Here is a 110,099-nt window from a genome sequence, read left to right as displayed (position 1 = left end):
CGGCACGCCCGATGTCTGGCTGGCCGGCCTCCGGCTGGGAGGCTGACCGTGAACGCCGGCAACACCCGCCGCTGGTCCGCGCTCGCCCTGCTCTGCGTCGCCGGGTTCATGGTGATCCTCGACGCGCAGATCGTGCTGCTCGCCCTCCCGTCGATCACCCGCGGGCTCGGCCTGTCCGCGGACGGTGCCCAGTGGGTGATGAGCGCCTATCTGCTCACCTTCGGCGGGCTGCTGCTCCTCGGCGGCCGCACCGCCGATCTGCTGGGCCGCCGCCGCGTCTTCATGACCGGAACGTTCCTGTTCGGGCTGTCCTCGCTGCTGTGCGGATGTGCCTGGAACGCCGGAGTGCTGATCGCGGCACGCGCCGTGCAGGGCGTGTCGGCCGCCGTCATGGCGCCCAGCGCGCTCTCCCTGCTGGTGGACACCTTCGAGGAGGGCCACGACCGCAACAAGGCGCTCGCCATCTGGTCCGGCAGCGGCGGCTTCGGCGCCACCGCCGCCCTGCTGATCGGCGGACCCCTCACCGACGTACTCGGCTGGCAATGGGTCTTCTTCCTCAACGTCCCCGTCGCACTGCTGCTACTGACCCTGAGCCCTCTGCTCCTGCGCGAGAGCCGCACCGGGACACGCTCGCGTGCCTACGACCCGGCCGGCGCACTCACCGTCACCGCCGCGCTCGTGGCCTGTGTGTACGCCGTCGTCGAGGCGCCCCGCGCCGGATGGCTGTCGGCGCGCACGACGGGACTGCTGGCCGCGGCCGTGCTGCTCACCGCGCTCTTCATCCGTGTCGAGGCCCGGTCCACGGCGCCCCTCGTCCCCCTACGCCTGCTGCGTGCGCGGACGGTGAGCGGTGGCAACCTGGTCGTCTTCCTGCTCGGCGCCACCGCCTTCGGGATGTCGTACACGCTGTCCCAGTACGGGCAGGGCGTGCTCGGCTACTCGCCGCTGCAGTTCGGCCTCGCCAACGTGGTGATGCCGGCCGGCGCCGTCCTCGGCTCCTACGCCGGGCAGGCCCTGGTCACCCGCATCGGTGCCCGACCGGTCGCGGTCGGCGGACTCGCCCTGGTCGGCGCGGGCAGCCTGCTGCTGGCCGGAGTCCCGGTGGACGGCGCCTTCGTCCGTGACCTCCTCCCCGGCCTGCTGCTCTTCGGACCGGGCCTGGGCGCCTGCGCGGTGGCCGGTTCCATCGCCGCGCTGACCGGCGTGGGGGAGCGGGAGTCCGGGGTGGCCTCCGGCATCAACACCGCGGCCTTCCAGATCGGCGGCGCCTTCGGGGTCGCCGTCGTCACCTCCGTGGCCCTCTCCCACGGGGGCGCCCCCGAACGGCTCGCGGCCCTGACCGAGGGCTACCGGTCTGCGTTCACGGCCTGTGCCGCGCTCGCGGCGGCCGGCCTGGCCTGCGCGCTGGTGCTGCTGCGCAGGCCGCGGGGACGGGAGCCGCAGCTCGTATCGTCGGCCGGGGCCACGAGGCGCCGCGGGACCGCGGTTCGACGTGATGCACCCCTTCTACGACCCGTCCGACGGCCCGACTGACGCACTGGTATGTCGACTTCCAGCAGCCGATGCGTCGCGCAGCCATCGGCTTCGACACCTTCGACCTGCTCCTGGACCTGGTGATCGTCCCCGACCTGTCGCAGTGGAGATGGCAGGACGACGGCGATGATCGAAGAGCGAACGGGCCCCTCCGCCGCCGCGGGCCGGCGGAACTGGCGCTCCGAATCCCACTGGCCGGCGCCTTCGCTGCCCGCCGACACGCTGACCGTCGGCCTTCCCTGACTACGCGTCGAGCGCGTTTGTGATCGCCCCCGCCGTGGGCCGCGTACCCGCCGTCGAGAGGTGCGCCTCCGCCGACCGTCGCCTGACCTCGGCGGACGGCCGGAACCGGGCCACCTCGGGCGTCCGTGGTTCCGGGTGGCCCGTGGTGCTTGCCGCGGTGGATTTGCGGCTATATCTCCGGTGTGGGAGTCGATCCGAGGAAGGCGGGCAGTATGGATCGCACGGATCCCTTCACCGGTGATGTGGTCGTCAAGGCGACGGTGGCCGGAAGGCTGTGGGAGCTCCAGCAGGGGTTCTGCTACAAGAACCCGGAGCATCTCGATCACGGGGGCACCACCGGTCCCATTGCGGTACCAGCCCTGCTCAAAACGGACTTCGCGTCGGTGCCGCGTGCCTTCGTCTGGCTGTTTCCGCGCTACGGGGTGTACACCCGCTCGGCCATCCTGCACGACTCCCTGTGCGGGGACCAGTCGGTGCAGCGTGCCGAAGCCGACAGGATCTTCCGCATCTCCATGAGGGAACTCGACGTGGCGCTGCTCCGTCGCTGGGTGATGTGGGCCGGAGTCCGTGCGGGTGGTATGTGGAAGGTCGTGAAAGAAGGCGGGATGTGGCAGGCGGTCCGCTCGCCTGCGGTCTTGAAGAGAGCCGCGGGATGGCTCCTCGTCGCCGTACCGGCCGCGGTGTTCCTGGCCGTGCCGGCCGTCGTGATCAGCGTGTGGCTCTTCCTCTTCTGGCTGATCGAGAAGGTCCTGTACCTGGTGCTCAAGGCCTTCAGGAAGGAACCCAACCACCCCAAGCTGCTCTTCAGGACCAGCTGAGCCGTCAGGCCCGCGCCTGCGCCTCCTTCTCGATCCGGTCGAACTGTGCGCCCATGGCCGCAGCCAGGGCCTGCGCAGCGGACAGCGGGCGCACCATGACGGTCAGTTCGTCGATCAGGCCGTCCTCGTCGAGGTGGATGAAGTCGCAGCCGCTCAGCTCACGGTCGCCCACCCGTGCCGCGAACACCAGCGCGTGGTCACGGCCGTCGGCCCCGGCGAGCTCGCGCTCGTAGCGGAAGTCCTCGAAGACCTGCGAGACCGCGCGCAGGATCGCCGCGGTGATCGCCTTTCCCGGGTAGGGCTTGAACACCACCGGGCTGGTGAAGACGACGTCCTCCGCCAGCAGGGCCTCGACGGCGTCCATGTTGCCGGCCTCGACCGCCTTGCGGAACGCACGCATCGGATCACCTCATAGTGAACTAGTTGAGTAGGTGCTGATGAGAGTAATCAGCCGCGGGGGGCGTGTCCAGCGCCCGTTCCCCTAAGCTGACGCTGATGTTCAGCCCCGAAGGTCCCAGTCTGCGCGAGCTCGCCGTCCAGGCGCTGTCGTCCGTCGAGCACGGCTACGACCTGCTCGCCCCGAAGTTCGACCGCACTCCCTTCCGGACCCCCGACGCGGTGCTCGAAGCCGTCGCCTCGGCGCTGGCGCGGACGGGGCCCTTCGACGCGGGGCTCGATCTGTGCTGCGGCACCGGGGCAGGAGTCGATGTGCTGGCGCGGGTGTGCCGGCGGAGCGTCACGGGGGTCGACTTCAGCGCAGGCATGCTCGCCGTGGCCCGGCGGGGTGAACGGTCGGCCGGGCCGGCGGTGTCCTGGGTGCGGGGGGACGCCCGCGCGCTCCCCTTCGCTCCGGGCGCCTTCGACCTGGTGGTGAGTTTCGGCGCGTTCGGGCACTTCCTGCCCGACGAACTGCCGGGCCTGTTCGCCCAGGTCCACTCCGTGCTGCGGCCCGGCGGCAGCTTCGCCTTCCCCATCCTGGCCCCGCCGAGGCCCACCTCACCGGCGTTCTGGATGCTGCTGGGGTTCGATGCGGTCATGCGGGTGCGCAATGCCCTGTGGCGGCCGCCGTTCGTCATGTACTACAGGGCCTTTCGGCTCGGAGACGTGCGGCGGGAGCTGGAGTGGGCCGGGTTCCGCGTGGGCCTCCAGGAGCTGCCGGAGTTCGGGCGGCGCGGCGACGGCAGCCCGCGCGTGCGGATGGTCGTCGCCGTCCGTTCCTGACCCAAGGCGGGGGACGGCGGTCACAGGCCGTTCGGGTCTGCCATGTCGCCCAGCGCCAGTGCGATCGCTGCGTCCGGCCCCAACTCCCGCCCCTCGCGCACCGCTTCGTCGAACCGGACGTCCCCCAGCGAGGCGCGCAGCCGACGCTCGAACTCACGGTGGAAGACCGTCAGGTCGGGTCTGCCGAGCTGCGGCAGACCCGCCGCTTGCCACAGCCGCCGACTGATGCCAAGGAGACGGGCGGCGAGCTCCTCCTCGCCGCGCGAGGCCTGTGCGACCACCAGCAGGTCGGCGACCGCGGCCGCCCCGATCCGGTCGTGCACCCGCCACTTGGCGGTCAGCGCCTCGCGTGCCGAGAGCACCGCCTCGTCCGGATGGCCGAGACCGATCCCCGCGAGCGACACGAAGAAGTCGCCCCAGGCCCGCATCCACAGCTCCCCGCGCTTGGCGCACTCGGCGCGCAGCCGCTCCGCGACCGCCGCGCACCGCTCGAACGCGGCCTGGCTCGCCAGCAGATACGCCTGCACGGCCAGCGTCAGCAGCTGGAAGAACTCGGCGCCGCCGTCTGCCGCAGGAGCCTGCCGGACACTCCCGTACAGCACTGCCGACCGCGCCGACTCACCCCGCACGGCCAGGCTGGCCCCGGTCAACGGCAGGGCGGGCACCGGCAGTCGGCGCTCCTCGGCCAGCCATACATAGGCGGCGCTCACCGACTCGGCCGCCTCCAGGTCGTCCGGGACGACGGTGACCAGCCGGTGCGCCCACACCGCCAGGGTGTGCTCGGGCCCACCGCCCTCGGGGGTGTGACGCAGCGCCCGCTCCAGATAGGTGCGGCCCTCCTCGGCGAAGCCGCAGGCGAACCAGAAGAACCAGAGGGTGCCGGTGAGTTCGAGCGCCGTCTCGGGCTCGCGCGCGGTCAGGCACTCCTCGATCGCCAGCCGCAGGTTGGCGTGTTCCGCGGTCAGCCGCTCGGCCCACATCCGCTGGCCGGGTCCGAGCCACTCCGCCTCGCCCTGGCGGGCGATCCAGCGGAAGTAGTCCCGGTGGCGGCGGCGCACCGCCTCCGCCTCACCCAGCCCCGTCAGCCACTCGGCGCCGAACGAGCGGACCGTGTCCAGCATCCGGTAGCGCACCGCCGCGCCCTCACCGTCCCGGGTGACGATGGACTTCTCGGTGAGCGAGGCGAGCAGGGCGAGGATCTCCTCCGCATCCAGGGGGCCGCCGTGGCACACGAATTCGGCCGCCTCCACGTCCCAGCCGCCCGCGAACACCGAAAGCCGCGCCCACAGCAGCCGCTCCAGCGGCGTGCACAGCTCATGGCTCCAGCCGATCGCGGTGCGCAGCGTCTGGTGCCGGGCAAGACGCGGCCGGGCGGGCGAGACCAGCAGGTCGAAGCGGGAGTCCAGGCCCTCCAGGAGCCGGTGCAGGGGGAAGCCGCGCAGCCGTACGGCGGCCAGCTCCAGCGCCAGCGGGATCCCGTCGAGCCGGGCGCAGACCGCGGCCACATGCGGCCGGTTGGCGTCGGTGAGCGCGAACGAGGGCACCGCGGCCGCCGCCCGGGCCGTGAACAGCGCCACCGCGTCGTCGCGTTCCCCGAGCGGCAGCGGCGCCACCGTCAGCAGATGCTCGCCGGGCACGCCGAGCGGCTGCCGGCTCGTGGCCAGAATGCGCAATTCCGCAATGCTCGCGAGCAATTCCTGTGCGACCCGTGCGCACTCGTCCAGGACATGCTCACAGGTGTCGAGTACGAGCAGTACGGGCGCCCCCGCGAGGTGTTCGCAGACCGCCTGCAGCAGTGGCCGCAGCGTCTGCTCGGTCAGCCGGGTCGCCTGCGCCACGGTGTTCGCCAGCAGATCCGGATCCCTGAGCTCCGAGAGCTCCACCAGCCAGGTCCCGCCCGGGAACCCGGCCTTCGCGGCATGCGCGGCCCGCAACGCAAGACGGGACTTGCCCACACCCCCGGGCCCCGTCAGCGTCACCAGCCGCTCGGTCCCCAACAGCCCCGAGATTTCAGCGAGTTCGAGCCGGCGGCCGACGAACGCGTTCGCCTCGGCGGGAAGGTTGCCGATCCTGCCGCCCTGCACAGAGGCCGCCATCGTCCCCCCTCACCCGGAACCGATGGCGGACACGATAACCCCTCACGGCAGGGCTGCTTCCGGCGTAGCGTGGAAGCGGTCCGTCCACCGAGGGAGGTACGGGGATGGCCCTCACACCCACCCTGAAAACCGTGGGGCAGATGCGCCAGGGAGACCACCTGCTCCTCGGCTACGACACGGACGAGGAGCGTGAGACCGTCCTCGTCGCGTTCCTGCTGGACGGCCTGGCCAGCGGACAGCGCGGCCTCCTGCTGCCGCCCGCCGACATCCCGGCCGGCGTGGCCCTGTCCTTCCTGGAGGCGCACGGCTGCCGGGTCGACGAGGAGCTCGCGGCCGGCCGGCTGCGCGTCGACCCGCACCTTGCCGGCCCCGAGGGACTGTGGGACCTGGACGAGGTGATCCGCCGCGAGACCCGCAGCGCCGTCGGCGACGGCTTCCTCGGCCTGCGGGTGTGCACGGAGATCCTGCGCGCCCAGGCCGGCAAGGAACTCAGGACACTGCACGACAGCGAGCTGCTGCTCGACCCCGTCTTCTCCTCCCTGCCGGTCCTCGGCATCTGCCAGTACGACCGCCGCATCTTCGACGAGACGGAACTCGCCCCGCTCGCCGGCCTGCACCACGGCCGGGTCGGCGCCGACGACGTGTGGCGCGACGACCTCCTCGCCATCACCCGCACCTTCGCACCCCCCGGTCTCGCCCTCGCCGGAGAGGTCGACGACACCAATGTCACGGCCGTCGCCCGGGCCCTGCACTCCGAGACGGCCCGCGCCCGGGCCCGCGCCGCGGACGGCGCACGCATCCATCTCGACCTGCACGAGCTGCGTTTCATCGACGTCGGCGCGCTGCGCCTGCTGGTGTTCACGGCGCTCGCCCTGTACGCGGCGGACGGCACCCTCGAACTGTCCGGAGTCGCCCCGCACGTCCAGCGGGTGATGCGGGTGACCGGCTGGGACCGGGTGCCCGGCCTGCGCATCGCGCCGGAAGGGGAGGAAGGAGAAGGACCGTGACCGGCTTCCTGGCGGTGGTGAGCACCCGCGGCAGGAGCCGCACCGGAGGGTCCGCGTCGAGTGTGACGAACACGCCCCGCCGCTTGCCCGCCGCGGCAACAGGCATCCCCTTCGCCCGCGGCCGCACCGCCGCCGCGTACGCCCGCCGCCTGGGCATGCCCGAGCAGCGGACGTACGACCTGATCGCCGACGACCAAGGCCCCGTCGTACGGCTGTACTTCCGGCGCCCGGGGCGCGCTCAGCCCGCGGCGGGCAGTGTGAACTCGTAGACCAGGGCGTCCGGTTGGGCGTCCACCACCAGGTCGGTGATCTCCAGCGGCCGTGCGTACTGGTCGTGCACGCGCCGTCTGACCCGCACCGAGGGCGCGTCCGCGAGCGGGGTGATGGAGTCCCGGTGGTGCAGGGTCAGGCCCGCCCTGCGCATCCAGTCGTAGGCGCGGCGCAGCTGGGCGGAGGCGGCGCCGTCGGCGCGGTCGCGGTAGCGGGCCAGCTCCTCGACCTCGGTGAGCGCCACCGCGGAGAACGAGGTCACCGCCGTGCGGCGGCCGCGGCCGTCGGCGCCGGCCGACTCGTAGCGGTGCACGAGCGTCTGCGAGCGCGGGGCGAGCCCCAGCGCCTCGGCGTGCTCGGGCGGTGGCGTCTCCCAGGTGACCGTGGCCCGGTCGACGGCGCACGGGTCCGCGACCCGGGCGCCGACCGGGAAGGTCAGCGAGGACGCCGTCTCCACCGGCAGGCCGGGCAGCACGGCGTGACTGCCCCGCCGGTCGGTGGCGACCAGACCGTCCCGGCGCAGCACCTCGAGCGCCTGCCGGACGGTCTCCCTGCTGACACCGAAGTGTCCGGCCAGCTGCCGTTCGCCCGGCAGCCGTTCACCGGGCGGGACGGTGCCGTCGCGCAGTTCGCCGAGCAGCTTTGTCGCGACGCGCCAGTACAGCGGACCCCCTCGGCGATCGCCTTCGTCGAGGGGAGGGTCGTGCGGGGTGGTGCGGGCCATGCCGCGCCTCCTGTTGGTGACGGAACGTAGCCGTGCGGGCTCATTGCGCCACCAGATCTAGCATTGGTCTAAACCACCAGGGAAGACCGACCCGGTGGTTCGGCCGAAACCGGTCCGCGCCGTGTGCCGTTCACAGCGCCCGGTACACGGCCTCGACCAGAGCCATCTTCCGCGGGTCGTCCGCGATCTGAGGCCCCATCCGGTTCATCACATACCCCACCGACACCCCCGCCTCGGGGTCGGCGAGCCCGCAGGAACCGCCGAAGCCGTCATGTCCGAAAGCCCGCGGGTTCGGCCCGTACGAGCCGCTCGTGCCGCTCAGCCACAGGCCGAGACCGATCTCCGTCTCATGCCCGAGCCCGGCGCCGAGCACCAGGTCCAAGCAGCTGCCCTGCCCCTCACGCACGCGCTCGACCGCCTCGGGTGACAGGATCCGGTGGCCGTCGTACGAGCCCCGGCCCGCGAAGATCCCGTACAGCGCGGCGACCGCCCGCGCCGTCCCGTGCCCGTTCGCCGCCGGGATCTCTGCGGCCCGCCACTCGGGCGTGTTCGCCTCGCCCGCGCCCACCAGCGGATTGGCCAGCGCGGCGAGCGCCTCCGGCCCCAACTGGCTGAAGATCGCCGCCTGTTCGCTGCTGGACGCGGCAGGCGGATGCACCAGCTCGGCCGCCCGCCCGGCCTCCTTCTCCGGCAGCCCGACGGTGAAGTCGATCCCCAGTGGCCCGGTCACCTCCCGCTCCAGAAAGGCCCCTGGCAGCAGCCCCGAGACGCGCCGCACGACCTCACCGATCAGGAAGCCGTAGGTGAACGCGTGATACCCGGACCGCGTCCCCGGCTCCCACCAGGGCTCCGTCGCCGCGAGCCGCTGCGTGGTCAACTCCCAGTCGTAGAACTCCTCCAGCGAGTGCGGCTCACGCAGCCCGGACAGTCCCGCCCGGTGCGACAGCAGATGCCGTACGAGGACCTTGTCCTTGCCGGCCGCGGCGAACTCCGGCCAGTACGCGGCCACCGGGGCGTCGAAGTCCAGCAGCCGCCGGTCGGCGAGGACGTGCGCGCACAGCGCGACCGGTCCCTTGGTCGTCGACCACACATTGACCAGCGTGTCGCGCTCCCAGGGCCGGGTGCGCGCCGCATCGGCCCAGCCGCCCCACAGGTCCACGACGGTCGTGCCGCCGACGGTGACGGCGACCGCGGCGCCGAGTTCATCCCGCTCCCGGAAGTTCTCCTCAAGCGCCGTCCGCACCGCGGCGAACCGCTCGTCGCAGTGACCGTGCACCTCTGGTTCGCGCTCCGTCATGGGGTCCTCCGTCGTCCGCCGGAAACCCGGGCCGCGACGCTGCGGCCCGGGCAACCTGAACGTACCGACTGGTCGGACTGGAGGGAAGGTCAGAGCAGGAACAGCTTCCCGGCGGGCTCCTGGTGTCCGTCGGCCGTATGCCAGTAGTCCCGCGTCTCGACGGCCCGCCCCGCCCCGTCGAAGCGCACGAACACACAGCCTGCGAGAGTCGAGGCGACGCCGTCCTCCTCGGCCAGGACACGGAACTCGGCCACCGCCGTTCCGTCCTGGCCGACGACCGGTGGCGAGAACCGCACGTCCCTCACCCGTTCCCGGGCGAACGACCACCGCAGATACCCGGCCAGCTCGTCCCGCCCCCGGTGCGGCTCGCGGAACGGCATCGAGCGGTGGACGCACTCCTCGGCATACAGCTCAAGCAGCGCGTCCACGTCGTGCGCGGCCCACGCGCGCTCCCAGACGCGCACGAAGCGTTCGGCGGCCTCACGCGTGTCCATGCCGCTCGCTCCTCACACGTACGACCGCAGCCACTTCAGCTTCGCCGCCTCCTGGAAAGGCCCGCCGCCCTCGTGGTCGTTGAAGTCGTACACCTCGATCGCCTTGTCGTCGTGCGCCCAGGCGTTGAAGGCGGCGAAGACGGTGGACGGAGGGCAGGTCTGGTCCTCCAGGGCCGTCGAGAACAGGGCGGGGGCGCCGCCGCGGGAGGCGAAGTGGACGCCGTCGAAGTAGGACAGGGTGCGCAGGGCGTCCGCGGTGCGGCCGCGGTGGGTCTTCAGGAAAAGGCCGATCTCACGGTACGGGTGCCGGTCGGTCATCGTCGCCGCGCGCGGGTAGTCGCACAGGAACGGCACGTCCGGGGCGATCGCCGCCAGGTCCGGGACCAGACCGCCCACCGCGATGGTGATGCCGCCGCCCTGGCTGCCGCCGAGGGCGACCGTGCGGGAGGCGTCGGCCAGGGGGTGCGAGCGGGCCGCCTCGACGGCACGCACCGCGTCCGTGAACACCCGCCGGTAGTAGTAGTTCTCGGGCGCGTCGATGCCGCGGGTCATGAAACCGGGGTAGGCGGGCGCGCCGCCCACCGGGTCCGCGGTGCCGCCGCCCCCGCCCCAGCCGCTGCCCTGCCCGCGCGTGTCCATCACGAAGTGCGCCCGGCCCGTGGACGCCCACAGCAGATGCTCGTGCGGCAGACCGCGCCCGCCGCCGTAGCCGACGAACTCCACGACCAGGGGTATCGGCTCCTCGGCCGCGGCGGGCAGCGTCAGCCAGCCCTTCACCGGGTGCCCGCCGAAGCCGGCGAACGTCACGTCGTACACGTCGACCGTCGTCAGGCCCGTGTCGACCGGTTCGAAACGGGCGTCCAGATTGTGCTCTCGGGCCTCCTGCAGGGTCTTGGACCAGAACGCGTCGAAGTCCTCGGGCTCGACGGACTCGCTGCGGTAGTCGCGGAGCTCGTCGAGGGGGAGGTCGAACAGGGCCATGTAGGACCGCCTTTGCGAAGGGACAGTTACCAAGGGACACTGCGGATGATCACACCGTACGTGGGTCGTCGGACGACTCGCCAGGTCTTTCCGGCCGTACCTGTCTACGATGGGCCGCATGACGTCGGCCGTGGATCTGCTGGTCAAGGACGCCGGTCTGCTGGTCCTCGACGGGGAGGGCGAGATCCCCGGCGGCTGGGTGGCCGTCAGCAATGGTCGGGTCACCGCCGTGGGCACGGCCGGGACCGAGCCCGAGGCCGGTACGACCGTCTCCGCGGCCGGACGGCTGGTCACCCCCGGCCTGATCAACACGCACCACCACATCTACCAGAACCTCACCCGCGCCTACGCCCCCGCCGTGAGCGGCACCCTCTTCGAGTGGCTGACCACCCTGTACCCGCTGTGGTCGGCCCTCGACGAGGAGGCCGCCTATGTGTCGGCGTACGTGGGCATGGCCGAACTGCTGATGGGCGGCTGCACCACCTCCTCCGACCACCTGTACGTCCACCCCCGCCCGCACCTCGTCGACGCCGAGATCCGCGCCGCCCGCGACATCGGCTTCCGCTTCCACGCGACCCGCGGCTCCATGACCCGCTCCGTCGAGGACGGCGGACTGCCGCCCAGGAGCGTCACCCAGACCGTCGACGAGGTGCTCGCCGACAGCGAGCGGCTGATCAAGGCCCACCACGACCCGACGCCGGGCGCACTGATCCGGGTCGCGCTCGCGCCCTGCTCGCCGTTCTCGGTGACCAAGGAGGTCATGACGGCGACCGCGGAACTCGCCGAACGCCACGACGTACGCCTGCACACCCACCTCGCCGAGGACCACGACGAGGACACCTACTGCCTCGAGACCTACGGCTGCCGGCCCGTGGAGCACTTCGAGGACTGCGGCTGGATGAGCGACCGCACCTGGGTCGCCCACTGCATCTACCCCAACGACGACGAACTCGGCCGGCTCGCGGCAGCGGGTGTCGGCGTCGCGCACTGCCCCAGCTCCAACATGCTCATCGGCGGCGGCACCGCGCGCGTCAAGGAGATGCGCGAACTCGGCCTGCCCGTCGGAATCGGCTGCGACGGCTCCGCCTCCACCGACCACGCCTCCCTCTGGATGGAGACGCGGGGTGCCCTGCTGCTGGGCCGCTACCGCGGCGGACCCGGCGCGATGACCGCACGCGACGCCCTCGACATCGCCACCCGCGGATCGGCCCAATGCCTGGGCCGCGCCGACGAGTTGGGCCATCTGCGCCCGGGTGCCTGCGCCGATCTGGTCGTCTGGGACCTCCACGAGGTCGCCCTCGCGGGCGCGTTGAGCGACCCCGTCGAGGCCTGGCTGCGCTGCGGTCCGGCCCGCGCCTGGACGACGGTGGTCGGGGGCCGGATCCTCGTCGACCGGGGCGAACCGGTGCTGCCGGGCCTGTCGGAGGCGCTTCGGGACCACGGCCGGATCGCTCGGAGGATGCAGCAGCAGGCGTAACCGGCGTGGCTCCGATGCACATCGGGGCCCGGGGCCGGGGGTCCTGCCGCTGTCACTGGTCGCCGACCAGCACCTCCGCAAGCTCCTTCAGATCCTGCGCGCTGACACTGGGCGGGGTCATCGTGCGCGGGTACACGGAGGCTCCGCGTCGGAGCCACGCGCCGCCCAGCCCGGCTCTGCGCGCCCCGTCGATGTCCCAGGGATGCACGGCGACCAACAGCGCCTGCCCAGGCCGGACGCCGGCTCGTTCGACGGCGTAGTGGTAGGCGGCCGGTGCCGGTTTCCAGCAACGCGGTCCGCCCACGTCCGACAGGGCCTCGAAGCGGTCCAGCACTCCTGCCGTGTCCAGCAGTCGCTCGGCCAGGGCGACGCTGCCGTTGGTCAGCGCCGTCAGCCGGTACCCCGCATCGCTCAACTTCCGTACACTGTCCGGTACATCGGGGTGCACACTCAGCTGGGCGAAGCCGTCCAGAATGTGGCGGGCCGCGGCCTCTCCGTCTCCCGTCCACCCCTCCAGACCAGCCAGCAGCGTCCGTACGCCCTCCTGTGCGACGGACGTGAAGTCCGCGTACGCACCGGCGGCCGTCAGGGCGAATCCGTCCCGCAGTACCCCGGCGAACCAGGTCGGCAGCAGATGCGCGGGGGCACCGACGTCCTCGAAGCGACCGCGCAGTGGTGTGAGGTCACTGAGCGTCTCGTTGACGTCGAAGACGAGGACCGGGTGCTGGTCGGCGGGCATGCTCTTCTCCTCCTGGCGTCCATACGCGGATGCCGGACGTCGTGCCCCCTCAAGCTGCGAGTACCCGCCTGTGTGCAGTTGCCGCAGCGGCCAAGCACGCCGTCCTCCAGGGCCAGGGTGGTCAGGGGCTCGCGGTGGTAGTCGCCGAGCGTCCAGGTGGGACGCTCGCGCAGGTGGCGGCCGGTGACCGAGAGGTCGAGCGGCGGTACCGGGCGGGTTCCGATGCCTACGCCGCCGCCCTGACACCGATCGCGTCCAGGGCGGCGGCCACCGTCTTTCGCAACGACGCCGCGTCGGCACCGGCACGCGAGCGCAAGTTGACCCCGTAGGCGAGCAACGCCAGCAGGTCCGCCGAAGCGTCGGGATCGGCCCCGGGGGCGAGCTGCCCCTGGCGCCCGGCGGTCACCAGTGCCGCGTACATCGCCTCGCGCAGCTCCCGGTGGTGCTGGTCCAGGAGGCCGCGCACCTCCGGATCACTGTTCTCGGCCCCGGCGTGCGCGTTGGAGACCATGCAGCCCCATCGGGCGTACTCGCCCGAGCAGCGCGCCTCGATCAGGCCGTCGAAGAACTCGGAGACGGCCGGCAGACCCCGCTCGTCCTCGGCCAGGCGGCGGAACACCGGCTGGGAACGCTGCTCCAGATAGCGGCGCAGCGCAGCGCGGTACAGGTCCTGCTTGCCGCCGTACGTCGCGTACAGGCTGGAGCGGTTGAGCCCGGTCGCGGTCACCACGTCCTGGATCCCGGTCGAGGCGACGCCCTGCCGCCAGAACAGCCGCACCACGGTGTCCAGGGTCGCGTCCGGATCGAAGTGCTTGATGTCCGGCATGGTCCACCCACCATCCTGAAATGAGGATTCCAAGATACTCCCGGTTGTGCACGCCGCAAAGGTGTCAACAGGCCTGTCGCGTGGCTGGACTCGCCTGGCTGGCGCGGGCCCACGCAAACCCTTATCTTGGAACGGTCATTTCAAGATTGATCGGTCCCGCTTCAGTCGCCGACCAGGAGGAACGAGCACCATGACCAGCCTGAACGCCGAACTGCGCACCTTCTACGCAGCCCGTCAGCAGCAGATCCCGGCCGAGATCCGGGAGATCATGCGCCGGGCCGGCCAGGCACTGGCCGACTCCGGTCGGGCGGACCGGGCCCTGACCGCCGGCGCCCAGGCCCCGCGCTTCACCCTCCCCACCGCGACCGGACAGATCGTGAGCCTCGACGATCTGCTCACCGACGGCCCGGTCGTCCTGACCTTCTACCGCGGCGCCTGGTGCCCGTACTGCAACATCGCCCTGCGCTCACTCCAGCGGCACCACGAGGCCATCACCGCCCGCGGCGCCCGCCTGGTGGCCGTCTCCCCGCAAATCCCCGACGAATCCCTCACGCTGACGGAGAAGCACGCCCTCGCCTTCGACGTCCTCAGCGACATCGGCTCCGACACCGCCAAGCAGTACGGGCTCGCCTTCGACCTCCCCGACGACCTCGCCGCCGTCTACGACAAGCTCGGCTTCGACCTGCAGCGCGTCAACGACGGCCACCCCCGCACCCTGCCGCTGCCCGCCACCTACGTCATCGACCGCAACGGCACCATCCGCTGGGCCTTCGTCGACACCGACTACACCACCCGCGCCGAACCGGCCGACATCCTCGCCGCCCTTGACGCACTGGACTGAACGCCCAGGCCGCTTCATCAGGGGTGCCTTACGCGCTCCGGGGCGGATCTTGTTGCGGCGTACCGTGCGCTCGTCGTCGGACCTCTGCCCGAGGGACTGATACGCACCGAGCTGCTCAGTGGGCAGGAGGGGCGGTGGCGCATCCAGACGTTGTGACGGGACCCGCACTGCCCTGGACGCCCTGCGTGCGTCCCCTGACGGCCCGGCAGCACCCCAGTCGTCTCGTGTAGTCGGTGGCGACCCGGAGCTCACCCTGTTCGACGTCAAGGCCACTCTCATCGCGCCCAGAGAAACGATCTGAGGGGCACCCCGCTCTGAGGCAGCAGGGCGCGGGAGGCGGTGGCGGCGGCACGTTCAGCAGCGGGACCGCCTCCTTGGCGAGACGGCCCTCCATGTGCACCAGCCCTCGGAGGACGCGTTCGGAACCGCATCCAGGCAGCGGGGCGAAGCGGGCGCGGTGCCCGTTCCGCCGATCGCCGTCCTGGCAGGATGGCGGCATGGAACGTGTGCTTGGAATCGGTGGTTACTTCCTGCGCGCCGCCGATCCGGCGGCCCTGGGCGCTTGGTATCGCGACTGTCTGGGCCTCGACGTCGACGACAACGGTCTGTGGCGTCCGGAAGCCGGGCCCACCGTCTTCGCGGCGTTCGAGTCCGGGACCGACTACTTCGGGTCCCCCTCCCAGCAGACCATGCTCAACTTCCGGGTCCGCGACCTGGATGCGATGCTCGTGCAACTGCGCGCCAAGGGAGCGAACGTGGCCGAGGAGACACAGGACATGGACGGCGTCGGCCGATTCGGCTGGGTCACCGATCCCGAGGGCAACCGGATCGAGCTGTGGCAGCCCGCCTGAGCGCGTCGCGTCCCTGAGGCCGCTTGTACATGAGGCCGGGGCGGGGTCCGGATCTTTGTGGCTTCTGTCAGTACGACGGCCCGCCGGGGGGCCGCGAGACTGCCGGGCAGTGGCTGCGGCGTGCCCAGGGCGCGGGGGCCGGCGCCCAAGGACATGACCAAGCACAGGGGAGAAAGCAACGTGAGTGTCCAGCAGTACGACAAGATCGGTGAGGCCTTCGAGGGCTTCAAGTCCCTCCCGCTGACGCAGTACGCGGAAGTACCCGGCTTCCTGGCCCTGGTCGGGGACGTGCGCGGCAAGTCGGTCCTCGACCTGGCCTCCGGTACCGGCTTCTACAGCAGGGAGTTCAAGCGGCGCGGCGCAGAGGACGTTCTCGGAATCGACATCTCCAGTGAAATGGTGGCTGCGGCAAGGGAGTCGGAAGAGCGCGATCCGCTGGGTGTGCGCTACGAGGTGGGCGATGTGGCTCAACTATGGCCTATGGAAGGCGAGTTCGACATCGTCACGGGGGTGCAGATGCTCAACTATGCCGAGGACATCGCCGCCATGGAACGGATGTGCCGCCATGTACACCGGAGCCTGAAGCCCGGCGGCGAGTTCTTCGCGCTCATGCAGTCCCCCGACTACGTCTTCGACAAGGCCTCCCTGGAGAAGTACGGCTTCCTCTGCGAGCCGACCGGCGAGGAGACCGAGACCGGACCGCGCGTCCGCGTCACCGCGCTGCTCGACCCGCCCATCGAGATCGTCTCCACCGCCCCGCGCCGCGAGGTCTATGAACAGTGTCTGCGGGCGGCCGGGTTCGGCGAGCCGGCCTGGGTCCCGCTGCAGGTCTCCGAGGCCGGCGTGCGCGCGTTCGGCGCGGACTTCTGGGCGGACTTCACCGCCAACCCCCCGCTCGAGATGCTGCGCTGCCGCGCCTGACGCACGGCCGGTCACCCAGCGGTCTGCCCCGCGGCCATCGCGCCGGGGGGGCAGGCCTCCGCGTGCATCACGCCCGGCGCCGCGTCCACTCCGGCTCGGTCCGTGCCCACTCCCGCTCCCACTCGACCAGACGGTGCCCGGTGGACACCCGGCGTACCACCGTGTGCGCCAGCAGCACCACGGCCACCGCGCCGCCCGCGGCGCAGACGCCGATGGTCACGGTGTGCTGCCAGACCTGGGCTTCGCCCGGTGGCGGGGGAACGGCCCTGCCTGCGGCGTCGAACCAGACGTCGACGGTGTCGCCGCGCTTGATGCCCGTCGGCACGCGTGCTTTCGCGGTGTGTGGGCCGGTCGCGTCCGTCCAGCGGACATCCACGCGGTACGAGTGATCCCGGCCGCTCTGCACCGACGGCGGCCTCTCGGGAGTCCTGCCGACGACCTCGGCCCGTACCCGGTGGCGTTCGGCGCGCTGCGCGGCCGCCACGGCCCGCGCGTCGTCATGGGCCCACCAGCCCGCGAGCGCTCCCGCCAGTGGCGCGCCCACGAGCAGCAGGACGGCGAAGACCAGCGCCGTCCACGCCTCGACCACGTCCGACCGGCGCCGCAGCGGATTGCGCCGCCAGCGCCAGCCGCGCACCCGGGTTCGCATGTCCACCTCCTCGCCGTCGCCGGAGCCGGAGGGGCCGTATCGTCTTCGGTCCGTATTGTCCCTCCGCGCCGCGTATGCGCGCGAGTGCCCAGGAGAACCGGGTACCCAGCAGGCGGGAGATCGCTCAATCCGTCCCGCCTGCCCTTGGGTGCGTCAGCCGAAGCGTTCGATGCGGATCCGGTCGACGGGCTGGCCCGCCTCGACGAGCAGCCGTGAGGCATGCTCGGCGAAGGCGTTCGAGCCGCAGACGTAGGCCTCCCACCCACCGGGTGGCTGCTCGGCCAGGAGCGGTGCCAGATGCGCTGCGGCCAGACGGCCCACGGGCGCACCCGCCGGTGCGCGACGCGTGAAGACGGGCGTCGTCTCCGCGCCGAACTCCCGCGCGTAGATGAGCTCTTCGGGGCTGCGTGCGGACACCAGCAGCCGCAGCGGCACATCCAGCCCACGCGCCCGGTGGTGCCGCACCATCGACATCAGCGGTACGACCCCTGAGCCGGCCCCGAGCAGCAGTGCGGGCCGGTCGCCCGGCCAGGCGAAGAAGCCGCTCAGCGGGCCGCGCACCTCGACCTGGTCCCCGGGCTCGGCGACGGTGTGGAACCAGCCCGAGACCTCGCCGCCCTCCACATGGTCCAGGGTCAGTTCGATGTGACCCGGGTCGTCGGGCGCGGACGCGATCGAATAGTGGCGCTGGGCCACATAGCCGTCCGGCGCGGTGAGCCGCAGCATCAGGTGCTGTCCTGGCAGATGCCCCTCCCAGTCGGGCACCGCGAGGCGGAAGGTGGCCGCGTGCGGGGTCTCGCGGCGGATCTCGGTGAGCGTGGCGGTCTGCCACACCGAGGCCGCGCGCTCGCTCACGGCGATCCGGCCGGGCACCGCGAAGCGGGTCGGGGGAGTGAAACCGGGGGAACCGAAAGAAGGGGACGGCTGCGTCAGTTGCTCAGTCACCGGAGTACCGCTGCTCCTGCCAGGGGTTGCCGCGCGCGTGGTAGCCGTTCTGCTCCCAGAAACCCGGCTCGTCGTGGTCGAGGAGCGTCAGGCCCGCGATCCACTTGGCGCTCTTCCAGAAGTACAGGTGCGGCACCAGCAGCCGGGCGGGCCCGCCGTGCTCGGGGGCAAGGGGCTGCCCTTCGTACTCCCAGGCGATCCAGGCGCGCCCGCCGGTCAGGTCCGCGAGGGGGAGGTTGGTGGTGTAGCCGGTGTGCGAGTAGGCGACGGCATGGGTGGCCGACGCATGGGGGCCCACCGCGTCGAGGAAGGCGTCCAGGGACACGCCCGCGAACCGCACCCCGAACTTCGACCAACTCGTCACGCAGTGGATGTCGCCCTCGTACGCCGACGCGGGCAGCGCGTGCGCCTGCTCCCAGTCCCAGGTGCGCGGCCGTTCCACCAGGCCGTCGACACGGAACGTCCAGTCGGCGGGCGCCAGTTCGGGAGTGACCTCGGCGGACAGGACGGGCCAGTCCTCGCCCGCGTCGTACTGGCCGGGCGGCAGGCCCGGATTGTCGACGCGGGCGCGCCCGGTGAAGCCTCGGGTGACGTTCATACGGATCCAGCGGGACGGAAGTGATTGCTGACGCATTCAACCGTACGTGCTCGTCAGGCGTGCTCCCGCCCCGGGCCCGCCCGCGATCGTTAAGGCCGTATGAAGACTCCGGGGGCTTGGGAATAGCGGACGCCTGATCGTCCTTGCGGACTGGTGCCGGAACCGGTGCCCCGTACAACCGGTGACCAGGCGGCAGCGAAGGAGAGTGGGAGCAGATGCCCAAGGCGTACGTCTTCACGCGCTACGGCGGACCGGAGGCCGAGGCCCTCGTCGACGTGGACCGGCCGAGCCCCGGCCCCGGCCAGGTGCTCGTCGCGGTGCGTGCCGCGGGGGTGAACCCGGTCGACTGGAAGCAGCGCACCGGCTACCGCCGACCCGGCGAGAGCGGCGAGCGTGACTTCCCCGCCTACTTCGGCAACGAGGTCTCCGGCGTCGTGGAGGAGGCCGGTGAGGGAGTCGACGGGTTCGCCGTCGGGGACGCGGTGTTCGGCCGGCCCGTCGTCGGCGGGTACTCCGAGTACGCGCTGCTGTCGGTCGACCTGATCGCGCACAAGCCCGAGGCGCTGTCCTTCACCGACGCCGCCACCCTGCCCGTCGCGGCCGTGACGGCCTACGACGGAATCCGCCAGCTCGCCCTGCCGGCCGGCGCGACGCTCCTGGTGACCGGCGCGGGCGGCGGCGTCGGTGTCGCGGCGGTGCAGATCGCCCGTGCGCTGGGCCTGCGGGTCGTGGGCCTGGCGAGCGAGGCCAAGAAGGACTTGGTCGCATCGCTCGGGGCCGAGCACGTGGCGTCCGGCCCGGGCTGGACCGGGCGCGTGACGGGCGCTGTCGACGGCGTGTACGACCTGGTGGGCGGCGACGTCCTCGAGGAGGCGGCGACGTTGCTCACCGACCGGACCAGGCTCATCACGGCCGGGGCCCCGCCCGAGGTCGTGGAGAAGCTGGGCGGCGCCCGTGTCGCCCGGGTGCGCACCTCCGAGCGGCTCGCGGCGGCGGCCGACCTCGTGGTGCGCGGCGATCTGGACCCGCACGTGACGCAGACCTTCCCGTTGGAGCGGGCCGGCGAGGCGCTGCGCACCGTCGAAGAGGGCCACGCCCGTGGCAAGATCGTGATCGAGGTCGCCAAGTGAGCCACGTGCTGGACAACCCCGCCCTCGCCTCGCTGACCGGACCGCACGCGCACTTCGCCGAGCGGCGCGGCCGGGTGCTGCGCTACCCCGCCGACGTGTCGCCGTGGCTCGCGCTGCCCGACGATCCCGGACCCGACGACTGGGCCGACCTCGCGGCACTCGCGGGCCCTGGGGCGGAGGTGCCGCTCGCCGGCTACTGCGGCGAGCTCCCCGCGGGCTGGGACGTCACCTTCCATGTGGACGGCGTGCAACTCGTCGACGACGGCATCGCCGCCGCACCGGACCCGGAGGCCGTCCGTCTCGGCGCCGCCGACGTGCCCGAGATGCTCGACCTGGTCGAGCGCACCAGGCCGGGCCCCTTCCTGCCCCGCACCGTCGAGCTCGGCACCTACCTCGGTATACGCCGGGACGGCGCCCTGATAGCGATGGCGGGGGAGCGGCTGCACCCGCCGGGCTGGACCGAGATCAGCGCCGTGTGCACCGACCCCGCCTTCCGCGGCGAGGGCCTTGCGACCCGGCTCATCCTCGCGGTGGCCCATGGCATCCGCGAGCGCGGCGAGACCCCGTTCCTGCACACCGGCGCGGGCAACACCAACGCCATCCGTCTCTACGAGTCCCTCGGCTTCCGGCTGCGCCGCACCACGGCGTTCCTGGCGGCCCGCGCGCCCGAACCCCTCACGGACGAACGGGAGTTGGCAGCCTCCTAGTCGCCGCCGGGTGGCGTCCACGCGTTGTAGCGCGCGAGGTAGCCCGCGAACCGCCGTAGATCCTCCTCCGGCCAGTCCGCCAGCCGCTCCCGGAAGGCCGCCCGACGGCTGTCGGTGACCTGGGCGAGGATCCGGCGCCCGGCCTCGGTCAGGTGCAGGACCTGGACGCGATGGTCGTCCGGGTCCAGGCGCCGCTCGATCAGCCGGGCCTGCTCCAGGGCTGCGACCTGGCGGCTGACCGTGGACTTGTCCAGGGCGTAGTGCGCCGCCAGGTCGGTGGCCCGGCAGCCGCCGCTCTCCTCCAGATGTCCGAGCAGCGTGTACGAGACCAGCGACAGCTCGGGGTGCATACGGCCCGCCGAGGCGCGGGCGCGGCGGGCGAAGGCCGTCATCTCGCGCTGGATCGTCTCCACGGCTTCGTCTGCTTCCACCGGACCTCCCTCGTTCACCACGGAATACCGTCCCACCCCACTTGGTTGTATAGTACAACTTGAAGTGAGAGTTGTATAAGCCAACCACCTGGAGGTTGTGAGCGATGAGGTCTCCGGCCCTGCGCCATGTGATCACGCACCTGATCACCCCGCTGCTGATGTGCGTCGGCATGGGACTCGCGTACATGGGGGCGTTCGTCACCCCGGAGCCCCACCACCTGCCCGTCGCCGTCGTCGGCTCCGGCCCGCAGGCGAAGGTGTTCGCGCAGACCGTCAAGGACGAGGCGGGGGACAGGCTCGACGTCCGCACGGTCGCCACCCGCTCCGAGGCCGTCGGCCTGCTCGACTCCCGTGACATCACGGGCGCCTACGTGCCCAGCGCGAAGGCTCCGGAGCTGGTGGTCGCAAGCGCCGCCTCCGACATGGACACCACGGCCGTCGAGAAGGTCTTCACACCCATCGCCGCCGGACAGGGCGTCCCGCTCAAGGTCACCGACGTGGCCGCACCGGTCGAGGACGACCCCACCGGGCAGGGCCTGTTCTTCCTGCTGATCGCGCTGAGCATCGGCTCCTACGCCTCCGTCGCCGCGCTCGGCGCCGCCGGCGCCGCCCTGCCCATGCGGCTGCGGGCCCTGCTGGCACTCGGCGTCTCCGCCGTCGTCAGCGGCATCGGCGCGCTGCTGGCCGGGCCGGTCTTCCACCTCGCCCACCACGACCTCGCGAGCCTGTGGGGGATGGCCTGGCTCTACTCCGCGGGCATCCTCTTCGTCGGCGTCGGCCTGCACACCTTCCTCAAGCGCTGGACCACCCTCGCCATGATGGTGCTGTTCGTCATGCTCAACTTCACCAGCTCCGGCGGTCTGTTCCGCCCCGACCTGCAGAACGGCTTCTTCGGCACCCTGCACGCCTTCTGGAACGGTGCCGGATTCGTCGAGGGCGCCCGCAGCCTCCTGTACTTCCACAGCGACGGCCTGTCCCGCAACGTATGGACGCTCATCGCGTGGCTGCTGCTGGGTCTCGCCGTCACGGCGATCGCCGCCGGGTACGAGCGGGCGCGCAGCCGGACCGAAGCGCCCGTGGCAGCCGCCGCGCCGGTCCGGGTGGCCGGGGAGGAGAAGGCCCGACTGAAGGCCGAAGAGACGGCCGAAGAAGAAGCGGAGGAAGAGGTCGAGGAGACGGTCGGCGTCTGACGCGTTGCGGTAGTGTTGGCGCCCGGCCGTGGAAGCTCCCGGCCACCGAAGACCGAGGAGGTGAGACCCATTACCGCTGTGTCAGGTCGGGTGCTCACACCTCGAGTCGACGCGGGCCGCCGGCAGTAGGCGACCGCGAGAGCGCCCTTCGACTTACCGAAAGGCTCTCGGCTCTCATGCCTCCTCTGTCCCCTTCACCTGCCTCCCTGCCGTCGCCCTCCACCCGCGCATCGGTCGTCGCCGCGCTGCGCTCCGCGGGGTGTGTCTTCGCCGAGGACGAGGCGGAGTTGATCCTGGCCGCCGCGCGCACGCCCGAGGAACTGGCCGCCCTGGTCGACCGCCGGGCCTGCGGGCTGCCCCTCGAACTCGTCGTCGGCTGGGCCGAGTTCCGGGGGCTGCGCATCGCGGTGGAACCCGGCGTGTTCGTGCCCCGCCGCCGTACCGAGTTCCTCGTCGAACAGGCCCTCTCCCAAGCCCCCGGCGCATCCGTCGTCGTGGACCTGTGCTGCGGCTCGGGCGCCGTCGGCGCGGCCCTGGCCACCGCGCTCGGCCGGGTCGAACTGCACGCCGCCGACATCGACCCGGCCGCGGTGCGCTGCGCCCGCCGCAATGTCGGCGCCGTCGGCGGCCGGGTCCACGAGGGCGACCTGTTCGCGGCGCTGCCGGACGAGCTGCGCGGCCGTATCGACATCCTCGCGGCCAATGTGCCCTACGTTCCCACCGGCGAGGTCGGACTGCTGCCCGCGGAGGCCCGCGACCACGAACCGCTGGTCGCGCTCGACGGCGGCGCGGACGGACTCGACGTCCTGCGCCGGGTCGCCGCCGAGGCATCCGGCTGGCTCGCCCCCGGCGGCTGCCTCCTGGTCGAGACGAGCGAACGGCAGGCCGCAGGGGCCGTCGACGCCTTCACCACGGGTGGGTTGAGGGTGCGCCTGGCGGCCTCCGAGGAGCTGTACGCCCATGTCGTGATCGGCGTCCGCTCCTGAACGTGCCTTTTGCGGACTGAAAGACGGCTCCCGGTCAGGCGGAAGGGGAGAGCTGCTCGCGCACCCATGCCGGATCGGGGTTGGTGTGCGGCCGGCCCGCCACGACGACGGTCGGTACGGTCTCGTTGCCGTCGTTGGCTTCCCGCACCGCCGCCGCCCCTGCCGGGTCGCGCCAGATGTCGACCCAGTACAACTGACGGGCGCTGCGGCCCAGTCGAAGGCGCAGTCGCATGCAGTACGTGCAACCGGGGCGCCAGAAGACGACCGGTCGGCCGTCGGCCTCGCTGCGGCGTTGTGCCTCCAGCCAGCCGATCGACCGCGGGAAGGCCAGGGGCGAGTTCACGCCCGCGAACGCCACGAACACCAGCAGGATGGCCACCGCGGCGGCCGGGCTGCCCCGGAAGAGCAGTCCGGCCGCGACGACCGAGCCACCGAGCACCAGCAGAAGCGGCAGGATCCAAGGACGCGTCATGAGGACGCAGGCTATCGGTGCCTCAGGTCCTCGCGCCGCTGCCCGACGGGCTCGGGGACGGTGCGTGGCCCCGCCAGTCCCTGTTGCCGGGGCCACGGAACCTGTCGTGCCGGTCGCCGGGCCCCTGGCGGTCGAAGGGGCCGGAGATCGCGCGGGTGGCGGTGCGGGTGCCGTCGGCGGAGCGGGTGCCGGCCAGGAGGGCCGTCTCACCCTTCTTCAGGCCGCCGGCGCCCGAACCCTTCGTACCGTCGCGGAAAACGGTGGTGTCGGAGTTCACGGTCCATGTCCAGCGGACGCCGTCGTCGCTCTTGAGCGTGACCTGGTCGCCGTCGACCTTCTCGACGGTGCCGCGCTGCCAGATCCGTACGACCCACTTGCCGGTGTCCTGGTCCTTGACCGTCGTCTCGCCGTGCACGCCCATGCCCCCGAAGCCGAAACCGAACCAGGGGCCGACACCGTGCCGGCCACCGGGGCGGTCCGGCGACGGGGAGGCGGCCCCGGCCGCGGAGGGCGAGGCACTCTGGCTGGAGCCGCCCGAGGTGGCGGCGTAGGCGACCGTGCCGCCGAGGGCCAGCACGGCGACCGTGGCCGCCGCGGCCACGGCACGCGCCCGGCGGGAGCGGCGCCGCCACGGCCCGGGCTCGCGGTCCGGGCCGCCCGGACCGGTCATCACTTCCATGCCCGGGGGCGTCCCGAAGCGCCCGTCAGGCGGCTCGCCCCCCGCAGTGGGTCCCTGCTCCGGCTCGTGCATCACGGCTCGCTCCCATCGGCCACGGCAGGCGGCGGTCTGCATGCCATGCCTTGCTGTGATTGTCGAATGCGGGCGATAAGGAACCCGTAATCACCAGCTGTGAGAGCCCGGGCGACCGGCCGCCCCGGGCGGTCAGCCCGTCTTCTGCTGCTGCACACGTGCGATGAGAAGCGCCACGTCGTCGGAGTTGTCGGGCTGGTGCAGGGTGCGCAGCAGCAGGTCGCAGACCTCCTCCAGGGGGCGGTCGGGGCCTTCGAGGAGGGAGAGCAGGGCGTCCAGGCGCTCGTCGAGCGGGTGCTGCCGGGTTTCGACCAGCCCGTCGGTGTAGAACACGAGACGGTCGCCGGGCTCCAGGTCGACCGTGGTGGTGGAGAAGGCGACCCCGCCCACGCCCAGCGGTACGCCCGTGGGCAGCTCCAGCAGCTCCGGGGGATGCCCGGGCCGCAGCCGGGCCGGCGGCAGATGCCCGGCGTTCGCGATCCGGCACTGGTGCAGCTGGGGGTCGTGGACGGCGTACACACAGGTCGCGATCGAGTGGTCCAGGCCCTCGGTGATCTTGTCGAGGTGTTCGAGGAGCCGGGCCGGATCGAGGTCGAGGGAGGCGAGCGTGTTGGTCGCGGTGCGCAGCCGGCCCATGGTCGCGGCCGCGTTGATGCCGCTGCCCATCACATCGCCCACCACCAGGGCCGTCTTGCCGCCGTCCAGCGGAATCACGTCGAACCAGTCGCCGCCGACCTCGCTGGTGGCTCCCGCCGGTTGGTAGCGGGAGGCGACCTCGAGGCCGCCGGTCACCGGCGGGTGGCTGGGCAGCAGGCTGCGCTGGAGGGTGAGGGCGGTGTCGCGGGCGTTCTGGTACCAGCGGGCGTTGTCGATCTGCACGGCCGCGCGGGACGCCAGCTCACGGGCGAGCAGCAGGTCGTCCTCGCTGAACGGCTCGGGGTTGTGCGTGCGCTTGAGGTCCAGCGCGCCGAGCACCTCGCCGCGGGCGATCAGCGGCACCGCCAGATACGAGTGGACGCCCGCCTCGGCCAGCAGCTCGGCCGCCTCGGGGGAGCGGGCGATGCGCGGCAGGTCCGCGGGCGCCACCTCCGCAACCATCACCGGCCGGCCGGTGCGCACACACTCGGTGACCAGGCGGTCTGGGCCGTACCGCGTCACCTGCCCGGGCGGGTCGGCCGCCCGCAGCGCCTCCGGGGCGCCGTCCGCCTGCACGGCGAGGGCCCGGATCACCGCCGGCTCCGTGGGGCCCAGGCTGCTGCGTCTGCCCGCCACCACCGCCTCCAGCAGATCCACGGCGGCTATGTCGGCGAGCTCCGGCACGGCGACGTCGGCCAGTTCGCGGGCGGTGCGGTCCAGCTCCAGGGTGGTGCCGATGCGGGCGGAGGCGTCCGCGATGACCTGCAGCCGCCGGCGCGCGGCCTCCGCCTCGACGCTCGCCCGGTGCTGCTCGGTGATGTCCACGACCGAGCCGGCCACGCCCAGCACGGTCCCGACGGCGTCCTCCAGCCGGTACAGCGAGAGCGACCAGGCACGCTCCTCGTCCGGATCGGCCGGGGTCCGTCCGGTCGCCTTCTGGTCCACGAGGGGACGCCCGGTCTCCAGCACATGACGTGCCGCGCCCTCGATGGCCTGGACGTCGAGGTGCGGCAGGACCTCGCCGATCGACCGGCCGATGTGCTCCTCGGCGGCGATCCCGTTGAGCCGCTCCAGGGCCGGATTGACCGAGACGTACCGCAGATCGGTGTCCAGGACGGCCAGCCCGATGGGGGACTGCGCGATCATCCGGGTGGACAGCGCCACGTCCCGCTCCAGCCGCCGTACGGTCGACCGGTCGGCGCACAGCCCCAGCGCGTAGACGTCGCCGTGGTCGTCCAGCAGACGCATGTTGCGGAACTCCACCAGGCGCGTGCTGCCGTCCTTGCGCCGAATGGGGAAGGCACCGGCCCAGCTCTGACCGGTGACCATGACATCGGCGAACAGTTTGACCACGAGGTCGAGATGCTGCTCGTGCACCATGATCCGGGCCGCGTACTGGCCGAGGGCCTCCTGCGCCGGATAGCCGAACAGCTCCTCGGCCTGCGGGCTCCACAGCACGATGCGTCCCTCGGCATCCAGGACCACCGAGGCCACGCCCAGTACGTCGAGCAGCCCGCTCGGCCGTACCGACTCCTCGCCCTCGGCCACCGGAAACCCAGGTGCACTCATTCCACGCACCGCCTTCGCCCGTTCGCGCGGCACGCCGTCCCCCGTGCCGACTCCCCATGTTCTACCGCGCTCAACCGTCCCTGTGACGACCCCGTCGCCCACCTCCACCATCCCTCAACACGACGGGGGCCGTCCCCCGGAGCGTGACGACAGTACCCGGTACGGACCGTCACCGAGCCGACAGCCCCCGTTACCGAATTGGTCTGTACATGACTACGCCTTCGGGCCAGACTGTCCGCCGAGCACGCCCCGCCCCCCACAGAGGAGCCACGCATGCCCCCGCGCGCCCGGCAACGTTGTCACGCGGCCCTGACCGCGGCACTCACCCTAGCGGTCGCCGCAGTCCTGTCCGCCGCTCCGCCCGCATCGGCGGCCGACACCTGGACGGAAGTGGGCTCGGACCGCGCCGATCCGCTGACCGAGAGCCAGGGCCTGACCTCAGTCGAGGTCCCGGCGAACAGCCCCAACCGCTACACCGGCATCGGCACGATCCCCGCCGGCGTCTCCAGCCGCGGCTGGAACCACGTCGGCGATCCCGACGCCTCCTACAACGGCTACTACGTCGAGCCCTACCAGGCCGACTCGGGCAACGCGAAGATGTTCCGCGTGCAGGCGCCGGGCGGCGCCTGGTCGGAGTACGTCCACACGCTCAGTTCCGGCGAGGCCCTCAACAACTCCTGGGTCGCGATCTCTCCCGACGGACAGTGGATGCTGGCCGGCGAGTACGGCACCATGAGCCGCTTCCTCGTGTTCCCGACCCCGGGGGTCAACGCGAGCACCTCGCCCTCGGCGAACCTCCCGCAGGCCTCCACCGTCAACCTCGACCACGCCGTACGCGACGTGCAGGGCTGCGACTTCTCCGGCCCGACGACACTGCTGTGCTCCTCCGACGACCCCGCCGGAACCCTCTTCGGCATCACCAAGCCGCTCCTCCAGGTCGACCTGTCCGCCAAGCCGAACGGCACATCGGACGTCTCCGGCCATGTCACCGCCCTCCGGCAGCTTCCGCTGCGCAGCTCCTGCTCGGGCACCTTCGAGGTCGAGGGCATCGACTACGACCGCCGGGACGGCACCCTGCGCGTGATCGTCGTGTCGCCGGGCTTCTGCGTCCTGACGGACAGCAAGACGTACCGCTTCACACGGAGCTGAGCCTCTCGCTGGTCCGGTGCGGCCAGGGGTGCTTTTCTGGGGGTGTGACGCGGTTCGCGGGGAACTCGCGGTACCGCGCCACAGCCACGAGAGGAGCGGTCACGATGGATCGTCAGCGCTCGCACGAGGAGCCGGTCTCCCTCGAGATCAGCGGATGCAGCAAGGAGGACGCCCGGATCGTGTTCGACGCGCTGTGCGCGTGCTTCGAGTCCGATCGGGGCCCGGACGAGGTGCCGGAGCAGCTCCATGAGACCCGGCCGATGGTGTGGCTCGGCACGTTCGAGGTCACCGATGCGCACGAGTGCCCGGCACCGGGGCGGCTGTCGTCCTCCGTCGAGGTCGACGCGCAGGGTGGGTACTGGGCGATCGAGCGGCTGCGCAGCACGCTGGATCCCCTGTTCACGGTGCGTGATCTTTCCTCGGCGTCAGGGGATCAGGAGCGGGAGTTGCACGTCATTCTTGAGAGTCGGTGAGTTTGTCGTCTGCGGCGCCGTTGTGGCTGGTCGCGCAGTTCCCCGCGCCCCTCAAGGGGGTGCCGGGCCGTCGGTCAGCAGGCGCAGCACGGCTTGCCTGTAGATGGCGTGAACCCTGGGCAGGTCTGTGAGGCAGGCTCGCTCGTCCGTGCCGTGCAGGCCCTCGTAACGGACGCCGAAGCCTGCCGTCGCCGGGATGCCTTGCCCCGCCAGCATGTTGCCGATGTTTGAGGGGCCCGCCGTTTTGGCCCGGACCGTCAGCCCCTCGCGGACGGCGGCTTCCAACAGCGCCGCGGCGGGTTGCTGGTCCTCGGTCAGGCGGTACGGCGGCCAGGAAGCCACCTGGGTGATCACGGTCGGCGTGGGGCCTGGCAGCACCGCGTCCAGTTCGGCAGCCGCCGTGCGGACCAGGTGCTCCGCCGCGCCGCCGTCGAAGGCCGGGGTCGTGCGGAGGTCGACGCCCAGCTCGCACAGGCCGGGCACGACTGAGAAGCCCTCGCCGCCGTGGCAGGAGGTCACCGTCAGTTTCGGCGGCAGGGGGAAGTCGCCCTCGGTGTACGGGAGTTCGGCTTCCTCCAGTAGTTGCACCAGCTGCGCCGCGCGGGAGACGGCGCCAGGCGTCGTGCGCCTCGATCCGGAGTGTCCCGACTCCGCGTGCACCGCGATCGTGGCCCGCCACAGGCCCCGCCCGCCGACCACCACCTCGTCCGGGCCGGGATAGCCGATCATCACCCCCGCCGGGCGAACCGCGGCCGCGTCCGCGAGATAGGCCCGGGCTCCGCCGAACCCGCCGGTGTGCTCGTCGACGTCCAGCAGGACCGCGAGCCCGCCGCTCAGCTCTTCCGCCCGGGCGTGCAGGTCCGCCGCGACCCGGCAGAACATCGCCGCCGCCAGCTTGGAATCGGCCGCGCCGCGCCCCCGAAGCCACCCGTCCACGACGTCCCCGCCGTCCGGCGGAAACGACCAGGCGCCCTCGTCGCCGTAGGGGGCGGTGTCCACGCAGGCATCCAGCGCCCACCACGGCCCCGGCCGGCCACCCGCCACCTCCACCAGCAGGGCCACCGGCCGGCCCGTGTCGTCGTAGAGGCTGCGATACGGCAGGTCACGGGCGCCGAGCCAGTCCCGCAGGACGGCGAGGACGGGGCCTTAGTCGTCGATCCCGGCGCGGCTCGGGCGGCGGATCAGGGCCTGCGCGAGCTCGACCACCTCGGTGTCTTCGGGGCTCATGAGGCCACTGTGCCAAGGGGTGGTCCGTGTCACCCCTCCCCGCTTATGCAACTAGTTGCAAAACGGGGGCGGGGTCCTCTACAACAGAGGCATCACACCGCGCATGGAGGGCCCGATGAGCCGTTACCCGCATCTGCTGAACCCGCTCGACCTGGGCTTCACCACGCTGCCCAACCGCGTCCTCATGGGCTCCATGCACGTCGGCCTGGAGGAGGCCGAGCGTGGCTTCGAGCGGATGGCGGAGTTCTACGCCGCCCGGGCCCGCGGGGGAGTGGGCCTCATCGTCACCGGCGGAATCGCCCCCAACGACGAGGGGCGCCCGTACGAGGGCGGCGCCAAGCTCACCACCGACGCTGAGGCCGAGCAGCACCGCCAGATCACCGAGGCCGTGCACCGCGAGGGCGGCCGGATCGCGATGCAGATCCTGCACTTCGGCCGGTACGCCTACCACCAGGACCTGGTCGCCCCGAGCCCCCTCCAGGCCCCGATCAGCCCCTTCCCGCCCCACGAGCTCACCGACGCCGACGCCGAGCGGACCATCGACGACTACGCCCGCGCCGCCCGCCTCGCCCGGCAGGCCGGCTACGACGGTGTCGAGATCATGGGCTCCGAGGGCTACCTCATCAACGAGTTCATCGCCGCCCAGACCAACCGGCGCACCGACCGCTGGGGCGGCTCGTACGAGAACCGCATGCGCTTCCCCGTCGAGATCGTGCGGCGGGTGCGCGAGGCGGTCGGCGAGGACTTCATCATCATCTACCGGCTGTCCATGCTGGACCTGGTCCCCGGCGGCTCCACCCTCGACGAGGTGATCACCCTCGCCAAGGCCGTCGAGGCGGCCGGTGCGACGATCATCAACACCGGCATCGGCTGGCACGAGGCCCGCATCCCCACCATCGCCACCTCCGTGCCGCGCGGTGCCTACGCCTGGGTCACCAAGAAGCTCATGGGCGAGGTGTCCGTCCCGCTCGTGACCACCAACCGCATCAACACCCCCGAGCTGGCCGAGGAGTTGCTCGCCGAGGGATATGCGGACATGGTCTCCATGGCCCGCCCGATGCTCGCCGACCCCGACTTCGTCAACAAGGCCGCCGAGGGCAAGCCGGAGGCCATCAACACCTGCATCGGCTGCAACCAGGCCTGCCTCGACCACACCTTCAGCCTCAAGATCACCTCCTGCCTGGTCAACCCGCGCGCCTGCCACGAGACCGAACTGGTCCTCTCGCCCACCCGGCTCAAGAAGCGCGTCGCCGTCGTGGGTGCCGGACCTGCCGGGCTCGCCTGCGCCGTGTCGGCGGCCGAGCGCGGCCACGAGGTCACCCTGTACGACGCCGCGAGCGAGGTCGGCGGCCAGCTCAACGTGGCCCGCAAGGTCCCCGGCAAGCAGGAGTTCGACGAGACCCTGCGCTACTTCCGCCGCCAGCTCGACGCGCACGGCGTGGACGTACGCCTCAACACCCAAGTGGAAGCAGGTGACTTGGCGGGCTACGACGAGGTCGTCGTCGCCACCGGCGTCACCCCGCGCACCCCCGACATCCCGGGCATCGACCACCCCAGCGTCGTCGGCTACCTCGACGTGCTGCGCGACAACGCCCCCGTCGGCGACCGGGTGGCCATCCTCGGCGCGGGCGGCATCGGCTTCGACGTCGCCGAGTTCCTCACCGACGGCGGCGACAAGGCGAGCGAGGACCCGAAGACGTACTTCCGCCAGTGGGGCGTTGACATGGACTACCAGGCGCCCGGCGGACTCGCCGCCCCCGAGCGGCCCGCCCCGCCGCGCACCGTCCACCTGCTGCAGCGCAAGACCAGCAAGGTCGGCGCGGGCCTCGGCAAGACCACCGGCTGGATCCACCGCGCCGAGCTCAAGCACCGGGGCGTCACCATGGTCCCGGGCGTGCGCTACGACCGCATCGACGACGCCGGACTGCACGTCACCGTCGGCGAGGAGAGCACGGTCCTGCCGGTCGACACGATCGTCCTGTGCACCGGACAGGAACCGCGCCGTGGCCTGTACGAGGAACTGGTCGCCGCCGGAGTCGGCGCGCACCTGATCGGCGGTGCCGACGTGGCCGCCGAACTGGACGCCAAACGTGCCATCAAGCAGGGCACGGAGCTGGCGGCGGCCCTCTAGGGGGCACGCGGCCGTCCCTAGGATGACTCCATGTCACTCCCGCACGCGATCCTCACCGCCCTGCTCGAGAAGCCGTCCTCAGGGCTGGAGCTGACCCGCCGGTTCGACAAGTCGATCGGCTACTTCTGGTCGGCGACGCATCAGCAGATCTATCGCGAGCTGGGAAGGCTGGAGGCCGAGGGACACATCCGGGCGCTGCCGTCCGAGCAGCCGGCCCGCGGGCAGAAGAAGAGCTACGAGGTCCTGCCCGCGGGCCGCGCCGAACTGGCCCGCTGGACGGCCGCGTCCCAGGACCCCAAGCCGCACCGCGATGTGATGCTGCTGCGGCTGCGGGCGGCGGCCGTGGTGGGCACCGCCGGCCTGGAGGCCGACCTGCGCCGCCATCTCGATCTGCACCGGCTGCAGTTGGCCGAGTACCAGGAGATCGAGCAGCGCGACTTCCCGCCCGGCAAGGACGCCCCCCAGGACCGGCTGCGGCATCTGGTGCTGCGAGCCGGCATCGACCTGGAGACCTTCTGGACGCAGTGGCTCACGCACGCCCTGGAGGAGCTCGCCGAACTGCCCGGTTCCGAGCGGGCGTGAGCTCTACGGCTCGTGGACCCGCCGCCTTCAGAGCCGATGCGGCCTCGCACGGCGGCGCAGGTACCAGCCCGTAGCGATGACGCCCGTGCCCACCAGGGCGGCGCCCACCCCGACCGTCAGCGGGCCGTAGTCCTGGACGGCGCCACCGAGCCCGCCCCTGACGCCGAGCGAGGGCGAGGGCCTGGTGGTGGCCGAGATGGTGGCGGCGGGAGTGGTGGTGGGCTTCGCGGTGGGGGTGGAGGCGGAGGAGACGACGACGCTCTGGGTGCCCGCGGTGGCGTTGTTGAATGCGCAGACGACCGTCACGGTGAAGGTCCCGGGGCTCACGTTCGACCAGGCCGCCGACTGCAGGGCGGCGGTACCCGAAAGTGCCGCCTGACGGGCCGGCTGACTGCTGCTGTTCAGTGAAGCGGTGCCCCACGCCCCGCTGCTGCTGCGCGAGGAGCACGCGCTCGTGGTCACCGAAACGGTGGACCCGCTGGTGCTCACGGAGATCCCCGTCCCCTGCGCCGCGGCCGGCACGGCGGCCAGGGCGAGCGGGAGCGCGGCGGCGGCAGCCGCGGTCAGGGCGGAGCGAACGACTGGCTGAAAGTTGCGCATTGGACTGCCCTCCGACGGCACGGTTGGCGGTACATCCCTTGCGCCGCCGAAGTCGGGAAACGCCCGTGCTGCCTCAGGGGCAGCCAACGTCCCTGCGGCCCTGCCCGCATGCGGACCGCCTCCGGCCAGGTGACGGATTCCTCCATCCGGCCCATACCGCAGGGCCGTCACCGCCGTCAGCCGCTTGTCGCCCCGGTGGTCACCGTCCGCTCCGCCGAGAAGCCGCCCCAGGTGCCGTCGGGGAGCCTGGCCCGGATCCGCACGCGGTGGCGCACGCCCGCATCCCGGCCTACGTAGAAGGAGTACGACGCCCGGTCGCGCGGCGCGTCCCCGCCGTAGACCAGGGAGGTGGCCACACTGCCGTCGAGGCTGATCTGGTACTCCGTGACCACGCCGTCGGTGCGCGGAGGGGTCCAGCGCAGGTCGAGGTAGTACGCCCCGCCGGCGCGGTGGCCGGTCGCCCGGAAGGCCGTGGGTGCCATGGTGCGCCCGTCGTCGGAGCCCGGCGTGGTGAGGCGGACGGTGGTGCCGGGGGGCGAGAGGTTGTCGGCCGCGTCGCGGGCGCGGACGGTGAAGGCGTAGCGGGTGCCCGGCCGCAGCCCGGTGACCACGGTCGACGTCTGTGCCCCGCCCACACTGTGGATCTTGGCGGTGCCCTGATAGACGTCGTACGACACCACCGCCCGGTCGTCCCTCGACGCGGACCAGGACAGCTCGACGGCCCTGCTGCCGACCGCCCGTCCCCGCACCTTTCCCGGGCGGGGCGGTGCCGTGTCGTCCGCCGCCACGGCCGCCGGGGTCGCCGCCCGGACCTGACGGCCGGGCGGCCCGAGCCGGCCCTCGCTGTTGCGGGCCCGCACGGTGAAGACGTACGAGGTGGACGGCCTGAGCCTGGTGACGTCCACCATGTGCTGGGAAGCGGGCACTTCCTCGACCTCGGTGGTGCCTCGATACACCTCGTAGACGCTGACGCGGGGGTTCGCGGACACCGCGTTCCACATCACGTGGACGCTGGTCGAACTGCCCGCTGTCGCGGTCACTCCCGTCGGGGCCGCGGGCAGTCCGCCCTCGTCGTTTCCGGCGTCGCTCCGGCCGCACGATCCGGCCAGGGCCAGCGCGGCACAGAGGGCGACGCATCGGTGCACGAGCACGGTGTCACGACGCACGGCGTTGCCTCCCCGGACGACACGGGGCAATGGTCCGGACCAATATGGCGCAGCTGACGTGATCGCATCAAGGGGGCGGTCGCGAGCATGGGTGACGGCGTTGCGGACCGCGCGCCGGGGTTACGTATGCTGAAGCTCCGCACGGCTGAACTCCCCCTGAGGGCTGACTGGTTCATGCCGGTGGCGCGGGCCGCTGTCGTCGCTGTTCCCGCGCCGGACGTGGGCGGCCGGGCCGCCGGAGCCGACACGGGCTCGGGCGCTCGGCCCCCTGTCGGACGTCCGAAGACACGCCACGCCGTGACCCGCCTGGAGCCGAGTGCCGTCCGGTCCGCCTACGGTGGCCCCATGATCACTACGGCGCCCGACCGGGCTGAATGCCCGTCAGTGCCCCTCAGGGAAAGGGCTTCTCATGGTGCGTGTCCCGTCGCTGACCCTGGCCGTGGCCGGCGCCGCCTTACTCCTCCCGCCTATGCTGGCCGACGCCGCGGCCCGCGGCCGGGCGGAGCCGGTGGTCTGGCGTGAGGGCGATGTCCGTGCCGCGGATCTGCTGGCCAGGGTGCGTGACTGCACCCAGATCTCCCACGGCCGCTTGCGCAGCGATGCCGGCAGACCGGCATCGATTGCGGTGTGCGGCACCCGGCGGGCCGTCTTCTGGAAGGCCGACATGGACATCGACTGCGACGGACAGCCCGGCCCGCGCTGCAACCGGCGCACCGATCCCTCGTTCTCGCAGGCCACCGCCTATCAGCAGTCCGACGGGCGCTATCTGAGCGCCGAGCGCCTCCCGTACATCGTCGTGCCGGCCTCGAGCCGCATCTGGGACCCCGTCGACGACGGCGTGCGCGGCGGATCGGTCGCCGCCGTCGTCTACCGGGGCCGTGTGCAGTATGCGGTCGTGGGTGACATCGGCCCGGAAGGCGTCATCGGCGAGGCGTCCTACGCCACCGCCAAGGGCCTCGGCATCCGCCCGGGCCCGAACGGCGGTGGCACACCCTCCGGCGTCACCTACATCGTCTTCAAGTACTCGCAGGTCAAACCGATCGAAAGCCATGCCGCCGCCGTCGCGGTGGGGCGGCGGCTGGCGCAGCAGTTCGTGGGCGGCGGATGAGCGTCTCCTCGCGCCGGAGCTGACCGCGGAGCCGGGCGCCGGCGCCGGGCCCGACCGCGCAACCGTCGGTGTGCTGGTACGGCTGACCCGCGCCGGGGCCGACCTGCGTGCCGTTCGGCTCCAAGGCCCCCGACGAAGCGGAACCGGCTCGCCCGCCCGCTCGCGCGCCCAGCGCACGGGGCTGTCTGCGGACGAACTGCCGCCCGCGATCCAGGCGGCGATGTTCAATGCGGCCCTGCGCGCGGCCGTCGAGCACTACACCTGGCGCACCGCAGACGCGGGGTCCGACCGCGCGACGGCGGTGGCCGAGCTGACGGCGACCATGCGCTCGGCCCTCGCCGTCGCCGCGGAGGGACTCCGGTAAGAGGTCTCCTCGGACCGTTCGGCGGCTTCAGACCTTCCGGTAGGTGTACGCCTCGGCTGCTGCCGCCTCCACGGCCGCCAGGTCGGCGCCGGTGGCCGCCGTGACCACCGCGGCCACCGCGCCCTCCACGAACGGGGCGTCCACCAGCCGTGTGTGGTCGGGCAGTTCGTCGCCCTCGGCGAGCAGCGCCTTCACCGTGAGCACGGCGCTGCCGAGGTCGGTGAGCACGGCGACCCCGGCACCCCGGTCCACGGACGCGGCCGCCGCGGCGATCAGCTCCGCGCTGGTGCCGAGCCCGCCGCCCTCGGTGCCACCCGCCGCGGCGACGGGCACCGACACCCCGCCGCCCGCGAGCCCCTTCGCCAACTCGGCCACGGAGGCGGCCACTTCGGCGCTGTGCGACACCAGGACGATCCCGACCTGCTTCCCGTCACTCACCGCCGGCCTCCGCCAGGGCCGCGACGAGCAGCGCCGACGAGGTGGCGCCGGGATCCTGGTGACCGATGCTGCGCTCACCGAGATAGCTGGCCCTGCCCTTGCGGGCCTGCAACGGCGTGGTCGCGAGGGCGCCCTCTTCGGCGGCGGTGCGGGCCGCGGCGAACCCGCCCTCGTCGAGTGCGTCCACGGCCGGCACCAGCGCGTCGATCATCGTCTTGTCGCCCGGTGCGGCGCCGCCGAGCGTCATGACCGCCTCCACCCCGGCCCGCAGCGCCTCGGCGAACTGCGCCTCGCTGACCTCACCGGCGTCCCCGAGCGCCTTTCCCGTACGGCGTAGAAGGGTGCCGTAGAGGGGTCCCGACGCGCCGCCGACGGTCGAGATCAGCTGCCGCCCGGCCAGGGTCAGGACCGCACCGGGCGTGTCCGGCGCCTCTTTCTCCAGCGTCGCGGCCACGGCCCGGAACCCGCGCTGCAGATTGCTGCCGTGGTCCGCGTCCCCGATGGGGGAGTCGAGGGCGGTGAGCCGTTCCGCCTCGCGGTCCACGGACGCGGCGGTCGCCGTCATCCAACGGCGGAAGAAGTCGGCGTCGAGCACAGGATCTCCTTGCGTGGTAGGTACGTTGACACCTCGGCCCGCTGCTCTACATGCCCCAGCGCAGCCCGGGCGTCTTCACCGGGGCGTCCCACAGCCGCAGCAGTTCCTCGTCGATCTGGCACAGGGTGACCGAGGCGCCGGCCATGTCGAGCGAGGTGACGTAGTTGCCCACCAGCGTCCGGGCGACCGCGACACCACGCTGGGAGAGCACCCGTTGCACCTCGGCATTGAACCCGTACAGCTCGAGCAGTGGTGTCGCCCCCATGCCGTTGACCAGGACGAGCACCGGATTGCGCGGAGGCATGTCCTCCAGGATCGCGTTCACCGCGAACTCGGCGATCTCCCCCGAGGTCATCATCGCCCGCCGCTCCCGGCCGGGCTCGCCATGGATGCCGATGCCCAACTCCAGCTCACCCGAGGGGAGATCGAAGGTGGGGCTGCCCTTGTCGGGCGTGGTGCAGGCGCTGAGCGCGACGCCGAAACTGCGGGAGTTCTCGTTGACCTGCCGGCCGATCGCCTCCACCCGCTCCAGCGGCTGCCCCTCGTCCGCCGCCGCGCCCGCGATCTTCTCCACGAACAGCGTGCCGCCGACACCGCGCCGCCCCGCCGTGTAGAGGCTGTCGGTGACCGCCACGTCATCGTTGACCAGCACCTTGCCGACCTGGATGCCCTCGTCCTCGGCGAGCTCGGCCGCCATGTCGAAGTTCAGCACGTCGCCGGTGTAGTTCTTCACGATGAACAGCACGCCCGCCCCGCTGTCCACGGCCGCCGCGGCACGCGCCATCTGATCGGGCACCGGTGAGGTGAACACCTCACCCGGGCAGGCCGCCGACAGCATGCCGGGACCAACGAATCCACCGTGCAGCGGCTCGTGCCCCGAGCCACCCCCGGAGATCAGGGCGACCTTCCCGGCGACCGGGGCGTCCCGCCGCACGATCAGCCGGTTCTCCACGTCGACGGTCAGCTCGGGATGGGCGGCGGCCATGCCCCGCAGGGCGTCCGCGACCACGCTTTCCGGCACATTGATCAACATCTTCATGGGTACCTCCTGGTGAGAGTGGCAGACGGGCCCCTGACCTTTATTTTTGCAGGTCAGTGCGGGTTTCGCTGGTTAGGGATCCTGGCGGTCCATGGCGGTCGGAAGCGGGTTCTTGCGGTATTGATGCTGACCTGATGCTGAGGTTGATGATGAGTTGTCAGATGGCGGCGGTGTGTCGGTCGTGTGGCGGCTGGAGCACTTCTGTCGGCAGTATCGACCTTGCGGCGGGGAAGGTCACGTGTACACAGTCGGCCTGTCTCTTGAGCTCACCGACAACGAGCACAGGCTTCAGTGGCGTATGGGACGCGAGGGATGGGATGGAACTTGTGGTCCATAGCCCGCGCTGCGGCGATTGCGTGTCGGCGGGCCAGAGTGAATGGATCCGGCAGGTCAGTGGCCACCACACAGGGGACATGGCGGCGACTTCCCGGTGCAGCGGCTTCAGCACTGGTGACATCGCGGACAAGGACGGCGTCGGGGCCGGGCGGCGCCCACTGCACATGGCGAGCGTGCTGAGGGGGCAGTCGGTGAGGACACCGGTGTTTTTGACCAGCCACGTCACGTCGGGGTACGTCGAGGCTGCCGCGGTCGCCTGGGCGTGATCGGTGATGTCGAGGCGGACCGGGTCACGTCGGGTCGACGACTGATTGCGGGTCGCGGGCCGCGCCGCAAACGCGCTGCGCGCCGCGTTGCAGGAGCAGCCGGGCCCTCACTGCCCGAGCCCCTGGTTCGCGCCGGTCACCAGCGCCGTGGCCCCCTGAATCCGCAAGGTTCCCCGTCTCCCCCTAACCGATTGGCCGACAGTTTCCGATCAGGCAGTGGACCACTTGAGATGAACGGCCGTCTCGTGGAACCCCAGAACGTGATAGAAGTCAGCCGCTCTGCGGGTCGGCACGGTCACCTCCACGTCCTTCGCCTCTCGGGCCTTTGCCTGTACGGCCCGGACCAGCACGGAACCCGCACCGCGGCCTCGCATGGACTCGTCCACGGTGAGTTCGAGCAGTTCGAGGATCGTTCCGCCGGCGAACAGGGTGGGCATGCGCACAGCGAGCAGGTACCCCACCACGCGGGAGTCCTGCTCGGCGACCAGGAACTCGACACTTCCGTCCGAGGCGGCCTCGATGATCCGGGGGAACGTGGTGGCGTCGAAGACCTGTCGGTCGGGCTTGTAGCTCGTCACGAACCCGCTCAGCAGACGGTAGATGTCATCGGCGTCCGAGGGCGTGGCGTCGCGGATAGTCGTCATACTGGCTCATCGGCCGGGAGGTCGGCGATCGACGCCGTGGCGGCTGCCATGAGCTCCGCCGCCTCGACCTCGATGCTGCTGGCGGGCCTACCGCTGCCGCAGTGCACCCGTCCCAGGCTGCGGACCGTCCCGTCGAACACCACCACCGCAGTCCGGTCCGCGATCACCGGACACACCCCGCCCGGCTGCATCCCCGCCCGTGCCGGCCGCCGGGCATCGGCGGGAGACAGGTCGCCTCGGCGGATCCCGGCTGCGTGGGCGAGGCCGTGACGGTTCGCTCCAGCGGAACGCCCAACGTGGCACAGACCTCCAGAGGGCCGGTCAGGTCGGGGTGCTCGCTGAGCCGGAAGGACACAGCGAGCGAAGCGAGGATGCCCGGTGGGCCAACGGGCGCGAGACCGTTCACTTAGCCCAGATTACAGTGCACGGTAAGGGAGTTGATCTCGGTTTGGCGGAGCAGAAGTCGTGCACGCCGCTCCGCCGGGACCTACACGCGGTTGGAACCGCACAAAGGCAAGGAGGCGAGCAGGGGCGGTCCTTGAGGTTTTGGCGGCGATCTCATGAAAGCCGGGGTCAGGGCCGTACCAGGACGAGAGCTCGCAGGAGCGAGAAGGGCGCGCGATCCAAGATCTCGCCGAACGATCCCGAGGTGTTCGAGCTCACCCTGGAAAATGACACGATCAAGAGCAGCCCCTCAGAGCCTACTTGTCATCGACATGGCCATTTCGCCCCCGTGTCTTGCTCTCAGGCCGGAGGCTGCGCTCGGTATTGGTCGAGGGAAGCGGCCCGTTCGTGGTACGGCAGGCGGGATAGGCGGCAGACGAGCGTCCACATGGCCCGTTCCTCTGCAACAGTCACCGGGAGAGAAAAGCCGAGCGACTCGGCGAGTGGCTTGCGGCCGAGGTTGACCAACGCTCTGACAGCAGCTGCCCACTCGTCGGTCGCGCTCACCGCGGCCCGATACCACAGTGGTATGAGCCCAGTGAGACAGGCGGCAGCCAACGCCAGGTGGACGGCGGGGTGTGTTGAGGCCGACAAGACGACGAGGCCGGACAGGGCCACCGCGCCATGGCCGTAAAGGAGGGCGACGAAGAAGTCGACGCGCGTGCGGGTCAGTTCGACCTGGCGCCTGGTGGAGTCGGGCGCTGCGCCGGTGAGTTCGTGCCAGATCACCTGGGTGTCGAGTCGGTACCTGTCATAGCCATACTCTTCGAGACGGCGAATGGCATTGCCAAGCCGCGTCGGGGCCACCTGCTCGTCGTTTACAGGGTAGCGGGCTAGCTTCTCTTGCAGGATGGCTCGTTGCGCTGCCGTCCGCGCCCGGTCTCGGTTTGCCAGTTGAGCCGTGCGTGAGTTGGCGCGGAGCTGAGCCAGCTGTTCCGCTCCTTCAGGGCGCAGCGAACCGTCCTGTTCGCGCCGTTCCAGGCGCATAAAGGCAGCTCGGTCCCTTAGGTTGCGCTTCACTTGTAGCTGACGTGCGCATCCGTACTGATAGAGACGCCTTGGCCACAGCATGTAACCCTCAAGGATGCGGTACAGAGTGTTTTGCAGAGCGTGGAGGATCAGGCCGGCCAGGATCGATCCCACCAAGAGTGTCACTGATGCGCTCGTGCCCGATGCAAGGCGCATGCGAGCGACGCTGCTGACGTGACGCAGTTCAGGCGCGATGATCAGCCAGAAGATCGCGAGGTTGACGCCAGATGGCATGATCCAGCCGACGAGCATGGCCCAGGCGCCGCCCAACACCCCTTTGGCGATGTCACCCATACTGAGAGCCCCTTTCCTCGCAGGGCACCCTCATTCGTCTTCCCAGTCGTCGTCATCCAGGGGAGGGCCTGGCGGCGTGCTGTTGGTGCCAGTCTCCCGGCCTCCCGGCAGTCGCCTCCTGGATGATCTCCATACCTGGAACACCCTGTGCCATGGCTGGGACAACCTCGACAGATGCTCCAGCAGAGTCCGCACGACGAGCGTCGCAACTCCGACGGCAGCGATTGCGGCAACGATTGCGGCAATGACCCAAATTGCTACTCCGTCCACACTCCCCTCCCTCGTCTGGGAATCCCATGCGTGCGAGACCGTATCTGACGCAGAGGACCCGTCTGCTCCCCTCGTCCATTCGGTCAACTGCTTGACGAAGCCGGTGACCTTTTTCTGCCCGCTCTCGGAGAGGAGGACCCAAGGCAGCCAGACAGAGGTGAGGAGGACCGCAGAGGTGATGAACGGGAGGATGCGGAGTGCCCTGAGGAGGTGCTTGGGGCCGGCCAACTCCGGGATGTACTGCACGTCGACGGCCTCTCATGGCTTCGCCGTGCCCTACTTCCAAAAACGCTTGAGCAGGGGGCTTCACAGCGAATCAGGTAAGAACGCGCGCTGTCACAGCGCCAACGTGCTCCCGGTGCCCACGAGTAGGGGCCACTCGGCGTGCCGACGGTCCTGCTTGGTGACGGACGTCCAGGGAGCCGCAGATGATCAACGGTCAGATCTGCGGCGTCGATATGTGCATTGTTGGATGCATGAGTTGCCCCCGTCCTGCCCGGTTCTCCGTCAACCGGCAGGCGTGCAGTATGACTTACCGGTCGGCCGCTGTGCAATACATGGTTTGAGGAGACCAGGCAAGGTGCTCGGCAGACATTCACCCTCACGAGGTGGGGGTGTGAGTGCCTGGCCAGAGGCCGTTAGTGCTCCCAGTCCGGTTTCGTGATCTACCCGGCGGATTCGTCGGGGGTTCGTCGTCGGTAGTGACCGCGTCGGGCTGTTGCCTGGTGGTGTCGCCGCCAGAGGGACCAGTGCAGCAGCCTGGCCGTCGACGGCAGGCGGGTTGAAGACGGCACCGAAGATGACGGCGGATCTCGGGCGCGGTCAGCGTGATCGGATCGAGGCTGTGGTCGAAGTAGTGCGGACCGGCCGGCCGCTGTGGTGCCGCGTCGGCGGCGACGGCGGTCAGGAAAGCCAAGGCGAGCATGGCGAGCGTGATGTGCCGGTGCCAGGAGTTCCAGTGCCTCACCTGATAGTGGTCCAGGCCGACCTGGCTCTTCGTGGCCTGGAAGCACTCCTCCACGCTCCAACGGACACCAGCGACGCGCACCAGCTCGGCCGGGGAGACCGTGGCGGGCGACCAGTACAGATGGAAGGCGAGTTCACCGGTGGAGAGGTTGCGTCGGATGGCAGTGTCAGTTCGCGCCGATGCCGATGTGGATCCAGGTCCAGTCGTAGGACCGAGGACCTTTCGCGCCGGTGCCGGCACTCTGACGATGCCAGGCTGTGGCGGGCGGCCGGCCGGCAACGGTGTCCGCGCGAACGGCAGTGCGGCCGTGGTTGATCCTTACCTGCGTCGAGCAGGCGACGGCCAGCACATAGCCGGTGCCGCGTGCCTCAAGGACGGCGCGGAGACGCGGGTCCTGGCCGTAGGCTTCGTCAGCGGTCGCCCAGGCCGGGGTGATTCCGGTGTCCGGCGCTGCGGCGATCATCTCCCCGGCCGGAAAGGGCTTGGTCTGAAACCGCACTTCGTCGGGTGTTCCGGCAGCGTGGCAGCGTTCGGGATCATCGGCCCACGAGTGCTCGGGCAGGTAAAGCCGACGGTCGATCAGAGCGCGTCCCCGGCTCGTTGCCGGCGCAAGGATGGAAGGACCGGCCCGTCTTCAGGAAGCCGGTCTCGTCCACGAACAGGAAACCGTCGGGCGTGGCGAGGTGTTCCGCGGCGTAGGAACGCAGGTCGTCGCGGAGCGCGTCGGCATCCCAGCAGGCGTAGCGCAGTAGACGTTGCGGCGACCCGGGTCGCGTATGGCCCGCTTGCTCGGCCATCTGCCGGCCGTTCTCACGCTCCACGCCCGACTGCAGCTCGAGCAGGTAGGAGCGGGCTGACGCGCGGCGCTCAACCCGCCGGAACCGGCCCGTGATCCGGGCCATGACCTGGTCGATCACGCCTACCGACGGGCAGGGCCTGGGCTATGGCGTGCAGCCACCGCACGATCTTCAGGAGTCGACACAACCCCCGATGATCATGAGATGGCCGTGCCCGTTCCCTGCCGGGTTCGCGACAAGAGCGCGAACCCGGACCGAGGTGTCAGGAGCGATCGAACAGAGTGACTGCGCTCTGCGGTGCTTCCTGGCCGAAGAAGATCTCCAGGTTCTGCGCCGAGCGGCTGGCCGCGTCGCCACTACGAAGGAACAGCCGTTCTTCGTAGGCGGTGAGCGCGACCTCGATGTCGGGTTGCTCAACCAGCTTGCTCGCCAGGTCCGCGCCGTCGTACATGGCGAGGTTCGCACCCTCGCCGGCGAAGGGCGACATCAGATGCGCGGCGTCGCCGATGAGCGTCACGCCGGGCACCCTGTCCCATGAGAGCCCGACGGGCAGGGCGTAGATGGGTCGGAGCCACGGTTCCGCGTCGCTCTGTGTCACGAAGGCGGTGAGCAGCGGCGACCAGCCATCGAACTCTTCGGCAAGTTGACGGAGGCCAGCGGACGGGTCGCCGAAGTCGATCGACCTCATCCACTCCTCGGGCTTGTTCAGCGCCACGTATCCGCGCACGTGCCCGTCGGCGTAGCGATGCGCGATGATGCCTTTGCCCGGCGCGACCGCCATCAGCGTGCCGCTGCCGATCGCGGCCACGCTCGCCCGGCACTCCTGGCGGCCCGAGGCCAGGGCGATCTCGATGAAGCAGGTTCCGCTGAATACGGGCTTGGCGGTGGTGAGCAGCGGACGCACCTTCGACCAGGCACCGTCCGCGCCGATGACGATGTCGGCGCGCGTGGCGGATCCTTCCGCGAAGGTGAGGAGGTAGCCGCCCTCCACACGGTGCCGGACCGAGGCGAGCTTGTGACCCCACCTGATCGTTCCGGGCGCCAGCGAGTCGATGAGCAGGCGCCGCAGTTCGCCACGATCCACCTCAGGACGGGCCGAACCGGGGTCCGCGGGCATGTCGAACAGGATCGTTCCGTGGCGGTCCACCACGCGCTTGGCGTCCTCGCCCGGGCGGACCAGAGTGAGGAACTCGTCGTACAGACCGGCTGCGCGAACTGCGACCTGGCCGGTCTCTTCGTGGATGTCGAGCAGGCCGCCTTGCGTACGGGTCGTCGCCGAAGCCTCACCCTCGTAGATCGTCGCGGAGACGCCGTGAGCCTGAAGCACCCGGGCGAGCGTCAGCCCGCCCAGTCCCGCTCCGACAATGGCGATGGTCTTCTGCATGCTGCGCTCCTCTGTTGCGCCGGCACGCGCCGGCGATGGTCAGCGCCGAAAGCGGACGGGGTGCCCGATCTCGGCAAGGAGACGCTCACCGATCAGAACCATCTGCATCGATGTATGTGCGACGTCCGGCGGGTGGACCGCGGAACATCGTTTTTCGCGACCTCGTGACTATAGCTCGGCATCCGCCTCGCGGTGACCGGGACCGCTCACGCTGCGACGCACCGCGCCAGCCACGCTCGTCCTCGACAACCGCCTCGACCGGCCCGGCAGTGCTGCCGGAAAGACGACACTCGCTCGCCCTGGTCCATCTGGCGCAGACACCACCAGGCAACAGCCCGACGCAACCACCCCCGACAACGGACCGCCGACGAGCCCACCGGATAGATCACGAAACCGGACTGCAGTATTTGGTGGCGCCGGCAGCACCGATGGCTGCACTGAATCTCTAGCGCGGGGGCGCGTGCTGGAGGAGTTGCATCGTCCGCACCCTGCCCGCTCGTCACCCTGTGGCCATCGGCGTGACGGGGCGGCCGCCCCACCCGAATCGGGCGATCACGCGTCAGTTGCAGCCATGGCACCGCGTTGAGGTTGGTATGTCCCACTGGAGTGCTCACCGGCCAACTGGGCTGGGGAACGCTCACCGCGGAGTGTTGTCCGGGCGCTCGGCTCCGTCGAACAACACCTGGACGGCGTCGTTGAATCCCGCCGTGTCGGTCAAGCCGAAGGCGACACGCTGGAGCAGGAATCCGTGCAGCAGGCCGATCACTACCCGTGCGCCGCTCTCCGGGTCCACTGTTTGGACAGTGCCCGCCGCTTGTCCGCGGCGCAGGGCGTCGGCGATGCTGCGACGGACTCTTTCGAAGCCTTCCAAGGCGCGGGCGTGCAGGCCGTCATTGCGCAGCAGTTCCGACCAGGTCTGCACAACACACTGCAGCAGTTCTTCGACCGGCACCATCTGCCCTGCGGCGTCCGTGACGGGCTCGGCGCTCAGTGCCTGAAGGGAGGCGGCGAGCAGGTCGCCCAGGGTGGGGGCGTCGGCGGCCACGGCCACCCGCTCCATCGGCTCGAAGATCAGCCGGAAGGCGTCCGCGGCGATGGCCAGGATGATCTCCTCCTTGCTCGCGAAGTAGCGGTAGGGGGCGCCCGCGGAAACGCCGGCTGCGGCGGCGATGTCCGGCATCGAGGTCTGGTGGAAGCCGCCCCGCGCGAAACACCGGCGCGCTGCCGCCACGATCTCCGCGCGCTTGGCTTCCCGACGCTCGGGCGTGATGCGCGGCATGGCCCGCCTCCCTCGAAGTGAATGATCATTCATCTTGACAGGGGAACCGTATCGGGCCCATGGTGAAAATGAAAGGTCATTCACGGAAGCGAGGATCTTGATGAGCACCGAGCTGACCATCGGCACCTACCGGTACGAGCACACCGAGGCACTCTTCGACGGCCGCGCAAAGATCGACGGGGTGGACGCCATCCTTGAGACGGAGCCCCTCGTCTCGGACCTCTTCCGGCACATGCTCGAAGGCCGCTACGACATAGCGGAACTCGGCTTGACCTACTTCCTGCGCACCTTCGACCTGGAGGACGCGCCATTCATGGCGCTGCCGATCTTCCCGAACCGCAACTTCCGGCACTCCGCCATCTTCGTGAACACCGAGGCGGGGATCGAGAAGCCGCAGGACCTCGCCGGCAAGACACTCGGCGAGTTCGCGCTCTTCGGACACGACGCAGGGGTCTGGCCCAAGGGCATCCTCTCGGACGAGTACGGCGTGACCGTCGACCAGTGCCGCTGGGTCATCGGCGGCACCGACCATCCCATCCCCGCGTTCGACTGGCTCCCGCAGCCGGTACCGGACGGCGTGGAGGTGCGGCACGCCGACGACGGCCAGACCCTGGGCGCCATGCTCGAGTCCGGAGAGATCGACGCGCTCATCTCGGTCGACGTGCCCCAGGCCATGTTGCGGGGATCGACGAAGGTCGCCCGGCTCTTCCCCGACTATGAGAACGTCGAGCGCGACTACTACCGGCGCACCGGGATCTTCCCCCCGATGCACATCGTCGCCGTCCGCAAGGCGCTGGTGCACCGTTCCGAGGATCTGCGCTCGGTCTACCGCGCCTTCCTCAAGGCAAAGGACCTGGCCGAACGCGCATACATCGAGGACGCCGCGAAGCAGCACATGAGCCTGGTGACCCCCTGGTTCAGCAGCCTGTTCGAACACAACCGCAGTCTGCTCGGCGAGGACTGGTGGCCCTACGGCATGCGCGCGAACCGCAAGGCGGTCGACACCTTCCTGCGCTACCACCACGAGCAGGGCCTCTCCAAGCGCCTGCTGACCAGCCGCGACATCTTCATCCCCGAGTTCCTCGACACCTAGGGCGAGTCCGGTCCGAGTCGGACCAGGTCGCCAGGAGTGCCCGCCGATCTGGAAAGCGGGGACCGGAGACCATCTCCTGGGTGGGTTCACCGTTGAGCCAGCGCACTGAGGTCGGTGAACGCCTTCCGGATGCCGGCCGACCGCGCCATACAGCGGCTCATCCCCGACGTCGCTGCCCAGCACTCCACCGTCGTGCCAGCCCCCAACTGAGCCACATGTCCTTCCACTTGCGCGGCGTGACGGAGTTGCCGAACCACTGGTGCGCGAGCCCATGCACGAGCAGGGCCTCGTCCGGAGCTTCGGGAGCGCACGGGAAACGGCTGGTATTACTGGGGCATGCAGGAAGAGATTGCACGCTCCGCGATCGACACGTTCATCTCCGCGTTCAACGCCTCGGAGGACAGCTATGTGACTGCCCTGCTCTCCCAGGCCCTGACCTCAGACGTCGTCTTCTGGGGGCCGTTGGGTCGCAGCGAAGGAATCGCGGCGGTCGAGCGGTTCGTGCTGGACATCCGGCGCCACCCGGCGGGGACCGGCACGATGGTGCGCTGCTCGGCGGTGGACATGCCTGACGAATGGGCCCGGTACCAATGGGTCTTCACCACCCCTGATGGAGGTCCCCGCCTGGCGGGAACGGACGTCGTCCATCTGCGACGGAGCCTCATCGACCAGGTCATCGTCTTCGCGGGGGAGATCGAACCGTCCGCCTCCTGAGTCATCCTTCTGTCGCTGTCCTTCTCCTGGACTTGCCCCCTTGGCAGGGCCACCGACGTAACGCCTACGAAGAAGTCGTCCGCCGTGAAGCCATGGACCACACCCCGGACCCGGCCGGCGCTGGTTCAGAGAACTGCCTTGGCGTGTCCGAGCAGCGGCCCGCCTCCTCGGCGTGCCGGGACACGCCCGGCATCGACACGGCCGGCGGTCAGCCCGTCTTGTGTCCCCACCGCGGGCCGACCAGGTCCCACTCCCTGCCCCATTCGTCGATGCGCCGCCGGTCCAGCCAGTAGCGTGCGGCGCCTGTGACTCCGAACGCGATGCCGCTGACGGCGAGCGCCGACGCCGCTGCCAGGAGGCCCGCTTCGACCGCCGCATCGGTGCGGCTCGGCGGTCGGGTGGTGAGGTCGCCCCGTGCGTCGGTCCAGAGCACCGTCGTTGATCCGGCCTTGAGTCCGCCGTTCACCAGTGTCCTGCCGGTGCGGGCGGATCCGTCCTTTCCGATCCAGCGGACCTGCGCAAACGCCCGGTAGCTCGTCGCCTCCGCGGGTGGTGTGTCCGTGAGGAGCACGGCCGTTACGGGGGTGCGCTCGGCGCGCTGCTGCATGAAGGCGTCGTCGGCGGCCCGGGCCGTCAGCACGCCGGCGAGGGCTCCGCCCACGGCCACGAGCGTCCAGAGGGCCAGCACGAGCCAGGCCTCGAGCACGTCGTCGCGCCTGCGCAGCGGGTTGGCCCGCCACCGCCACAGCCACCTCTTGGTTCGTCTGCACGTCAGCATCGGCTCGCACCTCTTCGTCGTCACTTCGAGCAAGGTGACAGCCGTGCGCGTGTCGTGGCATGGGCCGGGCAGAGGCAGTCGTGGGGCCGACCGGGACCAAGTCTGCGGCGACGAGGGGCCCTTCAGCCCTGCCGCCACCCGTGGGCGGAGCGATCCATCCCCACGACCGTCCTCATGGGTGGCCCGACGGGCCACCTGCCGGGGACCATCGGCCCCTCACCCGGAGGCCGTCGCGCGCTCACCCTCGTAGGACAACCACCTGTTCCGAAACCCGTGCGGGAGGAGGGCACCATGCCATCCGTGCCTCTCGACGCCGCGACCCTGGAAGCCTGTGTGGCGGCCGCCGTGGCCGCGCCCTCGTTCTTCAACACGCAGCCCTGGCGCTTCAGGCTGGACCCCGAGACCGTCGCCTTCGAGGTGCGCGCGGACCCGCAGCGCAGCCTGCCTCGCGCCGATCCGGCCGGCCGTGCGCTGCATCTGTCGGTGGGTGCCTCCGTCTTCAACCTCCGCGTGGCGGTGTCCCACTTCGGCTGGTCCCCCGTGGTGCGGCTGCTGCCCCGCCCCGACGACCCCGGCCTGCTCGCCGTCGTCCGGCCCACCGGATCGGCCGGTCGGTACGGCACGGAACACCGTGGCGACCTCTACCCGGCGATCTGGCGCAGACACAGCAGCCGCTTCCCGTTCTCTCCCAGGCCCCTGCCGCCGCAGGCGCGCGCCGAACTCGCCGAGGCCGCCCACGCGGAAGGCGCCTCGCTGGACTTTCCCGAGGCCGCCGAGACGGCCCGGCTGCTGCGGGTGACCGCGGAGGCCGAGCAGCGCAACCGCCTCGATGGCGACCGCGGCAGGGAGAGCCGCCGCTGGGTGCACCGGGACCCGGACAGCCCGTTCGACGTCGGCCTCCCGCACACCGCACTCGGTCCGCAGGACGCCCGCGAACGCATCCCCATGCGGGACTTCACCGCCACACGCCAATCCGGGCGGCTGCCCGCCCAGGACTTCGAGACCGCGCCGGCCATCGCCCTGCTCAGGACCGAGCACGACCGTCGTACGGACTGGCTGCGGGCGGGAGAGGCACTTGAACACGTCCTGCTCGTGGCCACCGCCCTGGGGCTGCGCGCGTCGCTGCTGCACCAGCCGATGGAATGGCCCGACCTGCGCCGCAGCCTGGGCCCTGACCCCCACCACACCGGTCACGCCCAGATGCTGATCCGGCTCGGCTACGGACCGGAGGGCTCCGCCACCCCGCGTCGTACCCCCCGAGCGGTGCTGGATGCGGAGGCGCCGCACCGATAGCCGCGACTACCGGTTCCCTCCGGCCGCGCTACCGCGTGCGAAGGCGAGTCGCCCCAGGGCCCGCCAGTCCGTCGGTGGATTCGCCCGGGGCACCCCCGGCCGGCCCCGGGGCACCCGTACGCGCAGCGAACCGGGCGCTGTGCGGCAGGTCACGGGGGTGGGCAGGACGAGGGCCTCGCCGTCGACGCCGACCGGTATCTCCGCAGCATCGGCGTCCACCACCACCTCGGTGGCGGTGAACGCGGTGAGCCCGCGGGCGTGCCGGCCGCGCAGCAGGTCGACCGCCTGGGCCGCGTTGTCGACGTTGACGCCGAGGACGCCGAGCACGCCGGAATCCAGCTGCGTGCGGCGACCGAGGCCGGCGGCATCCCCCACCTGGTAGGGGTTGTTGCTGACCAGCACCGCCTGCGGTGCATCCATGAGCACGTGGGCGTTGCGGACGGTCAGCCGGGGGCCGGACCGGTGGGTCAGCAGCTCCGGTAGCCGCTGGAGGATCGTGCCCACCTTGTCGTCACGGTAGGCGTCGCTCTGCACGACCTGCGCGTACACACCGAAGGACGCGTTGTTGACGAAGACACGGTCGCAGACGAAGCCGAGGTCGATGCGGAGTTCCACTCCGTCGGTGAGGGCGTCGAGGCACTTCGAGCAGTCGGCACGATCCAGGCCGAGATCCAGCGCGAAGTGGTTGCGGGTGCCCGCCGAGATCACCATGAACGGTATGTCGTGTTGTTCGGCAACCCCTGCGACCTGCGCCTGGGTGCCGTCCCCTCCGGCGACTCCCAGCAGGTCCGCGCCCTCGGCAACGGCTCGGCGGGCCAGTTCGGCGACGTCCTGCGGGTGAGCGGGGTCGAGTACGGCGACCTCGGCGCCCAGTGCCCGGGCCCTCTCCGCGAGGTGGAACCTGCCGACCTTACCGCCGCCCGATCGGGGGTTCATGATGAGAAACGGCGTTTTCGGCGGCGGAGTCCGCTGCTGCGGCGGTCCCGCGGGACGCGTCTCCGCGCCGAGGGCGGCTCGCCCGGTCAGTCTCGCCACGGCCCCCAGGGTGAGGGCCGACAAGGCGGCCCACAGCAGGTGCACGGCGGAGTAGTACACCAGCACGGCGAGTGGCACCACCGAGGCCAGGGCGGAGGAAAGCGCCCGGAGCAGGCCGTGACGGGTGAGCGCCCACCACACGGCGGCCGCCGTGACGGCGAGCCCCGCCAGACCGACGAGCAGCAGGGAAACGCTTCTGACCCCGGCAGCCGCCAGCAGCAGCACGATCGCGGCGGTCGCGACCAGCAGCGCGAGACGAGCCGTCCACCTCTGAACCGTCCCGGGCGGACGGTCGCTCGGGACGGCCGCCCGAGCTGGAGTCTCGGCACTGCGCACATGCGTATCAGAGCGCCCGTCGCCGGCCGGGACATCACCTGCCCGGGGTGATCCCACGCGAGCAGCGACCCGCGACGATGCGAGAAAGGAGGGACGCTCATGGTCACGATGAACGAGAGCCCTGCATCTTCTTCCGAGCGCGCGGAGCTGGGAAAGGCAACGCGGGCCGTGCTGCCGCGCACCGCCCATGCCGTCTTCGAGCCGGACGCCAAGCGGCCGGATCCCGTCGACATCATCGAGCGGCAGTCCGCCGCCAGGGTCCCGGAACTCGTCCCGATCCGTTACGGCCGGATGCTCGAGTCGCCGTTCCGCTTCTACCGCGGCGCGGCGGCGATCATGGCGTCCGATCTGGGGGCATCCCCGCACACCGGGCTGATGGCCCAACTGTGCGGTGACGCCCATCTGTTGAACTTCCGGCTGCTCGCCTCCCCCGAGCGGCATCTGGTCTTCGACATCAACGACTTCGACGAGACCCTGCCGGGCCCCTTCGAATGGGACGTCAAACGGCTCGCCGCGAGTCTGGTGATCGCCGGTCGCGCCAACTCGTTCCCGGAATCGGACTGCACCACGGTGGTGCGCGAGAGCGTCCGGGCCTACCGCGAGCGGATGCGGGAGTTCGCCGGGATGCGCACCCTCGACATCTGGTACGCCCGCGACGACGCCGCCCAGGTCGAGGCGATCCTGTCCGAGAGGCTGAGCCGCAGCGACCGCCGACGGGTCGACACCGCGTCGGCCAAGGCCCGTACCCGGACCAGCCTGCAGGCCTTCGGGAAACTGACCCGCCTGGTCGACGGCGCACCCCGGATCATCTCCGACCCCCCGCTCATCACACCGCTCGACGAACTGCTGCCCGGCAGTGAAGGCGGCGAGCTGCAACGGACCCTGCGGGCCTTGGTCGCGGACTACGCACGCACCCTGTCGTCGGAGCGGCAGCACCTCCTGGGCCGGTTCCACGTGGTCGACATGGCGCGCAAGGTGGTCGGCGTCGGCAGCGTAGGCACCCGCTGCTGGATCATTCTGCTGCTGGGCCGGGACGACGACGATCCCCTGCTGCTGCAGGCCAAGGAGGCAGGCAACTCGGTCCTCGCCCCCTACAGCGGTGCGAGCGCGTACGAGAACCAGGGTGAGCGGGTGGTGGCGGGGCAGCGGCTGATGCAGGCCGCCAGTGACATCTTCCTCGGCTGGAAGCACATGACGGGCATCGACGGCCGCGAACGCGACTTCTACGTACGGCAGTTGCGGGACTGGAAGGGCATCGCCCGGCCGGAGACCATGGATCCCGCGACCCTGGCGCTCTTCGGGCGGCTGTGCGGCGCCTCGCTGGCGCGCGCCCATGCCCGCTCCGGCGATCCGATCGCCATCGGCGCGTACCTCGGTCGCGGCGACACCTTCGACCGGGCGCTGGCTCGGTTCGCGCAGGCCTACGCCGATCAGAACGAGCGCGATCACCAGGCGCTGGCCGATGCGGTGGCCGCGGGACACGTGTCGGCGAGGACGGACCTCACCGCGTAGCACCTGGCTCGGCGGACAGCGCCGGGCTCTCCGGCACCGCGGCGCCCTCCCGCAGCTCACGGCCGTCACCCGCGGCCGTCCGCCGGAACCAGGCGCCGTACCTGTCGGCGAGCGCCACGGCCGACACACCGTGCAGCAGGACGCTGAGCGCCACTGTCGCGGCGACCACCCGGCCCATCGTCTCCGTCCCCGGCACGTGCTCCTCCACCACGAGCAGCGCCAGGACGACGGAGGCGAGACCGCGCGGCCCGAACCACCCGATGTACGCGACGGTCGGCGGCCGCAGACCGCTGCCGAGCAACGAGACGGCCACGGGCACCATGCGCACCACGGTCAGGCTGAGCGCGGCGTAGACCATGATCTTCCAGGTCAGGTGCTGCAGCGTGGGTCCCAGCAGCACCGCGCCGAAGAGCATCAGGCTGACCGACGCCAGCAGGCCCGCCAGGTTCTCGGCGAACTCGGGCGTGTCGTCCCTGTTCCGCTGCTCGCTGTCATCGGCGACGGGGAAGCGCCGAAGGACGTATCCGAAGGCGAACCCGGCGACCCAGGCAGCGATGAAGCCGCTGCCGTCGGTGATCACGGCCAGTTCGTACGAGACCGCGGCGAGGGCGAGGACAAGGACTTCCCGCCACTGCCGGGTGACCCAGCCGTGCCCTCGGGCCGCCTGTAGCAGCCGGCCGCCGCAGCCGCCGACCAGCACGCCCAGGGCGGTGCTGAGCAGCAGGGCACGCCAGAATGTGCCCGCCACGCCTTCGTGGGCGTAGGACGTGCCGGGGATGGCCGCGAGGAAGATGACGAAGAACGGCAGCACCATGCCGTCGTTGAGGCCGCTCTCCACATTGAGGCCCTGGCGGACGAGCACCGGCACCCGAGGATCGGACATGGCGCTCTTGCCCAGGGCGGCATCCGTGGGTGCGAGGATCGCGCCGACCAGGGCCAGCTCCCACGCGGTCAGTCCTGGCAGCAGTGGCCAGGCCAGCAGCCAGCCCGCGGCGATGCTCAGGGGGAGGCCGATGCCCAGCAGCCGGCCGGGCAGGAAGCCGCCCGTGGCCAGGTCGCCTCGCCGTACGGTCATGGCGTCGGTGAACAGCACCAGGGTCAGGGCGGCTTCCAGCAGGGCCGTGAGCGGTGCGGCGTCGTGTCCGATGCCGACGAGGTCGAGGACGGCGGGACCGATGAGGATGCCGCATCCGGTGAACACCATCGCCGAGGAGACGGGCGTGGTCGACAGCCGACGCGATCCGAGGGCGTAGGCGGTGGTGACGGCCGCCACCGCCACCACCGTCCAGGCGCCACTGCTCATCGCGCCGTCCTCCCTCCGGCAGCCGTTGCGTACGCCCCCGTCAGTCGCGCATGAAGGCGCCGGCGGCCTCCTTCTCCAGATCGGCGAAGGGCTGACCGCTGACATCGACCAGCACGCGGCGGATCGTGCCGCCCAGGAAGTGGAAGGGCGGGTCGTAGTCCGCGGACACGGCCTGGCCGCTGTCGCGGCCCACGCACAGACCCTCGCCGTCGCAGGCGAACATGCCGGGCTGGGTCCTGATCCGGATCGCCCCCGCCTCACGGTCGTCGACGCGCAGGGTCAGGGTCCCGACCGTGAGGCCGTTGGCCTTGCGGTCGTCGGCGTGGAAGGCGGCCGACAGGATGTGGTCGCCGACGGGCACCCGGCCGGGCGAGGCGACCTTCTGCTCCATCCGGCCCAGCCAGTTGTAGACGTAGTGCAGCCGTCCGTCGAGGAGATACAGGCTGTGTCCGCCGAACCGGCCGCCCTGCGCGAACAGCACACCGCGGGCCTCGGGGGTGTCGAGACGGACGTCGGCGGCGAGCGTGTAGGACCGGCCGCGGATGTTGACCGCCACCGGCTCGGGCACGTCGGCGCAGTCGGGGTAGTACACGTACTGGCCGCGGGGCTTGGAGAGCTGGGGCCGTGGCGTGCTGAAGATCTCGATCGCCGTGCGGTCGTCGAGCGGCAGCCCGTTGTGGCGTTCGGCCTCGCGCGCCCACAGCCGCTTGAGTTCCTCCAGTTTCTGCGGGTGCTCGGCCGCCAGGTCGCGGGCCTCGGAGCGGTCCTCCCGCAGGTGGTAAAGCTCCCAGGTGTCGTCGTCGAAGCTGCTCCAGCCGGACGGTGCCGGCGGATGCAGCGCCGAGGCGTGCCAGCCGTCGTGCCAGATGCCGCGGGTGCCCAGCATGACGTAGAACTGCGTGTCCCGGGGGTCGGGTGCCTGGGGGTTCTCCAGGACGCCGCGCAGACTCGCGCCGTGCAGCGGGGACTGCCGGTAGCCCTTGACGCTCTCCGGCGGTTCGACACCGAGCAGGTCGTACAAGGTCGGCACGAGGTCGATGGCATGCGCGTACTGGTGCCGTATGCCGCCCGCGGCCCCGATGCCGGCCGGCCAGGACAGGAACATCGGGTCGGCGACGCCGCCCTCGTAGGAGGCCCACCGCTTCCAGTACTTGAAGGGGGTGTCGAAGGCCCAGGCCCACCCGGTCGGGTAGTGGTTGTAGGTCCTGGGGCTGCCGAGGTCCTCCAGGTGCCGCAGGTTGTCCGCCATGTCGTCGGGCACGCCGTTGAAGAAGTTGTTCTCGTTCAGGGAGCCGTTCGGGCCGCCCTCACCGCTTGCCCCGTTGTCGGACACCACCACCGTGATGGTGTTGTCGAGCTGCCCCGACTCCGCCAAGTAGTCCAGGACTCGGCCGAGTTGGGCGTCGGTGTAGGAGATGAACCCGGCGAAGACCTCCGCCATGCGGGCGAACAGGCGCCGCTCGTCCTCGTTCAGGGTCTGCCAGGGGCGGACGAACTCGCCGGCCGGCCACGGCGCCCCGCCGGGCCCGAGCGCGTACGGCTCGCCGTGCGGATTGACCGGGGTGAGCTCGGTCCCCTCGGGCATGATCCCCAACTCGATCTCGCGCCGCAGGGCCAGCTCGCGGTAGACCTCGTAGCCGTCGTCGAAGACGCCCCGGTACTTGTCGGCCCACTCGCGCGGGACATGGTGCGGGGCGTGTCCCGCGCCGGGGCACAGATAGGTGAACCACGGCTTGTCCGGCGCGATGACCTTGGCGTCGCGGATGAACTCGATCGCCAGGTCGGCCAGGTCCTTCGACAGGTGGTAGCCCTGGTCAGGGGTCTGCTTCACCTCGTGGGGATGGTTGTCGTAGACGAGGTCCGGGTAGTACTGGTCGGTCTCGCCGCCGAGGAAGCCGTAGAACCTCTCGAAGCCGCGGGAGAGCGGCCAGTGCCGCTTGGACGAGGCCATGTTGGCCTCCTCCGAGGGGCACAGATGCCACTTGCCGACGCAGTAGGTGTTCCAGCCGCGCTCCACCAGCACCTCGGCGATGTTGGCGTTCTCCATCGGGATGCGCCCGTTGCTGTTGGGGAACCCGTTGGTGACCTCGGTGACGCAGGCCATGCCGTTGCTGGTGGCGTTCCGGCCGGTCATCAGGCACGACCGGGTGGGCGAGCACAGGGCGGTGGTGTGGAAGTTCGTGAAGCGCACACCGGCGTCCGCGACACGGCGCATCGCCGGGGCCCTGACCAGGCCGCCGAAGAAGTCGAAGGTTCCGAAGCCCACATCGTCCCAGACGATGTAGAGGACGTTGGGCGCGCCGTCCGGTGGCTGCGGCTCCCGGTACGGCTCCCAGTCGGGCACCGAGTCGCGGATGTCCTGAGCGATCCTCCCCCGGAACTCAGCAGCCATGTCAGCCTCCTCGGGTTCGTGGGAGTGCACGCCCAGCACAGCAGGAAGGGGTGCGCCGCAACCTCACCCTCACCGGGTGACCACGCAGCGGTCCGATCGCTTCAGGATCGGTGGTGAACGGCTGCGAGCCGCAGCCCCTGTGAGGAATGGAGGCCGGCCATGGCCAGCACCGTTACTCCTCGTCGCCATGCGCCCCGCACGATGGCCGCCGCTGCCGGCCTCACCGTGTTCGCCGCGGTGATGCTGATGATCGCCGGTGTCCTCGACATCTTCCGCGGAATCATGGCGATCGCCAACGACAACGTCTTCGTCACCACCCCCAACTACGTCTTCAAGTTCGACCTGACCAGCTGGGGCTGGATCCACCTGGCCCTCGGGGTGGGCGGGGTGATCGTGAGCCTCGGTCTGTTCACGGCGGCCACCTGGGCCAGGGTCGGGGGTGTCGCCATAGCCTCCCTGCTGATCATCGCCAACTTCCTGTCCGTCCCCTACTACCCGATGTGGTCGCTGACGCTGATCGCCATGTACGGGTTCATCATCTGGGGGCTGTGCGTGGTGCGGCGCGACGACGTCACCGACCAGAGGATGTGAGGTGCCCTCACCCGGCGCGGGGGATCACGGGACCCGGCTCGAGGTGGGAGGTGACACCATGACCTCGACGCCCACGCCCGCCACGCCCGACGCCCAGGACATCCTGGCGGACATCGGCGACGCATGGCTGTGGGCGCTGGGCTGGGCCCTGGCGACCCTGGTGCCGGGTGTCGTGGTGCTCGTGTGGCCGCAGGAGACGCTGCATGTGCTGGCCGTCGTGATCGGTCTGCACTTCCTGCTCGGGGGCGCCTTCTCGTTCGTGTCCGCCTTCTCGCGTTCGTACGGGGACAGCGGCAGCCGGCTGATGCGGATCCTGCTGGCCTTCGGTTCCGTGCTGGTCGGGGTGGTGTGTCTGCGCCATCCGCTGCAGACCATCGCCGTGCTGTCCCTCGTCGTCGGGGTGTTCTGGCTGCTGTCGGGGCTGGTGACGGTGTACATCGCGGTCGCGGACCGGGGCAGGGCCCACCGTGGCCTCACCTTCGGGACGGGCGCCCTCGGTGTCGTCGCCGGCATCGTCGTACTGGGCTACCCCGCCGAGTCGGCCGTCGCGCTCGCCCGTCTGCTGGGCCTGTGGCTGGTGCTGCTCGGCGCCGCCGAGGTCGCCGTGGCGCTGGTGTTGCGCTCGGCCGGCCGACGCGTCCTGCACGCTTCGGACACGCCACCGCGGTGATCGGCACCACCGGCCCGCATCCTCACACGTACGGGCCTTCCCGACGTGCGCTTCGCGGCCTTCGCAGCGGCAATGGAGAGGAGGTTGAAGAACCCCGCTGGAGAAGCTGGAGTTTGCATGAGCCCGCCGCCCGGGAGGATCGTCCGCGCGACGGCCTCCGCAGTACTGATCGTACTGACCTGCATCCTCGTTCCCGTCGCGCTGCTCACGGTGTGGATCCACGACATCGCACTCGACACGAACCGGTACGTGTCCACGGTCTCCCCGCTGGCGACCGACCCGGCCATCCAGGACGCGGCCGTCAACCGGCTCTCCCATGCGGCGGACGTACGCGTGGACGGCGCCCGGGCTGCCGCGGAGCTCGCCGACTGGCTGCACTCCCAGGGACTGCCGCCACGGGCCACCGCCGCCGTACGAGGGCTCGGACCGCAGATCGAATCCGCCACCGACAGCGCGGTGACGAAGATCGCCACACGGGTGGTGCACAGCGACGCCTTCGCCACGGTGTGGACGAACGCCAACCGAAGGGCCCACAACGCCGTCGTGCACGCCCTCACCGGGCAGGGGCGCGGCGCCGTCGGCGTCAGCGACGGCACGGTCACGCTTGACGTCGGAACCGCCGTCGACCAGCTGAAACAGCAGTTGGTCGCCGCGGGCCTGTCCCCGGCGGCGAAGATTCCCGATGTCAACAAGCAGCTGGTGCTGTTCCACTCCGACCAGCTCGCCAAGATGCGCAAGGGCGCCCATGCGCTGGACGTGATCGGCACCTGGTTCCCCGTCCTGGTCGTCCTGATCGGCGCCGCCGGAGTGCTCCTGGCCCGCCGCAAGCGGCGCGCCCTCGCCCGAACCGCCCTCGGGGCGGCCTTCGCCTGCCTGGTGGTGGCCATCGGCCTGGTCGTCGCGCGCCACTACTACCTGGACCACCTCCCGCCCCAGGTGCAGTCGAAGGCGGCCGCAGCAGCCGTCTTCGACACCCTGCTGCACTTCCTGCGGCTGAGCCTGCGCACGGCGATCGTGCTGGGGATCGTGATCGCGCTCGGCGCCTATCTGATCGGTCCCGGACGGCTGCCGGTGGCGATCCGCGGCACCTCCGAACGCACCGCGGACTCCGCGGCCATCTGGGCATACGCGCACCAGGTCCGCACCGGAAAGGTGGGTGTCTGGACGCAGACCTACCGCCGGTGGATCACGCTGGCCGCCCTGCTGATCGTGGCTCTGGTCTTTGCGCTGTGGAACCATCCCACCGCGCTGACGATCCTGCTGCTCTGCCTCGTACTGATCGGTGTCCTGGCCCTTGTCGCCCTCCTGGCAGCCGGCGGCCGCGCGACGCTGAACGGGGAGCAGACACCCCCACCGCAACCGCACGACGCCTCCTGAGACCTCGCCCTCCCCATGCCGGATCCCGAGGCCCACCCGCAGGGGGTGATGCCCGAGGGGGAGGCCCGGCCCACCGTATGAGGCGCAGGCCCCACCGGTCGGGCAGCCGTCGCCGCGGCCACCTGAGTGCGGAGGTAACCATGGACTACCCGCTGCTCAACGTGTTCCTGACCATGCTCTGGTTCTTCGTGTGGATCATGTGGTTCATGCTGCTGTTCCGCGTGATCGGAGACGTCTTCCGCGACGACGCGCTCAGCGGCTGGGCCAAGGCCGGCTGGACACTGCTGGTCTGCGCGCTGCCGTTCCTCGGCGTCCTCGTCTATCTGATCGCCCGCGGGCGCGGGATGGGCGAGCGCGAGATGCGCCGGGCCCAGGTCCAGGAGCAGGCGTTCCGCTCGTACGTTCGGCAGGCCGCCGCTACGGGTCCGGTGGCCGGGGCCACCAAGGCGGACGAACTCGGCAGACTGGCCGCCCTGCACGACCAGGGCGCCATCACCGACGCCGAGTACGAGCGGGCCAAGACCAGGGTGCTGGCCGTCTGACCACATGGTGAGCGCCTGCCACGGCGTCACCCGCCACGGGTGACCCCCCGGCCCGGACCGCGCCGCCACGCTGGGAGCCATGAGCACCGTATGGCTGCCCGCCCCCACCGTCCGGCGTCCCGACGCCGTGGCCTCGCGCAGCCCCTTCCACCTGCTGGCCAAGCCCACCGGGGCGATCTGCAACCTGGACTGCACGTACTGCTTCTTCCTCTCCAAGGAGCTGCTCTACGAGGGCAGCAGGTTCCGGATGGCCGACGAACTGCTGCAGGAGTACATCCGTCAGCTGATCGAGGCGCACGGTCCGGCACCGGAGGTCACGGTGGCCTGGCAGGGCGGCGAACCCACGCTCATGGGACTCGACTTCTTCCGCCGCTCCCTGGAGTACGAACGCCGCTACGCCCGCCCGGGACAACGCATCGTCAACACCGTCCAGACCAACGGCACGTTGATCGACGCCGAATGGGCGCGGTTCTTCCGGGACAACGACTTCCTCGTCGGGCTGTCCGTCGACGGGCCCCGCGCGATGCACGACGCCTACCGCGTCGACAAGGGCGGCAAGCCGACCTTCGACCGGGTCATGCGAGGGCTGGACCACCTGCGTGCGGCAGGCGTGGACTGGAACGTGCTCACCACCCTGCACGACGCCAACGCCGGCCACGGCCGCGAGGTCTACGCCTTCCTGCGCGACGACTGCGGCGCCCGGCACCTGCAGTTCATCCCGATCGTGGAGCGCACCACCGCGCAGCACCTGCCGGCCGCCGACGCGGGCTGGGGCGCCAGGGCCAAGGACCGGCCGCTGTACCGGCAGGAGGGCGAGCAGGTCACCCGGCGCTCGATCACCGGGGAGCAGTACGGCCGCTTCCTCGTCGATGTCTTCGAGGACTGGGTACGACGCGACGTCGGCACCGTCTACGTCCAGATGTTCGACGTGGCCCTGGCCAACTGGTACGGCGCGCCGCCGTCGTTGTGCGTGCACTCCGAGACCTGCGGCCGCGCGCTCGCCCTGGAGCACAACGGGGACGTCTACTCCTGTGACCACTTCGTCGAACCGCGGTACCTGCTGGGCAACATCGGGCAGCGGCACCTGCTGGAGCTCGTGGACTCGCCCGAGCAGCAGCAGTTCGGGCAGCACAAACGGGACGGTCTGCCGCGCTTCTGCCGCGAGTGCGACGTCCGGTTCGCCTGTCACGGCGGCTGCCCAAAGGACCGGTTCGACATGACGCCGGACGGCGAGCCGGGCCTCAACCATCTGTGCCCCGGCTTCAAGGAGTTCTTCCACCACGTCGACCTGCCGATGCGCACCATGGCCGCGCTCCTGCGCCAGGATCTGCCGCCCGCCCTGATCATGCGGAAGTACGCGGCCGCCGACGCCCGACGGCCCCACAACGCCCCCTGCCCGTGCGGAGGCGGGCGCAAGTGGGCGCGCTGCCACGGGCGGCGGCCGCACCCCACCCGCACCGGGTGATGCGTGCGCAGGCCGGCGGGCGCAGCGTGGAGCAGGTAAGGCCGGGCACCGCCGCGCCATCACGGCGGTCGACACGTGGAGGCAACCGTGGACTATCCCCTGGCAAGCTCGGACTATCCCCTCCTCAGTGCGTTCATGACCATGCTCTACTTCTTCCTGTGGATCATGTGGTTCGTACTGCTCTTCCGGGTCATCGGGGACATCTTCCGGGACGACCGCATGAACGGGTGGGGCAAAGCGGGCTGGACGCTCTTCGTCTGCGTGCTGCCGTTCCTCGGCGTCTTCGTCTACCTGATCGCCCGCGGGCGAGGCATGGGCGAACGCGACCGGCGCCAGATGCAGCAGCAGGAGCAGGCCTTCCGCTCCTACGTCCGTGAAGCCGCCTCCGAGACTCCCGCCCCCGAGCGGACCAGTGCGGACGAACTGGCCAAACTCGCCGGGCTGCACGACCACGGCGACATCACCGACACCGAGTACGCGCAGGCCAAGGCGAAGATCCTCGCCTCGCACTGACCGCGCACGGCACACAGCCCGAGGAAGAACGGAGCACCGGCATGAGCATCCTCGGACCGATCGACCTGATCATCCTTTCGTTCCCGGCCGGCCAGCCTCCCGACTCCTTCCTGGCGGCGGTGCAGGAAATCGAACGCCGCAATGACGTCCGCATCCTCGATGCGCTGGTGGTGACGAAGGGCCCGGACGGGCGCATCGGCAGGACCGAGTTGTCGGACATCGCGAACCTGGGCGACGTGGCCGCCGACATCGCCGCGCGCCGCACGCTCGGGATGGTCGGCCTCGACGACGTCAACGAGATCGCCATGGTGATGGATCCCGACACCACCGTCCTCGCCCTGCTGGTGGAGAACGTGTGGGCCCGGGAGGCGGCCGAGGAGGTCCGTCGCCACAACGGCCGTCTGCTGGCCACGGTGCGCATTCCTCATGAGCAGATCGCCGAGGTGGAGGCGGAACTGAGCGGCGCAGCCACGCCGCAGACACTGACGTGACGCCCGCATGCGGCGGCACGACTGCGGAACGGAAAGGACCTGACGATGCCTCTCGGACGACGCCGTCCCCTGCTGCGCGGCGCTCTGGTCGGCGGCACCGCATACGCCGCCGGCCGCCGGGCCGCGGCGGCCCAGCAGCACGAAGCGGACCAGCAGGCGGCCATCGACCAGCTCCAGGCGCAGCAGGCCACCGCGGCACCTGCCGCGCCCGCTGCCGCCCCCCAGCCGTCCGCGGGCAGCGGCCTGCTCGACGAGCTGACGCGGCTCGGAGAGCTGCGCGACCAAGGAGTGCTGACGGAGGCGGAGTTCGCCGCCGCCAAGTCACGGCTGCTGGGCATGTGACGGCGGACAGGGTCGGCCCCACTCCTTGGAGAGGGGCCGACCCAGCTGTACGTACGGGGTCTTGTCTTCACGTACGGGGTCTTGTTTTTGTCTTCTCACGCCGGGAGCCGACGCATCTCCACCACGTGCAGACCGAGCGACTGGAACCGCGCCAACAGGCCGAACAGATGTGCCTCGTCGGTGACCTCGCCGAACAGCACGGTCTGGCGGGGTGCGACGAAGCTGTCCAACTCGGGGAACGCCGCAGTCAGCGTGTCCGACATCTGCCCGTCGACGCGGATCTCATAGCGCATGAGCAGGCTTCTCTCGACGTCGTCCGGTCCTTGGTGTCTCTGTGTCTCCATGCTGCGGCGGCAGGAGGCCGGGGACATCACCCCGGGCAGGTGAACGGGCGTCACAGCAGACCCAGCTCCCGGGCCCGGCGTACCGCCTCGCCACGCCGGCTCACGGCCAGCTTGCGGTAGATGCTCTTCAGGTGCGTCTTGACCGTGTTGACCGACAGATGAAGATCGTCAGCGATCTCGTCGGTGGACATCAGCTGCGCCACCCGCCCCAGCACGTCCCGCTCCCGCTCGCTGAGAGCCTCCCGGGACGGGATCACGGATCCCGGCTTCGTATGCGGGGCAGGGGAGCGCCCGTCCTGCGCGGTGGCCAGCCAGTCATGTCCCTGCGTGAGCGCGGGCCGGCGGCTCAGCAGCCGCCCCAGCCACGGCCCGGCTTCACGGAAGGGCCTCCTCAGCTGATGAGGGCGGGAGACCGCGAGGGCACGCAGCACCAGGCTCTCCGCGGTGGCGGCCTCGCCCAGGGCATCGACGGCCTGTGCCCGAGCCACCAGAGCCCAGGCCGTGATGCCCGGTCCACGACCGGGGTCGTCGGCGAGTGCGTCGAGGATGCCCAGTGCCCGCCGGCCCGCACCGGCGGCCAGGTACGCCCGGGCCTCGGCCACCAGGCCCTCCGGGGTGTGCGGCGGCTGGTCCTCGAAGACCTGCACCGCGGCCCGGGGGTCGTCCTCGGCGAGCCGTACGGCGGCCCGGGCCATCGCGATCCGGTCGTGCACCCACGGGGAAGGGTCGGCAGAGGTCAGCGGCTTCTCCGCCATCGCGTCGAGATCCTGGAGCGCCCCCTGGGGATCCCCCTTCGCAAGCCGCATCCGGGAACCCAGCAGTGCCAGTTCGACGGCCACGATGGGATCGCGGGACGCGGCGGACGAGGCGACGGCCTGCTGGAGGTGGTCCCGCGCCGCCACGAGCTCGCCCCGGTCGATGGCGACGGCGGCGAGTACGAGCTGGGCCACCCCCGTTCGCGCGGACGCCGGCAGACCGGAGTGGTCGGCCTCGGAGATCGCCGCTCTGGCATGCGACTCGGCGTGGCCGGGCCAGCCGTGCAGATAGTCGATCAGTGCCAGTCGGGCGAGGGCTTCATGCCGGGGGAAGGCCGTGGACGGCCCCTGGGCGGCCTGGACGGCGGCGGACAGCGTCGAACGAGCGGCGTCGAAGCGGCCGGCCCACAGCTGGGCCGATCCGAGGTCGGTGAGCATGAGGGCCGTCAGTTCCGGGCGCTGCTCCAGCAGGTCGGCGGGCAGCGCACGCGCGGCTTCCGCCGCCGTCTCGGCTGCCGTCTCGGCCATGTCCGCGGAGCCCGCCACCCGGGCGGCGAGCACGCGCAGCAGGGCACAGCTGAATTGTGCGGCCGCTGCCTCGCGCGGGTCGTCGGGCAGCTTCTCCTGCGCATCTTGCAGGTAGGAGACACCCCGCTCCACGTCGTGGCGGGTCAGTTCGCGCGCCGCCCGTACCAGATCGGTCGCGGGCCCGGAGGCGTCCGTGGTCATGGGGGCGAAGAGACCGTCCAGTCGCTCGGCGTCCAGGCCGGTGAGCATCCGGCCGATCGCCAGATCGTCGATGAGCTCGGCGGCGGCCAGATCCCAGTCGCCCGCGTCCGCGGCATGCGGGAGGGCCTCGCTCAGCAGGCCCGCCCCGCTCAGCCACTTGGCAGCCACCCGGTGCAACTCCGGCTCGAGGCCGGGGTGGCGGACGCGCAGGTGGGCCCGCAGGATCTCGGCGAACAGCGGGTGCAGCCGGTACCAGGAATGCCCGATGGGCTCGACGAACGCGTTCGCGCGCTGCAGCTCCGCCAGAATGGGTTCCGCGTCGTTCCGCCCGGTGAGGGCATTGGCCAGATCCGGATGGGTTTCCTCGACGATGCTGGTGCGCAGCAGCAGGTCCTGGGTCTCCTCCGGGTGGGTGCGGAGCACCTCGGCCAGCAGGAAGTCAGCGAGGGTGCTCTGACCGGCCTCGAAGTCCTTCAGGAAGCCTTCCGGGTCATCGGTGTGCTCGGCCGCCAGGGCGGACAGCCGTAGTCCGGCCGCCCAGCCGCCCGTGCGCTCGGTCAGCGCACGCGCCATCTGCGGCGACAGCGGCAGCCCGTGGCGATCGACCAGGGCCGCCGTCTCCTCGGAACGGAACGCCAGGTCGGCGCTGCGGATGTCGACGAGTTCACCGGCGGCCCGATAGCGGTGCAGGGGCAGCAGTGGCTCCGCACGGCAGATGATCACCAGACGCAGGCCCTCGCCCGCGTGGCGGAGCACGAACTGCAGTTCCTCGGCGACCTCGGCGGACCCGGACGTCCCGTCGAAGTCGTCCAGGACGAGGATCACCGGCTCGTCCCGCCCGTCCAGCCAGGCCGCGAGGCGGGTCAGCAGCGAGTGGTCCACCTTTCCGGGGCGGGCCGGGCTGCCGATCTGGTCGGGCAGGGCTATCCCATGGTGCCGGAAGGCCTGCAGCACATAGGTCCAGAAGACACCGGGACCGCTGTCCTCGGGCTCCACCGTCAGCCAGACGGCGGGCCCCGGCAGGCACCTTGCCGTGATCCAGTCGGCGACCAGCAGGGTCTTGCCCGCGCCGGCAGGCCCGTCGACCAGGGTCAGCGGCCCCTTGACTCCGGCATCCAGCTGCTCTGTGAGCCGGGGTCTGCGTACGAACGTCTTGGGGACCACCGGCACGCTGAACCGTGCGGCAAGCACCGGGTCACCGGTGGGGGTCAGCGCCCCCACGGCGGAGTCCGGGTGACTGTCCTGACCGGTGTGTGATGTGGGACCCATCACATGCCTCAGTGGTAAGGGAGCGGCAAAACACCCGCTCTCCGATCGTCGTCCCGGGCGAGAGCGCCCGCAAGCCAGGCCTCCGCAGCGCGACCGCTGCCGACACGTCCAGCAGCGGCAAGCACATCCGCAATCCGTGGCCCTTCGGCACCTCGACGGCCTCCTCGCGCATGGCCCGGTTCGCCACCACACGGAGATGGATCATTACGCCATGGGCGGCATGTTGGCCATCGGCAGTGGTGGGTCTTGGGTGCGGATTGAGTCGTTCGGCCTATGGTCCGGGCGAGCCGTCAGGCCGAGGGTCTTACAAGGGCTCTTCTTGCTCTCGGACACTGAGAGGGGTCACTCATGACGGAACACCACTCCGGCGGGCGCCTGCTCACAGCACCGGTCGACCTTAACGGGACCGGGCACTATGTGCACTGGGGCGTGGTGCAGCTGTCCGTCGCCAACCTCCTGGTGATCGGGGTAATGGTGGTCGTTTTCGCGGCGGCTGTGCTCCTGCCCTTCCCCCGCGGGCGAGGCCGGCGATGAGCGAGGTGAGCGGGGCCGGCGGAGGCTGGACCGGAGCGGTCCGGAGGCGGGTGCTGCGGGCGCTGCCTCCGGACAAGCTGCTGCCGGACACCCAGCCTGCGTACATGGCCTCATGGATCTACGTCTTCGGTGTGCTCACCGTGGCCGCGCTGCTCGTAGTCCTGGCCACGGGCGGGGTGCTGGCCCTGAAGGGGCCTGCGTGGTGGCACGTCTCGGGGACCGGCAAGTACGTGAACGGCCTGCACCTGTGGAGTGTCGAGCTGTTCATGTTCTTCATGGTCATCCATTTGTGGGGCAAGTTCTTCATGGCAGCGTGGCGCGGTCGGCGGGCGCTGACCTGGGTCACCGGTACCGTGTGCTTCTTCGCCTCGATCGGTACTGCCTTCACCGGCTACCTGGTCCAGCAGAACTTCGACTCCCAGTGGATCGCCGGGCAGGCCAAGGACGGGCTCAACTCGGTCGGCATCGGCGCCTTCTTCAACGTGCTGGACTTCGGGCAGATGCTGATGTGGCACATCGTCCTGCTGCCCTTCGTCCTCGGCCTGCTGACGGTCTGGCACATCCTGCTGGTCCGGCGGCACGGGATCGTTCCGCCGATCGACGCCCCCACCGATCCGGCGGCCGTGGCCACGCAGGAGGCAGCGCGGTGAACCGACGCCCCCGTAAGCCCATCGTGCCGGACCCGGCCGCCTTCCCGACCAGGTCATACGACCTGATCAAGGAGTTCACGATCGCGCTGGTCGTGGTCGCGCTGCTCACCGCGGGCCTGGCGGCTGTCTTCTCCTCGCCCGACGTCAAGCCGGTGACACTGGCCTCCTGGTCGCGGGCCGACGGCGCCGACTTCAGGGCGACCGCCGTGTCCGAGCTCGGCGGTACCAGCGGAACGGCCCAGTACGGGCCGCCGTACAACAACACGTCGGGCGCGGCGCAAAAACTCGGGCCGCTCGGGTTGCAGAGCGCCGCGGGGGTCCGCATTCCGGTGGACACGGCTGACGACTTCGTGCTTCGACCCCTGCGCGATGCCCCGGAACCGCCCGCCGTCACCGCGGCTCTCGCCACCTGGGCCAGCGCCCCGTACGCCCGGCAGCAGACATGGACCAAGGCCTATTCCGACGCCCTGGCCAAGGCCGGCGGCGGCGCCCCCGCGAAGGGCGACTACGGCCCGGTCCCCGTGCTCACCTCGCGCCTTCTCGGTCTGGCTCGCAGCGGCGCGCTGGACGGTGAACTTCAAGCGGAGGGCAAGTTCTATCAGACGGACTACACCCGTCCGCTGCTCTTCCTCTCCGACGGTTCCCACCTGGAGTCTCTGGCCCGTGCCCAGCACCTCGGCGGTGACCAGTGGGGGATGATGAACGAGACCGGGGACTACCCGGGCCAGGCGTGGCTGTGGCTGTACACCTTCTGGTATCAGATCGAGCCCTTCAAGTCGTCGGACAACGCCGACGCCCTGATCTGGGGTCTGATGGCCCTGCTCAGCCTGGGTCTGATGCTGGTGCCCTTCATCCCCGGCGTGCGATCCGTACCGCGCTGGACGCGAGTGCACCGGTTGATCTGGCGCACGTACTACCGAGACCAGGCGGCCCTGGAGCGGGACCGCAGGAAGTGATCCCTGCCGCCGGACGTGCCGCTCACAACGCCATCGGCTGCCTGGGCATCGGCGGGCGGCGAAGCGATCAGGGTTGTCTCCGGTCTCGCCGAGCACCCGGGCGCCGAGCCGGGCGCCGAGGCCGGGGTGAAGCAGATGCTGATCCGGCTCGGCTACTACTCGGACGACTCCGCCACCCCCATCGGCCCGCATGCGGTGCCGGACGCGCAACTGCCGAACCAACGACCGGTTCTGGCTGGCAGGCGGCAGCGGTCAGCCCGTCGCAGCGGAGACGGTGCCCTCTTCGGGAGCATCGCAGTGGTCCGTGTGCAGGTCGGGAAGGATCTCGAAGACGTCCGCCAGCAGGGCGACCCGCAGGATGCGCAGGAGACGACCGCTGTCGACCACCAGCCGGAGCCGGCCCTGCCGGGCCAGCACGCGGTTCCTTGCGCGGCACAGCAGGCGCAGGCCGCTGCCGTCGATGAAGGTCACGGGGCGCAGGTCGAGCACCAGGTGGGGGCGCGGGCCTGCGGTCAGGGTGTCGAGGCGTGCCGAAAGCGGCGTCGCCGTGAGCATGTCGATCTCGCCGCGCATCTCCACCACCGTCGTGCCCCCGATGACGCGTTCCGTGTGGCAGGGCGCCGGCCCGGTGCTGATGTCGGCCATGGACAGAGCAAAGCGGGATGTCAGGTACGGCGGTAGGGCCGGTCGGCCCTTTGCGCATGTCCGGTGGGGGCCGGGCGGCTCCATGCGCTCGCGCGCGGCGGATCGAGCGTCGCTCTCCGGCAGGGGCGGGACTGATGGCCCCTTTCCTGCTCGACGGCCCGCCGGAGCATGAGAGCCATACAGGAGCACGGAACGGGGAGCACAGAAGGGAACAGCGACATGACTGCCCAGTACGTCGTCGTCGGAGTCGACGGCACACTGACCGCCGTACGGGCGCTGGACTGGGCGGCTCAGGAGGCAGTACGCCGCCACGCCGCCCTGCGCATCGTCGATGCGGTCCGCGACCAGGACGAGGCCGGACCGATCCTCGCGTCGGCCGCCGCACGCATCCGCGCACACCATCCCGACCTGCAGGTCGAGACCGCGTCACCTGTGAGCGGCCCGGCCCAGGCCCTGATACGGGAGAGCGACGGCGCGGCCCTCACCGTTGTGGGCAACCGCGGACTGGGCGGATTCACCGGACTGCTCTTCGGATCGGTGAGCCTGCGCCTGGCCGCGCACATCCGGAGTCCGCTGCTGGTCGTACGCGGTGACCACCGGTGCGACGACGGCCGAGAGGTGCTGCTGGGCCTGGCGGGCGATGCCGACGCGGACGCCGCGGCCTACGCCTTCCAGGAGGCGGAGCGGCGAGGCACCCGGCTGCGTGTCCTGCACTCCTGGTCCCACCGGCACGTCACCCCCGAAGTGCCGTCGCCGGTGCCCGCAACAAGCCCCGGACAGCGGGAACTCGGCCAACGCGGCGCCACGGAGGAGGCAGTGCCCCGCTTCGCCCTCTCCGAGCTGCGGGAGCAACACCCGCAGGTGGGCGTCGAGGCCCACGCCGTCACCGCCGGGCCGGCGCACGCGCTGCTGGAAGCCACCCGCGAAGCAGGAGTCGTCGTCATCGGGGTCCACCGTCATGCAGAGCGGCCCGGCCCGCACCTGGGCCACGTCGTACACACCCTGCTGCACCGTTCGCACTGCCCGGTGGTCCTCGTGCCCACCGGATGACCGGGACCGCAGCAGGCAGCTGAACAGGCCGTCGCGGCAGGGACGTTCGGCCCCGCACCACGGGCCGCGCAGCCCCTGCGGCCCTGACTGCCGGAGCGGGACATTCAAAGCGCAACGAGAGTCGTCAACCCGCGCGTCACCCCTAGAGAGGGATGAGCACCATGGCAGTCCACGACCAACCGCACCGGCATGTGCGGTTCCATCTCCCGTCCGTGCGCAGGCCGGCGACGGCTCAGCGGCCCGTCGACGAGACCGGCGCCATCGCCCTCACGGCGACCAGCACACACGTCCTCGCCGGGCTTCGCCTGCTGACCGGGTTCGTCTTCCTGTGGGCCTTCCTCGACAAGACCTTCGGCTTCGGCTACGCCACCCCGTCCGGCAAGGGCTGGATCGACGGCGGCTCGCCGACCAAGGGATTCCTCAGCTCCGTCGCCGCCGGACCGATGAAGTCCACCTTCCATGACTGGGCCGGCGCCGGCTGGGCGGACTGGCTGTTCATGCTCGGCCTGCTCGGCATCGGCCTCGCCCTGATCGCGGGCATCGGCCTGCGGCTCGCGGCCGTGGCCGGCACCGCGATGATGGCACTGATGTGGATCGCGGAATGGCCGCCCGCCAAGCACCTGTCCGACGGGTCGCTGAGCATGTCGACCAACCCGTTCGCGGACTACCACGTCATCTACGCCGTCGTCGTCATCGCCCTCGCGGCGGCCGGCGCCGGTGCCACCTGGGGCCTGGGCAAGATCTGGGCGCGACTGCCCTTCGTCAGCCGGAACCGCTGGCTGATGTGACCTCGGCGTCCCTGACGGGGGCACCTCCGCAACGATGCGGTGGTGCCCCCTCTCGTAGGACACCGCACATCGCGCCTCGCGCGCTCACAAGCGGTCCTGTCCGGCCCGGCAGTCAGGGCCGACCGGCCCAAGTCCGCCCCGTGCGATCCGGACATGCTGGATCTACAGGTCAATCCGGGCGCCGGGTGTGTCCCGGCCGGGCGAGAGGGAGTGAGGGGCCATGGCGGACAAGGCACCGTCCCGCACGGCCGAGGAACATGCGTTGGGCGATCTCGGACGTCGACTGGCCGCACGGCGTGCGGAACTGGGACTGAGCCGCACGGAGGCGGCCGCCCGTGCCGGGATGGCGCCGGGCTACCTCCAGTACCTCGAGGAGTACTCCGGCGCCGCACCGGGCCCCGGCGTCCTGCTCCGGCTGTCCCAGGTCCTTGAGACCACCGTGCGGGACCTCACCGGCGGCGACACCGAACTGCCGAGCGGCCTGGGTCAGGCCTCCCGCAGCCCCGACTTCACCTCGCTCAGCGTCCCGGAGTGCCGGGCCCTGCTCTCCACCCATGGCGTGGGGCGCATCGCGGTGCCCACGGTCTCCGGGCCCGTCGTCGTGCCGGTGAACTACAGCGTCGTCGAGGGTGCGATCGTCTTCCGCACCGAACCCGGCAGCACACCGTCCCAGGCATCCGGCTGCCAGGTCGCCTTCGAGGTCGACCGTATCGACGACGCGTTCAGCAGGGGCTGGAGCGTGCTGGTCCGGGGTCACGCCCGGACCGTGACCGACCCCGACGAGGTGCGCCGGCTCGCCGAGGGCACCCGCAGCGAGCCCTGGGCCGGCGGCCACCGCGACCAGTGGGTGCGCATCGATCCCCTCGCCATCACCGGGCGACGCATCACGGTGTGACGCGGGACGTTCTGCGGCCGGGCCAGGGCCGATGGACCCTCACCCACCGCCGCGACCCGACGGACGATGGACCGGACGCTCCAGCGTCGCATCCAGGGGAGAGACGGGCTGGCTCATGTATCCGAACGACGGTTTCCGCGAACTCGAACGGCAGGAGTGCCTGCGTCTCCTGGCGAAGGTGCCCGTCGGCCGCATCGTCCACACCCGGCAGGCCCTGCCCGCGGTGCTGCCCGTCAACTTCTCCCTCGACAGCGACGGCGCGGTGCTGTTGTGCACCTCGGCGGCCTCCGAACTGGCCCGCGCCGTCGACGGCACGGTGGTCGCCTTCGAGGTGGACGAGGTCGACGCGGTGGCGCACTCCGGCTGGAGCGTCGTCGTCACCGGGGCGGCCACCGTGGTGCGCGACCCCGACGAGCACGAGCGCCTGACCCGAACCGGCCCCCGCTCCTGGGCGCCCTCGCCCGAGGAGGTCTTCGTGCGCATCGAGCCCGAACTGATCACCGGCCGCGAACTCGTGGGCGGACGCAGCCTGTACGGGGTGCATCTGCAGCCCTGACCGGCCCCGAAGCAGGAGATGCCCGAACCCGACAGGGCCGACCGCCCCATCCGCCCTCCCTGGACGAGGACCCCCGGGCCCGGCGACGAGACTCTTGGCCCACGCTCCCACGGCGTTCCGCGGCAGATAGTGACGGCGGCCCACCGGCACGCCTCGAGCGGCTGGAAGGACCTGCGGCCCCGAGATCATCGGGGCCGCACCTCTGCGAGCGGAAGGAACGGGCGGCATGCTGCAGCCATCGAGGAAGCACCACTCCGCACCGCCGAAAGACGCGGCCGCCACCCACCGGGCGTGGCTGATGCTGGCGCTCGCCACCACGGGCGACGCCCAGCGTGACGGCAAGATCGCGTACATGGCGGAGCTCGCCCGCGAGATCTCCGCCGTGCTCGGCCCGCACACCCAGGTCGAGGAGTACGGACTGTTCCCCGCGTTGGCCGCCGACTTCCCCGAGAAGATCGCCGCTTTGGAGGACGAGCACCGCCGTGTCGAAGCGGCCCTGGCCGAGGCGAACGGACCGTACCTGGCCGACCCGGCCTGGCCGAACCGGCTGATCGAGACCCTCGACCTGCTGCGCGAGCACATCCTCAAGGAACAGGACGGTGTCTTCCCGGCGGCCCTGGCCCTGCTGGACACAGAGCAGTGGGAGACGGTCGAGGCGGTACGCGCCCAGGCCGGTACGGGCATGTCGGAGTCGATGCCGCTGACTTGACCGGCGGTGGTCGGGGGCTTGTCACGGCTCGGCGCCCTCGACGCGCAGGGCCAGGCGGGGGCAGGCGCCGACGGCGCGGCGGGCGTGCGTGTGCAGCCGTTCCGGGACAGCCCGGTCCTCGATCACGGGGTAGCCCCATTCGTCGAGGTCGATCAGCTCGGGCAGCAGTTCCGCGCACAGGCCCCGGCCCGTACAGGCGATGCGGTCGATGCGCAGGCTCCGGGTGCGGGTCATCGCCATCCCTCCGGGGGTGTGGCAGGCGGTACGGGTATCCGGGGCGTCCGACGAGCCGCCTCGCAGGCTCCGTGGGTGAGGTGCCGCTCGACGTCCTCGGCGAAGGTGTGCAGCGCGGAGGCCGCGAGACGGGCGGCGCCGTCCGGGTGGCGGCAGGCGCCGCGGTCCGGCAGCAGAGCGGTCCGACGGTGCAGGCGGGACAGCAGATCCGCGTCGGCCCGTCCCGCGGCCAGAGCGGTGAAGTCCTGGGCCACGGCGGGCAGGCCGAAATGGCAGGGACCGCACTGGTGGGCGCCGTGGGCGGCCAGGTAGGCGAGCATCCGCGCCGTCTCGCTCAGCCCGCAGGCCGAGTGGGCCAGCGCGACGAGCACGCCCGCACCGGGCGCGGCACCCAGCGGGGCCAGATCGCGCCGGGTGAGAGGCGTGTGCAGATGCTCCGCCGGGAGCCAGGTGCCGGCGAAACCCCCCAGCAGGACCGCCTGCACGGGTTCCGTCGGACCTCCGGCACGGTCGAGGACCGTGGCGAGGGGGGTGCCGAGCGCGGCCTCGAGGACACTTGAGGCGGCGACGGCACCGGAGACGGTGACGAGTGTGGTGCCGGGCTCGTCCGGGGCGCCGGCCTGCCGGAACCAGCGGGGACCGTGTCGGGCGATGAGCGCGAGGTGGGCGAGGGTCTCGGCGTTGTGCACCAGCGTGGGGCGCCGGGCGACGCCTCGTTCGTGGGTGCGCGGGCTGCCCTGAGGACGCGCCGGACCCCCGTTGAGCCAGCTCACCAGCGAGGTCGACTCGCTGGAGACGTAGGCGTGCGGCAGGGCGTGCAGGCGCACCCGCACCCGGTCGAGGCGGGCGTGCCGGCGCTCGGCCACAGCCGCCCCGAGCTGCCGGTACTGGGCCGTGCGGTCGCGGGGCAGGCACAGGTGGACGGTGTCGGCGCCGACCGCGGCGGCGGCCAGGACGGCACCGTCAAGGACGAGATGGGGCGCGACGGCGAGCAGGAACTGGTCCTTGCGGCTGGCGGGTTCGCTCTCCATGGCGTTGACGACGACCACCGAGCGGCCAGGGCGCTCCGCGACGGCACGCAGTTTCCGGGCGGTGGGAAACCCGGCGCCGCCGCGCCCGGTGAGTCCCGCCGCCTCGACGGCCTCCACCAGGGGCATAGAGCCACGGCTTCCCGGAGGCGGGCCGTAGCGCCCCAGATGATCGTTGAGTGTGGCCGGTTGCCCGGTGGAGTACCACCCGGCGAGCAGACGGGCCGCGGCGGGATCGACCGGCCCGGCCCAGGGGTGGTCGGGCGCGAAGGGCGCCGCGGCCGAGGAGTTCATCGTCCACCTCCGAGCAGGATGGTCGTCGTGGCCGCACGCTGGGTCCAGCCGGGCTGCAGCGGTCCCGTGGCGAGGAACCCCGCCAGCAGCACCGGTACGGCGGTCGCGGTCACGGCGGCCACCAGACGCCCGGCGACCCGCCCGGGACCCGCATTCGCCAGACGCCACCACACGGCAGCCACCACCGAGGCCAGACAACCGGCGTACAGCCACAGCTGGAGGGGGAGGCGGGTGTCGGTGCCGGTGGCCACCCCGTGGAAGAGAGCGAACGGCCACGCCGCATACGTCAGCCAGTGCACCGCCTTCCAGCGCCGCACCCCCAGCCGCAGCCGCAGCGCGCTGGTCACCAGCACCGCCAGCAGCAGATCGAGCGCAGCCGTGCCAAGCCCGAGCCAGAGCGGACGGTAGGACGCCCCGAACGGCACCACGGACACCGCCCATCCCAGGTGCACGAACGGATCGAGTACCGCGGTCACCACGTGCACGGCGAGGAACACCAGCGTGAGCAGGGACAGGTTGCGGTGCAGCAGCCCGACCTCGAACCGGCCGATCCGGCGCGGTGCGAAGCGCCCGCCGGAGGCGATCCCGAGCACCAGGGTGGCGGTGAGCAGGATCAGGGAGAGGGTGCCGCTCGCACGGCTGGCGTACCACAGGGGGCTGCCGGTCAGCGCCAGGATCGTCATCGCGCGCCTCCGTGGGCGGGACCGTGGGAATCGGGCGGCCAGCCGCCGAGGAGTACGACATCGCCGTCGAGGCCGACGAGCCGCACGGGCAGGGCGGTGCCGCGCAGCCAGTCCACGGCCCGCTCGCCCCGCACGATCGCGGCGGTACTGGCGGTGTTGGCGTCCACGCAGGTGGCGGCCGCGACGGTGACGGTGCGCCAGACGGGTGCGGCGGGCTCACCGGTGGCCGGGTCGACGATGTGGTGCAGGGTGCGCCCGTCGCGCCGCCAGGTGCGCACCCGGATGCCGGAGGTCGCCAGCGCTCCGCCCGTCACGGCGACGGCGGGGCCCGGTTCCGTGGGGGGCTGTGCGTGGTCGTCGGCGAGTGCGATACGCCAACCGCCCTCCGGCGCAGGCCCGGCCGTCGCCAGATCGCCGCCGAGACTGACGAGGACCCCGCTGCCGGTGGCGGCCGCGGCGCGCCGGGCGGCGCGGTCCGCGACGAGGGCCTTCGCGGTGGCGCCCAGGTCCAGGCGGGTGTGTGCGGGCAGGCGCAGCCGGCGGGTGTGCGGGTCGAAGACGATCCGCCGCCAGCCCGGCGCGGGGCGGGACACGGGCAGCGGACGGGCGTCGTCGGGGCGCACGGAGGCGAAGGTGCGGTCGTAGCCGAGCGCGATCACGGCCCTGCCCACGGTAGGGTCCACGGCGCCGTCGGTGATCCGGGCGGCACGCAGGGCGACCTGGAGCGCTTCGGCGAAGTACGCGCTGACGGTCATGGAGGTGCCCGCTCCCAGGTTCACGCGGGTGAGTTCGGAGTCGGGCCGGAAACGGCTGCACGCGAGGTCGACGGCGGCCAACTCGGCGCGCAGGACGGCCGTGGCGACGGGCAGGGCAGTCGGGTCGGTCACGAGCAGGGCGGCCGTGGTGCCCAGAGCGGGAAAGGCGGTCTGGGCCGGTGCCGGGGCGCGGGTGGTCATGAGGCCCCCGTCGTGGTGTGCGGCTGCCCCTGGGAGGCGGCCGGCGGCTGGGCGGGGGGCTGTGGTGCCGGGGCTGCGCCCTCGTCATCGCCCTCGCCCTGCTGGTCGTCCCCTCGTGCCGTGGTGCCGGCGGTGGAAGCGGTGGAGTGCTGTGCGGGTGGGCCCGGCGGCGCGGGGGAGGCCGAGCTGTCCGGGAGCAGATGGGTGTAGAGGCTGCCGAGGGCCGCAGCGCCGGTCACGGCGGTGACGGCGACCCACCGGGTGATGCGGCGGCTGCGCCGTAGGCCGTGGTCGCGCGCCTGCTGGGAACCGGCCGGGGAGGGGTTGCGGTGGAAGTCGTCGGGCGAGGGTGCCATGGCAGCGCTCCTGGTGAATCGGCGGCCCGCGTCGGGGGCGTGCTTCTCCAGGCTGTGCCGACGGCACTCGGGAACTGGTTCGCGTCTTCTTCAGAACCCGTAAAGATCTACCGGTTCCGATCCGCCGTCCGGTCCACCGGTAAGGATCTCGACGTGACTCCCCGTGCGTGCCCGCGCTCCCTCCACAGCGGCAGATCGAGTACGACGGTCAGCCCGCCGCCCGGGGTGTCCTCCAGGCGTGCCGTGCCGCCGTTGGCCGTGACCAGTCGGTGGACGATGGCCAGCCCCAGGCCGCTGCCCCTGGCCTCCGGATTCCCGAACCGGTGGAATGCGACGGACTTCGCCTCGGCCGTCATCCCCGGCCCGTCGTCCCGCACCAGCACCCGGGCCCGTTCGCCCGCCGCGCGGTCGTCGAGGGTAAGGCTCCCGCCCGCGGGCACGGCCTCCACCGCATTGGCGATCAGATTGTCGAGGATCTGCTCCAGATGGCCCGCGCCCAGCGCGACGGTCACCGCGGGGCCGGCGGACCCGGCGCTGAGCTGCACCCCGCGCTCCTCCGCCACGGGCGACCAGGCGGCCACCCGCTCGGCCACCACCTCGTCGACGCGCACCGCGGTCGGGCGAGGCGTCGCCTGTTCGGCGCGCGCGACCGCCAGCAGTCCGTCGACCAGCCGGGACAGCCGGGCGATCTCGTCCTGGGCGGCGGCCAGTTCCGTCGCGGTGCCTTCTTCCGCGTCGGCGGCGAGGACATCGAGCCGCAGCCGCAACGCGGCCAGCGGAGTGCGCAGTTGGTGGGACACATCCGCGATCATGGCGCGGTGTCCGTGCACCAGGGCTTCCGTGCGGGCCGCCATGGTGTTGAAGGTGGCGGCCAGCCGGCGCACTTCCGGCGGTCCGCCGCTGACGTCGGTCCGTTCGTCGAGGGCCCCCTCGCCCAGTCGCCGGGCGCTGGCGTCCAGCGTCGAGAGAGGACGGCCGACCCAGCGCGCGAGACGGACGGACAACAGCACGGACGCGGCCAGTCCCGCGGCGCCGATCGCGGCGGACCAGCCCCAGATCGCGGCGATACGGGCGTCGAGCGGGGCCGCGGAGCGGGCCAGTACCACAGCTCCTGCCGGGCGGCGCACCTCGCCGGCCGGTTCCGCGACCAGCAGTCGGCCCTCGTTCTCCGGCGGCTCCGGCTCATGCCCGGCCAGCACCTTTCCCACCAGTTCCGCCGCCTCCTCGCCCTGCGCCGCCGTACAGGGCGTACCGGCCACCAGGCGCGCGGAGGCGTCGTAGACCGCGGCGCAGTCCCCGGCTCGGGCCGCGGTGCCGAGTTCCTGGCGCATGGCGGTCGCCGGCTTGTGGTCGGAGAGGTGTTCCTCGGCGGCCGCGGCGATCACTCGGGTGGCCGCTCGCTGGTTGTCGCGGTAGGAGACGCGCTCACGCGCCGTCATCGACGCCGCCAGCGGTACGACCGCCAGCACCAGCAGTACGGAGGTCAGAGCCAGCAGCGTCCAGGCGATCCGGCGGGTCACGGCTGCTCCTGGGACTCCTGGACCACTCCGAGCCGGAAGCCGTGCCCGTAGACGGTCTCGATCAGCCCCGGCACGCCGAGCTTGCGGCGCAGCGCCGCGACATGCACGTCGAGCACCTTCGTGGGCCCGTACCAATGGGCGTCCCACGCCCGCTCCAGGATCTGCCGCCGGCTCACCACCCGGCCAGGATCGGCGGCCAGGCACTCCAGGATGGAGAACTCCTTCGGCGTCAGAGCGACCGCGCGGCCGTCGACGGAGACCTGCCGGGTGCGCAGGTCGAGCGCCAGCGGCCCGTGCCGCAGGATCTCCGGCTGCGCCGGGCGCCGACGGCGCAGCACCGCCCGTATCCGCGCCAGCAGCACGGCCAGCCCGAACGGCTTGACCAGATAGTCGTCGGCTCCTTCGTCCAGGGCGACCACCCGGTCCGCCTCCTCGCCCCGGGCAGTCACGGCGATGATCGCCGCAGTGGACCGGGCCCGCAGGCGCCGGCACACCTCGACCCCGTCGATGTCCGGCAGCCCCAGATCCAGCAGCACCACGTCGGGGGAGGGCGCGGCCAGCGCAGCCCGCCCGGTCCGCACGTCCTCGACCGCATAGCCGGCCTGCCGCAGACCACGCACCAGGGACTCCGCGATGCCACGGTCGTCTTCCACGACCAGGACCCGCGTCTGGTCGGTCGCGCCCGTGGCCTCGGAGTTCATGCCCGGCGCCCGTCTCCCTGACGAGGGGATCGACTACGTCGTCTCGCCTCCCAGCCTGCGTCCCTGCCCGGCCCCGGGGGCAGGGCCGTTCGTCCCGCCTTTCGGTACAACCGCAGGGCCGAACCAGCCGTCACAGCCCGCAGAAAATACCCCGCAAGGTATCTCGCTGCACCCGTCCGTGCGAGGGCCGAAAGGCCCCCGCCGCACCCCGTCGGCCCCTCGATCCACCGCGCCGTGCGAGGTCGACTGGAGGGTGGCAACCGTGTGCACCAGCGAGAAGGGCCAGGCCATGACCGGCAGCGCACCGCAGACCCTGAGCACGAACCAGCCCCACGACGAGAAGCCGGACAGGCACCGTTTCGAGGTCACCCACACCGACCACGACGTCTACACCCTGGACATCCGCGGGCACCGGCTTCAGGTGGACCAGCCGACCGAGGCGGGCGGCACGGACACCGCACCCACGCCCACCGAACTCTTCGCGGCCTCCCTGGCCACCTGCGTCGCGTTCTACGCGGGCCGTTATCTGCACCGGCACGGCCTGTCCCGCACCGGGCTGCGCGTCCGCACGGAGTTCACCATGGCCACCGACCGCCCGGCCCGCGTGGCCTCCCTGCACATCGTGGTCGTACCGCCGCCCGAGCTCTCCGAGCAGCGCAGGGCCGCTCTGCTGGCCGTGGCCTCGCACTGCACGGTGCACAACACCCTCCACGAGCCACCCGAGATCGACATCGAGCTGGGGTCATGAGCACGCCGACGGACCCGACCGTGCCCGCCTACGGGGAGCATGCCCGGCCGGCACGGGTGCCGCGCAGCTGTCGGGGCTGAGTTTCCTCATCCGCGAGCCAGCGCGTCGGCGATTCCAGACGCCCAGCTGTCGATGGCGTCCCAGTCGCGGTAGTCACCGAACCGGCCGCCCATCAGGTGGAACCCGATGCGGGCGCCGAACGGAAGCTGCTCTCGCGTGATGACGCCGGAGAAGAGCCGGTGATCCCGGTACGACAAGCCACCCGGCAGGCTCTCCAGGATCCCCGGGATCTCCTTGGGTGCCAGGCCTCTCCAGGGCCCGCGCAGCGCGCCGGGCATGCCGACGCTGAAGATCCACAGGGGACGTGGGGCCAGCACGTCCAGGTTGTCGCGCACGAACTCCTTGGCCGGCTCGAGCCAGGCCTGCCCGTGCACCGCGCTGCCCAGGACGAACGCCCGGTACCCGTCGGCGTCGTCCACCGTCTCCATCGCCCTGGCCTCGGCCTTCAGCCCCGCCTCGGTCAGCCGCACGGCCAGCCGCTCGGCGATCTCGCGCGTCGAGCCGTGAGCGGTCGCGTATCCCAGCAGAACGTCCATGACATCACCTCGACGTTCCTCGATCTTTTCGGCAGTGCCTCCCCGGTGGCTTCCCACTCCCGGATGCCCTCCTGGTCCCACGGTGCCCTGGACCAGACCGTTGAGGCGTGGGGCCGGTTGGCTCCGAGCGGTTGCCGAAGGGGCCTCTGCTGCGCCGGGCGAGAGGGTACGTGTGCCTCTGAGTGCCCGGCCCGCATGTCCGAAGACCGGGATCTCCCATCGGCTTCCGCGAACACCGCGTGGCCCACGGATTCCGGCACTCATCCTTGAGCGGCGACCGCCGCCCCCGTCTCCGGGTGCCAGGAGCTGCCCGGGGTCCCGACGGCGCGTGACGTGCGGGTCATCTGGCCTTGTTGCGCTGATAGTGGCGGGCGACGCGCACCCGGTTGCCGCAGCGGGTGGCCGAGCACCAGCGGCGGCGCGGATGGGCGGCGAGAAAGAGCATCACGCAGTCGTCCGCCTCGCATTCCCGGATCCTGGTGACCGCCGGATCCGCCAACAGTTCGGCGGCGGCCTCCGCGAGGCAGGCGGCAAGCCGTAGGCCCGGTGAGGCGTCGCGTCGGCGGGTGGCGGAAACCGCCGACCCGTTCCATGCCAGCTCGTTGATCGCCGGCGCGGCGCGCTGCGCCTGGTTGAGCGCGTCCAGGTCGACGGCCAGGGGCTCGTGGCCTCGGCGGACGTCGTCGAGGGCGCGGGCGGTGTGCTCTCGTACGGCCCGCACGGCGGCCAGGTCCGCGGCGGTGACCGCCTGTGGCACCTCGTCCGGCAGACGGTCGGCCTGAAGGGCCCACCAGGCCCGCAGGTCGTCCGCAGTCGCGAGCAGGTCGCCTGCGGTCGGACGGGTGTTGACCAGGTCCAGAGCCAGCGGTTCTCCGGTCAGAGGCACAAGATCGCTCATGCGGCTAATGGTACATCGCTGGATTGACGCGTTAGCCTGATCCGGGTATACCTAATGCTTACATCGACCTGTGAAGGATTAGTATGTTTGCCGCAGCCACCCGCACCGTCCACCGTCACATCGATGTCGACGGCGTCCGCGTCTTCTACCGGGAGTCCCTCCCGGGCAGGGCCGACGCGCCGGTACTGCTGCTCCTGCACGGCTTTCCGTCCGGTTCCCACCAGTTCCGCGGCCTCATCGACGTGCTCGGCTCGCGCTACCGGCTGATCGCCCCGGACTACCCCGGCTTCGGCCACACCCGGGCGCCGGACGACTTCACCTACTCCTTCGACCGGCTCGCCGACATCACCGAAGGCTTCGTCCGGCGCCTCGGCCTCGACCGGTTCGTGATGTACGTCTTCGACTTCGGCGCGCCCATCGGCTTCCGTATCGCCGAGCGCCACCCGGACCGGATCGCGGGGCTGGTCGTGCAGAACGGCAACGCCTACGAGGAAGGGCTCTCCGACGCCGCTCGCGGCCTGATCGGCCTGGCCCCCGACACCCCCGGCGCCGAGGACGCCATCCAGGGCATGCTCACCCTCGACGGCACCCGCAGCCAGTACGAGACGGGCGTCCCCGATCCCGACCTCATCGCCCCGGACGGGTACACGCTCGACCAGCACTTCCTCGACCTGCCCGGCCGCAAGGACGCCCAGCAGGCACTGATCTTCGACTACCACACCAACGTCGAGCACTACGACCACTGGCACGCATGGCTGCGCCGGCACACCCCGCCCACCCTCATCACCTGGGGAAGCAACGACCCCTTCTTCCTCGAGCCCGGTGCCCGCGCCTACCTCCGCGACGTGCCCGACGCCGAACTCCATCTCTTCGACACCGGCCACTTCGCCCTGGAAACCCATCTGCCGGAAATCGCGCCACTGATCGCCGGCTTTCTCGACCGCGCCTGGAAGTGATCAGGCCCGCGCCAAGGAGGATCGATGGATATCAGGAACGTCGAGCACGAGGGCGAGCAGGCGATCCAGCGGCAGGCGCGCGAAGGCGGGCCCGGATGGGGTTCTCCCATGTTCGGCCCCGAGATCCCCCATGGGTTCGTCCCGTTCATCCGAGACCAGCGCATGCTCGTCATCGCCGGGGCCGACGACGCGGGTGCGGTCTGGTCGACCGTCGTCGACGGGCCGGCCGGCTTCGCCCAAGCGGCGGACGAACGGACCGTCGTCATCGACGCGTTGCCCGCGCCCGGTGATCCGCTCCGCGAGGCCTTCCGCACCGAACGGGACATCGGTGTGCTCGCCCTCCAGCCGCAGACACGACGTCGGATCCGGATGAACGGCGTCGCCGGGCGGGACGGGAACCGCCTCGTCGTACGGACCGAGCAGGTGCTGGGCAACTGCCCGAAGTACCTTCAGACGCGCACCGTCAAGCAGTCCGTACCCGGCGCCGCCGAACCGGCCGTGACCGGCGAAGAGCTCAGTGAAGACCAGCAGCGGTGGATCCAGGGCGCCGACACGTTCTTCGTCGCGAGCTTCTCGCCCGGGCACGGCGCCGACTCCTCGCACCGCGGCGGCATGCCGGGATTCGTCACGGTCGCCGGCCCGCGCACCATCGTCTGGCCGGACTACGCCGGTAATCAGTTCTATATGACGCTCGGCAACATGCACCTCAACCCGGCGACCGGTCTGCTCTTCCTGGACTGGGAAAACGGTCACACGCTGCAGCTGACCGGACAGGGACGGATCCACTGGGACCCCGCCCGCGTCCAGAAGTACCCCGGGGCCCTGCGAGTGGTCGAGTTCGACATCGCCAAGGTGGTGCAGATCGACCGTGCCAGCTCCCTGAGGTGGGCGTTTCACGCCTACTCGCGGGTCAACCCGCCCGCGCGCGCCGAGGACCAGCCCACCGGACCAACCGCGTCCGCCCACCGGCAGCCGTGACCTCGGTCCGGCCAGCGCCGCAGGGGATGCCGCCCGCTGGTCCGCCGGGCCTCGTCGAGGGCCGTGGATCGACAGACCGCCCCGCGCAGGGTCCCCGCCAGCCGCGCGTGCAGCCCTACGGGGGCCGAACGGCTCTCCCACGGAGCCCGTACGGCCCCGCGCCAGCGAGGCCCGACGCGATGGATCCTCGACGGATGAACGCTGTGCATGCGTCGCCGCGGACACCGTACGCGATGCCCGGTTCCGGGATTGCGGCCCGGAACGACGGACTCCACGATGAGGACATGGCCGCTCGCCACGCTGACTGCCGCGACGCCGTCAGGGACCGCCCCGTTGCGGCGTCCGAGGCCATCGCCCGGCTCGTGGTCACGCCGTGACGACGAGCGGCCCCCTGGTGCAGACACTGGCCACCCGGGACGTCTTCGCCGCCCTGGACAGCTCACCCCGCGGGCTGGCACCGGCCGACGTGGCCGTACGGCGGGAGCGCCATGGCCCCAACGAGCTGCCCAGGGCCCGGCGCAGAGGCTGGTGGCGGGACCTCGCCGGCCAGTTCACGGACCTGTTCGCGGTGGTACTCGTCGTCGCGTCCGCGATCACCTTCCTGGCCTACGGTCTTCAACACCCCCGGGACGTGGGGACCCTGCAGCTCGCCGTCGCGATTCTCTGCGTGGTGCTGCTGAACGCGGCCATCGGCTTCGTCCAGGAGTACTCCGCCGAGCGGACCGCCGAGTCGCTCCAGGCGATGGTGCCCCACACCTGCCGGGTGCTGCGCGGCGGGGAGCGGCAGGAGCTGCCTGCGCGTGACCTGGTCCCCGGGGATGTCGTGGTCCTGGAGGCAGGTGACGCGGTCTCGGCGGACTGCCGTCTCGTGGAGGCGCACGAACTCGCGGTGAACAACGCGGCGCTGACGGGGGAGAGCGACCCCGTCGGCCGTACCCGCCAGCCGGTGGCGGCCGGGCCGGTGCTCGAGGCTCGTAACTGCGTGTTCATGGGGACCGACGTGGTGGCGGGGTCCGCGAAGGCCGTGGTGTTCGCGACGGGCGCGGCGACCGAGTTCGGGCGCATCTTCCAGCTCGCGTCCGCCGCGCCCCGCCAGAAGACCCCCCTGCAGCTCCAAGTGGCCTCCATGGCCCGCAGGGTTGCGGGCGCGGCGCTGGCGATCGGAGCACTCCTGTTCGCGGTGCGGCTGCCCGCCGGGCGGCCGCTCGTCGAGACCTTCGTCTTCGCTCTCGGCGTGATGGTGGCCCTGGTGCCCGAAGGCCTGCCCGCGACGCTGTCCGTGTCCCTGGCCATCGGCGTACGGCGCATGGCCCGTCGGCACGCGCTGGTCAAGAAGCTGCTGGCGGTGGAGGCGCTGGGCTCCACCACCGTCGTGTGCACGGACAAGACCGGCACCCTCACCCAGGCCGAGATGACCGTCGTCCAGGTGTGGGCGGGCGGTGTCCCCCATCCCGTTTCCGGCGTCGGGTACGCGCCCGTCGGTGAGGTGACCGACCCACAGCCGGTGCACGAACTGCTCCGTACGGCGGCACTGTGCTGCGACGCCCGGATGGTCCCGCCCGCGGACCACGACGGCTGGCGCGTCCTCGGCGACACCACGGAGGGAGCCATCCTCGTCGCCGCCGCCAAGGCCGGCGTGGACCTGGCAGCCGAAGAAGCATCGACGCCACGCGTGACGGAGTTCCCCTTCGACTCGACCCGCAAGCTGATGAGCACCGTGCACCGCAGCCCCGACGGTGATCTCCGCGCCTGCGTCAAGGGTGCGCCGCAGGAGCTGCTCGCCCGCTGCGGCGCCGTCGTATGGAAGGACGAGCGGCAGCCGCTGACCGAAGACCTCCGGGCGGCGGTGCTCGGCGCCAACGACGAACTGGCCGCCCAGGGGCTGCGGGTCCTGGCGGTGGCGTCCAGGTCCCTGCCCGACGGCCGTCCCACCCAGGACGAGACCGAGTCGGGCCTTGCCCTGCTGGGCCTCGTCGGCATGCAGGATCCGCCCCGGCCCGAGGTCAGCGACGCCGTCGACGCCTGCCGGCACGCGGGCATCCGCATCGTCATGGTCACCGGCGATCACCCGCTGACCGCGGAAGCCGTAGCCCGCCGCGTCGGCATCGTCCGCCGGCCCGACCCCACCGTGGTCACCGGCACCCGGCTGGACACGCTCGACGACGAGGCTCTGGACGCCCTGCTCGCCGACTCGGGCGAACTGCTGCTGTGCCGGGTCAGCCCCGAGCACAAGATGCGGGTGGTCACAGCCCTGCAGCAGCGCGGCGAGACCGTCGCCGTCACCGGCGACGGCGCCAACGACGCTCCGGCCCTCAAACACGCGGACATCGGCGTCGCCATGGGTGCCTCCGGCACCGATGTCGCCCGGGAGGCCGCCGTCATGGTGCTGCTGGACGACTCCTTCGCCTCCATCACCACGGCGGTACGCCTGGGCCGTTCCGTCTACCAGAACATCCGCAAGTTCCTGATCTACCTCTTCAGCCACAACATCGCCGAGCTGATGCCGATCCTCGCCGCTACCTTCGCGGGATTCCCCCTGGTGCCGATCACCGCCGTACAGATCCTCGCGATCGACCTCGGCTCCGACGTCCTGCCCGCACTGGCCCTGGGCGCCGAGCCGCCGGAGCCGGACGTCATGGACCGCCCGCCGCGCGCCCGGCGCGAACGGCTGTTCTCCACCTCCGTGATGGGACGGATCCTGTTCCTCGGCGGTATCCAGTCCCTCGGCGTGTGCGCCGTGTTCTTCTGGCACATCCACGCCTCCGGCATCCCGTACGCCGACTTCACCAAGGACGACCCCGTCTACCGGGAGGCGATCACCATGGTCCAGGCCGGGATCGTGGTCAGCCAGTTCTTCAACGCGCTCGCCGTGCGCACCGACCGGCAGAGCGTGTTCCGGACCGGTCTGCTGTCCAATCCCTGGCTGCTGGCGGCCGGCTGCTTCGGCATCGCACTGATGGCGGCCATCAGCTACGCGCCGCCCCTGCAGGCCCTGTTCCACACCGCCCCGCTCGCCGCCGCCGACTGGGCCGTTCTCGTCGGCTTCGGCGTGCTGCTGCTGGCGGCCGAGGAGGCCCGCAAGGGGTGGCTGCGACACCGTCGGCCTGTCGGCCGGAAGGAGGGAGTGCGATGAGGGTGATCATCGCGGGCTGCGGCCGGGTGGGATCCGCACTCGCCGTCCAGCTCGTGGCAGAAGGCCACGACGTGGAGCTCATCGACCGCAGCGCCAGGACCCGCAGACTGCTGCCGGCCGGCTTCCCGGGCCGGTTCCACGAGGGCAACGCCTACAGCCGGTCCGTGCTCGAAGGCGCCGGGATCGAGCACGCCGACGCGTTCGTGGCCGCCACCTCGGGCGACAACAGCAACATCGTCAGCGCGCGCACCGCCAAGGAGACCTACCGGGTGCCCGTCGTCCTGGCCCGCATCTACGACCCGCGGCGCGCCGACATCTACCGCGACCTGGGCATCCCCACCATCGCCAGCGTCCGCTGGACGGTGCACCAGATCCACCAGATGCTCCTGCACCGCCACCTCACACCGGAACTGACCTTCGGCAACGGCGAGACCCTGTTGGTCCGCTCCGAGCTGCCGCCCTACCTCAGCGGACGCCGGCTGGCCGAGTTCGACGTGGACGGCGAGATCCGCGTCGTCGAGGTCACCCGCGCGGGCCGCTCGCTGGTGCCTGCCCACAGCACCCGCGCCGAGCCCGGCGACCTGGTCACCTTCGCCGTCGCGGCGACCGCGCTCGGGCGCCTGCGCGGCTTTCTGGACAAGGAGCTGGGGACATGAAGGCTCTCATCGCCGGTGCGGGGCGCCTGGGCACCCAGATCGCCCAGGTGCTCGCCGCGGCCCGCAGCGACGTCACACTCGTCGACATCGACGAGGACCGCGTCGCCGCACTCAAGGGCCACCTGCCCGTACGTCTCGTGACGGGGGACGCCTGCGAACCCGCGATCCTGGAGCACTCGGGCGTGCTGACGGCCGACCTCGTCATCGCGGCCACCGGGGACGACGAGGACAACCTCGTCATCAGCCTGCTCGCCAAGCGGCAGTTCGAGGTGCCCAGGGTCGCGGCACGCGTCAACGACACCGAGAACACCTGGCTGTTCGACCGGAACTGGGGCGTCGACACCGCAGTCCCCGCCGCAACTCCGCTGATCTCCCTCATCGAGGAGGCCACCGGCGCCACGGACACCGTCGCCCTGCTGCGGCTGAGCAAGGCGGGTGTCGACGTCATCGAGACCGCCATCACACCCGAGTCACGCGCCGCAGGACGCACACTCGCCGAGGTCACCCTCCCCGCGGGCACGGTCGTCGCCACGGTCATCCGCGACGGCCAACCCACCGTCCCCGCGTCGGAGATGCGGCTCCAGCCCGGCGACGAGATCCTGGTCGTCTCGCACGCCGCCACCGAACAGGAGATCCACGCCGCCTTCCAGTGACGGCATTCTCGTCACCGTCAGCGCGACGGATCGTCGGCCTGGCGCACCACGACGACCGGGCAGGCCGCATGCTGGGCGCAGCGCTGGCTGACCGACCCCAGCATCGCCCGGGCGAACCCGCCGCGCCCCCGGCGGCCCACGACCAGGAGTTCCGCCCCCTCGGAGGCCCGGATCAGCACCTCGGAGGGATCGCCCTCGACCAGGCGTTCCTGCAGCCCGGGCGGGCGCTCGGCGGGGAAGACGGCGTGCAGCTCCGCCGCGAAGCGCTCCCGCGCCTGCGCGAGGTCGAAGTCGGGGTCGATGGCAGGGCCGCTCCAGCCCACCTCCGACGGTGTCTCCCACGCATGGACAGCCTCCACCACACCGCCGACGCTCTGCGCATACCGTGCCGCCCAGCGCAGCGCCGCGTACGAGGAGGGAGAGCCGTCCACGCCAACGACGACCCGGTGCGTCGGCTCAGCAGATTGCATGGTCACCTCACTCAGATCACTCAGGGCCGCTCTCGCTACGTACACGCTGCCCGGCCCGGTGCCACCACGCCAGCCGGGTGACACCTCTCGGGGCGGGCGCCGTGACGCGGGCCGGTCGGCCCAGCGGACCTGCCTGGTCGGCCCCTGCCGCCCACCTGCCATGACGTGGGACGTTCCCTGTGGACGACGTCAGTGACGACGTCGGCACGTACTACAAATGGGGTGTCGACCGATGACGAAGACACACCGTGCGAAGGCGAAGAGGGTCGGGTTCTGGCGGTGGCGGAGCAATCCACTGCGGCGCCGCAGCGACCGGCTGGAAGCGTGGATCCTGCTCGCCGCCTGGACACTCGCCCTGCTCGGCGGCCTGCTCGCCGCGCTGGTGACTCAAGGGGCGGTGCAGGACGACCTCGCCGCGCGACGCGCGGACGTGCACTCCGTCTCGGCGGTGCTGACCCAGGACGCGCCGCGGATCCCGCCGGTCTCGACATCGGGATACAGCGACGACAAGGTGTGGGCGAAGGTGCGCTGGGTCGCTGCCGACGGTTCGACACACACCGGCACCACGAGGGTTGATCCCGGCACCGCCGTCGGCACCCGGATCACCGCCTGGACCGATCACACGGGCAGGCTGGTCCTCGAACCCCCGAGCCCGACCGAGGCATGGCTGCAGACGGCGCTGTTCAGCGCCGCGGCCGCCCTGGGAGCCGCGGCCGTCGTCCTGGCCGGCGAACGGCTCGCGCGCGCACGGCTGGACCGGCGGCGCCTCGCGGAGTGGGACGCGCAGTGGGCGCAGGTCGGCCCCCAGTGGAGGAAGCGGATGCTCGGCTGACAGAGGCCGGCCGGATCCCAGCCGGAGCCGGCCGGCCCGCACGCCGTGTGCGCGGCCGACCTGCTCTGCGGCCGCGCACACGCCTTCCACCGGCCGGGCCGTGCCCGGTCACCCGCGGTGCATGGTCTCCAGAGCCGCGGCCAGGACGCGGGGATCGTGGTGCCCCTTGTAGACCGCGGGAGGCTGCCGGTCGAGGTTCAGCAGCCGCGCCACCGCCGTCCACGCCGTGCGCACCGAGTACTCGACGGTGAAGACGACATCGTCGGGGACCTCCGCGAACTGCCCGATGAAGGCGAGGTTCACCGATCGCTCGGGCACGACATGGGGCCGGTCCTCGCGGCGGCGGACCAGGAACTGGCTGGTGATGTAAGGCATCACGCAGGGCACCACGGTGGAGGTCTCCAGAACCCGGGCTGCCGACGACTCGTCGAAGTGCAGATGGTGCAGCACCTCCTCAAGGATCTCCCGGCCGGAGCACATCGTCATCGGCTTGGGCGTGTGGTTGCCCGCGCGGCCGGGGAACAGACCGTAGCCCCACCACACGGAGACGCCCTCGGGCTGGTCGCGGTAGACCGGCTGGCGGTTGGCGACGATCGTCAGCAGCCAGTTGGAGTCGGTGAAGGTCATCAGCCCGCCCCTGCCGGTCTCACGGCCCGCGAACCCGGCAAGTCGGTCCAGGAAGACGGGGTCCTTGGCGGTGACCGTGAACGACTCCCAGCGGGACTCCTTGACGTGCTTGTCGAAGACCGCCGGGTTGCCGAAGTCCTCGCGCCCCCGGGCGATGCGGTGCCACAGCAGCCACGCCTGCGAGCGGTGGCCGGTCGGGGGCGGCGCCGCGGTGTGCGAGCCGAGGCTGGAGGCGTCGGTCATCGAGCCGTTGGTGACCAGGACCAGGTCCTCGGGAGCCACGGCGATCTTCTCGTCACGGCCGCCCCGGGAGACGTAGAGGGTCTCAACAGTGGTGCCGTCATGCCCCGGTGCGAACCCGAGGTCGGTGACCCGGCTTCCGGTGTGCACAGTGACGCCGTGCTCGCGCAGCCAGGCCGTCACAGGACGCACGATCGAGTCGTACTGGTTGTACCGGGTGCGGTGGATGCCCGACATCGATGCGAACTCCGGGAAGAGATGGATGAACCGCCTCAGGTAGCGGCGGAACTCGATCGCGCTGTGCCAGGGTTGGAAGGCGAACGTGGTGCACCACATGAACCAGAAGTTCGTGGTGAAGAAGTGCTCGCCGAAGCAGTCCGTGATGCGTTTGCCGTCCAGATGGCCCTCGGGGCTCGCCAGGCACCGGACCAGTTCCAGCCGGTCGCGCTCGGAGAACCCCATCGAGGCAGTGTCGACGATCTTTCCGTCTCCGTCGACGAGCCGCGCGACGTCGTCCCAGGCGAACTCCTCGTGCCCCGCCAGTATCTCCTCCGTCACGGACACCGCGGGGTCGTCGAGGGTGGGGATCGCGGACAGCAGGTCGTACGTGCAGCGGAACTCGGCCTCGAACATCCGCCCGCCGCGCATGCTGTAGCCGGCGTCCACGCTGCCGCCCGCGTCCAGACTGCCCCCGACGGTGTGCTGTTCCTCGAAGAGATGGATGTCCGCCCCGTCGAACCCGCCGTCACGGATCAGGAACGTGGCCGCGGCGAGCGCCGCGATCCCGCTGCCCACCAGATACGCCTTCGCCATCACACAACTCCTCGTCCTCGCCCGCCGATTCGGGAACCACGGCGCCCACGTTTTCGTGCCCACGGGGCCTGGTCAGCGGGCCGTTGGTCACCTGTGCGGGCCGGTCGGCCCGCGTCCCGGCGAGGCAGCACATGACAACGGCCCGATCGGTGCACCGCGACCGATCGGGCCGTTCCCACTGGGGCCTTAGGCCGACTGCTGACCGCCGCCGCGCCACGGCGGCGCCTCGGTCCGGTGGCCGTCTTCCCAGGCGTGGGCGGCCTTGTCGGTCTGGCGGCGCAGCCGGTCCTGGAGCAGGTCCACGACCTCCCGGCCGGTGGACTCCTCGGCGAGGACCACCACCTGCCGGCCGCCGACGTGCAGGTCGGCCGTGGCCAGCCAGGGCCGGTCGGCATGGCGGAGGGCCGCCCGCACGATCCGCACCTCGCCGGTGATCGCGGGCAGGCCGGAACGCCCGACGACGGCGGCGATCTTCGTACGGGCGTAGGCGAGGGTCTCCTGGTCAACCGGGCCGTCGAAACGCAGCCGCACCGTAGGCGCAACCTGGGAGTTGTCGCTCGTCATCAGGGATCCTTTCCTGGAAGGTACAGGCGGTTCAGGCCGCGCTGTCGGCCAGCCACAGGTCGGGGCCGAAGACCTCGTACCGGATGCGTCGTGCCGGAACCCCGGCGCCGAGCAGCTGGGCGCGGACGTTGCGCATGAAGGGCAGCGGACCGCACAGGAACACCGTGGCGTCGTCGGGGAGTTCGACGCCGGAGAGGTCCATCAGGCCCTTGCGGGCGTCGGGCTCCTCGGCCCCGGGACGTTCGTACCAGAAGACCGCACGGGCGTGCGGCAGTTGCCCGACGAGCTCGCGGGTCTCGGCGCGCAAGGCGTGGTCGGCGGGGGAGAGGTCGGCGTGCAGGACCAGCACCGGGCGGGTGGAGCCGCCCGCCTCGAGATGGGCCAGGATGCTCGTCATGGGGGTGCAGCCGATGCCCGCCGAGACCAGCACCAGCGGGTCGGTGCCGGCGGCCGGGCCGTCGAGGAAGACGTCCCCGAAGGGTGCGGAGAGGGTCAGTTCGGCTCCCTCACGTACCTGATCGTGCAGCAGGTTGGAGACCTCGCCGTCCGGGTCGCCGGCGACCCGCTTGACGGTGATGCGGCGCAGTTCCCTGCCCGGGTCCGAGGACAGACTGTACTGGCGCAGCTGGTGGACGCCGTCCGGCATGAGCACCCGCACGCTCACGTACTGGCCCGCCCGCGCCCGCGGTGCCGGTCGGCCGTCCGCCGGGCGGAGCAGGAAGGACACCACGTCGGCGGTTTCGGTGCGGCGCTCGACGACCGTCCACCGCCGCCAGGTCCTGCCGGGCTCGACGCCCGCGTCCCGGTAGAGGCGCGCCTCCCGGCCGATCAGGGCTCCGGCCATCAGCCAGTACACCTCGTCCCAGGCGGCCGCCACCTCCGGGGTGACGGCGCCGCCGAGGGTCTCGGCTATGGCACCGAAGAGGTACTTGTGCACGATCGTGTACTGGTCGTCCGTGACTCCGACGGCCGCGTGCTTGTGCGCGATCCGGGCCAGCAGGGCGTCGGGCCGGGCGTCCGGGTCGGCCAGCAGCGCGGTCGCGAACCCGGCTATGGAGCCGGCCAGTGCGCGCCGCTGGTCCCCGCTGGCCTGGTTGCCGCGGTTGAACATTCCGTCGAGCAGTTCCGGCCGGTCCCGGAACATCGCCCCGTAGAAGCGCGTCGTGATCTCGTCGAGCGCTCCGGCCACGGCGGGCAGGGTGGCACGTACCACGGCGGCGGATTCTGCGGACAGCATGGAGCCTCCCGGGCGGGGGAAATGGGGTGCGAAGACCGCCGCGTCGAATGCGCGGCGACCTTCTGTTTAGCAGTCGTCCTGCCGTGTTTCGGTGCCGTTTCGGGCGCTGGGCGGAAGAGGGGCCACATGGCCCCATGGGTTGGGGAACTCCGGCCCCATGGCCCGCCCGGACCGTGGGCCGTACGGCGCCGTGGACCTGTCCCTCGGGCCCTGTCCACCGCCGGGCCGGGGGACGTGCCCACGCGGCTGCGAATCGCGCGGGCACGCGGCCGACGACCCACGTGCGGCCACGACCCCTCGCGGGGCCGTCCCCCTGGCGCGGACGCCGTTTCCGGCAGGGGACGGGGGAACCCCTTCGGATGCCGTGCCCGGCGTCCGCGCCCAACTCAATGATCACGCCGTGGCCACGGGGGGAAGAGAGGCGACCGGGCCTGTCCGAGGGACGTTCGGGTTCTTGCCACGCAGGGGTGGTTCGGTACATGCGGGAGGCCGGAGGCGACTGCTCGCCGGCGAGGAGCAGCGCCAGGTGTCACGGCGCGCGTGGGGAAAGAGCGCTCGCCCGGTGTCGTACCACAGACCGGCCTCAGCCGCGGCGCCCCGCCCGGGGCCGTCGCCCGTCCGCGAGGGACCGCATCCGCTCCCGGTACGCGGCCGCGTCGATCCGGCCGCGCAGCCTCTGCTCCACCAGCTGCCGCTCGGCCGCCTCGAGCGCCGCGCGACCGTGCCGTGGCCGGGGCCATATCGGACGACGGGCTCCGGGCGACGCCAGCAGACGTCCCGTGTCGTACAACGCGCCCGCGAGAATCAGGAGTTGGAGCACAGCGGCTGCGGTGATCATGGCATCGCTCCGAGTGGACGGTTCCCGCCGGGACGGGCGGTCACCGCCAGCATTGCCCGCGCAGCCCGGCGGGGAGAGGGGCCGTCCGGGCACCCCAGGGGCCGTGCGGCCGCGGCGGCCGGAGAGCGGCGCGTGCCAGGCGTTCAGCAGGCGGATCCGCGGGCAACTCGACGCACTCGGCGGTGCGGACGACATACCTGAGCACGGTGCCCAACAACCACGGCATGCCGCGGATGCCCTCCTCGACCGGGACGATCCTCGGGGGGCCCAGTTCGGGCCGCTCGCCGCGCAGCCGCATCCGGCACCGTCCGGCGGCCCGGATGTTCTTCGACCCGTCGGACTTCTGCCGGAAGTCGATGCCGATCACGACCGTGGTGTCCGCGCGGAAGGCTCGCAGCGGCGTGTGGCGCACCGTGCCGCCCGCCGCGCCTGCCCCGACAGGGGCCGAGTGGGGATCCGGCCAGGGGACCAACGGGTCGGCGCGGGGACCAGTGGCCGCTGACCACGCTCCCGGCCGCGCAGAAGGATCGGTCACGGAGAGACCGAACCGCAGCCACCCGCACAAGGAGCCCGACCATGCCCACCACCAGACGGAGCGGGGCAGGGCCCGCTCCCCGCGCGGCACTCGGACTGCCCGCCGCGTCCGCCCTCGTGATCGGCAGCATCATCGGCACCGGAGTCTTCGCGCTCCCCTCGGCCCTCGCCCCGTACTGGCCGATCTCGCTGGTGGCGTTCGTCGCCGTCACCCTCGGCGCACTCGCACTCGCGGTGACCTTCGGGGCGCTGTCGAAGCGGGTGCCGGCGAGCGGCGGCGGACCGTACGTCTACGCGCGTGAGGCCTTCGGCGAGTTCGCCGGGTTCCTCAACGCCTGGTCGTACTGGATCACGGCGTGGGCCGGGAACGCCGCCATCGTGGTGGCCTGGGTCGGCTATGTCGAGGTGTTCGTCAACACCGGCCACAGGACCGGGATTTCGGTACTCATCGCCCTGGTCGGGCTGTGGATGCCCGCCGCGGTCAACCTCGGCGGGGTGCGGAACATGGGCGGCTTCCAGGTGATCACCACCGTGCTGAAGTTCGTCCCGCTGGTGTTCATGGCCACCGTCGGCCTGCTGTTCATCGACCCGGACAACTTCGGCTCCTTCAACGCGAGCCGCCAGTCCGCCCCCGGCGCGATCTCCGCCGCCGCGGCCATCGCCCTGTTCAGCTACCGCGCGAGAGCCTGCACGCCGAGGCCATCTACCGGTTCCATCCGATGTTCGCCGCCGTCGCGCCCGTACCGATCCTCGACGGACCGGTCGGAACGCTCGAAGGCGGCGACGTCCACGTCCTCGGCAACGGCGCCGTGCTGGTCGGCATGGGAGAGCGGACCACCGCCCAGGCCGTGGAGGACCTGGCCGCACGGCTCTTCGCCGGCGGCACGGCGAACCGGCTGATCGCGGTCCAACTCCCCGCCAGCCGCGCCTATATGCACCTCGACACCGTGCTGACGATGGTCGACCGCGACGCGTTCGTCATCTACCCGGGCCTCGCGGACTCCCTGCGCTCCTGGACGCTGCGGCCCAGCAGCGCCCACGAGGCAGGCTTCGACGTGGCACCGAACTCCGACCTGGCGAGCGCCCTGGCCGAGGCCCTCGACCTGGACAAGGTGCGGATGCTCTCCGCGCCGCAGGACGTCCGCAACGCCGAACGCGAGCAGTGGGACGACGGCAGCAACTTCCTCGCCCTGGCCCCCGGAGTGGTCGTCGGCTACGAGCGCAACGTCACCACCGACACCTATCTGCGCAGGCAGGGCATCGAGATCGTCACCGTCGCCGGCGCCGAACTCGGCCGCGGCCGGGGCGGACCCCGCTGCATGAGCTGCCCCGTCGAACGCGACCCGGTCGCCTGAGCGCACCCACAAGGACCCGACATGACCATCGACCTCCGAGGCCGCTCCTACCTCAGCGAACTCGACTTCACCGCACGCGAGATCCAGCTCTTCCTCGACCTCGCCGCCGACCTCAAGACGGCCCGCCGCGCCGGCACCGAACGGCCCCGGCTGACCGGAAAGCACCTCGCGCTGATCTTCGAGAAGACCTCCACCCGCACCCGCTGCGCCTTCGAGGTCGCCGCGGCCGACCAGGGCGCCGCCACCACCTACCTGGGCCCCGGCGACACCCACGTCGGCACCAAGGAGTCCATCGCGGACACCGCCCGTGTCCTCGGCCGGATGTTCGACGGCATCGAGTACCGAGGCTGCGCGCAGTCCCTCGTCACGGAACTCGCCGCCCACTCCGGCGTCCCCGTCTACAACGGCCTGACCGACAGCGCGCACCCCACCCAGAGCCTGTGCGACGTCTTCACCATGCGCGAGCACAGCCCCAAGCCGCTGCCCGACATCAGTTACTGCTACCTCGGCGACGCCCGCAACAACATGGGCAACTCCTTGCTGTCGATGGGCGCCCTGCTGGGCATGGACGTACGGATCGCCGCTCCCCGCGCCCTGTGGCCCGACGCGGAGTTGGTCGCCGAATGCCGCAGGCGCGCCGAGGTCAGCGGAGCGCGCATCACGCTCACGGAGGACATCGAGGCCGCCGTACGCGGCGCCGACTTCCTGCACACCGACGTCTGGGTCTCCATGGGAGAGCCCGCCGCGGCCTGGCGTGAGCGCATCGAGCTGCTGCTGCCCTACCAGGTCACCGAGAAGACCCTGGGCGCGACCGGCAATCCGGACGTGAAGTTCATGCACTGCCTGCCGTCCCTGCACGACGACCGGACCGCGCTCGGCCGCTCCCTGCTGGACCTCTACGGCCTGAGCGCGCTCGAAGTCACCGACGACGTCTTCTCCTCGCCCGCCTCCCTCGTCTTCGAGCAGGCCGAGAACCGGCTGCACACCATCAAGGCCGTCCTCGTGGCCACCCTGGAGGACTGAACCATGCGCATCGTCATCGCCCTCGGCGGCAACGCCCTGCTGCGCCGCGGCGAACGACCGGACGCGGACGTCCAGTTGGCGAACATCGACCGGGTCGCCACCGTGATCGCCGCACTCGCCTACGACCACGAGGTGGTCCTCACCCACGGCAACGGCCCGCAGATCGGACTGCTCGCTCTGGAGAGCGCCTCCGATCCCGCCCTGAGCGCCCCCTACCCGCTCGACCTGCTCGGCGCCCAGACCCAGGGCATGATCGGCTCCCTGCTGGTGCGTTCCCTGCACGACACGCTGCCCGGGCACCCGATCGCCGCGCTCGTCACCCACACGCTCGTACGGGCCGACGATCCCGCGTTCCGGCAGCCGACGAAATACGTCGGGCAGGTCTACCCCCTGGAGGTGGCCCGGTCGCTCGCCCGGAAGCGCGGCTGGCACATCGCCCAGGACACCACCGGGTGGCGGCGTGTCGTCGCCTCCCCGGCACCCGAGCGCATCGTGGAGACCAACACCATCCACCAACTCCTCAGCGGCGGCACGCTGGTGATCTGCGCCGGCGGCGGAGGTGTCCCCGTCACCGCCGACCGGGACACCGGCGCCCTCAGCGGCGTCGAGGCCGTCGTCGACAAGGACCTGACGGCCGCCCTGCTCGCCGAGGACCTCAAGGCCGACTTCCTGCTCATCCTCACCGACGTGCCAAATGTGTACGCCGACTTCGGCACGCCGAAGCAGCGGCCCGTGCTCGACGCCACGCCCGCCGAGCTGCGCCGGGCCGGATTCCCCGCCGGTTCGATGGGGCCCAAGGCCGAGGCGGCCGCCCGGTTCGTCGAACGCACCGGGGGCCTGGCCGCGATCGGCGCCCTGGACGCGGCCTACGAGATCGTGCACGGCCGCTCCGGCACGCTGGTGCGGCCGGCCCTGCCCGCAGCCTGAGAACCCTCAGCCCTGAGCGGGTGTCAGGCACCCGCGGTGTGTGGGCCGACCGGCCCCCGGAAGGGACTTGAGGCCCCTGCTGCCTCACCCGCGCGGCCCGGAAACTGGCAGCGCAACCCCGAAGGAGGTCCGCACATGCCCATCATCACCGTCGGCCTCGACGGCTCACCGCAGAGTCTCGCCGCCGCCGACTGGGCCGCCCGCGAGGCAGTACAGCGCGGGGCAGCGCTGTGCCTGCTGCACGCCTGGGAACCGCAGTTCCAGCTGATCCCGGCCCTCGCCGGAGTTCCCGCCCCGGGCGCGATCGACGCGCAGCATGCGTGGGCCAGGACCCTGCTGCACGATGCGCAGTCCCGGCTCGCACACCGCCACCCCGGTCTGGACATCGGCGTACGGCAGAGTGGGGGTCAGCCGGTCGCGGCCCTCCTGGCCGCCGCGGAGGAGGCCGACCTGCTGGTCCTCGGATCCCGGGGTCTCGGCACGGTCGCCGGGTTCCTGGTCGGCTCCGTCTCCCTGGCCGTGGTGGCCCGTGCCGCGCGGCCCGTCGTTCTCGTCCGGGCCGGCGAGCGCGCCCAGGACGAGCATCTGCAGGACGCCTCGGGCGGCGCGTCCACCGCCACCCCGTATCGGGATGTACTGCTCGGGCTGGACCTGGACGACCCCGGCGACGTGCTCATCGGCTTCGCGTTCGACGCGGCCCTGCGCCGTGCAAGCGGCCTGCAGATCATCCACGGCTGGAGCCTGCCGACCTCCTACGGCTACGGCACCGTCATGGACGTCGGACTGAACGAGGAACTGGCCGAGCAGGTGCGGCACGCGCTGACCGACACCCTGCGGCCGTGGCGGGACAAGTTCCCCGGCGTCGAGGTGCACGCACAGGCCGTGATCGGCAGCGCCGGCCGTCATCTCGTGCACGCCTCACGCGATGCGGGCCTGGTCGTCGTGGGCCGCAGTGAACGCCACACCTCGATCGGCGGTCACATCGGTCCCGTGGCCCACGCGGTGCTGCAGCATGCCGCCGCGCCGGTCGCGGTGGTGCCGCACGACTGATCTCCCAGGTCCTCAGTAGACGGAGGCTGGCCATGAACAGGCCACAGCGGTGATCACGCCCACGTCCAGCAGCACACCGACGCTCAGCCACGGGTCGAACCAGACCGCCTTGAGCACCAGCCCGCTCGACGCGGCGACCAGGGCGGCCGTGGGCCACCAGCCGGCGCCCGCCAGCACTGCGGCGCCGGCGACGGCGTACACCACCGCCGTGTACCAGGCCAGCACGAGCGCCGCGGCCCAGGCCGGTGCCGGGCGAACGCCTGCGGCCGCCAGCACCCACGAGTGCCCGGGGGTGAACGGGGCCGTCGTGCCGGGCTGTTGCGGCGCCGTCCACACGCCGGGGTGCAACAGCCCGTGCACGATCAGGAACGCCCCCACCAGCAGGGTGGTCACGACAGGTCCTCGGAGGCGAAGGGTTCGTGGGGTTCGGTGCCGCCCATGTCGAGCCGGAAGGGCGGGTAGGTGTCCGTCATCAGGGCGGTGTAGGCGGCCACCCGCAGCACCCACCGGTTGAGCCCGAGGATCAGGTCGAACAGGGCCCGCGGGTACTTCTCGGTGAAGGCCAGGGTGACGGCGGCGATCACTGCCAGCACGGCGACCAGTCCGCCGTCCCACCAGCCGACGTGCCAGCCGCCCAGGAAGAACCCGATGACGACGTAGTGCGGGATGGCCAGCAGCCACCACTTCACCAGCACCAGTCCCCGGGAGAGGCGCTCGGGGTAGGCGATGTCCAGCCGCGCGGGGTAGTCGGGCTCCTCGCCCAGGCTGAACGGCGGGTACCGGTCGGTGCCCAGGGCACCGTACGAGTAGTACGCCACCCGCCAACTCCAGCGCAGCACCCCCACGTTGAAGTCGAACAGAGACCGTGGATAGCGCTCGGTGAACAGGATGCTGAAGAACGCGAGCACGCTCACCACGGTGAAGGCGATCCAGAGGAAGAACAGCACCACGTAGTGCGGAATCACCAGGATCCACTTCACCAGCCACAGCCACCGGGACAGCGGTGCGTCGAGCACCGCGTTCACCCGCACAGGACGGTCAGGTGTTCCCGCCAGGGTCGTCATGGCGATCAGCTCCTTCGGCCCGTGACGCCGCCGCGGCGACCTGGGCCCAACTCCAGCGTGGGCGCCGAAGCCCGGCCCGGGCGAGGGCCGTTGGGGTCGTTGCGGGGGCCGTCGGTCCCGGTCACGGGGCCGGCCTCAGCCGCCGTCCGGGCGGCCGGCCCAGGTGTCCGTGAGACGGATGCCGGTGACCAGGTCGGGCCGGATGCGGACCGCGTAGTCCATGGTCTGCTGCACCCAGGGACGCAGCAGGCGTCGATAGCGGGCCAGCTCCTCCGGATCGGTCACCAGCTGGGCGTAGCCGGTGGCGACCACGCTCCAGCCGAGATGCGTGGCCGGGTCGATGGTGTCGGCCTCGTAGGCCACGACCACGCCCGACGGGGCGGACTCGCGCGCTCGGGAGGTCAGGGCCGCGCCCTCATGGGTGCGGATGACGATGTCACCGTGATCCAGGATGTGGTTGACCGGGCGGACGGTCGGCAGTGCGTGCCGCGTGAAGACGATCCTGCCCACGGACACGCTGCCCAGCAGCCGCAGCGCTTCATCGCTGTCCAGCTCGATGCTCAGGCGCGGCCCGAAGGGGACCGGCTGGGTGTTGTCGAGGCGCATGGCGTTCCGTAGGGGTCGGCGACTCATTGCTGACCATCCATGGAACCGTCCTGCCGCACCAGGGGTAAGGGCCGTTCGGCCCTCTTCCGTCTCTGGTCGGCCCGGAGGTCTCGCGGGCGGTCTGACGGTGGGCCGAACGGGTACCGGCGTAGGGAGACCGGCGCAGGATCGGGGCCGACCGGCCCTGGTCCTGCGGGCGGCCAGGGGCGAACATCTCGGAAACCGGCGCAGGCAACCCGGCGCGGAGCGCACGACAAGGAGCATTCGATGGCGGACGGCGAGCGGCCGGGCCCCGACGGCCCGATCCGGGTCTTCCTGCTGGACGACCACGAAGTGGTACGCCGCGGGGTGCGCGACCTCCTCGACGACGAGCCGGACATCACCGTGGTCGGTGAGGGCTCCACAGTCGAGCAGGCCCTGGTCCGTGTTCCGGCGCTGCGCCCGCAGGTCGCGGTGCTGGACGTGCGGCTGCCCGACGGCGACGGCGTGACGGTCTGCCGGGAGCTGCGCTCACGCCTGCCCGAGCTGGCCTGCCTCATGCTGACCTCGTTCGACGACGAGGAGGCCCTGCTCGACTCGATCATGGCGGGCGCGTCCGGATACGTCCTCAAGCAGATCCAGGGCTCCGACCTGGTGTCCGCCGTGCGCACGGTGGCTGCGGGCCAGTCGCTGCTCGATCCGAGCGCCACCACCAGGCTGATGGCCCGTCTGCGCGGCGGGCAGCAGGAGGAGGAGCCCGACCCGCTGCCGGGCCTCACCGACCGGGAGCGGGAGATCCTGTCCCTCATCGGCGAAGGGCTGACCAACCGGCAGATCGGCGGGCGGCTGTTCCTCGCCGAGAAGACCGTGAAGAACCACATCTCCCGCCTGCTGGCCAAGCTCGGCGTGGAACGGCGCATCCAGGCCGCCGTCATCGCCACCCAGGCCGAGGACCGACTCCGGCAGCAGGGCCACTGACACCCAGGGCCGAACGTCCTCCGCTCGCCCCCGTCCGGCCCAAGCCCCGCCCGGCCCGCCGTCAGCAGGCTGGCGGCAGACCCCGGACACAGCCGGGCGACGATCGGGAGGGCGACGGACATGAGCGTACGCGTGGGCATCAACGGCTTCGGCCGCATCGGACGCAACTATCTGCGCTGTGTGCTGGAGCGGGCCGAGGGCGGCACCGGCACACCCGTCGAGGTCGTGGCGGTCAACGACATCACCTCACCGGCGGCGCTGGCCCATCTGCTGGAGTACGACTCCACGTACGGCCGGCTGCACCGCACCGTCGAGCACGACGACAGCTCCCTGACGGTCGACGGCCACCGCATCGCCGTGACCGCCGAACGCGACCCGGCCGCCCTCGCCTGGGGCGAGCATCGCGTGGACGTGGTCATCGAGTCCACCGGCCGCTTCCGCACCCGCGAGCAGGCCGGGGCGCACCTGAGGGCGGGCGCCCGCAAGGTGCTGCTGTCCGTGCCGGGCAAGGGCGTCGACGCCACCCTCGTGATGGGCGTCAACGAAGGCACCTACGACCCCGACATCGACCACGTCGTCTCCAACGCCTCCTGCACCACCAACTGCGTGGCCCCCATGGTGAAGGTGCTCGACGAGCACTTCGGCATCGTCAAGGGCCTGATGACCACCATCCACGGCTACACCAACGACCAGGTGGTCCTGGACGGCCCGCACAAGGACCTGCGCCGCGGCCGCAGCGCCGCCGTCAACATCATCCCCACCAGCACCGGGGCCGCACGGGCCGTCGGCCTCGTCCTGCCGGAGCTGGCCGGCACCCTCGACGGCATCGCCGTACGCGTCCCCGTGGAGGACGGCTCGCTGACCGACCTGAGCGTGCTGCTCGAACGACCGGTGACCGCGGACGAGATCAACGCCGCATACCGGGAGGCCGCGGACGGTCCGCTGAAGGGCGTCCTACGGGTCTGCGACGCGCCGATCGTCTCCCGCGACGTCGTCGGCGACCCCGCCTCGTGCGTCCTGGACGCCCCGCTGACCCAGGCCAACGGTGAGCTGGTCAAGGTCTTCGGCTGGTACGACAACGAGTGGGGCTACACCAACCGGCTCCTCGACCTGACCGAGTACGTCGCCGCCCGCCTGCCGCGCCCCTGACCGGCGACGGGGCCCGGCCAACCTGGCCCGTGCCGTACCGCCTCCTGCCCTGGACCGTTACCGTGGCACATGACCGGTAGGCCGCTGTGGCAACCGGAGCTGGAGGATCTGCCGTGGGAAGCCCTGAGGAGTCCCAGGCGCCGCGCGTACGGCTGCCGCAGCTGAGGCTGGACGAGCTCCTGGGGGAGCTGCAGGCCCGCCTGGACGCGGCCCGCGGAACCCGCGACCGGGTGCACAGCCTCCTGGAGGCCGTGCTCTCGGTGGGCCGGGAGCTCGACCTGGAGCAGGCGCTGCGCAGCATCGTGGAGGCCGCGGCGACGCTGGTCGACGCGGAGTACGCCGCCCTCGGCGTGATCGGACCCGACGGCAAGCGCCTGTCGGCCTTCCACACGATCGGGGTCACGGAGGAGCAGATCGCCAGGATCGGCCCGTTCCCCGAGGGCCACGGCATCCTCGGGGAGCTCATCCGCCACCCCGAACCCCTGCGGCTGGCCAAGATCTCCCAGCATCCCGAGTCCTACGGCTTCCCGGCCCACCACCCGCCGATGAACACCTTCGTCGGGGTTCCCATCCGGGTGCGCGACCAGGTGTTCGGCAACCTGTACCTGACCGAGAAGCGCGGGGGCGTGCAGTTCGACGAGGAGGACGAGTCGGTCCTGGCGACGCTGGCCGTGGCGGCCGGTGTCGCCATCGACAACGCCCGGCTGTACGAGGAGTCCCGGCTGCGCGAGCGCTGGCTGCAGGCCAACGCGGAGATCACCCACGATCTGATGTCCGGCCGTGCGCGCACGGACGTCCTGCGCCTCATCGCCGAGCGGGCCGGGGAGATCACCGGATCGGCCCTGGCGGCGGTCGCACTGCCCATGGAGGACACCGCCTCGCTCGCCGTGGAGATCGCGGTCGGGATGGACGCCGAGGCGCATCGAGGTCTTGTGCTGCCCATGGACCGCAGCCTGATGGGGCTGGCCTTCTCCGAGGCAGCCCCGGTGACCAGTGAGGATGCCGCGCACGACGCACGGATCTCGCGGGAGCCCGTGCGCTTCGAGGGGCTGGGACCCGCCGTGGCCGTGCCCATCGGCACGGGCGAGCCCGGGCCGCGGGGTGTGGTGCTGCTGGCGCGCAAGGCCGGCCAGCCGATGTTCACGGACATGGAGACCATGCCCCTGCAGGCCTTCGCCGCGCAGGCCGCCATCGCGATGGAACTGGCCGAACGCCGCCAGGACGCCGAGCAGATCGCGGTGCTCAAGGACCGTGACCGGATCGCCCGCGACCTGCACGACCTGGCGATCCAGCGGCTGTTCGCCACCGGCATGACCCTGCAGAGCGCCGGCCGCTTCATCGACCACCAGGAGGCCGCCGAACGCGTGGTGCGGGCGGTCGACGACCTGGACGAGACCATCAAGATCATCAGGTCGACCATCTTTGGCCTGCGGGCCCGTGAGGGTGGTGCGGGAACCGGGCTGCGGGCACGTGTGGTGCGCGTCGTCGGCGAGGCTGCGCCGGTACTGGGCTTCGCGCCCAGCGTGCGGATGGAAGGCCTGCTGGACACCGACGTGCCGCAGGAGATCGCCGCGCATGTCGAGCCAGTCCTCTCCGAGGCCCTGACCAACATCGCCCGGCACGCCGGCGCCGACCGTACCGACGTCGTCCTGGAGACCGACGGCCGCGAGGTACGGCTGACGGTCACGGACAACGGCGTGGGCATCCCGCCCGGCGGCCGCCGCAGTGGTCTGCGCAACATGGCCGAGCGGGCCGAGCAGCTGGGCGGAGCGCTGGACCTCGACACCGGGCCCGCGAGCGGCACCGTACTGGCCTGGCACGTCCCGCTGCCCCGGGAGTAGCGGCCCGCACCTCCTCGTGCCACTCCTGACATGAGCCCACCAGGCCCTGCCGCAGGGGCCCTTCGGCCTCTGCACCCCTGCCCGCCGCGCGGGTGAGGCTGGTGGGGCCGGACCGGGAGGACGGCACACAGGAGGTGACATGAACGCTTCCGCCGCGGCCTCGGCCCCAGCGCTGCGCGCCGCACACGAGCGATTCGTGACTGCGCCCCAGGCCCCGCCGGGCGTGCGCAGCTTGGTGGCCGAGTCATGGCGGCGCTGCGCCGCCACCGACGTACGAGCCGACGGCGGCCTGCTGCCGTCCCTGCGCAGCACATCCGAGGAACTGGCCGTCTACCGCCGCACCCACCCGCTGGCCGGGGTGCTGCCCCTGTTCCGGGAGCTGCTGGGGGCCGGGGCCGCGGACGACGGGCACATCTTTGCCGTCGGGGACGCGGACGGGACCCTGCTGTGGGTCGAGGGGGACCGCGCGACCATCGACCGTGCCGAGGCCATGCACTTCGCCGAGGGCGCCCTGTGGTCCGAGCCGCAGGCGGGAACGAACGCCCCGGGCACCGCACTGGAGTTGGCGCGGCCCGTCCAGATCGTCACCGGCGAACACTACAGCGCCGTCGCGCACGCCTGGTCGTGCGCCGCAGCTCCCGTGCGCGACCCCGCCACCGGCCGCGTCCTCGGCGTCGTCGACCTCACCGGCGGCGCCAGTATCGCCACCCCGCCCGCGTTCGCCGCGGTGCGTGCGGCCGCGCTGGCGGCACAGGCGGAGCTCGCGCACCGGCCGTCGGCGCTGCTCGGCACCGATGCATGGGCGCCCGCGGCACGCCTGAGAGCTCTCGGACGGGACAGCGCCGTACTCGAGACCGACGGACGTGTGCTCCAGCTCAGCCGACGGCACAGCGAGATCGTCGTCGCGCTCGCCCTGGCGGGTCACGGCGTGAGCGGGGAACGGCTCGCCGTCGACCTGTCCGAGCGCGAGGTGCCCGCCTCCACGCTGCGCGCCGAGATGACCCGGCTGCGCGCGGTCCTCGGCCCCGACCTGCTCGGCTCACGCCCGTACGCGCTCCTGTGCACCGCTCACACCGACTTCGGGGACGTCGCCGACCTGCTTGCTGCGGGACGGGTGGCCGAGGCGCTGGCCCGCTACACCGGTCCGCTCCTGCCGTGTTCCGATGCGCCCGTCGTGGTGGAGCAACGGCGGTGCCTGGAACAGCAGTTGCGTGGCGCCGTGCTGGCCGCCGGCGACACGGCGCTGCTGCGCCGCTGGGTGGGCGCCGAGTGGGGAGCCGCCGACGCCTCCGCATGGCTGACCCTCGCCCACCGGCTGCCGGGCGGCTCGGCGCAGCGGGCGGCCGCCGCCGCCCGCGCCCGCGCACTGGACTCCCGTCCGGCCGTCCCGCCGCAGGCCGCGCCGCATGCAGCGTGGTTGCAGCGTTCCCGCGCCTAGCGTTCGAGCATGACCCGATCGTCGTGTCCGGAAAGGGGACGATCATGAAGTACGAGCCTCCCGGCAGGCCCGGCAGTCCCGTGGACGTCGCGCCCCGGTACGAGAACTTCATCGGCGGCAAGTGGCAGGAGCCCAGCACCGGCCAGTACTCCGTCAACCTGTGCCCCGCGACCGCGAAGCCGGTCTGCGAGGTCCCGAAGTCGGGCGCCGAGGACATCGAACTCGCCCTGGACGCCGCCCACGCCGCCAAGGACGCCTGGGGGGAGGCCTCCACGGCCCGGCGCGCGGCCGTCCTGAACAAGGTGGCCGACGCCATCGACGCCCACCGCGAGGAACTCGCCGTCGCCGAGAGCTGGGACAACGGCAAGCCGGTCCGCGAGACCCTGGCCGCCGACATCCCCCTCGCCGCCGACCACTTCCGCTACTTCGCGTCCGCCGTCCGGGCCGAGGAGAGCGAGATCACCGAGATCGACAAGGACCTGATCGCCTACCACTTCCACGAGCCGCTGGGTGTGGTCGGCCAGATCATCCCCTTCAACTTTCCGCTGCTGATGGCCGCGTGGAAGCTGGCGCCGGCGCTCGCCGCGGGCAACACCTCGGTTCTCAAGCCCGCCTCGCCGACCCCGTGGTCGATCCTGAAGCTGATGGAGGTCGTCGGCGACATCCTGCCGCCCGGAGCGGTCAACGTCGTGAACGGGCCCGGCGCCGAGATCGGCAAGGCGCTCGCCACCAACAAGCGCATCGCCAAGGTCGCCTTCACCGGCGAGACCACCACGGGCCGGCTGATCATGCAGTACGCGTCCCAGAACATCATCCCGGTCACCCTGGAGCTGGGCGGCAAGTCGCCGAACATCTTCTTCGCCGACGTGGCCGCGAAGGACGACGACTTCCTGAACAAGGCCGTCGAGGGACTCGTCCTGTACGCGTTCAACAAGGGCGAGGTCTGCACCTGCCCCTCCCGCGCACTCATCCAGGAGGACATCTACGAGGAGTTCATGGGCCGCTGCCTGGAGCGCATCCGCGCCATCCGACAGGGCGACCCCCTCGACACCGCGACCATGATCGGCCCCCAGGTGTCGAAGCAGCAGATCGAGAAGATCGCCTCGTACGTCGAGATCGGCCTGAAGGAGGGCGCCGAACTGCTGGCCGGCGGCCACCGGCCCACCCTCGGCGGCGAGTTCACGGACGGCTACTTCTACGAGCCGACCGTCCTCAAGGGCCACAACAAGATGCGGGTCTTCCAGGAGGAGATCTTCGGACCCGTCCTCGCCGTCACCACCTTCAAGGACGAGGCCGAGGCACTGGAGATCGCCAACGACACGCTCTACGGCCTCGGCGCCGGCGTGTGGAGCCGCGACGGCGCCCTCGCCTACCGCATGGGCCGCGCGATCAAGGCGGGCCGGGTCTGGACGAACTGCTACCACCAGTACCCGGCGGGCGCGGCGTTCGGCGGCTACAAGGTCTCCGGCATCGGCCGCGAGACCCACAAGATGATGCTCGAACACTACAGCCAGACCAAGAACCTCCTGGTCAGCTACGGCATCAAGCCGCTCGGGCTGTTCTAGGAGGAGGGCGCCGACATGTCCGAGAAGGCCGAGTACTCCGCCGTCGGGCGCGTCACCGCCACGCGGTCGGCGCGCAGGGCCATCGCGGCCCTGTGCGCCGCCCACGGCGGGCCGGTGATGTTCGTCCAGTCGGGCGGCTGCTGTGACGGAAGCGACCCGATGTGCTTCCCCGGCGGCGAATTCGCCCTGGGAGACGGGGACATGCTCGTCGGCGTCGTGGACGGCTGCACCTTCCACATGGACGCCGAACAGTACGAGGCGTTCGGCCGGCCCTTCTACCTCCTGGACGTCACAGAAGGCACACCGGGCGGATTCTCCCTCGCAGCCGGGGACGGGCTACACTTCGTGACCCGGGTCAAGGCACCCGGACACAGGACGAGTTGAGGAGCAGATCGATGAAGGCAGCAGTGGTCACCGACTTCGGGAAGCCCCTGGAGATCCAGGACCTGCCCGTCCCCGAGCCCGGCCCCGGCCAGGTGCTCGTCAAGATGGAGGCCTCCGGCCTCTGCCACACCGACATCCACGCCGCCCACGGCGACTGGCCGGTCAAGCCGAACCCGCCGTTCGTTCCCGGCCACGAGGGCATCGGCACCGTACAGGCCGTCGGCGCCGGCGCCCCGGCCGATCTGGCCGGCAAGCGGGTCGCCATACCGTGGCTCGGCTCGTCCTGCGGCACCTGCCGCTACTGCGTCTCGGGCTGGGAGACCCTGTGCGAGAGCCAGGTCAACTCCGGCTACTCCGTGGACGGTTGCTACGCCGAGTACGCCCTCGCGAACGCGGGCGCGGTCGTCCGGGTGCCCGAGGGCGTCAGCTCGTTCGACGCGGCACCGCTGACCTGTGCGGGCGTCACCACGTACAAGGCGATCAAGGTCGCGAAGGTGGTCCCGGCCGAACGGGTCGCCGTCTTCGGCATCGGCGGTCTCGGGCACTTGGCGCTCCAGTACGCGCGCCTCGTCGGCGGCCTGGTCACCGCCGTCGACGTGGAACCCGAGAAGCTGGGCCTGGCCCACCGGCTCGGCGCGGACCAGACCGTCAACGCCCGCACGCACGACCCGGTCGAGGAGATCAAGAAGGCCGGCGGAGCGGACGTCGCCGTCGTACTCGCCGCCGCCCCCAAGGCGTTCGAGCAGGCCTACAGGTCCCTCAACCGGGGCGGACGCCTGGTCATGGTCGGTCTGCCCGCCGACAACGCCGCGATCGACGTGCCGATCTTCGAGACCGTCCTCGGCGGCATCTCCGTCATCGGCTCCATCGTCGGCACCCGCCAGGACCTCGCCGAGGTGTTCGCGCTGCACGCGGCCGGACGCACCCGGGTCATCGCCGAAACGCGCCGCCTGGAAGAGGTCAACGACTCCTTCGACGAGGTCCTCGGCGGACGGGCCGAAGCCCGGCTCGTCTTCGAATTCTGAGGCCCGCGACCAGCGGACCACAGGGAGAGGCAGCAGATCATGCCCACCGTCACCGTAGGCGCCGTACGGGAGCGGGCCCCCGGCGAACGCCGAGTCGCCCTCGTCCCCGAGGCGGTAACCCTCCTGGTCCGGGCCGGACTTGATGTCCTGATCGAGACCGGGGCAGGTTCCGGGGCCTGGTTCACCGACTCGGACTACACCGCCGCCGGCGCGACCGTCGTGCCGCCGCAGGAGCTGTACGCACGCGCGGACGCCGTCCTGTGCGTCGGCCCGCCGGACCAGGAGACCGCCGAGGCGCTGCACGCCGGGCAGACCCTGATCGGCCTGCTCGAACCGCTGCGCCACCCCGCACTGGCCGGAGAACTGGCCGAGCGCGGAGTGCGGACGGTGAGTCTCGACCTGCTGCCCCGCACCCTCAGCCGCGCCCAGTCCATGGACGCGCTGACCTCCCAGGCCAATGTCGCCGGCTACAAGGCGGCCGTGCTCGCGGCCGACTCCTATGACCGGTTCTTCCCGATGCTGACCACCGCGGCGGGCACCATGCGTCCCGCACAGGTCCTCGTCCTCGGTGCCGGAGTCGCCGGACTGCAGGCGATCGCCACCGCCCGCCGCCTCGGCGCCGTCGTCACGGCCTACGACGTACGCCCCGCAGCACGAGAGGAGGTGGAGTCGCTCGGCGCCCGATTCCTCGACATCCAGCACCAGCCAGGCACCGGATCGGGCGCCGGTCAGGGCGGCTACGCACGGGAGTTGACCGAAGAGGAGCAGCAGGCCCAGCGTGCGGCGCTGGACGCGCACATCGCCCGTACCGACATCGTGATCACCACGGCCCAGGTGCCGGGCCGCAAGCCGCCGTTGCTGGTCACCGCCGACGCCGTCGAGGCGATGAAGCCCGGTTCGGTGGTCGTCGACCTCGCCGCGAGCGAACTCGGCGGAAACGTCGAGGTCTCCGAACCCGACAAGACACAGGTCCTGGCGGGCGGCGTCACCGTCATCGGCGCCGGACGCCTGCCGTCCGCGATGGCGACCGCCGCGTCCACGGCCTACGCCCGCAACCTGGTCGCGCTCCTGCGCCACCTCGTGCACGACGGCGCACTGCTCTTCGACCCGGCCGACGAGATCACGGCCGCGCTCACGGGGGGAGCCCTGTCATGAACAGTCTCGATCTGCTCACCGCGATCACCGTCTTCGTGCTGAGCGTCCTGGTCGGCGTCGAGGTCATCAGCAAGGTCCCCGCGACCCTGCACACCCCCCTGATGTCCGGTTCCAACTCGGTGCACGGCATCGTCGTCATCGGCGCCATGCTGATCGCGGCCGAGTCGCACACCTGGCTCGGTTACGTCCTCGCCTTCGCAGCCATGGTGTTCGGCGCCATGAACGTGGTCGGCGGCTACGTCGTCACCGACCGGATGCTGGAGATGTTCAAGGCCAAGCCCGCACCGTCCGGCACTCATGAGAAGGCGGAGGTGTGAGCACCATGGACACCGTCTCCAACGCCGTCCACTACGTCTTCCTCGCCACGGCCGCCTGCTTCGTCCTCGGCCTGCACCTGATGAACCACCCGCGCACGGCCCGCCGCGGCAATACGATCTCCGCCGGGGCGATGGCCGTCGCGATCGCCGCCACGGTGTGGCTGGTGGCCCACGAAGGCACCATCAGCACGACCGGCTGGCTGGTGCTGGCCTCCGGTGGTCTCGTCGGTGCCGCGCTCGGCCTGTACGCCGCACGTGAGGTCAAGATGACCGCCATGCCCCAACTGGTCAGCCTCTTCAACGCGGTCGGCGGCGGCGCGGCCGCGCTCATCGCGGTCAACGACCTGCTCCAGGCCGACCACCCGACCGCGCTCGGGGCTCGGGTATCCCTGCCGGGCGCCCTGGACATCGTCATCGGCGCGGTCACGTTCTCCGGATCGCTGATCGCCGCCGGCAAGCTCCAAGGCGTCGTCTCCGGGGCGCCGGTGGTCTTCCCGGGAGCACGGCTGCTGAACGTGGTGCTGCCGGCCTCCTTCGTCGCCGGCACCGTCTGGCTGGTCCTGTCGCCGGACTCCCGTACCGCTCTGTACGGGCTGGTCGCCGTCGCCCTGCTGTTCGGCGTGACGATGGTGCTGCCGATCGGCGGTGCGGACATGCCGGTCGTGATCGCCCTGCTGAACGCGTTCACGGGATCCGCGGTCGCCATGGCGGGCTTCGTCCTGAACGAGACAGCGCTGATCATCGCCGGCATGCTGGTCAGCTCCTCCGGCGGCATCCTCACCAAGCTGATGGCCGACGCCATGAACCGGTCGATCGCGGGCATCGTGGTCGGCGGCTTCGGCACCGGCGACAGCGCCCCGGTCGCCGTCGGCGCAGCTCCCGCCCAGGTGCGGTCGGTCTCCGCGGACGACGTGGCGATCCAGCTGGCGTACGCGAGCAAGGTCATCTTCGTCCCCGGCTACGGCCTCGCGGCGGCCCAGGCCCAGCACGAACTCGGCGACCTCGCCAAGCTGCTCACCGACCACGGTGTCGACGTCAGTTACGCCGTCCACCCGGTCGCGGGGCGCATGCCCGGACACATGAACGTGCTCCTGGCCGAGGCCAACGTCCCCTACACCCAGCTGAAGGAGATGGACGAGGTCAACCCCGAGTTCCCGCAGGCGGACGTCGCCCTCGTCATCGGCGCCAACGACGTCACCAACCCGATCGCCCGCCGTCCCGGCAACGCCATCTCGGGCATGCCGATCCTCGACGTGGACAGGGCCAAGAGCGTCGTGGTCATCAAACGCTCGATGGGCCACGGCTACGCCGGCATCGACAACGAGCTCTACACCGACCCGAAGACGGGGATGTTCTTCACCGACGCGAAGAAGGGACTGGCCGAACTCAAGTCGGCAGTGGGCGAGTTCGTCGGCTGACCCACGACCCGCGCGCCGGGGCCGCCCTAAGGGCGGTCCCGGCGGCATGCCCGGTCACGGTGCTTGCAGCAGCGGGAGACGGCCTGGATCTGCTCCCGCTCCTCAAGCGGCCGGCATCCAGCGTCCGCCGACCGTGCTCGGCGTCTTGGTCGATGCGCACCGTGACGAACAGTGGTGACCTTCGCTCACGAGCCGGGGAACCTGCAGTCCGTCCCGTCTCCCAGCCGAACCTGACCAGGTCGTCGAGGCGCACGGCGTCGGGACGCGCCCGGATGGTGGTGCCCCGCACATGGGTGCCGTCCTCGGCTCACAACCGCTCGACGGCCGTACGGCGTGCTTCGGCGTCCGGTTCCGTCTACTGCCCCGCGTAGCGGTGGGCCCGGCTCACTCCTCCGGAACCATGTCGATCGCCCCGCACGGGCACTCGGCCGCGCACAGACCGCACCCCTTGCAGTAGTCGAGGTCGATGGTGAACCCCTTGCCCGGCCCCAGCTTGGTGATCGCGTTGTCCGGGCAGACGCCGTAGCAGTTGTCGCACTCGAAGCAGTTGCCGCAGGACATGCAGCGCCGGGCCTCGAACAGCGCGGTGGACTCGTCGAGCCCCTGCACCACCTCGTCGAACGTCGAGACGCGGCGGGCCAGTTCGAGCGTCGGCCGTACCGAGGCCGGGGCGTCGGAGTAGTACCAGGTGTTGAGCCGGTCGGCCGACGCGAGGCCGTGCTTGGGGCCGGGTTCGTACGCCGTGCCGCGCAGATAGGCGTCGATGTGGCGGGCCGCCTTCTTGCCGTGCCCGACGGCCACCGTGACCGTGCGCTCGGCGGGCACCATGTCGCCGCCCGCGAAGATGCCCTCGCGTCCGGTCATCAGCCCGACGGCGACCTGTACCAGGCCGTGGTCCACGGTCAGCTCCGGTACGTCCCGCAGCAGGGACAGGTCCGAGTCCTGGCCGAGCGCCAGCACCACACTGT

113 protein-coding genes and 4 pseudogenes (1 of these 117 running past the window's edge) are annotated in these 110,099 nt (G+C 71.4%); 62 read left to right on the top strand and 55 right to left on the bottom strand.

Annotation, left to right across the window (positions count from 1 at the left end; all coding sequences use genetic code 11):
* Positions 1–48 precede the first annotated feature (48 nt).
* The 3 genes from ABD355_RS03430 to ABD355_RS03425 all read left to right on the top strand — a co-directional run bounded on the left by ABD355_RS03430 (position 49) and on the right by ABD355_RS03425 (position 2,594).
* The gene (locus tag ABD355_RS03430; protein WP_344398514.1) at positions 49–1,533 is read left to right on the top strand and encodes an MFS transporter; all 1,485 of its coding nucleotides are present in this window, start codon (positions 49–51) and stop codon (positions 1,531–1,533) included.
* Between the two features lie 29 nt (positions 1,534–1,562).
* On the top strand, positions 1,563–1,799 hold the full coding sequence (locus ABD355_RS44875) for a hypothetical protein (RefSeq protein ID WP_486388669.1): 237 nt from the start codon (positions 1,563–1,565) through the stop codon (positions 1,797–1,799).
* 189 nt (positions 1,800–1,988) lie between these two features.
* Positions 1,989–2,594, top strand: coding sequence for a DUF1353 domain-containing protein (locus tag ABD355_RS03425; protein ID WP_344398513.1), 606 nt, complete (start codon positions 1,989–1,991; stop codon positions 2,592–2,594).
* A gap of 4 nt (positions 2,595–2,598) precedes the next feature.
* Here ABD355_RS03425 and ABD355_RS03420 read toward each other — a convergent pair whose 3' ends face one another.
* Positions 2,599–2,994: a nuclear transport factor 2 family protein gene (locus ABD355_RS03420; protein WP_344398512.1), complete on the bottom strand. Its 396-nt coding sequence runs from the start codon at positions 2,992–2,994 to the stop codon at positions 2,599–2,601.
* Between the two features lie 95 nt (positions 2,995–3,089).
* On the opposite strand from ABD355_RS03420, the gene ABD355_RS03415 reads away from it, so the two are divergent.
* On the top strand, positions 3,090–3,815 hold the full coding sequence (locus ABD355_RS03415) for a class I SAM-dependent methyltransferase (RefSeq protein WP_344398511.1): 726 nt from the start codon (positions 3,090–3,092) through the stop codon (positions 3,813–3,815).
* Between the two features lie 20 nt (positions 3,816–3,835).
* Here ABD355_RS03415 and ABD355_RS03410 read toward each other — a convergent pair whose 3' ends face one another.
* Positions 3,836–5,911 carry an ATP-binding protein gene (locus ABD355_RS03410; RefSeq protein ID WP_344398510.1) on the bottom strand — a complete coding sequence of 692 codons (2,076 nt, stop codon included), beginning with the start codon at positions 5,909–5,911 and terminating at the stop codon, positions 3,836–3,838.
* A gap of 104 nt (positions 5,912–6,015) precedes the next feature.
* Here ABD355_RS03410 and ABD355_RS03405 point away from each other — a divergent pair, with 104 nt between their 5' ends.
* Positions 6,016–6,918, top strand: a complete 903-nt coding sequence (locus tag ABD355_RS03405; protein ID WP_344398509.1) for an MEDS domain-containing protein — start codon at positions 6,016–6,018, stop codon at positions 6,916–6,918.
* Positions 6,915–7,187 carry a hypothetical protein gene (locus ABD355_RS03400; protein ID WP_344398508.1) on the top strand — a complete coding sequence of 91 codons (273 nt, stop codon included), beginning with the start codon at positions 6,915–6,917 and terminating at the stop codon, positions 7,185–7,187. Before ABD355_RS03405 ends, ABD355_RS03400 begins: the two co-directional genes overlap by 4 nt.
* Here the strand turns inward: ABD355_RS03400 and ABD355_RS03395 are convergent.
* From ABD355_RS03395 to ABD355_RS03380, 4 genes are all read right to left on the bottom strand, one after another.
* Entirely contained in the window at positions 7,157–7,912 is a 756-nt protein-coding gene (locus ABD355_RS03395; protein ID WP_344398507.1) for a GntR family transcriptional regulator, read from the bottom strand. The genes ABD355_RS03400 and ABD355_RS03395 overlap by 31 nt on opposite strands.
* A gap of 130 nt (positions 7,913–8,042) precedes the next feature.
* Positions 8,043–9,209, bottom strand: coding sequence for a serine hydrolase domain-containing protein (locus ABD355_RS03390; protein ID WP_344398506.1), 1,167 nt, complete (start codon positions 9,207–9,209; stop codon positions 8,043–8,045).
* 89 nt (positions 9,210–9,298) lie between these two features.
* Positions 9,299–9,703, bottom strand: coding sequence for a nuclear transport factor 2 family protein (locus ABD355_RS03385; protein WP_344398505.1), 405 nt, complete (start codon positions 9,701–9,703; stop codon positions 9,299–9,301).
* 12 nt (positions 9,704–9,715) lie between these two features.
* Complete coding sequence (locus ABD355_RS03380; protein ID WP_344398504.1) at positions 9,716–10,684, bottom strand: acetylxylan esterase; 969 nt, start codon at positions 10,682–10,684, stop codon at positions 9,716–9,718.
* A gap of 118 nt (positions 10,685–10,802) precedes the next feature.
* On the opposite strand from ABD355_RS03380, the gene ABD355_RS03375 reads away from it, so the two are divergent.
* Positions 10,803–12,161, top strand: coding sequence for an 8-oxoguanine deaminase (locus ABD355_RS03375; protein ID WP_344398503.1), 1,359 nt, complete (start codon positions 10,803–10,805; stop codon positions 12,159–12,161).
* 52 nt (positions 12,162–12,213) lie between these two features.
* Here ABD355_RS03375 and ABD355_RS03370 read toward each other — a convergent pair whose 3' ends face one another.
* Positions 12,214–12,900: a haloacid dehalogenase type II gene (locus ABD355_RS03370; RefSeq protein WP_344398502.1), complete on the bottom strand. Its 687-nt coding sequence runs from the start codon at positions 12,898–12,900 to the stop codon at positions 12,214–12,216.
* A 226-nt stretch (positions 12,901–13,126) separates the two neighbouring features.
* Entirely contained in the window at positions 13,127–13,726 is a 600-nt protein-coding gene (locus tag ABD355_RS03365; RefSeq protein ID WP_344398501.1) for a TetR/AcrR family transcriptional regulator, read from the bottom strand.
* 190 nt (positions 13,727–13,916) lie between these two features.
* On the opposite strand from ABD355_RS03365, the gene ABD355_RS03360 reads away from it, so the two are divergent.
* The 3 genes from ABD355_RS03360 to ABD355_RS03350 all read left to right on the top strand — a co-directional run bounded on the left by ABD355_RS03360 (position 13,917) and on the right by ABD355_RS03350 (position 16,339).
* On the top strand, positions 13,917–14,567 hold the full coding sequence (locus ABD355_RS03360) for a peroxiredoxin-like family protein (protein ID WP_344398500.1): 651 nt from the start codon (positions 13,917–13,919) through the stop codon (positions 14,565–14,567).
* Positions 14,568–15,064: 497 nt separating this feature from the next.
* Positions 15,065–15,418, top strand: coding sequence for a VOC family protein (locus ABD355_RS03355; protein ID WP_344398499.1), 354 nt, complete (start codon positions 15,065–15,067; stop codon positions 15,416–15,418).
* A 180-nt stretch (positions 15,419–15,598) separates the two neighbouring features.
* Positions 15,599–16,339, top strand: a complete 741-nt coding sequence (locus tag ABD355_RS03350) for a class I SAM-dependent methyltransferase (protein ID WP_344398498.1) — start codon at positions 15,599–15,601, stop codon at positions 16,337–16,339.
* Positions 16,340–16,406: 67 nt separating this feature from the next.
* Here the strand turns inward: ABD355_RS03350 and ABD355_RS03345 are convergent, their stop codons facing one another.
* From ABD355_RS03345 to ABD355_RS03335, 3 genes are all read right to left on the bottom strand, one after another.
* Positions 16,407–16,988 (bottom strand): Rv1733c family protein, encoded by a 582-nt coding sequence (locus ABD355_RS03345; RefSeq protein WP_344398497.1) that lies wholly within the window; start codon positions 16,986–16,988, stop codon positions 16,407–16,409.
* Positions 16,989–17,141: 153 nt separating this feature from the next.
* Positions 17,142–17,933, bottom strand: a complete 792-nt coding sequence (locus ABD355_RS03340; RefSeq protein ID WP_344398496.1) for a ferredoxin reductase — start codon at positions 17,931–17,933, stop codon at positions 17,142–17,144.
* A complete protein-coding gene (locus tag ABD355_RS03335; RefSeq protein WP_344398495.1) occupies positions 17,926–18,531 on the bottom strand; it encodes a sulfite oxidase-like oxidoreductase in 606 nt (201 codons plus the stop codon). Before ABD355_RS03335 ends, ABD355_RS03340 begins: the two co-directional genes overlap by 8 nt.
* 215 nt (positions 18,532–18,746) lie before the next feature.
* On the opposite strand from ABD355_RS03335, the gene ABD355_RS03330 reads away from it, so the two are divergent.
* A complete protein-coding gene (locus tag ABD355_RS03330) occupies positions 18,747–19,661 on the top strand; it encodes an NADP-dependent oxidoreductase (protein ID WP_344398494.1) in 915 nt (304 codons plus the stop codon).
* Complete coding sequence (locus tag ABD355_RS03325) at positions 19,658–20,368, top strand: GNAT family N-acetyltransferase (RefSeq protein ID WP_344398493.1); 711 nt, start codon at positions 19,658–19,660, stop codon at positions 20,366–20,368. The genes ABD355_RS03330 and ABD355_RS03325 overlap by 4 nt, the downstream gene beginning before the upstream one ends.
* On the opposite strand, the gene ABD355_RS03320 is transcribed toward ABD355_RS03325, so the two are convergent.
* A complete protein-coding gene (locus tag ABD355_RS03320) occupies positions 20,365–20,799 on the bottom strand; it encodes a MarR family winged helix-turn-helix transcriptional regulator (RefSeq protein WP_344398492.1) in 435 nt (144 codons plus the stop codon). The genes ABD355_RS03325 and ABD355_RS03320 overlap by 4 nt on opposite strands.
* Before the next feature lie 104 nt (positions 20,800–20,903).
* Here ABD355_RS03320 and ABD355_RS03315 point away from each other — a divergent pair, with 104 nt between their 5' ends.
* Together ABD355_RS03315 and ABD355_RS03310 are read left to right on the top strand one after the other, a co-directional pair.
* Complete coding sequence (locus ABD355_RS03315) at positions 20,904–21,989, top strand: ABC-2 transporter permease (protein WP_344398491.1); 1,086 nt, start codon at positions 20,904–20,906, stop codon at positions 21,987–21,989.
* Between the two features lie 176 nt (positions 21,990–22,165).
* Complete coding sequence (locus ABD355_RS03310; RefSeq protein ID WP_344398490.1) at positions 22,166–22,975, top strand: putative protein N(5)-glutamine methyltransferase; 810 nt, start codon at positions 22,166–22,168, stop codon at positions 22,973–22,975.
* 34 nt (positions 22,976–23,009) lie between these two features.
* On the opposite strand, the gene ABD355_RS03305 is transcribed toward ABD355_RS03310, so the two are convergent.
* From ABD355_RS03305 to ABD355_RS03295, 3 genes are all read right to left on the bottom strand, one after another.
* The gene (locus ABD355_RS03305; protein ID WP_344398489.1) at positions 23,010–23,447 is read right to left on the bottom strand and encodes a glutaredoxin domain-containing protein; all 438 of its coding nucleotides are present in this window, start codon (positions 23,445–23,447) and stop codon (positions 23,010–23,012) included.
* 22 nt (positions 23,448–23,469) lie between these two features.
* Positions 23,470–24,126: a hypothetical protein gene (locus tag ABD355_RS03300; protein ID WP_344398488.1), complete on the bottom strand. Its 657-nt coding sequence runs from the start codon at positions 24,124–24,126 to the stop codon at positions 23,470–23,472.
* A 204-nt stretch (positions 24,127–24,330) separates the two neighbouring features.
* Complete coding sequence (locus ABD355_RS03295) at positions 24,331–26,403, bottom strand: SpoIIE family protein phosphatase (protein WP_344398487.1); 2,073 nt, start codon at positions 26,401–26,403, stop codon at positions 24,331–24,333.
* A 273-nt stretch (positions 26,404–26,676) separates the two neighbouring features.
* Between ABD355_RS03295 and ABD355_RS03290 the strand changes: the two genes are divergently transcribed.
* Positions 26,677–27,552 carry a hypothetical protein gene (locus tag ABD355_RS03290; RefSeq protein ID WP_344398486.1) on the top strand — a complete coding sequence of 292 codons (876 nt, stop codon included), beginning with the start codon at positions 26,677–26,679 and terminating at the stop codon, positions 27,550–27,552.
* Positions 27,553–27,656: 104 nt separating this feature from the next.
* Complete coding sequence (locus ABD355_RS03285) at positions 27,657–28,025, top strand: hypothetical protein (RefSeq protein WP_344398485.1); 369 nt, start codon at positions 27,657–27,659, stop codon at positions 28,023–28,025.
* A gap of 51 nt (positions 28,026–28,076) precedes the next feature.
* On the opposite strand, the gene ABD355_RS03280 is transcribed toward ABD355_RS03285, so the two are convergent.
* The gene (locus ABD355_RS03280) at positions 28,077–29,087 is read right to left on the bottom strand and encodes a M20 family metallopeptidase (protein ID WP_344398484.1); all 1,011 of its coding nucleotides are present in this window, start codon (positions 29,085–29,087) and stop codon (positions 28,077–28,079) included.
* A 280-nt stretch (positions 29,088–29,367) separates the two neighbouring features.
* On the opposite strand from ABD355_RS03280, the gene ABD355_RS03275 reads away from it, so the two are divergent.
* Both ABD355_RS03275 and ABD355_RS03270 read left to right on the top strand, forming a co-directional pair.
* Positions 29,368–31,383 carry an FAD-dependent oxidoreductase gene (locus ABD355_RS03275; RefSeq protein WP_344398483.1) on the top strand — a complete coding sequence of 672 codons (2,016 nt, stop codon included), beginning with the start codon at positions 29,368–29,370 and terminating at the stop codon, positions 31,381–31,383.
* Positions 31,384–31,413: 30 nt separating this feature from the next.
* Positions 31,414–31,965 carry a PadR family transcriptional regulator gene (locus ABD355_RS03270; RefSeq protein ID WP_344398482.1) on the top strand — a complete coding sequence of 184 codons (552 nt, stop codon included), beginning with the start codon at positions 31,414–31,416 and terminating at the stop codon, positions 31,963–31,965.
* 27 nt (positions 31,966–31,992) lie between these two features.
* On the opposite strand, the gene ABD355_RS03265 is transcribed toward ABD355_RS03270, so the two are convergent.
* Together ABD355_RS03265 and ABD355_RS03260 are read right to left on the bottom strand one after the other, a co-directional pair.
* Positions 31,993–32,565 carry a hypothetical protein gene (locus tag ABD355_RS03265; protein WP_344398481.1) on the bottom strand — a complete coding sequence of 191 codons (573 nt, stop codon included), beginning with the start codon at positions 32,563–32,565 and terminating at the stop codon, positions 31,993–31,995.
* A 176-nt stretch (positions 32,566–32,741) separates the two neighbouring features.
* On the bottom strand, positions 32,742–33,731 hold the full coding sequence (locus ABD355_RS03260; RefSeq protein ID WP_344398480.1) for a fibronectin type III domain-containing protein: 990 nt from the start codon (positions 33,729–33,731) through the stop codon (positions 32,742–32,744).
* A gap of 412 nt (positions 33,732–34,143) precedes the next feature.
* Here ABD355_RS03260 and ABD355_RS03255 point away from each other — a divergent pair, with 412 nt between their 5' ends.
* Both ABD355_RS03255 and ABD355_RS03250 read left to right on the top strand, forming a co-directional pair.
* A complete protein-coding gene (locus ABD355_RS03255; protein ID WP_344399035.1) occupies positions 34,144–34,839 on the top strand; it encodes a glycoside hydrolase family 75 protein in 696 nt (231 codons plus the stop codon).
* Positions 34,781–35,203, top strand: a complete 423-nt coding sequence (locus tag ABD355_RS03250; RefSeq protein ID WP_344398479.1) for a hypothetical protein — start codon at positions 34,781–34,783, stop codon at positions 35,201–35,203. The genes ABD355_RS03255 and ABD355_RS03250 overlap by 59 nt, the downstream gene beginning before the upstream one ends.
* 27 nt (positions 35,204–35,230) lie before the next feature.
* On the opposite strand, the gene ABD355_RS03245 is transcribed toward ABD355_RS03250, so the two are convergent.
* The 3 genes from ABD355_RS03245 to dhaK are packed head-to-tail and all read right to left on the bottom strand — an operon-like array spanning position 35,231 to position 37,275.
* Positions 35,231–35,641, bottom strand: coding sequence for a PTS-dependent dihydroxyacetone kinase phosphotransferase subunit DhaM (locus tag ABD355_RS03245; protein WP_344398478.1), 411 nt, complete (start codon positions 35,639–35,641; stop codon positions 35,231–35,233).
* The gene (dhaL, locus tag ABD355_RS03240) at positions 35,634–36,236 is read right to left on the bottom strand and encodes a dihydroxyacetone kinase subunit DhaL (protein WP_344398477.1); all 603 of its coding nucleotides are present in this window, start codon (positions 36,234–36,236) and stop codon (positions 35,634–35,636) included. The genes ABD355_RS03245 and dhaL overlap by 8 nt, the downstream gene beginning before the upstream one ends.
* A gap of 46 nt (positions 36,237–36,282) precedes the next feature.
* Positions 36,283–37,275: a dihydroxyacetone kinase subunit DhaK gene (dhaK, locus tag ABD355_RS03235; RefSeq protein ID WP_344398476.1), complete on the bottom strand. Its 993-nt coding sequence runs from the start codon at positions 37,273–37,275 to the stop codon at positions 36,283–36,285.
* 413 nt (positions 37,276–37,688) lie between these two features.
* Between dhaK and ABD355_RS03230 the strand changes: the two genes are divergently transcribed.
* On the top strand, positions 37,689–37,877 hold the full coding sequence (locus ABD355_RS03230) for a hypothetical protein (RefSeq protein ID WP_344398475.1): 189 nt from the start codon (positions 37,689–37,691) through the stop codon (positions 37,875–37,877).
* A gap of 209 nt (positions 37,878–38,086) precedes the next feature.
* On the opposite strand, the gene ABD355_RS03225 is transcribed toward ABD355_RS03230, so the two are convergent.
* The 7 genes and pseudogenes from ABD355_RS03225 to ABD355_RS03195 form a co-directional block, all read right to left on the bottom strand.
* Positions 38,087–38,521, bottom strand: a complete 435-nt coding sequence (locus ABD355_RS03225; protein ID WP_344398474.1) for a GNAT family N-acetyltransferase — start codon at positions 38,519–38,521, stop codon at positions 38,087–38,089.
* Positions 38,518–38,826 carry a YbaK/EbsC family protein gene (locus ABD355_RS03220; protein WP_344399034.1) on the bottom strand — a complete coding sequence of 103 codons (309 nt, stop codon included), beginning with the start codon at positions 38,824–38,826 and terminating at the stop codon, positions 38,518–38,520. Before ABD355_RS03220 ends, ABD355_RS03225 begins: the two co-directional genes overlap by 4 nt.
* Before the next feature lie 439 nt (positions 38,827–39,265).
* Positions 39,266–40,288 carry a hypothetical protein gene (locus ABD355_RS03215; protein ID WP_344398473.1) on the bottom strand — a complete coding sequence of 341 codons (1,023 nt, stop codon included), beginning with the start codon at positions 40,286–40,288 and terminating at the stop codon, positions 39,266–39,268.
* Between the two features lie 30 nt (positions 40,289–40,318).
* The gene (locus ABD355_RS03210; protein ID WP_344398472.1) at positions 40,319–40,804 is read right to left on the bottom strand and encodes a hypothetical protein; all 486 of its coding nucleotides are present in this window, start codon (positions 40,802–40,804) and stop codon (positions 40,319–40,321) included.
* Positions 40,805–41,159: 355 nt separating this feature from the next.
* Positions 41,160–42,427, bottom strand: a pseudogene (locus ABD355_RS03205) (IS701 family transposase).
* Positions 42,428–42,584: 157 nt separating this feature from the next.
* A complete protein-coding gene (locus ABD355_RS03200) occupies positions 42,585–43,706 on the bottom strand; it encodes an FAD-dependent oxidoreductase (protein WP_344398471.1) in 1,122 nt (373 codons plus the stop codon).
* A gap of 637 nt (positions 43,707–44,343) precedes the next feature.
* Entirely contained in the window at positions 44,344–45,093 is a 750-nt protein-coding gene (locus ABD355_RS03195) for a TetR/AcrR family transcriptional regulator (RefSeq protein WP_344398470.1), read from the bottom strand.
* Here ABD355_RS03195 and ABD355_RS03190 point away from each other — a divergent pair.
* Positions 45,086–46,078, top strand: a complete 993-nt coding sequence (locus tag ABD355_RS03190) for a substrate-binding domain-containing protein (protein WP_344398469.1) — start codon at positions 45,086–45,088, stop codon at positions 46,076–46,078. The genes ABD355_RS03195 and ABD355_RS03190 overlap by 8 nt on opposite strands.
* 193 nt (positions 46,079–46,271) lie before the next feature.
* On the opposite strand, the pseudogene ABD355_RS03185 reads toward ABD355_RS03190, so the two are convergent.
* A pseudogene (locus tag ABD355_RS03185) lies at positions 46,272–46,382 on the bottom strand (M1 family aminopeptidase); the annotation flags it as partial.
* A gap of 32 nt (positions 46,383–46,414) precedes the next feature.
* Here ABD355_RS03185 and ABD355_RS03180 point away from each other — a divergent pair.
* Entirely contained in the window at positions 46,415–46,792 is a 378-nt protein-coding gene (locus ABD355_RS03180; protein WP_030739679.1) for a hypothetical protein, read from the top strand.
* A 208-nt stretch (positions 46,793–47,000) separates the two neighbouring features.
* On the opposite strand, the gene ABD355_RS03175 is transcribed toward ABD355_RS03180, so the two are convergent.
* The gene (locus ABD355_RS03175; RefSeq protein WP_344398468.1) at positions 47,001–47,594 is read right to left on the bottom strand and encodes an Rv1733c family protein; all 594 of its coding nucleotides are present in this window, start codon (positions 47,592–47,594) and stop codon (positions 47,001–47,003) included.
* A 267-nt stretch (positions 47,595–47,861) separates the two neighbouring features.
* Here ABD355_RS03175 and ABD355_RS03170 point away from each other — a divergent pair, with 267 nt between their 5' ends.
* The gene (locus ABD355_RS03170; RefSeq protein ID WP_344398467.1) at positions 47,862–48,863 is read left to right on the top strand and encodes an Acg family FMN-binding oxidoreductase; all 1,002 of its coding nucleotides are present in this window, start codon (positions 47,862–47,864) and stop codon (positions 48,861–48,863) included.
* Between the two features lie 6 nt (positions 48,864–48,869).
* On the opposite strand, the gene ABD355_RS03165 is transcribed toward ABD355_RS03170, so the two are convergent.
* Positions 48,870–50,147: a diacylglycerol/lipid kinase family protein gene (locus tag ABD355_RS03165; RefSeq protein ID WP_344399033.1), complete on the bottom strand. Its 1,278-nt coding sequence runs from the start codon at positions 50,145–50,147 to the stop codon at positions 48,870–48,872.
* Between the two features lie 186 nt (positions 50,148–50,333).
* Here ABD355_RS03165 and ABD355_RS03160 point away from each other — a divergent pair, with 186 nt between their 5' ends.
* Positions 50,334–51,746 carry a DUF2252 domain-containing protein gene (locus ABD355_RS03160; RefSeq protein WP_344398466.1) on the top strand — a complete coding sequence of 471 codons (1,413 nt, stop codon included), beginning with the start codon at positions 50,334–50,336 and terminating at the stop codon, positions 51,744–51,746.
* Here ABD355_RS03160 and ABD355_RS03155 read toward each other — a convergent pair.
* Both ABD355_RS03155 and ABD355_RS03150 read right to left on the bottom strand, forming a co-directional pair.
* Positions 51,736–53,049 (bottom strand): cation:proton antiporter, encoded by a 1,314-nt coding sequence (locus tag ABD355_RS03155; RefSeq protein ID WP_344398465.1) that lies wholly within the window; start codon positions 53,047–53,049, stop codon positions 51,736–51,738. The two genes, ABD355_RS03160 and ABD355_RS03155, sit on opposite strands and share 11 nt — an antisense overlap.
* Before the next feature lie 40 nt (positions 53,050–53,089).
* Complete coding sequence (locus tag ABD355_RS03150; RefSeq protein ID WP_344398464.1) at positions 53,090–55,441, bottom strand: arylsulfatase; 2,352 nt, start codon at positions 55,439–55,441, stop codon at positions 53,090–53,092.
* A 159-nt stretch (positions 55,442–55,600) separates the two neighbouring features.
* Between ABD355_RS03150 and ABD355_RS03145 the strand changes: the two genes are divergently transcribed.
* From ABD355_RS03145 to ABD355_RS03110, 8 genes are all read left to right on the top strand, one after another.
* Positions 55,601–56,032 carry a DUF7144 family membrane protein gene (locus ABD355_RS03145; RefSeq protein WP_344398463.1) on the top strand — a complete coding sequence of 144 codons (432 nt, stop codon included), beginning with the start codon at positions 55,601–55,603 and terminating at the stop codon, positions 56,030–56,032.
* Between the two features lie 58 nt (positions 56,033–56,090).
* The gene (locus ABD355_RS03140) at positions 56,091–56,702 is read left to right on the top strand and encodes an HdeD family acid-resistance protein (protein ID WP_344398462.1); all 612 of its coding nucleotides are present in this window, start codon (positions 56,091–56,093) and stop codon (positions 56,700–56,702) included.
* Positions 56,703–56,819: 117 nt separating this feature from the next.
* Positions 56,820–58,079, top strand: a complete 1,260-nt coding sequence (locus tag ABD355_RS03135) for a hypothetical protein (RefSeq protein WP_344398461.1) — start codon at positions 56,820–56,822, stop codon at positions 58,077–58,079.
* Between the two features lie 140 nt (positions 58,080–58,219).
* Positions 58,220–58,621, top strand: coding sequence for an SHOCT domain-containing protein (locus ABD355_RS03130; protein ID WP_344398460.1), 402 nt, complete (start codon positions 58,220–58,222; stop codon positions 58,619–58,621).
* 79 nt (positions 58,622–58,700) lie between these two features.
* Positions 58,701–60,086, top strand: a complete 1,386-nt coding sequence (locus tag ABD355_RS03125; protein ID WP_344398459.1) for an anaerobic sulfatase maturase — start codon at positions 58,701–58,703, stop codon at positions 60,084–60,086.
* 135 nt (positions 60,087–60,221) lie between these two features.
* A complete protein-coding gene (locus ABD355_RS03120) occupies positions 60,222–60,599 on the top strand; it encodes an SHOCT domain-containing protein (protein ID WP_344399032.1) in 378 nt (125 codons plus the stop codon).
* 41 nt (positions 60,600–60,640) lie between these two features.
* Positions 60,641–61,090, top strand: coding sequence for a DUF6325 family protein (locus ABD355_RS03115; protein ID WP_344398458.1), 450 nt, complete (start codon positions 60,641–60,643; stop codon positions 61,088–61,090).
* Positions 61,091–61,135: 45 nt separating this feature from the next.
* Positions 61,136–61,432, top strand: a complete 297-nt coding sequence (locus ABD355_RS03110) for an SHOCT domain-containing protein (protein ID WP_344398457.1) — start codon at positions 61,136–61,138, stop codon at positions 61,430–61,432.
* Positions 61,433–61,527: 95 nt separating this feature from the next.
* Here ABD355_RS03110 and ABD355_RS03105 read toward each other — a convergent pair whose 3' ends face one another.
* A complete protein-coding gene (locus tag ABD355_RS03105; protein ID WP_344398456.1) occupies positions 61,528–61,725 on the bottom strand; it encodes a hypothetical protein in 198 nt (65 codons plus the stop codon).
* Between the two features lie 101 nt (positions 61,726–61,826).
* Positions 61,827–64,529, bottom strand: a complete 2,703-nt coding sequence (locus ABD355_RS03100; protein WP_344398455.1) for a winged helix-turn-helix domain-containing protein — start codon at positions 64,527–64,529, stop codon at positions 61,827–61,829.
* 530 nt (positions 64,530–65,059) lie between these two features.
* Between ABD355_RS03100 and ABD355_RS03095 the strand changes: the two genes are divergently transcribed.
* Both ABD355_RS03095 and ABD355_RS03090 read left to right on the top strand, forming a co-directional pair.
* Positions 65,060–65,713 carry a cytochrome b N-terminal domain-containing protein gene (locus ABD355_RS03095; RefSeq protein WP_344398454.1) on the top strand — a complete coding sequence of 218 codons (654 nt, stop codon included), beginning with the start codon at positions 65,060–65,062 and terminating at the stop codon, positions 65,711–65,713.
* A complete protein-coding gene (locus ABD355_RS03090; RefSeq protein ID WP_344398453.1) occupies positions 65,710–66,669 on the top strand; it encodes a hypothetical protein in 960 nt (319 codons plus the stop codon). The genes ABD355_RS03095 and ABD355_RS03090 overlap by 4 nt, the downstream gene beginning before the upstream one ends.
* 252 nt (positions 66,670–66,921) lie before the next feature.
* On the opposite strand, the gene ABD355_RS03085 is transcribed toward ABD355_RS03090, so the two are convergent.
* A complete protein-coding gene (locus tag ABD355_RS03085) occupies positions 66,922–67,314 on the bottom strand; it encodes an STAS domain-containing protein (RefSeq protein ID WP_344398452.1) in 393 nt (130 codons plus the stop codon).
* 219 nt (positions 67,315–67,533) lie between these two features.
* Here ABD355_RS03085 and ABD355_RS03080 point away from each other — a divergent pair, with 219 nt between their 5' ends.
* From ABD355_RS03080 to ABD355_RS03060, 5 genes are all read left to right on the top strand, one after another.
* Complete coding sequence (locus ABD355_RS03080; RefSeq protein ID WP_344398451.1) at positions 67,534–68,364, top strand: universal stress protein; 831 nt, start codon at positions 67,534–67,536, stop codon at positions 68,362–68,364.
* A gap of 161 nt (positions 68,365–68,525) precedes the next feature.
* Entirely contained in the window at positions 68,526–69,152 is a 627-nt protein-coding gene (locus ABD355_RS03075) for a hypothetical protein (RefSeq protein ID WP_344398450.1), read from the top strand.
* A gap of 220 nt (positions 69,153–69,372) precedes the next feature.
* Positions 69,373–70,047, top strand: coding sequence for a pyridoxamine 5'-phosphate oxidase family protein (locus ABD355_RS03070; protein ID WP_344398449.1), 675 nt, complete (start codon positions 69,373–69,375; stop codon positions 70,045–70,047).
* Positions 70,048–70,162: 115 nt separating this feature from the next.
* Entirely contained in the window at positions 70,163–70,603 is a 441-nt protein-coding gene (locus ABD355_RS03065) for a pyridoxamine 5'-phosphate oxidase family protein (RefSeq protein WP_344398448.1), read from the top strand.
* A gap of 226 nt (positions 70,604–70,829) precedes the next feature.
* On the top strand, positions 70,830–71,312 hold the full coding sequence (locus ABD355_RS03060; protein ID WP_344398447.1) for a hemerythrin domain-containing protein: 483 nt from the start codon (positions 70,830–70,832) through the stop codon (positions 71,310–71,312).
* 21 nt (positions 71,313–71,333) lie between these two features.
* Here the strand turns inward: ABD355_RS03060 and ABD355_RS03055 are convergent, their stop codons facing one another.
* From ABD355_RS03055 to ABD355_RS03025, 7 genes are all read right to left on the bottom strand, one after another.
* Positions 71,334–71,546 carry a ferredoxin gene (locus ABD355_RS03055; protein ID WP_344398446.1) on the bottom strand — a complete coding sequence of 71 codons (213 nt, stop codon included), beginning with the start codon at positions 71,544–71,546 and terminating at the stop codon, positions 71,334–71,336.
* Positions 71,543–72,868 (bottom strand): NADH-ubiquinone oxidoreductase-F iron-sulfur binding region domain-containing protein, encoded by a 1,326-nt coding sequence (locus ABD355_RS03050; protein ID WP_344398445.1) that lies wholly within the window; start codon positions 72,866–72,868, stop codon positions 71,543–71,545. The genes ABD355_RS03055 and ABD355_RS03050 overlap by 4 nt, the downstream gene beginning before the upstream one ends.
* Positions 72,865–73,551, bottom strand: coding sequence for a ferric reductase-like transmembrane domain-containing protein (locus tag ABD355_RS03045; protein WP_344398444.1), 687 nt, complete (start codon positions 73,549–73,551; stop codon positions 72,865–72,867). The genes ABD355_RS03050 and ABD355_RS03045 overlap by 4 nt, the downstream gene beginning before the upstream one ends.
* The gene (locus ABD355_RS03040) at positions 73,548–74,507 is read right to left on the bottom strand and encodes an FAD:protein FMN transferase (RefSeq protein WP_344398443.1); all 960 of its coding nucleotides are present in this window, start codon (positions 74,505–74,507) and stop codon (positions 73,548–73,550) included. The genes ABD355_RS03045 and ABD355_RS03040 overlap by 4 nt, the downstream gene beginning before the upstream one ends.
* On the bottom strand, positions 74,504–74,863 hold the full coding sequence (locus ABD355_RS03035) for a hypothetical protein (protein ID WP_344398442.1): 360 nt from the start codon (positions 74,861–74,863) through the stop codon (positions 74,504–74,506). The genes ABD355_RS03040 and ABD355_RS03035 overlap by 4 nt, the downstream gene beginning before the upstream one ends.
* 107 nt (positions 74,864–74,970) lie before the next feature.
* A complete protein-coding gene (locus ABD355_RS03030; RefSeq protein WP_344398441.1) occupies positions 74,971–76,383 on the bottom strand; it encodes a sensor histidine kinase in 1,413 nt (470 codons plus the stop codon).
* Positions 76,380–77,084: a response regulator transcription factor gene (locus tag ABD355_RS03025; RefSeq protein WP_344398440.1), complete on the bottom strand. Its 705-nt coding sequence runs from the start codon at positions 77,082–77,084 to the stop codon at positions 76,380–76,382. Before ABD355_RS03025 ends, ABD355_RS03030 begins: the two co-directional genes overlap by 4 nt.
* A gap of 262 nt (positions 77,085–77,346) precedes the next feature.
* On the opposite strand from ABD355_RS03025, the gene ABD355_RS03020 reads away from it, so the two are divergent.
* A complete protein-coding gene (locus tag ABD355_RS03020) occupies positions 77,347–77,832 on the top strand; it encodes an OsmC family protein (RefSeq protein ID WP_344398439.1) in 486 nt (161 codons plus the stop codon).
* Positions 77,833–77,918: 86 nt separating this feature from the next.
* Here ABD355_RS03020 and ABD355_RS03015 read toward each other — a convergent pair whose 3' ends face one another.
* Together ABD355_RS03015 and ABD355_RS03010 are read right to left on the bottom strand one after the other, a co-directional pair.
* Positions 77,919–78,428, bottom strand: coding sequence for a flavodoxin domain-containing protein (locus ABD355_RS03015; RefSeq protein ID WP_344398438.1), 510 nt, complete (start codon positions 78,426–78,428; stop codon positions 77,919–77,921).
* 340 nt (positions 78,429–78,768) lie between these two features.
* Positions 78,769–79,326 (bottom strand): CGNR zinc finger domain-containing protein, encoded by a 558-nt coding sequence (locus tag ABD355_RS03010; protein ID WP_344398437.1) that lies wholly within the window; start codon positions 79,324–79,326, stop codon positions 78,769–78,771.
* 83 nt (positions 79,327–79,409) lie between these two features.
* Here ABD355_RS03010 and ABD355_RS03005 point away from each other — a divergent pair, with 83 nt between their 5' ends.
* The 5 genes from ABD355_RS03005 (at position 79,410) to ABD355_RS02985 (ending at position 85,702) form a co-directional block, all read left to right on the top strand.
* Positions 79,410–80,282 carry an alpha/beta fold hydrolase gene (locus ABD355_RS03005; RefSeq protein WP_344398436.1) on the top strand — a complete coding sequence of 291 codons (873 nt, stop codon included), beginning with the start codon at positions 79,410–79,412 and terminating at the stop codon, positions 80,280–80,282.
* A gap of 24 nt (positions 80,283–80,306) precedes the next feature.
* On the top strand, positions 80,307–81,260 hold the full coding sequence (locus ABD355_RS03000; RefSeq protein ID WP_344398435.1) for a pyridoxamine 5'-phosphate oxidase family protein: 954 nt from the start codon (positions 80,307–80,309) through the stop codon (positions 81,258–81,260).
* A 373-nt stretch (positions 81,261–81,633) separates the two neighbouring features.
* Positions 81,634–84,393, top strand: coding sequence for a cation-translocating P-type ATPase (locus tag ABD355_RS02995; protein ID WP_344398434.1), 2,760 nt, complete (start codon positions 81,634–81,636; stop codon positions 84,391–84,393).
* A complete protein-coding gene (locus ABD355_RS02990) occupies positions 84,390–85,049 on the top strand; it encodes a potassium channel family protein (protein ID WP_344398433.1) in 660 nt (219 codons plus the stop codon). Before ABD355_RS02995 ends, ABD355_RS02990 begins: the two co-directional genes overlap by 4 nt.
* On the top strand, positions 85,046–85,702 hold the full coding sequence (locus ABD355_RS02985; RefSeq protein ID WP_344398432.1) for a potassium channel family protein: 657 nt from the start codon (positions 85,046–85,048) through the stop codon (positions 85,700–85,702). The genes ABD355_RS02990 and ABD355_RS02985 overlap by 4 nt, the downstream gene beginning before the upstream one ends.
* 17 nt (positions 85,703–85,719) lie before the next feature.
* On the opposite strand, the gene ABD355_RS02980 is transcribed toward ABD355_RS02985, so the two are convergent.
* A complete protein-coding gene (locus ABD355_RS02980; protein WP_344398431.1) occupies positions 85,720–86,172 on the bottom strand; it encodes a universal stress protein in 453 nt (150 codons plus the stop codon).
* Positions 86,173–86,404: 232 nt separating this feature from the next.
* Between ABD355_RS02980 and ABD355_RS02975 the strand changes: the two genes are divergently transcribed.
* Positions 86,405–87,004, top strand: coding sequence for an Rv1733c family protein (locus ABD355_RS02975; RefSeq protein ID WP_344398430.1), 600 nt, complete (start codon positions 86,405–86,407; stop codon positions 87,002–87,004).
* A gap of 108 nt (positions 87,005–87,112) precedes the next feature.
* On the opposite strand, the gene ABD355_RS02970 is transcribed toward ABD355_RS02975, so the two are convergent.
* The 5 genes from ABD355_RS02970 to ABD355_RS02950 all read right to left on the bottom strand — a co-directional run bounded on the left by ABD355_RS02970 (position 87,113) and on the right by ABD355_RS02950 (position 91,735).
* Entirely contained in the window at positions 87,113–88,687 is a 1,575-nt protein-coding gene (locus tag ABD355_RS02970) for an oleate hydratase (RefSeq protein WP_344398429.1), read from the bottom strand.
* Positions 88,688–88,870: 183 nt separating this feature from the next.
* Positions 88,871–89,248: a hypothetical protein gene (locus ABD355_RS02965; RefSeq protein ID WP_344398428.1), complete on the bottom strand. Its 378-nt coding sequence runs from the start codon at positions 89,246–89,248 to the stop codon at positions 88,871–88,873.
* A 31-nt stretch (positions 89,249–89,279) separates the two neighbouring features.
* Positions 89,280–90,485 carry a globin domain-containing protein gene (locus ABD355_RS02960; protein WP_344398427.1) on the bottom strand — a complete coding sequence of 402 codons (1,206 nt, stop codon included), beginning with the start codon at positions 90,483–90,485 and terminating at the stop codon, positions 89,280–89,282.
* A gap of 583 nt (positions 90,486–91,068) precedes the next feature.
* Complete coding sequence (locus ABD355_RS02955; protein WP_344398426.1) at positions 91,069–91,323, bottom strand: hypothetical protein; 255 nt, start codon at positions 91,321–91,323, stop codon at positions 91,069–91,071.
* A 40-nt stretch (positions 91,324–91,363) separates the two neighbouring features.
* A complete protein-coding gene (locus ABD355_RS02950) occupies positions 91,364–91,735 on the bottom strand; it encodes a hypothetical protein (protein WP_344398425.1) in 372 nt (123 codons plus the stop codon).
* 239 nt (positions 91,736–91,974) lie between these two features.
* Here ABD355_RS02950 and ABD355_RS02945 point away from each other — a divergent pair.
* The 5 genes and pseudogenes from ABD355_RS02945 to ABD355_RS02925 all read left to right on the top strand — a co-directional run.
* A pseudogene (locus tag ABD355_RS02945) lies at positions 91,975–92,532 on the top strand (amino acid permease); the annotation flags it as partial.
* Between the two features lie 2 nt (positions 92,533–92,534).
* Positions 92,535–93,212: pseudogene (locus tag ABD355_RS02940) on the top strand (arginine deiminase); the annotation flags it as partial.
* A 21-nt stretch (positions 93,213–93,233) separates the two neighbouring features.
* Positions 93,234–94,235 (top strand): ornithine carbamoyltransferase, encoded by a 1,002-nt coding sequence (gene argF, locus ABD355_RS02935; protein ID WP_344398424.1) that lies wholly within the window; start codon positions 93,234–93,236, stop codon positions 94,233–94,235.
* A 3-nt stretch (positions 94,236–94,238) separates the two neighbouring features.
* Positions 94,239–95,162: a carbamate kinase gene (locus ABD355_RS02930; RefSeq protein ID WP_344398423.1), complete on the top strand. Its 924-nt coding sequence runs from the start codon at positions 94,239–94,241 to the stop codon at positions 95,160–95,162.
* Between the two features lie 135 nt (positions 95,163–95,297).
* Positions 95,298–96,212: a universal stress protein gene (locus ABD355_RS02925; protein WP_344398422.1), complete on the top strand. Its 915-nt coding sequence runs from the start codon at positions 95,298–95,300 to the stop codon at positions 96,210–96,212.
* Positions 96,213–96,224: 12 nt separating this feature from the next.
* Here ABD355_RS02925 and ABD355_RS02920 read toward each other — a convergent pair whose 3' ends face one another.
* The 3 genes from ABD355_RS02920 to ABD355_RS02910 all read right to left on the bottom strand — a co-directional run bounded on the left by ABD355_RS02920 (position 96,225) and on the right by ABD355_RS02910 (position 97,882).
* Positions 96,225–96,605: a hypothetical protein gene (locus ABD355_RS02920; protein WP_344398421.1), complete on the bottom strand. Its 381-nt coding sequence runs from the start codon at positions 96,603–96,605 to the stop codon at positions 96,225–96,227.
* Positions 96,602–97,276 carry a DUF4389 domain-containing protein gene (locus tag ABD355_RS02915; RefSeq protein WP_344398420.1) on the bottom strand — a complete coding sequence of 225 codons (675 nt, stop codon included), beginning with the start codon at positions 97,274–97,276 and terminating at the stop codon, positions 96,602–96,604. Before ABD355_RS02915 ends, ABD355_RS02920 begins: the two co-directional genes overlap by 4 nt.
* Positions 97,277–97,411: 135 nt before the next feature.
* Entirely contained in the window at positions 97,412–97,882 is a 471-nt protein-coding gene (locus ABD355_RS02910; protein ID WP_344399031.1) for a pyridoxamine 5'-phosphate oxidase family protein, read from the bottom strand.
* A 267-nt stretch (positions 97,883–98,149) separates the two neighbouring features.
* Between ABD355_RS02910 and ABD355_RS02905 the strand changes: the two genes are divergently transcribed.
* The 10 genes from ABD355_RS02905 to ABD355_RS02860 all read left to right on the top strand — a co-directional run bounded on the left by ABD355_RS02905 (position 98,150) and on the right by ABD355_RS02860 (position 109,131).
* Entirely contained in the window at positions 98,150–98,839 is a 690-nt protein-coding gene (locus ABD355_RS02905) for a response regulator (RefSeq protein WP_344398419.1), read from the top strand.
* A 120-nt stretch (positions 98,840–98,959) separates the two neighbouring features.
* Complete coding sequence (gene gap, locus ABD355_RS02900; RefSeq protein ID WP_344398418.1) at positions 98,960–99,988, top strand: type I glyceraldehyde-3-phosphate dehydrogenase; 1,029 nt, start codon at positions 98,960–98,962, stop codon at positions 99,986–99,988.
* 113 nt (positions 99,989–100,101) lie between these two features.
* On the top strand, positions 100,102–101,829 hold the full coding sequence (locus ABD355_RS02895; protein ID WP_344398417.1) for a GAF domain-containing sensor histidine kinase: 1,728 nt from the start codon (positions 100,102–100,104) through the stop codon (positions 101,827–101,829).
* 139 nt (positions 101,830–101,968) lie between these two features.
* Positions 101,969–103,267 carry a transcriptional regulator gene (locus tag ABD355_RS02890; RefSeq protein WP_344398416.1) on the top strand — a complete coding sequence of 433 codons (1,299 nt, stop codon included), beginning with the start codon at positions 101,969–101,971 and terminating at the stop codon, positions 103,265–103,267.
* A gap of 41 nt (positions 103,268–103,308) precedes the next feature.
* Complete coding sequence (locus tag ABD355_RS02885; RefSeq protein WP_425585702.1) at positions 103,309–104,832, top strand: aldehyde dehydrogenase family protein; 1,524 nt, start codon at positions 103,309–103,311, stop codon at positions 104,830–104,832.
* 15 nt (positions 104,833–104,847) lie between these two features.
* Entirely contained in the window at positions 104,848–105,216 is a 369-nt protein-coding gene (locus tag ABD355_RS02880) for a DUF779 domain-containing protein (protein ID WP_344398414.1), read from the top strand.
* Between the two features lie 11 nt (positions 105,217–105,227).
* Positions 105,228–106,241, top strand: a complete 1,014-nt coding sequence (locus ABD355_RS02875) for a zinc-dependent alcohol dehydrogenase (RefSeq protein ID WP_344398413.1) — start codon at positions 105,228–105,230, stop codon at positions 106,239–106,241.
* 39 nt (positions 106,242–106,280) lie between these two features.
* The gene (locus tag ABD355_RS02870) at positions 106,281–107,396 is read left to right on the top strand and encodes an NAD(P) transhydrogenase subunit alpha (RefSeq protein WP_344398412.1); all 1,116 of its coding nucleotides are present in this window, start codon (positions 106,281–106,283) and stop codon (positions 107,394–107,396) included.
* Positions 107,393–107,713, top strand: coding sequence for an NAD(P) transhydrogenase subunit alpha part 2 (locus ABD355_RS02865; RefSeq protein ID WP_344398411.1), 321 nt, complete (start codon positions 107,393–107,395; stop codon positions 107,711–107,713). The genes ABD355_RS02870 and ABD355_RS02865 overlap by 4 nt, the downstream gene beginning before the upstream one ends.
* A gap of 5 nt (positions 107,714–107,718) precedes the next feature.
* Positions 107,719–109,131: an NAD(P)(+) transhydrogenase (Re/Si-specific) subunit beta gene (locus ABD355_RS02860; protein WP_344399030.1), complete on the top strand. Its 1,413-nt coding sequence runs from the start codon at positions 107,719–107,721 to the stop codon at positions 109,129–109,131.
* A 384-nt stretch (positions 109,132–109,515) separates the two neighbouring features.
* Here the strand turns inward: ABD355_RS02860 and ABD355_RS02855 are convergent, their stop codons facing one another.
* Positions 109,516–110,099, bottom strand: partial view of an NAD(P)-binding protein gene (locus ABD355_RS02855; RefSeq protein ID WP_344398410.1) — the 3' end only. The gene runs 1,042 nt beyond the window's last position; 584 of the gene's 1,626 nt are visible here — the last part of the coding sequence; its start codon lies off the right edge, out of view; its stop codon occupies positions 109,516–109,518.

Source organism: Streptomyces longisporus, assembly GCF_039532765.1.
Taxonomy (GTDB): domain Bacteria; phylum Actinomycetota; class Actinomycetes; order Streptomycetales; family Streptomycetaceae; genus Streptomyces; species Streptomyces longisporus.
Note: the sequence above shows the minus strand (reverse complement) of the source record. Positions and strands in the feature narration are given on the sequence as shown.

Excerpts from the sequence above, each read along its gene's own strand:
- ABD355_RS03015 (WP_344398438.1), bottom strand. The coding sequence starts at position 78,428 with ATGGACGTTCTGCTGGGATACGCGACCGCTCACGGCTCGACGCGCGAG.
- ABD355_RS02925 (WP_344398422.1), top strand. The coding sequence starts at position 95,298 with ATGCCCATCATCACCGTCGGCCTCGACGGCTCACCGCAGAGTCTCGCC.
- ABD355_RS03385 (WP_344398505.1), bottom strand. The coding sequence starts at position 9,703 with ATGGACACGCGTGAGGCCGCCGAACGCTTCGTGCGCGTCTGGGAGCGC.
- ABD355_RS03415 (WP_344398511.1), top strand. The coding sequence starts at position 3,090 with ATGTTCAGCCCCGAAGGTCCCAGTCTGCGCGAGCTCGCCGTCCAGGCG.
- ABD355_RS02985 (WP_344398432.1), top strand. The coding sequence starts at position 85,046 with ATGAAGGCTCTCATCGCCGGTGCGGGGCGCCTGGGCACCCAGATCGCC.
- ABD355_RS02915 (WP_344398420.1), bottom strand. The coding sequence starts at position 97,276 with ATGACGACCCTGGCGGGAACACCTGACCGTCCTGTGCGGGTGAACGCG.
- ABD355_RS03330 (WP_344398494.1), top strand. The coding sequence starts at position 18,747 with ATGCCCAAGGCGTACGTCTTCACGCGCTACGGCGGACCGGAGGCCGAG.
- ABD355_RS02905 (WP_344398419.1), top strand. The coding sequence starts at position 98,150 with ATGGCGGACGGCGAGCGGCCGGGCCCCGACGGCCCGATCCGGGTCTTC.
- ABD355_RS03065 (WP_344398448.1), top strand. The coding sequence starts at position 70,163 with ATGTATCCGAACGACGGTTTCCGCGAACTCGAACGGCAGGAGTGCCTG.
- ABD355_RS02955 (WP_344398426.1), bottom strand. The coding sequence starts at position 91,323 with ATGATCACCGCAGCCGCTGTGCTCCAACTCCTGATTCTCGCGGGCGCG.
- ABD355_RS03160 (WP_344398466.1), top strand. The coding sequence starts at position 50,334 with ATGGTCACGATGAACGAGAGCCCTGCATCTTCTTCCGAGCGCGCGGAG.
- ABD355_RS03055 (WP_344398446.1), bottom strand. The coding sequence starts at position 71,546 with ATGACCCGCACCCGGAGCCTGCGCATCGACCGCATCGCCTGTACGGGC.
- ABD355_RS02875 (WP_344398413.1), top strand. The coding sequence starts at position 105,228 with ATGAAGGCAGCAGTGGTCACCGACTTCGGGAAGCCCCTGGAGATCCAG.
- ABD355_RS03355 (WP_344398499.1), top strand. The coding sequence starts at position 15,065 with ATGGAACGTGTGCTTGGAATCGGTGGTTACTTCCTGCGCGCCGCCGAT.
- ABD355_RS03155 (WP_344398465.1), bottom strand. The coding sequence starts at position 53,049 with ATGAGCAGTGGCGCCTGGACGGTGGTGGCGGTGGCGGCCGTCACCACC.
- ABD355_RS03105 (WP_344398456.1), bottom strand. The coding sequence starts at position 61,725 with ATGCGCTATGAGATCCGCGTCGACGGGCAGATGTCGGACACGCTGACT.
- ABD355_RS03365 (WP_344398501.1), bottom strand. The coding sequence starts at position 13,726 with ATGCCGGACATCAAGCACTTCGATCCGGACGCGACCCTGGACACCGTG.
- ABD355_RS44875 (WP_486388669.1), top strand. The coding sequence starts at position 1,563 with ATGCGTCGCGCAGCCATCGGCTTCGACACCTTCGACCTGCTCCTGGAC.
- ABD355_RS02965 (WP_344398428.1), bottom strand. The coding sequence starts at position 89,248 with ATGACGAGCGACAACTCCCAGGTTGCGCCTACGGTGCGGCTGCGTTTC.
- ABD355_RS03375 (WP_344398503.1), top strand. The coding sequence starts at position 10,803 with ATGACGTCGGCCGTGGATCTGCTGGTCAAGGACGCCGGTCTGCTGGTC.
- ABD355_RS03190 (WP_344398469.1), top strand. The coding sequence starts at position 45,086 with ATGAGCACCGAGCTGACCATCGGCACCTACCGGTACGAGCACACCGAG.
- ABD355_RS03045 (WP_344398444.1), bottom strand. The coding sequence starts at position 73,551 with ATGACGATCCTGGCGCTGACCGGCAGCCCCCTGTGGTACGCCAGCCGT.
- ABD355_RS03010 (WP_344398437.1), bottom strand. The coding sequence starts at position 79,326 with ATGAGCGATCTTGTGCCTCTGACCGGAGAACCGCTGGCTCTGGACCTG.
- ABD355_RS02990 (WP_344398433.1), top strand. The coding sequence starts at position 84,390 with ATGAGGGTGATCATCGCGGGCTGCGGCCGGGTGGGATCCGCACTCGCC.
- ABD355_RS03290 (WP_344398486.1), top strand. The coding sequence starts at position 26,677 with ATGCCCCCGCGCGCCCGGCAACGTTGTCACGCGGCCCTGACCGCGGCA.
- ABD355_RS03025 (WP_344398440.1), bottom strand. The coding sequence starts at position 77,084 with ATGAACTCCGAGGCCACGGGCGCGACCGACCAGACGCGGGTCCTGGTC.
- ABD355_RS02980 (WP_344398431.1), bottom strand. The coding sequence starts at position 86,172 with ATGCAATCTGCTGAGCCGACGCACCGGGTCGTCGTTGGCGTGGACGGC.
- ABD355_RS02910 (WP_344399031.1), bottom strand. The coding sequence starts at position 97,882 with ATGCGCCTCGACAACACCCAGCCGGTCCCCTTCGGGCCGCGCCTGAGC.
- ABD355_RS03230 (WP_344398475.1), top strand. The coding sequence starts at position 37,689 with ATGGCGGCGACTTCCCGGTGCAGCGGCTTCAGCACTGGTGACATCGCG.
- ABD355_RS03360 (WP_344398500.1), top strand. The coding sequence starts at position 13,917 with ATGACCAGCCTGAACGCCGAACTGCGCACCTTCTACGCAGCCCGTCAG.
- ABD355_RS03095 (WP_344398454.1), top strand. The coding sequence starts at position 65,060 with ATGAGCGAGGTGAGCGGGGCCGGCGGAGGCTGGACCGGAGCGGTCCGG.
- ABD355_RS03345 (WP_344398497.1), bottom strand. The coding sequence starts at position 16,988 with ATGCGAACCCGGGTGCGCGGCTGGCGCTGGCGGCGCAATCCGCTGCGG.
- ABD355_RS03335 (WP_344398495.1), bottom strand. The coding sequence starts at position 18,531 with ATGAACGTCACCCGAGGCTTCACCGGGCGCGCCCGCGTCGACAATCCG.
- ABD355_RS02975 (WP_344398430.1), top strand. The coding sequence starts at position 86,405 with ATGACGAAGACACACCGTGCGAAGGCGAAGAGGGTCGGGTTCTGGCGG.
- ABD355_RS03115 (WP_344398458.1), top strand. The coding sequence starts at position 60,641 with ATGAGCATCCTCGGACCGATCGACCTGATCATCCTTTCGTTCCCGGCC.
- ABD355_RS03100 (WP_344398455.1), bottom strand. The coding sequence starts at position 64,529 with ATGGGTCCCACATCACACACCGGTCAGGACAGTCACCCGGACTCCGCC.
- ABD355_RS03305 (WP_344398489.1), bottom strand. The coding sequence starts at position 23,447 with ATGACGCGTCCTTGGATCCTGCCGCTTCTGCTGGTGCTCGGTGGCTCG.
- ABD355_RS03390 (WP_344398506.1), bottom strand. The coding sequence starts at position 9,209 with ATGACGGAGCGCGAACCAGAGGTGCACGGTCACTGCGACGAGCGGTTC.
- ABD355_RS03125 (WP_344398459.1), top strand. The coding sequence starts at position 58,701 with ATGAGCACCGTATGGCTGCCCGCCCCCACCGTCCGGCGTCCCGACGCC.
- ABD355_RS03135 (WP_344398461.1), top strand. The coding sequence starts at position 56,820 with ATGAGCCCGCCGCCCGGGAGGATCGTCCGCGCGACGGCCTCCGCAGTA.
- ABD355_RS03395 (WP_344398507.1), bottom strand. The coding sequence starts at position 7,912 with ATGGCCCGCACCACCCCGCACGACCCTCCCCTCGACGAAGGCGATCGC.
- ABD355_RS03315 (WP_344398491.1), top strand. The coding sequence starts at position 20,904 with ATGAGGTCTCCGGCCCTGCGCCATGTGATCACGCACCTGATCACCCCG.
- argF (WP_344398424.1), top strand. The coding sequence starts at position 93,234 with ATGACCATCGACCTCCGAGGCCGCTCCTACCTCAGCGAACTCGACTTC.
- ABD355_RS03060 (WP_344398447.1), top strand. The coding sequence starts at position 70,830 with ATGCTGCAGCCATCGAGGAAGCACCACTCCGCACCGCCGAAAGACGCG.
- ABD355_RS03110 (WP_344398457.1), top strand. The coding sequence starts at position 61,136 with ATGCCTCTCGGACGACGCCGTCCCCTGCTGCGCGGCGCTCTGGTCGGC.
- ABD355_RS02865 (WP_344398411.1), top strand. The coding sequence starts at position 107,393 with ATGAACAGTCTCGATCTGCTCACCGCGATCACCGTCTTCGTGCTGAGC.
- ABD355_RS03145 (WP_344398463.1), top strand. The coding sequence starts at position 55,601 with ATGGCCAGCACCGTTACTCCTCGTCGCCATGCGCCCCGCACGATGGCC.
- ABD355_RS03050 (WP_344398445.1), bottom strand. The coding sequence starts at position 72,868 with ATGAACTCCTCGGCCGCGGCGCCCTTCGCGCCCGACCACCCCTGGGCC.
- ABD355_RS03035 (WP_344398442.1), bottom strand. The coding sequence starts at position 74,863 with ATGGCACCCTCGCCCGACGACTTCCACCGCAACCCCTCCCCGGCCGGT.
- ABD355_RS03410 (WP_344398510.1), bottom strand. The coding sequence starts at position 5,911 with ATGGCGGCCTCTGTGCAGGGCGGCAGGATCGGCAACCTTCCCGCCGAG.
- ABD355_RS03075 (WP_344398450.1), top strand. The coding sequence starts at position 68,526 with ATGGCAGTCCACGACCAACCGCACCGGCATGTGCGGTTCCATCTCCCG.
- ABD355_RS03310 (WP_344398490.1), top strand. The coding sequence starts at position 22,166 with ATGCCTCCTCTGTCCCCTTCACCTGCCTCCCTGCCGTCGCCCTCCACC.
- ABD355_RS03285 (WP_344398485.1), top strand. The coding sequence starts at position 27,657 with ATGGATCGTCAGCGCTCGCACGAGGAGCCGGTCTCCCTCGAGATCAGC.
- ABD355_RS02960 (WP_344398427.1), bottom strand. The coding sequence starts at position 90,485 with ATGCTGTCCGCAGAATCCGCCGCCGTGGTACGTGCCACCCTGCCCGCC.
- ABD355_RS03420 (WP_344398512.1), bottom strand. The coding sequence starts at position 2,994 with ATGCGTGCGTTCCGCAAGGCGGTCGAGGCCGGCAACATGGACGCCGTC.
- dhaK (WP_344398476.1), bottom strand. The coding sequence starts at position 37,275 with ATGAAGATGTTGATCAATGTGCCGGAAAGCGTGGTCGCGGACGCCCTG.
- ABD355_RS03200 (WP_344398471.1), bottom strand. The coding sequence starts at position 43,706 with ATGCAGAAGACCATCGCCATTGTCGGAGCGGGACTGGGCGGGCTGACG.
- ABD355_RS03295 (WP_344398487.1), bottom strand. The coding sequence starts at position 26,403 with ATGAGTGCACCTGGGTTTCCGGTGGCCGAGGGCGAGGAGTCGGTACGG.
- ABD355_RS03070 (WP_344398449.1), top strand. The coding sequence starts at position 69,373 with ATGGCGGACAAGGCACCGTCCCGCACGGCCGAGGAACATGCGTTGGGC.
- ABD355_RS03005 (WP_344398436.1), top strand. The coding sequence starts at position 79,410 with ATGTTTGCCGCAGCCACCCGCACCGTCCACCGTCACATCGATGTCGAC.
- ABD355_RS03180 (WP_030739679.1), top strand. The coding sequence starts at position 46,415 with ATGCAGGAAGAGATTGCACGCTCCGCGATCGACACGTTCATCTCCGCG.
- ABD355_RS03140 (WP_344398462.1), top strand. The coding sequence starts at position 56,091 with ATGACCTCGACGCCCACGCCCGCCACGCCCGACGCCCAGGACATCCTG.
- ABD355_RS03130 (WP_344398460.1), top strand. The coding sequence starts at position 58,220 with ATGGACTACCCGCTGCTCAACGTGTTCCTGACCATGCTCTGGTTCTTC.
- ABD355_RS03085 (WP_344398452.1), bottom strand. The coding sequence starts at position 67,314 with ATGGCCGACATCAGCACCGGGCCGGCGCCCTGCCACACGGAACGCGTC.
- ABD355_RS02930 (WP_344398423.1), top strand. The coding sequence starts at position 94,239 with ATGCGCATCGTCATCGCCCTCGGCGGCAACGCCCTGCTGCGCCGCGGC.
- ABD355_RS03150 (WP_344398464.1), bottom strand. The coding sequence starts at position 55,441 with ATGGCTGCTGAGTTCCGGGGGAGGATCGCTCAGGACATCCGCGACTCG.
- ABD355_RS03300 (WP_344398488.1), bottom strand. The coding sequence starts at position 24,126 with ATGGAAGTGATGACCGGTCCGGGCGGCCCGGACCGCGAGCCCGGGCCG.
- ABD355_RS03170 (WP_344398467.1), top strand. The coding sequence starts at position 47,862 with ATGCCATCCGTGCCTCTCGACGCCGCGACCCTGGAAGCCTGTGTGGCG.
- ABD355_RS02860 (WP_344399030.1), top strand. The coding sequence starts at position 107,719 with ATGGACACCGTCTCCAACGCCGTCCACTACGTCTTCCTCGCCACGGCC.
- ABD355_RS03215 (WP_344398473.1), bottom strand. The coding sequence starts at position 40,288 with ATGGGTGACATCGCCAAAGGGGTGTTGGGCGGCGCCTGGGCCATGCTC.
- ABD355_RS03250 (WP_344398479.1), top strand. The coding sequence starts at position 34,781 with ATGCCGCCGCCGTCGCGGTGGGGCGGCGGCTGGCGCAGCAGTTCGTGG.
- ABD355_RS03405 (WP_344398509.1), top strand. The coding sequence starts at position 6,016 with ATGGCCCTCACACCCACCCTGAAAACCGTGGGGCAGATGCGCCAGGGA.
- ABD355_RS03080 (WP_344398451.1), top strand. The coding sequence starts at position 67,534 with ATGACTGCCCAGTACGTCGTCGTCGGAGTCGACGGCACACTGACCGCC.
- ABD355_RS02890 (WP_344398416.1), top strand. The coding sequence starts at position 101,969 with ATGAACGCTTCCGCCGCGGCCTCGGCCCCAGCGCTGCGCGCCGCACAC.
- ABD355_RS03040 (WP_344398443.1), bottom strand. The coding sequence starts at position 74,507 with ATGACCACCCGCGCCCCGGCACCGGCCCAGACCGCCTTTCCCGCTCTG.
- ABD355_RS03370 (WP_344398502.1), bottom strand. The coding sequence starts at position 12,900 with ATGCCCGCCGACCAGCACCCGGTCCTCGTCTTCGACGTCAACGAGACG.
- gap (WP_344398418.1), top strand. The coding sequence starts at position 98,960 with ATGAGCGTACGCGTGGGCATCAACGGCTTCGGCCGCATCGGACGCAAC.
- ABD355_RS03265 (WP_344398481.1), bottom strand. The coding sequence starts at position 32,565 with ATGCGCAACTTTCAGCCAGTCGTTCGCTCCGCCCTGACCGCGGCTGCC.
- ABD355_RS03270 (WP_344398482.1), top strand. The coding sequence starts at position 31,414 with ATGTCACTCCCGCACGCGATCCTCACCGCCCTGCTCGAGAAGCCGTCC.
- ABD355_RS02870 (WP_344398412.1), top strand. The coding sequence starts at position 106,281 with ATGCCCACCGTCACCGTAGGCGCCGTACGGGAGCGGGCCCCCGGCGAA.
- ABD355_RS03380 (WP_344398504.1), bottom strand. The coding sequence starts at position 10,684 with ATGGCCCTGTTCGACCTCCCCCTCGACGAGCTCCGCGACTACCGCAGC.
- ABD355_RS03120 (WP_344399032.1), top strand. The coding sequence starts at position 60,222 with ATGACCATGCTCTACTTCTTCCTGTGGATCATGTGGTTCGTACTGCTC.
- ABD355_RS03425 (WP_344398513.1), top strand. The coding sequence starts at position 1,989 with ATGGATCGCACGGATCCCTTCACCGGTGATGTGGTCGTCAAGGCGACG.
- ABD355_RS03275 (WP_344398483.1), top strand. The coding sequence starts at position 29,368 with ATGAGCCGTTACCCGCATCTGCTGAACCCGCTCGACCTGGGCTTCACC.
- ABD355_RS03225 (WP_344398474.1), bottom strand. The coding sequence starts at position 38,521 with ATGACGACTATCCGCGACGCCACGCCCTCGGACGCCGATGACATCTAC.
- ABD355_RS03000 (WP_344398435.1), top strand. The coding sequence starts at position 80,307 with ATGGATATCAGGAACGTCGAGCACGAGGGCGAGCAGGCGATCCAGCGG.
- ABD355_RS02880 (WP_344398414.1), top strand. The coding sequence starts at position 104,848 with ATGTCCGAGAAGGCCGAGTACTCCGCCGTCGGGCGCGTCACCGCCACG.